The 115,343-nt window shown below is 46.7% G+C and carries 112 protein-coding genes and 1 other annotated feature (1 of these 113 cut by a window edge); of the genes, 88 read left to right on the top strand and 24 right to left on the bottom strand.

The annotated features are described in order from the left end of the window. Nucleotides 1-95 precede the first annotated feature (95 nt). The 3 genes from ABDB98_RS13625 to ABDB98_RS13615 all read left to right on the top strand — a co-directional run bounded on the left by ABDB98_RS13625 (nt 96) and on the right by ABDB98_RS13615 (nt 2,427). Nucleotides 96-968: a cation diffusion facilitator family transporter gene (locus tag ABDB98_RS13625; RefSeq protein WP_060964540.1), complete on the top strand. Its 873-nt coding sequence runs from the start codon at nt 96-98 to the stop codon at nt 966-968. Nucleotides 969-1,128: 160 nt separating this feature from the next. After that, nucleotides 1,129-1,503, top strand: coding sequence for a CotG/ExsB N-terminal domain-containing protein (locus tag ABDB98_RS13620; RefSeq protein ID WP_438420399.1), 375 nt, complete (start codon nt 1,129-1,131; stop codon nt 1,501-1,503). Between the two features lie 168 nt (nt 1,504-1,671). Continuing rightward, a complete protein-coding gene (locus tag ABDB98_RS13615) occupies nt 1,672-2,427 on the top strand; it encodes an SGNH/GDSL hydrolase family protein (protein WP_438420398.1) in 756 nt (251 codons plus the stop codon). 15 nt (nt 2,428-2,442) lie between these two features. On the opposite strand, the gene ABDB98_RS13610 is transcribed toward ABDB98_RS13615, so the two are convergent. Then, complete coding sequence (locus tag ABDB98_RS13610) at nt 2,443-2,571, bottom strand: hypothetical protein (protein WP_438420397.1); 129 nt, start codon at nt 2,569-2,571, stop codon at nt 2,443-2,445. A gap of 221 nt (nt 2,572-2,792) precedes the next feature. Here ABDB98_RS13610 and ABDB98_RS13605 point away from each other — a divergent pair. Further along, nucleotides 2,793-3,943, top strand: a protein-coding gene (locus tag ABDB98_RS13605) for an IS3 family transposase (RefSeq protein WP_438420396.1) whose coding sequence is annotated in 2 segments (ribosomal slippage) — nt 2,793-3,066 and nt 3,066-3,943 — 1,152 coding nt in all. Because the reading frame shifts where the segments join, the coding sequence is not laid out codon by codon here. Nucleotides 3,944-4,007: 64 nt separating this feature from the next. On the opposite strand, the gene ABDB98_RS13600 is transcribed toward ABDB98_RS13605, so the two are convergent. Both ABDB98_RS13600 and ABDB98_RS13595 read right to left on the bottom strand, forming a co-directional pair. Next, nucleotides 4,008-4,517, bottom strand: a complete 510-nt coding sequence (locus tag ABDB98_RS13600; protein ID WP_060964543.1) for a type 1 glutamine amidotransferase domain-containing protein — start codon at nt 4,515-4,517, stop codon at nt 4,008-4,010. Between the two features lie 178 nt (nt 4,518-4,695). Then, complete coding sequence (locus ABDB98_RS13595; protein WP_060964544.1) at nt 4,696-4,923, bottom strand: hypothetical protein; 228 nt, start codon at nt 4,921-4,923, stop codon at nt 4,696-4,698. A gap of 245 nt (nt 4,924-5,168) precedes the next feature. On the opposite strand from ABDB98_RS13595, the gene hmpA reads away from it, so the two are divergent. Beyond that, complete coding sequence (gene hmpA, locus ABDB98_RS13590; protein WP_438420395.1) at nt 5,169-6,359, top strand: NO-inducible flavohemoprotein; 1,191 nt, start codon at nt 5,169-5,171, stop codon at nt 6,357-6,359. A gap of 569 nt (nt 6,360-6,928) precedes the next feature. On the opposite strand, the gene ABDB98_RS13585 is transcribed toward hmpA, so the two are convergent. After that, a complete protein-coding gene (locus ABDB98_RS13585; RefSeq protein WP_438420394.1) occupies nt 6,929-7,978 on the bottom strand; it encodes an amidase domain-containing protein in 1,050 nt (349 codons plus the stop codon). 85 nt (nt 7,979-8,063) lie between these two features. Between ABDB98_RS13585 and ABDB98_RS13580 the strand changes: the two genes are divergently transcribed. From ABDB98_RS13580 to ABDB98_RS13550, 7 genes are all read left to right on the top strand, one after another. Beyond that, nucleotides 8,064-8,564, top strand: coding sequence for a DUF4944 domain-containing protein (locus tag ABDB98_RS13580; RefSeq protein ID WP_438420393.1), 501 nt, complete (start codon nt 8,064-8,066; stop codon nt 8,562-8,564). A 526-nt stretch (nt 8,565-9,090) separates the two neighbouring features. After that, on the top strand, nt 9,091-9,315 hold the full coding sequence (locus ABDB98_RS13575) for a hypothetical protein (protein ID WP_438420392.1): 225 nt from the start codon (nt 9,091-9,093) through the stop codon (nt 9,313-9,315). Beyond that, the gene (locus tag ABDB98_RS13570; RefSeq protein WP_438420391.1) at nt 9,284-9,607 is read left to right on the top strand and encodes a hypothetical protein; all 324 of its coding nucleotides are present in this window, start codon (nt 9,284-9,286) and stop codon (nt 9,605-9,607) included. The genes ABDB98_RS13575 and ABDB98_RS13570 overlap by 32 nt, the downstream gene beginning before the upstream one ends. Nucleotides 9,608-9,874: 267 nt before the next feature. Beyond that, nucleotides 9,875-10,051, top strand: a complete 177-nt coding sequence (locus tag ABDB98_RS13565; RefSeq protein WP_017418372.1) for a hypothetical protein — start codon at nt 9,875-9,877, stop codon at nt 10,049-10,051. A 23-nt stretch (nt 10,052-10,074) separates the two neighbouring features. Next, the gene (locus ABDB98_RS13560) at nt 10,075-10,755 is read left to right on the top strand and encodes a hypothetical protein (RefSeq protein WP_060964548.1); all 681 of its coding nucleotides are present in this window, start codon (nt 10,075-10,077) and stop codon (nt 10,753-10,755) included. A 604-nt stretch (nt 10,756-11,359) separates the two neighbouring features. Beyond that, nucleotides 11,360-11,890 (top strand): HNH endonuclease signature motif containing protein, encoded by a 531-nt coding sequence (locus tag ABDB98_RS13555; RefSeq protein ID WP_438420390.1) that lies wholly within the window; start codon nt 11,360-11,362, stop codon nt 11,888-11,890. A 33-nt stretch (nt 11,891-11,923) separates the two neighbouring features. After that, nucleotides 11,924-12,481, top strand: a complete 558-nt coding sequence (locus tag ABDB98_RS13550; protein ID WP_438420389.1) for an SMI1/KNR4 family protein — start codon at nt 11,924-11,926, stop codon at nt 12,479-12,481. Nucleotides 12,482-12,618: 137 nt separating this feature from the next. On the opposite strand, the gene ABDB98_RS13545 is transcribed toward ABDB98_RS13550, so the two are convergent. Both ABDB98_RS13545 and rpsD read right to left on the bottom strand, forming a co-directional pair. Then, entirely contained in the window at nt 12,619-13,989 is a 1,371-nt protein-coding gene (locus tag ABDB98_RS13545; RefSeq protein WP_438420388.1) for an aldehyde dehydrogenase, read from the bottom strand. A 358-nt stretch (nt 13,990-14,347) separates the two neighbouring features. Next, complete coding sequence (rpsD, locus tag ABDB98_RS13540; RefSeq protein WP_173613446.1) at nt 14,348-14,950, bottom strand: 30S ribosomal protein S4; 603 nt, start codon at nt 14,948-14,950, stop codon at nt 14,348-14,350. A gap of 290 nt (nt 14,951-15,240) precedes the next feature. On the opposite strand from rpsD, the gene ABDB98_RS13535 reads away from it, so the two are divergent. Next, complete coding sequence (locus ABDB98_RS13535; protein WP_438420387.1) at nt 15,241-16,989, top strand: sensor domain-containing diguanylate cyclase; 1,749 nt, start codon at nt 15,241-15,243, stop codon at nt 16,987-16,989. Between the two features lie 34 nt (nt 16,990-17,023). Here ABDB98_RS13535 and ABDB98_RS13530 read toward each other — a convergent pair whose 3' ends face one another. Then, on the bottom strand, nt 17,024-17,506 hold the full coding sequence (locus ABDB98_RS13530; RefSeq protein WP_016938571.1) for a GAF domain-containing protein: 483 nt from the start codon (nt 17,504-17,506) through the stop codon (nt 17,024-17,026). Nucleotides 17,507-17,632: 126 nt separating this feature from the next. On the opposite strand from ABDB98_RS13530, the gene refZ reads away from it, so the two are divergent. Beyond that, nucleotides 17,633-18,256, top strand: coding sequence for a forespore capture DNA-binding protein RefZ (gene refZ / locus ABDB98_RS13525; protein WP_016938572.1), 624 nt, complete (start codon nt 17,633-17,635; stop codon nt 18,254-18,256). Here refZ and hisJ read toward each other — a convergent pair. Beyond that, complete coding sequence (gene hisJ, locus ABDB98_RS13520; protein ID WP_438420386.1) at nt 18,246-19,058, bottom strand: histidinol-phosphatase HisJ; 813 nt, start codon at nt 19,056-19,058, stop codon at nt 18,246-18,248. The genes refZ and hisJ overlap by 11 nt on opposite strands. 195 nt (nt 19,059-19,253) lie before the next feature. On the opposite strand from hisJ, the gene ezrA reads away from it, so the two are divergent. Further along, a complete protein-coding gene (gene ezrA, locus ABDB98_RS13515) occupies nt 19,254-20,945 on the top strand; it encodes a septation ring formation regulator EzrA (protein ID WP_060964554.1) in 1,692 nt (563 codons plus the stop codon). A 112-nt stretch (nt 20,946-21,057) separates the two neighbouring features. Here the strand turns inward: ezrA and brnQ are convergent, their stop codons facing one another. Continuing rightward, complete coding sequence (gene brnQ / locus ABDB98_RS13510; protein ID WP_438420385.1) at nt 21,058-22,398, bottom strand: branched-chain amino acid transport system II carrier protein; 1,341 nt, start codon at nt 22,396-22,398, stop codon at nt 21,058-21,060. Nucleotides 22,399-22,590: 192 nt separating this feature from the next. On the opposite strand from brnQ, the gene ABDB98_RS13505 reads away from it, so the two are divergent. From ABDB98_RS13505 to ABDB98_RS13485, 5 genes are all read left to right on the top strand, one after another. After that, on the top strand, nt 22,591-23,736 hold the full coding sequence (locus ABDB98_RS13505; RefSeq protein ID WP_438420384.1) for a cysteine desulfurase family protein: 1,146 nt from the start codon (nt 22,591-22,593) through the stop codon (nt 23,734-23,736). A 3-nt stretch (nt 23,737-23,739) separates the two neighbouring features. Further along, on the top strand, nt 23,740-24,945 hold the full coding sequence (gene thiI / locus ABDB98_RS13500) for a tRNA uracil 4-sulfurtransferase ThiI (RefSeq protein WP_438420383.1): 1,206 nt from the start codon (nt 23,740-23,742) through the stop codon (nt 24,943-24,945). Nucleotides 24,946-25,025: 80 nt separating this feature from the next. Continuing rightward, nucleotides 25,026-25,247: an alpha/beta-type small acid-soluble spore protein gene (locus ABDB98_RS13495; protein ID WP_007408043.1), complete on the top strand. Its 222-nt coding sequence runs from the start codon at nt 25,026-25,028 to the stop codon at nt 25,245-25,247. A gap of 148 nt (nt 25,248-25,395) precedes the next feature. After that, nucleotides 25,396-26,982: an acyl-CoA synthetase MbcS gene (mbcS, locus tag ABDB98_RS13490; RefSeq protein ID WP_438420382.1), complete on the top strand. Its 1,587-nt coding sequence runs from the start codon at nt 25,396-25,398 to the stop codon at nt 26,980-26,982. 23 nt (nt 26,983-27,005) lie between these two features. Next, complete coding sequence (locus ABDB98_RS13485; protein WP_438420381.1) at nt 27,006-28,601, top strand: amidohydrolase; 1,596 nt, start codon at nt 27,006-27,008, stop codon at nt 28,599-28,601. A 16-nt stretch (nt 28,602-28,617) separates the two neighbouring features. Here the strand turns inward: ABDB98_RS13485 and ABDB98_RS13480 are convergent, their stop codons facing one another. After that, nucleotides 28,618-29,424, bottom strand: coding sequence for an NAD kinase (locus ABDB98_RS13480; RefSeq protein ID WP_016938580.1), 807 nt, complete (start codon nt 29,422-29,424; stop codon nt 28,618-28,620). 182 nt (nt 29,425-29,606) lie between these two features. On the opposite strand from ABDB98_RS13480, the gene sppA reads away from it, so the two are divergent. The 14 genes from sppA (at nt 29,607) to ABDB98_RS13410 (ending at nt 42,163) form a co-directional block, all read left to right on the top strand. Then, nucleotides 29,607-30,614, top strand: a complete 1,008-nt coding sequence (gene sppA, locus ABDB98_RS13475) for a signal peptide peptidase SppA (RefSeq protein ID WP_016938581.1) — start codon at nt 29,607-29,609, stop codon at nt 30,612-30,614. A 13-nt stretch (nt 30,615-30,627) separates the two neighbouring features. Beyond that, on the top strand, nt 30,628-31,119 hold the full coding sequence (locus ABDB98_RS13470) for an RDD family protein (protein WP_045926831.1): 492 nt from the start codon (nt 30,628-30,630) through the stop codon (nt 31,117-31,119). A 76-nt stretch (nt 31,120-31,195) separates the two neighbouring features. Next, nucleotides 31,196-31,885 (top strand): DUF2953 domain-containing protein, encoded by a 690-nt coding sequence (locus tag ABDB98_RS13465; protein WP_316098247.1) that lies wholly within the window; start codon nt 31,196-31,198, stop codon nt 31,883-31,885. A gap of 12 nt (nt 31,886-31,897) precedes the next feature. Further along, nucleotides 31,898-32,338: a GerW family sporulation protein gene (gene ytfJ / locus ABDB98_RS13460; RefSeq protein WP_016938584.1), complete on the top strand. Its 441-nt coding sequence runs from the start codon at nt 31,898-31,900 to the stop codon at nt 32,336-32,338. Between the two features lie 115 nt (nt 32,339-32,453). Then, nucleotides 32,454-32,957 (top strand): thiol peroxidase, encoded by a 504-nt coding sequence (gene tpx, locus ABDB98_RS13455; RefSeq protein WP_007408050.1) that lies wholly within the window; start codon nt 32,454-32,456, stop codon nt 32,955-32,957. Nucleotides 32,958-33,018: 61 nt separating this feature from the next. After that, nucleotides 33,019-34,005 carry a class I SAM-dependent methyltransferase gene (locus tag ABDB98_RS13450; protein ID WP_438420380.1) on the top strand — a complete coding sequence of 329 codons (987 nt, stop codon included), beginning with the start codon at nt 33,019-33,021 and terminating at the stop codon, nt 34,003-34,005. A gap of 313 nt (nt 34,006-34,318) precedes the next feature. Beyond that, entirely contained in the window at nt 34,319-35,506 is a 1,188-nt protein-coding gene (locus tag ABDB98_RS13445; protein ID WP_060964561.1) for an acetate kinase, read from the top strand. Nucleotides 35,507-35,607: 101 nt separating this feature from the next. Continuing rightward, nucleotides 35,608-36,120 carry a MogA/MoaB family molybdenum cofactor biosynthesis protein gene (locus tag ABDB98_RS13440; protein ID WP_060964562.1) on the top strand — a complete coding sequence of 171 codons (513 nt, stop codon included), beginning with the start codon at nt 35,608-35,610 and terminating at the stop codon, nt 36,118-36,120. Between the two features lie 151 nt (nt 36,121-36,271). Then, on the top strand, nt 36,272-37,483 hold the full coding sequence (locus ABDB98_RS13435) for an argininosuccinate synthase (protein WP_016938589.1): 1,212 nt from the start codon (nt 36,272-36,274) through the stop codon (nt 37,481-37,483). Further along, nucleotides 37,480-38,856, top strand: coding sequence for an argininosuccinate lyase (argH, locus tag ABDB98_RS13430; RefSeq protein ID WP_438420379.1), 1,377 nt, complete (start codon nt 37,480-37,482; stop codon nt 38,854-38,856). Before ABDB98_RS13435 ends, argH begins: the two co-directional genes overlap by 4 nt. 73 nt (nt 38,857-38,929) lie before the next feature. After that, complete coding sequence (locus ABDB98_RS13425) at nt 38,930-39,058, top strand: hypothetical protein (RefSeq protein WP_014470818.1); 129 nt, start codon at nt 38,930-38,932, stop codon at nt 39,056-39,058. 135 nt (nt 39,059-39,193) lie between these two features. Further along, nucleotides 39,194-39,961, top strand: a complete 768-nt coding sequence (locus ABDB98_RS13420; RefSeq protein ID WP_016938591.1) for an SDR family oxidoreductase — start codon at nt 39,194-39,196, stop codon at nt 39,959-39,961. 60 nt (nt 39,962-40,021) lie between these two features. Beyond that, the gene (locus ABDB98_RS13415) at nt 40,022-40,708 is read left to right on the top strand and encodes a metal-dependent hydrolase (RefSeq protein WP_049627161.1); all 687 of its coding nucleotides are present in this window, start codon (nt 40,022-40,024) and stop codon (nt 40,706-40,708) included. A 138-nt stretch (nt 40,709-40,846) separates the two neighbouring features. Next, entirely contained in the window at nt 40,847-42,163 is a 1,317-nt protein-coding gene (locus ABDB98_RS13410; protein ID WP_438420378.1) for a DRTGG domain-containing protein, read from the top strand. Between the two features lie 28 nt (nt 42,164-42,191). Here ABDB98_RS13410 and ABDB98_RS13405 read toward each other — a convergent pair whose 3' ends face one another. After that, nucleotides 42,192-42,494, bottom strand: coding sequence for a YtpI family protein (locus ABDB98_RS13405; protein ID WP_003152434.1), 303 nt, complete (start codon nt 42,492-42,494; stop codon nt 42,192-42,194). A 115-nt stretch (nt 42,495-42,609) separates the two neighbouring features. Here ABDB98_RS13405 and ABDB98_RS13400 point away from each other — a divergent pair, with 115 nt between their 5' ends. Continuing rightward, a complete protein-coding gene (locus ABDB98_RS13400; RefSeq protein ID WP_095241499.1) occupies nt 42,610-43,551 on the top strand; it encodes a DHH family phosphoesterase in 942 nt (313 codons plus the stop codon). 17 nt (nt 43,552-43,568) lie between these two features. On the opposite strand, the gene ABDB98_RS13395 is transcribed toward ABDB98_RS13400, so the two are convergent. From ABDB98_RS13395 to ABDB98_RS13385, 3 genes are all read right to left on the bottom strand, one after another. After that, the gene (locus ABDB98_RS13395; protein ID WP_013353167.1) at nt 43,569-43,760 is read right to left on the bottom strand and encodes a hypothetical protein; all 192 of its coding nucleotides are present in this window, start codon (nt 43,758-43,760) and stop codon (nt 43,569-43,571) included. 105 nt (nt 43,761-43,865) lie between these two features. Continuing rightward, nucleotides 43,866-44,369 (bottom strand): sporulation membrane protein YtrI, encoded by a 504-nt coding sequence (ytrI, locus tag ABDB98_RS13390; protein WP_016938595.1) that lies wholly within the window; start codon nt 44,367-44,369, stop codon nt 43,866-43,868. After that, nucleotides 44,366-44,707 (bottom strand): YtrH family sporulation protein, encoded by a 342-nt coding sequence (locus ABDB98_RS13385; RefSeq protein WP_016938596.1) that lies wholly within the window; start codon nt 44,705-44,707, stop codon nt 44,366-44,368. The genes ytrI and ABDB98_RS13385 overlap by 4 nt, the downstream gene beginning before the upstream one ends. 143 nt (nt 44,708-44,850) lie before the next feature. Between ABDB98_RS13385 and dnaE the strand changes: the two genes are divergently transcribed. The 7 genes from dnaE (at nt 44,851) to ABDB98_RS13350 (ending at nt 55,164) form a co-directional block, all read left to right on the top strand. Further along, nucleotides 44,851-48,189, top strand: a complete 3,339-nt coding sequence (gene dnaE, locus ABDB98_RS13380; protein ID WP_438420377.1) for a DNA polymerase III subunit alpha — start codon at nt 44,851-44,853, stop codon at nt 48,187-48,189. 139 nt (nt 48,190-48,328) lie between these two features. Continuing rightward, nucleotides 48,329-49,561: an NADP-dependent malic enzyme gene (maeB, locus tag ABDB98_RS13375; protein ID WP_060964568.1), complete on the top strand. Its 1,233-nt coding sequence runs from the start codon at nt 48,329-48,331 to the stop codon at nt 49,559-49,561. A 326-nt stretch (nt 49,562-49,887) separates the two neighbouring features. After that, nucleotides 49,888-50,760 (top strand): acetyl-CoA carboxylase, carboxyltransferase subunit beta, encoded by an 873-nt coding sequence (gene accD, locus ABDB98_RS13370; protein ID WP_060964569.1) that lies wholly within the window; start codon nt 49,888-49,890, stop codon nt 50,758-50,760. Beyond that, nucleotides 50,745-51,722 carry an acetyl-CoA carboxylase carboxyl transferase subunit alpha gene (accA, locus tag ABDB98_RS13365; RefSeq protein ID WP_016938600.1) on the top strand — a complete coding sequence of 326 codons (978 nt, stop codon included), beginning with the start codon at nt 50,745-50,747 and terminating at the stop codon, nt 51,720-51,722. Before accD ends, accA begins: the two co-directional genes overlap by 16 nt. A 191-nt stretch (nt 51,723-51,913) precedes the next feature. Beyond that, complete coding sequence (pfkA, locus tag ABDB98_RS13360) at nt 51,914-52,873, top strand: 6-phosphofructokinase (RefSeq protein WP_016938601.1); 960 nt, start codon at nt 51,914-51,916, stop codon at nt 52,871-52,873. A 39-nt stretch (nt 52,874-52,912) separates the two neighbouring features. After that, complete coding sequence (pyk, locus tag ABDB98_RS13355; protein WP_438420376.1) at nt 52,913-54,670, top strand: pyruvate kinase; 1,758 nt, start codon at nt 52,913-52,915, stop codon at nt 54,668-54,670. Nucleotides 54,671-54,780: 110 nt separating this feature from the next. Then, entirely contained in the window at nt 54,781-55,164 is a 384-nt protein-coding gene (locus ABDB98_RS13350) for an FxsA family protein (protein ID WP_016938603.1), read from the top strand. A gap of 31 nt (nt 55,165-55,195) precedes the next feature. On the opposite strand, the gene ytvI is transcribed toward ABDB98_RS13350, so the two are convergent. Further along, a complete protein-coding gene (gene ytvI, locus ABDB98_RS13345; RefSeq protein ID WP_438420375.1) occupies nt 55,196-56,311 on the bottom strand; it encodes a sporulation integral membrane protein YtvI in 1,116 nt (371 codons plus the stop codon). Between the two features lie 97 nt (nt 56,312-56,408). Here ytvI and ABDB98_RS13340 point away from each other — a divergent pair, with 97 nt between their 5' ends. The 10 genes from ABDB98_RS13340 to coaE all read left to right on the top strand — a co-directional run bounded on the left by ABDB98_RS13340 (nt 56,409) and on the right by coaE (nt 68,532). After that, on the top strand, nt 56,409-56,873 hold the full coding sequence (locus ABDB98_RS13340) for a DUF441 domain-containing protein (protein WP_007408072.1): 465 nt from the start codon (nt 56,409-56,411) through the stop codon (nt 56,871-56,873). Between the two features lie 334 nt (nt 56,874-57,207). Beyond that, a complete protein-coding gene (gene citZ / locus ABDB98_RS13335) occupies nt 57,208-58,326 on the top strand; it encodes a citrate synthase (protein WP_016938606.1) in 1,119 nt (372 codons plus the stop codon). Between the two features lie 160 nt (nt 58,327-58,486). Continuing rightward, nucleotides 58,487-59,758 carry an NADP-dependent isocitrate dehydrogenase gene (gene icd, locus ABDB98_RS13330; RefSeq protein ID WP_438420374.1) on the top strand — a complete coding sequence of 424 codons (1,272 nt, stop codon included), beginning with the start codon at nt 58,487-58,489 and terminating at the stop codon, nt 59,756-59,758. Nucleotides 59,759-59,803: 45 nt separating this feature from the next. Continuing rightward, on the top strand, nt 59,804-60,742 hold the full coding sequence (gene mdh, locus ABDB98_RS13325) for a malate dehydrogenase (protein WP_003152455.1): 939 nt from the start codon (nt 59,804-59,806) through the stop codon (nt 60,740-60,742). Between the two features lie 215 nt (nt 60,743-60,957). After that, a complete protein-coding gene (locus ABDB98_RS13320) occupies nt 60,958-61,677 on the top strand; it encodes a response regulator transcription factor (RefSeq protein ID WP_016938608.1) in 720 nt (239 codons plus the stop codon). After that, on the top strand, nt 61,670-63,409 hold the full coding sequence (pnpS, locus tag ABDB98_RS13315; RefSeq protein ID WP_438420373.1) for a two-component system histidine kinase PnpS: 1,740 nt from the start codon (nt 61,670-61,672) through the stop codon (nt 63,407-63,409). Before ABDB98_RS13320 ends, pnpS begins: the two co-directional genes overlap by 8 nt. A gap of 246 nt (nt 63,410-63,655) precedes the next feature. Next, entirely contained in the window at nt 63,656-66,295 is a 2,640-nt protein-coding gene (polA, locus tag ABDB98_RS13310; protein ID WP_060964576.1) for a DNA polymerase I, read from the top strand. Nucleotides 66,296-66,323: 28 nt separating this feature from the next. Beyond that, on the top strand, nt 66,324-67,154 hold the full coding sequence (gene mutM, locus ABDB98_RS13305; protein ID WP_016938611.1) for a DNA-formamidopyrimidine glycosylase: 831 nt from the start codon (nt 66,324-66,326) through the stop codon (nt 67,152-67,154). 136 nt (nt 67,155-67,290) lie between these two features. Continuing rightward, complete coding sequence (gene ytaF / locus ABDB98_RS13300) at nt 67,291-67,923, top strand: sporulation membrane protein YtaF (protein ID WP_016938612.1); 633 nt, start codon at nt 67,291-67,293, stop codon at nt 67,921-67,923. Nucleotides 67,924-67,938: 15 nt separating this feature from the next. Further along, nucleotides 67,939-68,532: a dephospho-CoA kinase gene (coaE, locus tag ABDB98_RS13295; protein WP_438420372.1), complete on the top strand. Its 594-nt coding sequence runs from the start codon at nt 67,939-67,941 to the stop codon at nt 68,530-68,532. Between the two features lie 38 nt (nt 68,533-68,570). Here coaE and ABDB98_RS13290 read toward each other — a convergent pair whose 3' ends face one another. Next, entirely contained in the window at nt 68,571-69,413 is an 843-nt protein-coding gene (locus tag ABDB98_RS13290) for an aldo/keto reductase (RefSeq protein WP_438420371.1), read from the bottom strand. A gap of 58 nt (nt 69,414-69,471) precedes the next feature. Then, nucleotides 69,472-70,671, bottom strand: a complete 1,200-nt coding sequence (locus ABDB98_RS13285; RefSeq protein ID WP_060964580.1) for an MFS transporter — start codon at nt 70,669-70,671, stop codon at nt 69,472-69,474. Nucleotides 70,672-70,854: 183 nt separating this feature from the next. Between ABDB98_RS13285 and ABDB98_RS13280 the strand changes: the two genes are divergently transcribed. The 9 genes from ABDB98_RS13280 (at nt 70,855) to thrS (ending at nt 80,189) form a co-directional block, all read left to right on the top strand. Then, on the top strand, nt 70,855-71,241 hold the full coding sequence (locus ABDB98_RS13280; protein WP_049627153.1) for a winged helix-turn-helix transcriptional regulator: 387 nt from the start codon (nt 70,855-70,857) through the stop codon (nt 71,239-71,241). Nucleotides 71,242-71,448: 207 nt separating this feature from the next. Then, nucleotides 71,449-72,471, top strand: a complete 1,023-nt coding sequence (locus ABDB98_RS13275; protein ID WP_060964581.1) for a glyceraldehyde-3-phosphate dehydrogenase — start codon at nt 71,449-71,451, stop codon at nt 72,469-72,471. 238 nt (nt 72,472-72,709) lie between these two features. Next, nucleotides 72,710-73,090 (top strand): adenosylmethionine decarboxylase, encoded by a 381-nt coding sequence (gene speD / locus ABDB98_RS13270; protein WP_003152471.1) that lies wholly within the window; start codon nt 72,710-72,712, stop codon nt 73,088-73,090. Nucleotides 73,091-73,339: 249 nt separating this feature from the next. Continuing rightward, nucleotides 73,340-73,798, top strand: coding sequence for a transcriptional regulator NrdR (gene nrdR, locus ABDB98_RS13265; protein ID WP_003152473.1), 459 nt, complete (start codon nt 73,340-73,342; stop codon nt 73,796-73,798). Between the two features lie 110 nt (nt 73,799-73,908). Continuing rightward, complete coding sequence (locus ABDB98_RS13260; RefSeq protein ID WP_438420370.1) at nt 73,909-75,318, top strand: replication initiation and membrane attachment family protein; 1,410 nt, start codon at nt 73,909-73,911, stop codon at nt 75,316-75,318. A 24-nt stretch (nt 75,319-75,342) separates the two neighbouring features. Continuing rightward, nucleotides 75,343-76,278 carry a primosomal protein DnaI gene (gene dnaI, locus ABDB98_RS13255; protein ID WP_270353822.1) on the top strand — a complete coding sequence of 312 codons (936 nt, stop codon included), beginning with the start codon at nt 75,343-75,345 and terminating at the stop codon, nt 76,276-76,278. A gap of 31 nt (nt 76,279-76,309) precedes the next feature. Further along, nucleotides 76,310-76,951 (top strand): TVP38/TMEM64 family protein, encoded by a 642-nt coding sequence (locus tag ABDB98_RS13250; RefSeq protein WP_438420369.1) that lies wholly within the window; start codon nt 76,310-76,312, stop codon nt 76,949-76,951. Between the two features lie 65 nt (nt 76,952-77,016). Then, on the top strand, nt 77,017-77,847 hold the full coding sequence (gene ytxC / locus ABDB98_RS13245) for a putative sporulation protein YtxC (protein WP_016938621.1): 831 nt from the start codon (nt 77,017-77,019) through the stop codon (nt 77,845-77,847). Nucleotides 77,848-78,257: 410 nt separating this feature from the next. Then, a complete protein-coding gene (thrS, locus tag ABDB98_RS13240; protein ID WP_438420368.1) occupies nt 78,258-80,189 on the top strand; it encodes a threonine--tRNA ligase in 1,932 nt (643 codons plus the stop codon). A 45-nt stretch (nt 80,190-80,234) separates the two neighbouring features. On the opposite strand, the gene ABDB98_RS13235 is transcribed toward thrS, so the two are convergent. Next, nucleotides 80,235-81,029, bottom strand: a complete 795-nt coding sequence (locus tag ABDB98_RS13235; RefSeq protein ID WP_060964584.1) for an HAD family hydrolase — start codon at nt 81,027-81,029, stop codon at nt 80,235-80,237. 187 nt (nt 81,030-81,216) lie between these two features. On the opposite strand from ABDB98_RS13235, the gene ABDB98_RS13230 reads away from it, so the two are divergent. From ABDB98_RS13230 to ABDB98_RS13195, 8 genes are all read left to right on the top strand, one after another. Then, a complete protein-coding gene (locus ABDB98_RS13230) occupies nt 81,217-82,998 on the top strand; it encodes a LytS/YhcK type 5TM receptor domain-containing protein (protein ID WP_438420367.1) in 1,782 nt (593 codons plus the stop codon). Further along, nucleotides 82,976-83,710, top strand: coding sequence for a LytR/AlgR family response regulator transcription factor (locus tag ABDB98_RS13225; RefSeq protein WP_438420366.1), 735 nt, complete (start codon nt 82,976-82,978; stop codon nt 83,708-83,710). The genes ABDB98_RS13230 and ABDB98_RS13225 overlap by 23 nt, the downstream gene beginning before the upstream one ends. A 130-nt stretch (nt 83,711-83,840) precedes the next feature. Continuing rightward, entirely contained in the window at nt 83,841-84,281 is a 441-nt protein-coding gene (gene lrgA, locus ABDB98_RS13220; RefSeq protein ID WP_016938627.1) for an antiholin-like murein hydrolase modulator LrgA, read from the top strand. Between the two features lie 12 nt (nt 84,282-84,293). Continuing rightward, entirely contained in the window at nt 84,294-84,977 is a 684-nt protein-coding gene (gene lrgB / locus ABDB98_RS13215; protein WP_060964588.1) for an antiholin-like protein LrgB, read from the top strand. Nucleotides 84,978-85,158: 181 nt separating this feature from the next. Then, nucleotides 85,159-85,289: a sequence feature (ribosomal protein L20 leader region), on the top strand. Nucleotides 85,290-85,347: 58 nt separating this feature from the next. Continuing rightward, nucleotides 85,348-85,869, top strand: a complete 522-nt coding sequence (gene infC, locus ABDB98_RS13210; protein WP_071543361.1) for a translation initiation factor IF-3 — start codon at nt 85,348-85,350, stop codon at nt 85,867-85,869. Nucleotides 85,870-85,881: 12 nt separating this feature from the next. After that, nucleotides 85,882-86,082, top strand: a complete 201-nt coding sequence (gene rpmI, locus ABDB98_RS13205; protein WP_003152493.1) for a 50S ribosomal protein L35 — start codon at nt 85,882-85,884, stop codon at nt 86,080-86,082. A 31-nt stretch (nt 86,083-86,113) separates the two neighbouring features. Further along, nucleotides 86,114-86,473 (top strand): 50S ribosomal protein L20, encoded by a 360-nt coding sequence (gene rplT, locus ABDB98_RS13200; RefSeq protein ID WP_007613019.1) that lies wholly within the window; start codon nt 86,114-86,116, stop codon nt 86,471-86,473. 57 nt (nt 86,474-86,530) lie between these two features. Further along, a complete protein-coding gene (locus tag ABDB98_RS13195; protein WP_438420365.1) occupies nt 86,531-86,794 on the top strand; it encodes a DUF1294 domain-containing protein in 264 nt (87 codons plus the stop codon). Nucleotides 86,795-86,807: 13 nt separating this feature from the next. Here ABDB98_RS13195 and ABDB98_RS13190 read toward each other — a convergent pair whose 3' ends face one another. Continuing rightward, nucleotides 86,808-87,200, bottom strand: coding sequence for a hypothetical protein (locus ABDB98_RS13190; RefSeq protein WP_016938630.1), 393 nt, complete (start codon nt 87,198-87,200; stop codon nt 86,808-86,810). 182 nt (nt 87,201-87,382) lie between these two features. On the opposite strand from ABDB98_RS13190, the gene ABDB98_RS13185 reads away from it, so the two are divergent. The 12 genes from ABDB98_RS13185 (at nt 87,383) to cstA (ending at nt 102,150) form a co-directional block, all read left to right on the top strand. After that, nucleotides 87,383-88,468: a M42 family metallopeptidase gene (locus ABDB98_RS13185; RefSeq protein WP_016938631.1), complete on the top strand. Its 1,086-nt coding sequence runs from the start codon at nt 87,383-87,385 to the stop codon at nt 88,466-88,468. Nucleotides 88,469-88,609: 141 nt separating this feature from the next. After that, entirely contained in the window at nt 88,610-89,575 is a 966-nt protein-coding gene (locus tag ABDB98_RS13180; RefSeq protein WP_438420364.1) for a glycoside hydrolase family 43 protein, read from the top strand. A gap of 178 nt (nt 89,576-89,753) precedes the next feature. Further along, complete coding sequence (gene araA, locus ABDB98_RS13175; protein ID WP_438420363.1) at nt 89,754-91,247, top strand: L-arabinose isomerase; 1,494 nt, start codon at nt 89,754-89,756, stop codon at nt 91,245-91,247. Between the two features lies 1 nt (nt 91,248). Continuing rightward, a complete protein-coding gene (gene araB / locus ABDB98_RS13170; protein WP_438420362.1) occupies nt 91,249-92,934 on the top strand; it encodes a ribulokinase in 1,686 nt (561 codons plus the stop codon). Further along, a complete protein-coding gene (araD, locus tag ABDB98_RS13165) occupies nt 92,927-93,616 on the top strand; it encodes an L-ribulose-5-phosphate 4-epimerase (RefSeq protein ID WP_438420361.1) in 690 nt (229 codons plus the stop codon). Before araB ends, araD begins: the two co-directional genes overlap by 8 nt. Next, the gene (locus ABDB98_RS13160) at nt 93,594-94,400 is read left to right on the top strand and encodes an HAD-IIA family hydrolase (protein ID WP_438422148.1); all 807 of its coding nucleotides are present in this window, start codon (nt 93,594-93,596) and stop codon (nt 94,398-94,400) included. Before araD ends, ABDB98_RS13160 begins: the two co-directional genes overlap by 23 nt. Next, entirely contained in the window at nt 94,397-95,602 is a 1,206-nt protein-coding gene (locus ABDB98_RS13155) for a sn-glycerol-1-phosphate dehydrogenase (RefSeq protein WP_438420360.1), read from the top strand. The genes ABDB98_RS13160 and ABDB98_RS13155 overlap by 4 nt, the downstream gene beginning before the upstream one ends. 1 nt (nt 95,603) lies before the next feature. Next, complete coding sequence (locus tag ABDB98_RS13150; protein ID WP_438420359.1) at nt 95,604-96,899, top strand: ABC transporter substrate-binding protein; 1,296 nt, start codon at nt 95,604-95,606, stop codon at nt 96,897-96,899. A 39-nt stretch (nt 96,900-96,938) separates the two neighbouring features. Next, nucleotides 96,939-97,880 carry a carbohydrate ABC transporter permease gene (locus ABDB98_RS13145; protein ID WP_438420358.1) on the top strand — a complete coding sequence of 314 codons (942 nt, stop codon included), beginning with the start codon at nt 96,939-96,941 and terminating at the stop codon, nt 97,878-97,880. A gap of 18 nt (nt 97,881-97,898) precedes the next feature. Continuing rightward, complete coding sequence (locus ABDB98_RS13140) at nt 97,899-98,726, top strand: carbohydrate ABC transporter permease (RefSeq protein WP_060965126.1); 828 nt, start codon at nt 97,899-97,901, stop codon at nt 98,724-98,726. An 18-nt stretch (nt 98,727-98,744) separates the two neighbouring features. Beyond that, entirely contained in the window at nt 98,745-100,244 is a 1,500-nt protein-coding gene (gene arfA, locus ABDB98_RS13135) for an arabinosylfuranosidase ArfA (protein ID WP_438420357.1), read from the top strand. A gap of 109 nt (nt 100,245-100,353) precedes the next feature. Continuing rightward, complete coding sequence (gene cstA / locus ABDB98_RS13130) at nt 100,354-102,150, top strand: carbon starvation protein CstA (RefSeq protein ID WP_438420356.1); 1,797 nt, start codon at nt 100,354-100,356, stop codon at nt 102,148-102,150. 27 nt (nt 102,151-102,177) lie between these two features. Here the strand turns inward: cstA and ABDB98_RS13125 are convergent, their stop codons facing one another. From ABDB98_RS13125 to sspI, 4 genes are all read right to left on the bottom strand, one after another. After that, nucleotides 102,178-103,548, bottom strand: a complete 1,371-nt coding sequence (locus tag ABDB98_RS13125) for a (Fe-S)-binding protein (RefSeq protein WP_438420355.1) — start codon at nt 103,546-103,548, stop codon at nt 102,178-102,180. Continuing rightward, nucleotides 103,545-104,957, bottom strand: coding sequence for a glycolate oxidase subunit GlcD (gene glcD, locus ABDB98_RS13120; RefSeq protein WP_438420354.1), 1,413 nt, complete (start codon nt 104,955-104,957; stop codon nt 103,545-103,547). Before glcD ends, ABDB98_RS13125 begins: the two co-directional genes overlap by 4 nt. Before the next feature lie 98 nt (nt 104,958-105,055). Then, a complete protein-coding gene (locus tag ABDB98_RS13115; protein ID WP_438420353.1) occupies nt 105,056-106,141 on the bottom strand; it encodes a CdaR family transcriptional regulator in 1,086 nt (361 codons plus the stop codon). A 63-nt stretch (nt 106,142-106,204) separates the two neighbouring features. Further along, a complete protein-coding gene (gene sspI, locus ABDB98_RS13110; RefSeq protein ID WP_045925240.1) occupies nt 106,205-106,420 on the bottom strand; it encodes a small acid-soluble spore protein SspI in 216 nt (71 codons plus the stop codon). 121 nt (nt 106,421-106,541) lie between these two features. Here sspI and ABDB98_RS13105 point away from each other — a divergent pair, with 121 nt between their 5' ends. The 3 genes from ABDB98_RS13105 to pheT all read left to right on the top strand — a co-directional run bounded on the left by ABDB98_RS13105 (nt 106,542) and on the right by pheT (nt 111,111). Beyond that, the gene (locus ABDB98_RS13105; RefSeq protein ID WP_438420352.1) at nt 106,542-107,288 is read left to right on the top strand and encodes a TrmH family RNA methyltransferase; all 747 of its coding nucleotides are present in this window, start codon (nt 106,542-106,544) and stop codon (nt 107,286-107,288) included. Nucleotides 107,289-107,648: 360 nt separating this feature from the next. Further along, entirely contained in the window at nt 107,649-108,683 is a 1,035-nt protein-coding gene (pheS, locus tag ABDB98_RS13100; protein ID WP_016938647.1) for a phenylalanine--tRNA ligase subunit alpha, read from the top strand. A 13-nt stretch (nt 108,684-108,696) separates the two neighbouring features. After that, nucleotides 108,697-111,111, top strand: coding sequence for a phenylalanine--tRNA ligase subunit beta (gene pheT, locus ABDB98_RS13095; protein WP_438420351.1), 2,415 nt, complete (start codon nt 108,697-108,699; stop codon nt 111,109-111,111). 34 nt (nt 111,112-111,145) lie between these two features. Here the strand turns inward: pheT and rnhC are convergent, their stop codons facing one another. Continuing rightward, nucleotides 111,146-112,090, bottom strand: a complete 945-nt coding sequence (gene rnhC, locus ABDB98_RS13090; protein WP_438420350.1) for a ribonuclease HIII — start codon at nt 112,088-112,090, stop codon at nt 111,146-111,148. A 133-nt stretch (nt 112,091-112,223) separates the two neighbouring features. Between rnhC and zapA the strand changes: the two genes are divergently transcribed. From zapA to ABDB98_RS13070, 4 genes are all read left to right on the top strand, one after another. Continuing rightward, on the top strand, nt 112,224-112,481 hold the full coding sequence (gene zapA / locus ABDB98_RS13085; RefSeq protein WP_016938650.1) for a cell division protein ZapA: 258 nt from the start codon (nt 112,224-112,226) through the stop codon (nt 112,479-112,481). A gap of 7 nt (nt 112,482-112,488) precedes the next feature. Continuing rightward, nucleotides 112,489-113,022: a CvpA family protein gene (locus ABDB98_RS13080; RefSeq protein ID WP_438420349.1), complete on the top strand. Its 534-nt coding sequence runs from the start codon at nt 112,489-112,491 to the stop codon at nt 113,020-113,022. A gap of 105 nt (nt 113,023-113,127) precedes the next feature. Continuing rightward, the gene (gene polX, locus ABDB98_RS13075; protein WP_438420348.1) at nt 113,128-114,840 is read left to right on the top strand and encodes a DNA polymerase/3'-5' exonuclease PolX; all 1,713 of its coding nucleotides are present in this window, start codon (nt 113,128-113,130) and stop codon (nt 114,838-114,840) included. 20 nt (nt 114,841-114,860) lie between these two features. Then, on the top strand, nt 114,861-115,343 hold the 5' portion of the coding sequence (locus ABDB98_RS13070) for an endonuclease MutS2 (RefSeq protein WP_060964606.1). It continues 1,875 nt past the right edge of the window; the window shows 483 of its 2,358 coding nt (coding positions 1-483); its start codon is at nt 114,861-114,863; its stop codon lies off the right edge, out of view.

The following is a 115,343-nucleotide window of genomic DNA, read 5'->3' as shown; positions in this document are numbered from 1 at the left end:
GAGTTACTTGTATGGCTCTTGTGAAAAACGTTGCCGTAGACCCACACGGATGCCGTTTGGTACGATAAATTCAAGAAGTCAAAAAGAGGAGGATCATGGTGGAAAACACCTCTAAAATCGCTTTTTTATCAGTGATAAGCAATTCTCTGGTCGTCATGCTCAAAATAGCGGTAGGCATGGTAACCGGGTCTGTCGCAATACTTTCCGAAGCCATTCATTCTTTTTTAGATCTGATCGCCGCCTTCATCGCTTTTATTTCCGTCAGGATTTCAAAAAAGCCGGCTGATACAGGGCATCCGTACGGCCACGGAAAGGTCGAGAATCTGTCCGGAACGATCGAAACAATGCTGATTTTTGCGGCGGGGATTTGGATGATATATGAATGTGTTCAAAAACTGGTAAACCCGGAGCCTGTTCATCTGCCGGTATTGGGAATCGTTGTGATGCTTGCGGGAGCTCTCATTAATTTGATCGTCTCGAAATTAGTAAAAAGAGAAGCTGTAAAGGTTAATTCCGTGGCAATGAAATCAAATGCCCTGCACTTACTGACTGACGTGTACACCTCATTAGGCGTAGCGGCAAGCCTTTTGGTCGTTACATTAACGAAGTGGTACATACTTGATCCGATCATAGGTATGGTGCTGGCGGTGTATATCATATATGAAGCGTTTAAGTTAATGAAAGAAGCATTTCCGCCGCTGATTGACACCCGTTTGTCAGCAGAGGAAGAAAAAACAATTTTAAAGATTATCGAAACATTCCATCACGAATTTATTGAAATTCACGATTTTCGCACAAGGCGGTCCGGCCCGCAGGAGTATATTGATTTTCACATGGTCGTGGCGTCTCACGTGACGATTAAAGATGTGCATGACTTGTGTGACCGCATTGAAAGGGATATTACGGATGAATTTAAACAAGCACAGGTGATGATTCATGCCGAGCCGGAGAGTGAAAGGAAGAAATAAATGAGTTCTTGTATTTTGCGTTTTAACCAGAAAGGCCCGTTTATACGGGTCTTTTTGTTATGTAAATGACTATTTCTATCACGGATTGAGAGAGAAGCTTATACAAGAGAGGCGTTCATTTCATACGTTATGGTGTAAAGAAAAAGGGAGGTGAATACGATTGAACGCTATTTCTGTTAAAGAGATTGAACATGGAGTCGCCGTTGCTCATAGAGAAGGTTTAGGGGAGTATTTGCACCAAGAACCGGTTTCTGGAAAAAGCAAGCGCCGTTCACGCAGCAAAAAACGGACACGTCGGACACATCGTTCACGCAGCCAAAAACGGACGCACCGGACACACCGTTCACGCAGTAAAAAACGGACGCACCGGACACACCGTTCGCGCAGCCAAAAACGGACGCACCGGACACACCGTTCGCGCAGTAAAAAACGGACGCACCGGACACACCGTTCGCGCAGCAAAAAACGGACGCACCGCACAAGACGGTCCCAAAAGAAACGCCGCTCTTCCCGCAAACGCTGTTTTAAATGCTGACTGTAGAAACGATGATAGATGATCTGCTATAATGGCAATAAAGGGGCTGGATAAAAACTCCAGTATCACCTGCGGACACTGAACTGACAACATGACGCTGTTTGTTCGTGTCCGTTTTTGATTTTTGAACAACATGCCGAAGGATAAAACAGGAAGGGATGACGCCGAATGAAGCTGAATGAGGAAATGTATCAAGACCCTGAAGGAAAAACAATCTATTCGCAGGATATCAGCAGCAAGCTTTTGCATATCACGGACAGCGGGCATATCAGCGTTGACTTCATCAGCATAAGCAGGCTGCGGAAGGCTTCGAAAATCGCGATCTTAGGTGACAGCGTCGCCCGGGGGCTGCGTGCGAAATACAGCTTTGGTGACATTCTGAAAGACCGGACAAACGCCGAAATCACCAATCTGTCTGTCAGCGGCGTCAATATGAGCAACAACGGAAACGATAACATTTATCAGCAATCACTTAAAACGTCGGGACAAGATGTCATTATTGTGCAGGGAACAGATGATGATTGGTGCGGCCACATCCCCATCGGCACAGATGAAAAAGATATCACTTCATTTTACGGAGGTTTCTGCCAAGTCATTCAGCAGCTCCGCAGCAGAAATAAAGGCGCGAGCATCATTGCAGTGACCCCGACGAAACAAGCGAAAATGTCAAACGGAAAAATCGTCCGCCGTGATACTGATAAAAATAAACTGGGTTTGAAGCTGGCTGACTATGTGAAAGCCCAGAAAGAAGCCTGTACCCTGCTTTCTGTACCGTATGCCGACCTATTTGATACAGATCTCATCGACCCGTATAATCCCGCTTTCCGTAAAATGTGCATGTCAGAAGGCCTTCATCCGAACGAGACAGGGCATCAAATCATCTTTCAGGAAATCTGCCGAAATTTTTATTATTATTACGGATGAAACAAAACTGAAAGGTTATTTTCGGCTTTTCTCTTCTAAAAGCTCAATCATTCTTTGAGATGCACACCGTTGCGCTCTTAAAAGCGAGACGATATTTCCGGTAAAACCGATTAAAATGATAAGCAGAAAAATGATTATCCACATAAGCGAACCTCCCATCGAGTGTTGAAAAACCCACTCTTTATTTTACTTATTATGGATGAGGAAGAGAATAGGTCTAACTATTGGTGTTTCTTTATAAATCCATAAAAAAATGCACAGACTGAAACGGGGGACTGACCCCATAATATGAGACAAACAAAAAACACCTTCAAGTTTGAAAACGGATCGTTGTTATCCGAAATTAGACTTGGAGGTGTTTTTCTATGAGGACAAGAGTGAGTTATCCGGTTGAAGTCAAACAGAAAGCTGTAGAAATGAGATTGGCGGGCGTGCCTGTGAAGGAGATCATGCAGGAATTGAATATAAAGAATAAGACGCAGGTGCAGACATGGGTCAGGTGGTATAAAGCTGGGGATACACATCGATTCGAACAACCTGTCGGAAAGCAATATTCTTATGGGAAAGGTCCAGAGTATTCTTCCGAATTAGAGAAACTGCAGGCAGAAAATTGTTATCTGAGACAACAGAATGAAGTGTTAAAAAAGTACAACGAATTGGAAAGGAAGCTGATAGCGAAACGCCAGTCGAGCTTGTAGAAGCATTGCGCGGCACAATGACCATAAAGGATATCTGTATTCATTTAGGTATCTCACGAGCATCTTATTATCGTTGGAAGAAGAATCTGATGAAAGATAACCCTAAATACCATTTAGAAAAACAAATCGGCACGTTGTGCCGAGAACACAAGTATCGATATGGCTATCGGAAAATCACAGCCATATTAAAAAAGGAAATGCGTATGAATCATAAAACAGTTCAGCGCATTATGCAGAAGAATCAGTGGCAATGCCGGGTTAAGGTGAAAAAGCGCAAGAAGAATGGGCAGCCATATGCCGTGGCCGAGAATATATTGGATCGAAACTTTCAGTCTGATCGCCCTCTGGAAAAGCTAGTAACGGATATCACATATTTGCCTTATGGGCAGAAACAATTGTATCTTTCCAGTATATTGGATTTATACAATGGAGAAGTGATTGCTTTTACGATTGGCGATAGACAGGACACAGACTTTGTCTTACACACACTTGATCAGCTGCCTGCACTGCCAGAGAACTGCGTGTTACATAGTGACCAAGGTTCTGTTTATACATCTTATGAGTATCAGAAAGCTGTTAAAACAAAAGGCATTACCATGAGCATGTCCCGCAAAGGGACGCCCGCTGATAATGCCTCCATCGAATCGTTTCATTCCTCACTAAAGTCTGAAACGTTCTACCTCGACAGGTTGGAAAGCACTACGACGACCATCGTAGAACAAACTGTCGAAACCTATATACACTATTATAACAACATTCGTATTCAAACGAAACTAAACAACCAGCCGCCGGTCACATACCGACAGCTGGCTGCTTAAAGGTGTTTTGATCCCTGTCTCAAAAACGGGGGTCAGTCCCACGGGTCTGTGCATTTTTATTCGCTTATTTCAGCAGATTCAATGATTCGCGATTAAAGGCTTCCAAATCGTCAGGTGTTCTGCTTGTTACGATGTTATGGCTGACAACGACTTCTTCATCTTTATAATTGGCGCCGGCATTGATTAAGTCTTTGCGGATGCTGCGGTATCCCGTGATATCTTTCCCTTTCAGAAGGTCGGTATCAATCAGCAGCTGCGGGCCGTGGCAGATCGCAAAAACGGGTTTCTGATTTTCCACGAATGCTTTAGTAAATTCACCCGGGCGATCATCTCCGCGAAGCAGATCCGGTGAAAAGCCTCCAGGGATTAATAACGCATCGAATTCCTTGGCGTCTGCGTCTGAAATCGCTTGATCGATCTTAACTTTCTCACCGTGCTTGCCCGTCACTTCTTTCCCTGCTTCCAAATCTATTGTCACCACGCTGTGGCCTGCTTCTTTAAATGCTTCTGCCGGGCTTGTATATTCAATATCCTCGAATTGGTCTGTTATCAGAACTGCGATTTTTTTGCTCATCATCATGCCTCCTGTGTAGTTTGTATATGACAAGGATATCAGGCAGATCGCTCTCTCTCAACGTATTTGCTTGAAGATAAGCATAAAAAAGACCCCTCTGAAAAAGAGGAGCCAAAAGGTACGGAGGCCTGCTGAAACTTGCGTGTTTAACCTGAGATAAGGCAAGAAATCGAACCGATTACTTTTTGTGTCTTTTTTTATGCTTTTTACATCCGCATTTCCCGGGATCGCCCGGATCAATAACCTCATGAATTGTTTCTTCCTGATATACGTGGCGGGGAACATAACGGATATGCTCTCTTTTAATGTGTTTGATGGGATGGACGTAAACCACTTCTTTGTCAGTATACGTGTCAGTCACAATATACTTAGGGTCACAGTAATATACTTTCGATTTTTTACCCATTCATCTCACCTCCCGTACTTTATTAAATGCTGACAAGGGGGATTTTGCATCGGACAAGTACACCACGGCAAGTCCACATTTTTGGAGTTTGCAATAAGAGCGGATAGTATCTGTATGGTTTTTCCTGAATTCGCTTCAAATTGGGATGGTTAGCGCTTTTTAATCAGGGAAATTTATAAAAAAGAATTCAACATAATTCTTTTCTCAGTTCAACGAGATGCTGACATCTTTGGAGGGATTTCTGAATGCTCGATGAAAAAACAATTGAAATCGTTAAAAGCACAGTGCCGGTCTTGGAAGAGCACGGTGAAGAAATCACAGGACGATTTTATGACCTGCTGTTTCAGCATCACCCTGAGCTGCTGAATGTCTTTAATCAGACGAATCAAAAGAAAAAAACCCAGCGTACAGCTTTGTCGAATGCTGTGATCGCGGCCGCCGCCAATATTGACCGCTTGGAAAACATCGTTTCCGTCGTTAAACAAATCAGCCAAAAACACCGGAGTATCGGAGTTAAGCCCGAGCATTATCCAATCGTTGGCAAGTACTTGTTAATCGCGATAAAGGATGTGTTAAAAGACGGAGCTTCCCCTGAGGTCATTCAGGCATGGGAAAAAGCATACAGCGTCATTGCAGACGCATTTATCGGTATTGAGAAGGAAATGTATGAACAAGCGGAAACACAAAAAGGCGGCTGGAAAGACTATAAGGCGTTTAAAATTGATAAAAAAGTAAAAGAAAGCAAAGAGATCATGTCTTTTTATTTAAAACCGGAAGACGGACAAGTTCTCCCCGAATTCAAAGCGGGACAATATATCAGTGTAAAAGTATACATTCCGGACACGGGTTATACACATATCCGCCAGTACAGCTTGTCCGATGTGTCCGGTAAAGATTATTACCGGATTTCCGTTAAAAAAGAAGGGGTTGTTTCCTCTTATCTGCATGACCAATTATATGAAAAAGATTCAATTGAAATCAGCGCTCCGGCCGGTGACTTCGTATTAGATCCTGCTTCCGAAAAGAATCTCGTTCTCATCAGTGCCGGTGTCGGAATTACCCCGATGATCAGCATGTTAAAGACGGTTGCCAAAACCCAGCCGCAGCGAAATGTTCTCTTTATCCATGCGGCAAGGAGCGGAGAGTATCATGCGCTGCGGCATGAAGCTGAAGAAGCCGCGGAACACTCATCCGTTGACACCGTCTTTATTTACAGCGACCCGTCCGAACAAGACCGCTCAGAAAACATTCATTTTCGGGAAGGCCGGATTGACAAACAGCTGTTAGAAGAAGTGATGACAGAAAAAGATGCTGATTTTTATCTATGCGGATCACCATCATTCATTAAGGCAATGAAACAGCTGATTTCCGAATTCAATGCACCGCCGGAATCGATTCACTATGAATTATTCGAACCGCAGCTGAGTATGGTGTGATTGAAGAAGGAAGGTCGAGGATTTTAATGTATGAAGCACCCGGATTGGGTGCTTTTTTTATTCTCTTGCAAGGAAGGTTCCGCTGCCCACATACAGGGAAACAAAGATACAAATCAGGGTAAGGTCACCCGCATTAAAGGGGATGGAGGTGAATTGTCTTATTGAATATAAGTCCAAGACGGAAAGCCTGTTGGCGCTGAGGAGGAAATAGCGTGAAAATAGGGAGCGTCTTATCAGCAGAAAAAAAGCCATGTGCAGTATGCAATAGAAGAAATAGGGAAAGCAGGATGAGTCCCTGCTTTCTCTATTTCCTCGTGATTCCGTAATATAAAATCACTATCTCGCCAATGGCAAGTACTATACGAACGATAATTAATTTGGATTGCAACATACTATACGTTAAATCTCACTCAAACAGACTGGATTGAAAGCACCAAAAAGAATATTTGTACACAGAATATTCCTCTTTCTACATCATAATAGATAGTATTCAATAACTCATCTCTAATTTGTTTTTTAGAAAAAAAGAACCAGTCACACTTCAGCAACTAGTTCAATTTTTGTTAGGATTAGAATTTGATAACTCTATATTTATAATACTTTGGTTTCCAGTCTAACTCTAAATGTGCATACAAGTGTGCACTTGAATGTGCAGAGTATCTTGGATATCCTTTATATACATCATAGATAACTGCTGTATGCTTCCACTTTTTTGATGACTTAGAATACATTTGAATAACGTCACCTGTTTTCACATATTTGGAAACAGCCTTGGGGCTCGTTAAATTGTAGACTTTGTGTTTTTTAGTTCCTGCCCAATATGAATAGAAATCTGAAACCACAGTCCACGAAGTTGAATACGTTCTAGCTGAGCTTTTAGGTACTGATTGATTGTACCAACCTTTAGTTGTTTTATGGTGACCCCGATTAAAACTGAACCCTGTGGTATTCATAGGCATACCACCAGCTAAAACTACCTGTGAAGCATAGTTGGTACAATCTCCTCCACCACTACTTTCCCCATAGTATCCATATTTACTCGTCTTCTTATTCCAATTATTAACCATATATTTTTTGGCCGCTGATCTATTATAGCTAGAGCTTAAGAGTGAAACCAAAAATGAATTGGAGTTGGTACTCGCAATGTAGTCAATAGGAATTTGTTCTGATTCCTCTTTGATTTCTTCAACTTTTTCTTCAGCTTGCTTGTCTTTTTTTATATTCTCTTGTTGTACTTGTTTAACAGTTTCATTTTCCACTTTTTTAGAAAGGTCAAAGTTTTCAAGATCTACTTCACCATTCTCATCCTTTTTTTCTTCCTTGGCAGCGTATTTAGCCAATTCCTCTAAGTAAGTATCAGAGTAGACTTCCATTAAAGAAAAATTGTAGCCTGATTTTGTTATTTCATCAGCTTTTTCATTAATTCTTTGAAGAAAATTAATGTAATCCTGAGAATTAATGTTATAATTCAAATGTTGTGATTTTAAGTACTTTTGTACTTCAGTTTCCCCTTGTTTAACTGTTAAATTCTCATTTGTGGCTTCAACTGCTTGAGCATTATTAAGAAAAGTAAAACTCAAAACTGATGTTACTAAAAGACTCATTGCAACTTTTTTCATTTGTTTCTCCCTTTTTGTATTTATGGTACTATTATATAGTAATTACTTTTAAAGGGAAAATCAATACAGTTTTTGGAGGTTGTTTATGAAGAACGAGTATAAAAGGCCCGTTTTATTTACAGTTTCTGCTTTGGTGATCATTTTCCTAGTGTTTTTTTCATTAAAAATCTATAACCATTACAATCTCGAATATCCTAACTGGGAAGGTAAAAGTAAGGATCATAACTGGGAGGTGGTCTTTAAAAAGAATGAAGATGCTCCAAAGGAGTTCAGTGGGGAGATCCTTTGGATTGGCGATAAAGATAAAACTGATAAAACTTATATAGAATCCATAACAATAATGAAAGATAATAAAACACTTCTTGATTCTTCAGATTTTAACAGCGATATCCCTATGAAAGATTATTCAGGTGGTACCTCTAGCGACGGATCAGCTAAAGAAAAATCATTTTCATTTTTAGAACGCTTAGAAGAATCTGATCTAAAAAGATCTAAGATAACGGTTCAAGTGAAATGGAAACAAGATAACCAATCATTCAGTACGGAAAAGTTCGTTCTTTCAAAGAAAACTATATTTAATCACTAAATTTATTGAGTTTATTCTAACCAGTTCTTAATCTGAACTGGGAGAAGATTTAATTAAATAAGTCCAAGACGGAAAGCCTGCGGACACTGATCATTGTACAGATTTACTGTGCTCTGATTGGTGCCCGTTTTTTGTTTCCCGAAAGCGGCAAAGAAATGCTTATATAAATGCATAGGTTTCAATCTGAGGGCATTTCCCAAAAGGCGGGGAAATGGGGGTGGCAAAGGATGAAACGTGCCGGGATCGGCGATGTGATAAGAGAAGAATATAAATGCCCTTGTGGAAGTGGGCAAGTAGTTTACGAAAAAAGAAAATATTCCCAGTTCCAGAAGTATCGAGATTGATTGTTACTGTAAGCAATGTAATGAAAAATACGATTTCGGTAGAGGAACGGCAACATTAAAAAATATCGGGAGGGCTTTTTTATGTTCTCTGTAAACTGCGTCCGGTAAATCGTTCGACAAAATTCGTGAATGGTTCCATTATCATACTCTTTTACCGATAATATCAGGGAGGAGATGATATTATGAGCACAGATATAATAGTCGCTATAATAAACGGCTTGGTGACAATTTTAGTCGGAATTATTACAGCTCGTGTTGCTTATTTAGGCTCAATGAGAGGTGCAAAGCTTCAAATTGAAAAGGCCAATGCGGATGCCGAGAGAGTTAAGAAGGAAGAAGAGGAATTAGCCAAGAAATTTAAAGTCATTCCTATAAATGGAAATAACGAAAAATATAAAAAAGATTAGTCCGCAACAAATTAGATCAATTAGGGAGCGGGCAGAAGACAAATTAAGTGTATCAACTTATTTAGAAATAAAACCCAAACTTAGCTTTGACACTTACAATGAAGTAAGACATACACTCAATAAAATTAACGATGTTTTGTTTGTTGCCGAAGTCCTTAGAATTTATAAATGTTTTAAAATTTTGAAGGACAATGGCAAACTGAATGATAAAAGCGTAGTAGTAGCAGGAGAAATATATGATGCATTGCAACATTGGATTAAAAAGTTACACATTGAGGAGCATCTTGAATAGAGATGCTTTTTTGCTTCCGGTAAATCAGTCATTGGTATTTACTGATTTTGTTTCCATGTAGTTAATAAGAATCATTTATTATGCTCTACCATTTTTCCGCCTCTAATAATGTGTTAACATGTTTTTAATAAATCAGTATCTTTACAGCTAGTACAAGAAAAAACAAATTGTTAGAAAGTTGTAAGTAGACAAAATATTTCGTGTTTTATAAAATGTGGGTGTACTTAAAAACAAGCACCCGGAATTATGCAGATTGGAGAAATCAAAATGACTAATAAGAAAATTATCTTTGACATTATTATGTACATTATTTTCGGTGGGGTAAGTGTTTACTTATTTTCGCAAACTAATTTTGGAACAGGTGCGTTGATTTGTATTATCGTGATTTATCTTGCTGTTATCGCGTATAAAGTCAAACAGTTAGTCAGTCGGGCTGATTCTTAGGGTGCGTTAAGGGGGATTAGTAAGTGAACAGGAAAAAAATTTTGACCGGGGTTTTGGCTGCGTCAATCGCTTCAGGTACAGTTTTACCAACAAGTTCTGCGTTTGCTAAAAGCATTCAAGCACCTTCCTATGAACAGTTAAATAAGGATTTTAAAATCACAAGTGAAGTAATTAAGGATGACGGCAAACTAGTGGAGATTCAATACGCTAAACAAGGTGAGAAACACAAAGCTGTGCTTAATGCAAAAGATCATACTGTTAAAGTTGACGGTGAAGTACAAAAAGGTTTGAACTATGATTTTGATGAAAAGAAAGCAGAGATAGCAAATGGCACTCAAAATTCATCAGCGACAGATACATTCACAACAATGGCCGCGAAACCAAAGGCAGGATATAAGTATGTTGGAACGGTGTCTGGCCATACAAAAGAGTCTAAAAATGCAATCACCTTAGTGGGATCTTTATTTGGAACAATTCCTGGGCTTGGTTGGGGTGCTAAGGCTGCAGGTGTCTTGTTTGCTTACTGGACTAAAGAACGAATCCCTGATGCTTATTACAAATATGATTTGTATGAAAAAGGTGCAATGACTAACTCATGGTATCAATATACTACAACTCAATTTTTTGAAGATAAAGCACATAAAAAGCCGATGGGTAAACCTTGGACAAGCAGCCCAACAAAAATCGACTTGCCTAATAGCTAACTGGGAAAGCAGGTGTTTAAGCCTGCTTTTTTATATTCTCTGTAAACTGCTTCCAATAAATCTCGGAAATACGAATGGCGGTTAACAGTCTGAGGACGGGGGCGGTTTAGAAAGAATATATTGGAGGGAGTACATGAAGACAATTAGTCAAGCCTTTGAGGAATGAGGAAAGAATCTAAGCTGTGCGGCTGAAAGGATGTCAACGCCCAAACAGCTATCCATAGAAGCTTTTTTATGTTGATAGAGCATGCATGGAAACAATTTATGCGCATCGATTTGAGACGTCATGGTTTATTTCGCTCACGTGCTTCTGTTTATCGTGTGTAGTCTGTTCAGGTAAATCAGAAAAGGAATAAGCATGGCAAGGCAACGTGACGAATTAGACAAAATCTATAATACAGCACGCTGGAAGCGAGTAAGAAAAGTCGTTCTGATTAGGGACGGCTATTTGTGTTGTGAGTGCCGTCCTCGTGGATTGATAACGGAAGCGAATACGGTTCACCATAGCATTGCTTTAGGGGAGGATCCAAACCTAGCTTTGATCTTGATAATCATAAAACGATCTGTTTAAAGTACCACAATAGGAGGCACCCGGAAAGAAGCGGTGGGGAGGAGGAACAAACGATTATATGTAAGTAACACTTATAGCGGAGAATATGGAAGGGTTTTTCTCCATAACAGAGAATTTTTAGGGAAGGATATTAAAGCAGGTAAATCATATTCAAAGTCGTATTATCCTAAAAAGACAAAGTTTTTTATGTCCCAACATACTTCGGTAGCCGGCTGGAAAGGTTCACTTCCTGATACTTCCGCTGGAACGTTGGCTCCTGCTCTTGCGAATAAAATAGCAATGCTGTATCCAGAGATAATAAATACTCACAGCAAAAAAACAATGCCTTTACCGGCTAAAGCAAATTTCCCGGTTGTACCTGTCGATAAAAGAACTAAATGGGATAGTAGAACGGATCAAGGTAACTATATAAAGAAGTATATCGACACATACGGTGATCCGAAGTGGAATTGGAGTTCATTCGATATTCACCATGTGCTTCCGCTAAAGTATGGGGGAAAAAATAACTTTAATAATTTGTATCCTCTCCCTCGTGACATGCACCAAAACCTATTAAATCCTTGATGGGATAAATATTAATAACTAAGAGGTGGCTCAATGGCAGTTTTTGTTGAAAAAACGCTCCAAGGTCTAAAAGAATTAATTGATGAAAAAGGTCGCTTGAAAATTTTAGGGAATGAAGGAACGCTTTTAGAAACAGAATGTACTTTCTCTAAAGGCGCAACAGATCTGGAGATTGAGAGTTTTGAGAAGAAAATAAAAGTCTCACTTCCTGAAGATTATAAAACCTTTTTAAAATTGCATAACGGAGCCAGAATATTTGATTTGTTGATTTACGGTGAGAATGTAGGTGGGGGTTTGCATATTCTTAATTTAGAAGAGATTGAAAAGTATATGCAAAATGATTTTTTAAAGCCTCAGTTTATTCCCGTCGCACATCTGTTAGACGGATGTTATTTGTTAATTGACAAAACCAAAATGTCCACAGATCCAAACTATTTATGGTTCCGCGGATTTATTGAGTATGAACCAATGCAACTTAATTTTGAGATATTCTTAGATAGGTATATTTTATCTCAGGGATCAAGTTTTTGGGAATGGAATATCTATACTGCTGAAAATTATTATAGGACTCACCAGGGTGATGAGGATTAACCTTTCCTACAGTTGGGTTGGTTCATTTTTACTATTAGACCTCGATTTGAACTTTTAAAAATAGGTTTAATTTAGGAGACGAACCGATTAATTGGTGTATAGAGGATTTATAAAAAGCGCAGATACTCTGCGCTTTTTTATTTAAGTATTTTCCGAATCATTCGCAGCCCGTTTTTGGAAGAAGGATAACGGAAAGCGAAGTCGAAGCGGTTCGTTTGTTTGACGACGCTTTTTTTGTGCGTAAACGTGTTAAAGCTGTCAAATCCGTGATAGCTGCCGATGCCGCTTTCCCCGACGCCGCCGAATGGCAAATACGGTGTTGCGACGTGCATTAACGTATCATTGACACAGCCGCCGCCAAATGACAGATTCTCTAAAACAGTTCGCTCGATTCCTTTGTTTGTTGTGAAGACATAAAGAGCGAGCGGCTTTGGGCGTGATTGGACTTTCTCGATGACTTCATCGATATCGCTGTATGTAAACAGCGGAAGAATCGGCCCGAAAATCTCCTCCTGCATCACTGGAGAGTCATCCTTCACTTGATCTAGAATCGTCGGCGCTATTTTGTATTGATCAGGATTAAATTGTCCTCCTGTAAGCGGGACGCCATCATTCAGAAAGCTAAGCAGCCGCTGATAGTGGCGTTTACTGACGATTTTGCCGTACTGCGGATTTTGTTCAGGCTGAGGGCCGTAAAATTCACTGATCGCACGCTTCATTTCTTCTATGAGCTTCGTTTTGATATCTTGGTGGACAAATAAATAATCCGGTGCGATGCAGGTTTGTCCCGCATTTGTAAATTTCCCGAAGACGATGCGTTTGGCGGCAATCTGTATATCAGCATCCTTATGGACAATGCAGGGACTTTTGCCGCCGAGCTCCAAGGTAACGGGAATTAATTGTTTGGCGGCGGCCTCCATGACGATTTTTCCCACGGCAACGCTTCCTGTGAAGAAAATATAGTCAAAGGGCTGCTGTAATAACACCGTGCTGACGTCGGGCCCGCCCTCCGCCATAGCGACATAATCGGTCGGAAAAACGCTGCTGATGAGTTTGGAAAGAACAGCGGAAACCGCCGGCGTATATTCTGACGGTTTAAGAATGACTGTGTTTCCGGCCGCAATGGCTCCAATCAAGGGTGAAAGCGCCAGCTGCAAGGGATAATTCCAAGGCGCAATCACCAAAACGGTTCCATATGGCTCAGGGATGATGATGCTTTTCGAGCCTAGGTGAGTCAGTGGTGTTTTGACTCGTTTCGGTTTGATCCATTTTCCCAGCCGCTTCATCACAAAGCTGATTTCCTCCAAGATGATTCCGATTTCTGTTGAGTACGCTTCTTGCTCAGATTTGTGGAGATCCTGGTAGAGAGCAGCTATGAGATCGGCTTCATGAGTTTTGACGGCTTGTTTCAGCTTCTGCAAAATGTTCAGTCTCGATTCAAGCGGTCTCGTATGTCCCGCTGCAAAATAGGTTTTGTGATTGCTGACGATAGAGGGGATGCTGTTCATTCCGTCTCTCCTTTTTATAAGGTATGATGATTCATTATGTAAAAAATCGCTCCTGCCTGTCAAATGCTTATGGTGTGTCAAAAAAAATAACAAACTCATTTCTGCGTTTGCGGCAGGAATTTGATGAAAAAGAGAATTCTTTTTGCGGCATTATCTGTTGCAGGCATTATGGGGTTTTCTAATGTACATGTAGCTGAAAAGCCAGTTGGCACATAAAAAAGCCCCGGACAGGGGCTTTTTTTAATAAAGAGAGGGGGCATCTGTCCACCATTCTGACAGCCCAAAAGAAAAACCCTAGAAATGTTGATATAACAACATTTCTAGGGTCTAATCCAATACTCTTTAAAGAGCATTTTACTTAACGAGAGTAGAACTCAACGATAAGCGCTTCGTTAATTTCCGGAGCAAGCTCAGAGCGCTCTGGAAGACGAGTGAATGTACCTTCAAGCTTTTCAGCGTCGAAAGTAAGGTACTCAGGAACGAAGTTGTTTACTTCTACAGATTCTTTGATGATAGAAAGGCTTCTTGATTTTTCGCGAACACCGATTGTTTGACCAGGTTTTACTTGGTAAGACGGAATGTCAACGCGGCTTCCGTCAACAAGGATGTGACCGTGGTTAACTAATTGGCGTGCCTGACGGCGAGTGCGCGCAAGACCAAGCTTGTACACAACGTTATCAAGACGTGCATCTAAAAGAATCATGAAGTTTTCGCCGTGTTTACCAGTCATTTTTGCAGCTTTGTCAAACAATGTGCGGAATTGACGTTCGTTTACACCGTACATGTGACGAAGTTTTTGCTTTTCTTGCAATTGCAAACCGTATTCTGATAGTTTTTTACGCTGTCCCGGACCGTGGGGACCTGGTGCGTAAGGGCGTTTTTCTAATTCTTTACCTGTACCGCTAAGAGAGATTCCTAAGCGGCGGGACAGTTTCCATGATGGACCTGTATAGCGAGCCATAATGTGACTCCTCCTTTGGTTTTATTTTGTGGAAAATAAAAACCGTCTGTTCGATCCGACCGTGCACATTTTGTTTTCATGTATCCTCGCTCCAGCAGCAGAGAGTTACACGATACACCTTACAGCTAAGGAACAAAATGCAAACACAGAAGCTGAACAAAAAGGCTGCAATATTTCACACAAAGAACATTATATGATTTTTCTCCGCCGCCGTCAACCATTTCTCCATGAAGACTGCCGGTTTATGATATAATGTACAAAAATGAGTAGTACATGTTTAGGTGATAAAAATGAAAAAACAAACAATCGATGAAGTGACGGCCTTTCATCAGAAAATGCTTTCTTTTTTCTTAACGAAATCTGAATCCGTCTCATTATCCGACTCGCTGTTATGGCTGGCCTCAGCTCTAGAATCCTGCTTTACATCTCTTTCATTGACCCTTTCACCGGCTGAATCAGCACGTTTCACCATAAAAACAGAAGAGGAACCGAATTATGCTCCGCTGAAAGAGAGTGACGGTCGTTTTATGATCAGGAATCAGACGTCCGGCAGATCGTTTTATCTGCGCACGGAAGGCGGGCTGCCGATCCCGGAATCATTGCCTGAGCTCGTTACTCAATTTATCAATCAATCTGTGAGACAGAGCGGGCTGTTTGACAAAACAAAGCATCAGCGGAAAATCCACAGAATGACAGAAATGTTCCATTCACTTTTAGATCAGGATGAAGTATTGGAAAAGCTGCAGGCGAGTTTGAGGAAGGCTTTCCAGTCTTTCCGTTTTTCACTGTTCATCTCGCAGGACCAGGATACGGACAGACAGCTCCCCGCAAAAGAATTGCATATGGACGGAGAAGACGCCGATCAGTTTGCCCTGCAGGTGTTTTTATCAGGCAGAATGCTCAGGAAAGGCAGGTCATCTGCTTACCTGCCGATCAAAGGCCAGCAGGGGACTTACGGGGTTCTGAAGACGGAGGGAATGCAGGACGCCGCGCTCTCGTGCAGCACGCTGAGTGAAATGCTGCTGCTTACGGGCGCAGCGGGAAAAGCATTTGAAAATGCGCAGCTGTATGAGCAATCGAAAAAAAGCATTGCGAATCTGGAGCTCATTAATGAAACATCGCGCCAGCTGAATCAGCGTCTCAGGCTCACTGATACAATGCGGGAGCTCGCCGCCATCATGACCCAATCGTTTTACGCCGAAGAAGTGGCTTTTTTTCATATTGATCATTTTGAGACGCAAAATCTGCTTCCCGGACATACAGCCTTTTTTAAGACAGAACGCGCCAACCCGTATATCAGCATTGTGAAAGAAAAGCTGTTCGAGGGAGAAAAGGGTGTATTTATCGGCAGCGGAAAGACCGTATTTGGGGAAAATGGCTATGGTTCGCTGATGGCGGTGCCGATGATCGAAAATGAAACCGTCTTCGGTTTCGCGATTTTATTGAAAAAGGATTTGTATGCTTTTACGTTTGAAATGTATAAGCTTTTTCAGGCGCTCATTCACCATGCGACATTGGCTGTAACGAACTCCATGCTGCGCGACAGGCTTGAGCATCTTGTTCAGACAGACCAGCTGACGGAGCTGTATTCAAGAACCTATTTGGATGAGAAAATTCAATACAGCATGAAAATCCATAAACGGGGTGTATTTATCCTCGTTGATATCGATAATTTCAAACACATTAATGATACATACGGACATCAAACGGGAGATTCGATCCTCATTCAGGTGGCCTCCGTTATGAAAAACCATATCCGGGAGCACGATGTTGCCGCGAGATGGGGAGGCGAAGAGCTGGCTGTCTATCTGCCGAACATCAACGTGTCATCCGGAGAGCGCATTGCCAAAAGGCTCGTCCGCGCCATCCGGGAAAACACCGAGCCGCGCGTAACGATTTCCTGCGGCGTTTCCTGCTGGTCAAAGACTGGCCCTAAGCCGTTGAAAATGCTCGTTCAGCAAGCGGACGAGGCGCTTTATATCGCCAAACGGAGCGGTAAAAACCGGCTGATCATCCATCAAAACAGCACGGCGACGTAAAAAAGGAGCCGGCCTGCGGGCCGAACTCCTTTTTTTATCCTAATCGTTTTTCAAGCGTTTCAACAAACTTTGCTAAATAGGTTTCGTCCGTTTCATCAAAACGGTTTTTCACGGGACTGTCAATGTCCAGCACACCGATCACTTCTCCGTTTACGCGGATCGGGAGGACGATTTCTGACTGGGAAGCCGCGTCACAGGCAATGTGTCCCGGGAACGCATTCACATCGGCAATCCGCTGCACGGCGCCATTGGAGTAGGCAGTGCCGCATACGCCTTTGCCGAACGGAATGCGCACACAGGCAGGAAGCCCTTGAAACGGTCCGAGCACAAGCTCGCCCTCTTTAGCGAAGTAAAACCCCGCCCAATTGACCTCATGTAATGAATGGTATAAAAGCGCTGACGCATTCGCGTAATTTGCGATCGCATCCGTTTCATCTTCTGTCATGGCTTCGAGCTGTTTAAGCAGAAGCTGATAACTTTTTTCTTTATCTCCGGACTGTTTTTCGACATGAAACATGGAAAACCCTCACTTTTTCTATAATATCAAACAAAGTTCCGGCCGTTCTGCCGGCATTTGTCGAGAAGTTCTTACAGGAACAGCGCCCTTCTGCTTGAATTGTTAACACATAAAGGGGTGAGCCGTATGAAAGTAAGCACCAAAGACAAAATTATTAACGCCGCTGTCCTGCTGTTTAACCAAAAAGGCTATTCCGGCACGTCCGTCCGTGAAATCGCAAAGTCAGCTGATGTAAATGTTGCGCACATCTCCTACTATTTTAAAGGGAAAGGCGGATTAATGGAACATTTAGTTTCCGAGTTTTACGAAGGCTATACTGAAGCGCTGGAAAAAGCCGCCGGCAGTGTGAACGGTGAAGACGCGCAGGAACGCATCCTGCGGGTAATTTTCGATATTTTATCCTATCAGCACGATCATCGTCAATTAACACGTTTTGTGTATCGGGAAGTGACGATTGATTCTGTGCTTATCAGGGAAATTATGTCTACTTACTTAATGAAAGAAAAATATATTTTCCAGCTGGTGATTGAAGAAGGGCAGTCACGCCACAAACGGCTGACGCTGCCCGTGCCGCATTTTATTCTGCAATTGAAATCCCTCTTAATGATGCCGTATCTCCAGCCTCAATATATTACGGAGGTGCTCTATATGCAGCCTCATGAGCCGTACTTTTATAAAAGGTATTTTGAAGAGGTGAAGATTTGGATCGAAAGCGTGTTCCGCCGTCCCGATGCGGCGCTTATGAAGTGACGATGCTTTTGTACGTTTCATAGGAACTGCCGACATCTTCCGCTTGATGGGCATCCGACCCGAATATGAGCGGGATTTTTTTTTGCTTCGCCGTCTCAGCCATCCAATCCTCTATATATACTTCCCCGGCAAACTTCTTTCTGAGTCCGGATGTATTCACATCCAGCTCCATTCCGTGCTCTTTCACGGCGTCAAGACAGCGGGCCGCAAGCTCTCTTATTTGAGAGGACATGCTGTAAGGGAAAAGGCGCGCGAATTTTTTGACGAGCGTGATATGGCCGACCCGTTTTGGCTTAAATGGTCCGAGCGGTGTTACAATGGAAGAATACACAGTTTTATAGTATTGCTCATATACGGCTTCAACGCTGCCGAAGTGCGCGGCCAGCTGCTGAAACGCATGCTCATCAAAATCAAGGCATATATAAGACGGACCGGCCTTCAAAAAATGAACGGATAAAATGCCGTCATCCAGTGAGGGGCCGTATGTGTTAAGAAACGCCGCGGTTTCTTCTTCATACCCTGTGATAAAATCGGTTTCAAGCCCCGTCAGAATGCTGATTTGTCCCTTGTATTCCTTTTTCAGCTGTGACAGCCGCTCCAAATAAACCTCCATCTGTCTGAGATCCATTGCGCTGTCTTGAAGCGGTACAGGGTCTTGAAAAGACGGGGGAAGGGGGGCATGCTCTGTAAATGTGATCGAGTCAAAGCCTTTTTCCAGGGCTTTTTCGACATATTGTTTCAGCTTGTCTTCCGAGCCGTGAGGGCAAAAAGGCGTGTGGATATGAGCGTCTCGTTTTTCCATTTGTGTCACTCCATTAAAAAATTGCAGAATCCTGCCGAAATTATGCAAAAAGTTTTTGATTTCTGGTCAAAAAATGTTGGTTACATGGTATCATAATAACAATGAAAACGACAGATTTTCTCAATACATATATTGAAATCTTTCTGAATACATAAAACACCCTGACAGATTAAGAGAACAACAAGGGGGCTCATTATGGAGTTAGTCATCGGATTATTGGTTATACTGCTCGCGCTCTTTGCGGCGGGCTACTTTTTCAGGAAAAAAATTTATACGGAAATTGACCGGCTGGAGTCATGGAAGATTGAAATTTTAAACCGTTCGATAGTGGAAGAAATGTCCAAGATCAAACATTTGAAAATGACCGGAGAGACGGAAGAGTTCTTTGAAAGATGGCGCGAGGAGTGGGATGAAATAGTCACAGCCCATCTGCCGAAAGTAGAAGAGCTCCTTTATGATGCCGAAGAGAACGCCGACAAATACCGATTTAAAAAAGCGAATCAGGTGCTTGTCCACATCGACGACCTCCTCACCGCCGCTGAATCAAATATAGAAGGCATACTGCGTGAGATCAGCGACCTTGTGACGAGCGAGGAAAAAAGCCGCGGAGAGATTGAACAGGTGCGTGAGCGGTATTCAAAAGCTCGGAAAAACCTTCTGGCGTACAGCCATCTCTACGGTGAGCTTTATAACAGCCTGGAGACGGATCTCGATGAAATTTGGAGCGGCATAAAAGAGTTTGAAGAAGAGACGGAAGGCGGCAATTACATCAAAGCGAGAAAAGTGCTGCTTGAACAGGACCGCAGGCTGGATCAGCTTCAAACATACATAGATGACGTTCCGAAACTGCTCGCGGACTGTAAACAGACCGTGCCGAACCAAATTGCCAAGCTGAAAGACGGCTACCGGGAAATGACGGAAAAAGGCTACAAACTGGAGCATATTCAAATCGAAAAAGAGCTGGAGACACTCACAAATCAAGTGAAACGGGCCGAAAATGCGCTTTTGGAAGAATTGGATGTCGACGAAGCGTCCGCCATTCTTCAGCTGATTGATGAAACCATTCAATCGATGTATGAACAGCTGGAAGGCGAAGTGGAAGCCGGTCAGTCCGTCTTAAGCAAAATGCCTGAACTGATCATCGCGTATGAGAAGCTTGAGGACGAAAAAGACCGCACAAAAACCGAAACAGAGCTCGTCAAGGAAAGCTATCAGCTGACGGCAGGAGAAATCGGCAGACAGCACGCGTTCGAAAAACAGATGGAAACGATCGGCCGGCTTCTTGAGCAGGCGAGAGAAAAACTCGACGGTGAGCATGTCGCTTACTCACTGCTGATTGAGGAAGTCGAGGCCATCGAAAAACAGCTGGAAGAGGCTCAGAAAGAGCACGCTGAATACCGTGAAAATCTGCAGGCGCTCAGAAAAGAAGAACTGCAGGCGCGGGAAACGCTGACGCATCTTCGGAAAACCATTTCTGATACGGCCAGAATGCTGCAAAAAAGCAACGTGCCGGGGATTCCCGAGCAGGTCAAGAATAAGCTAGAGACGGCGAATCATCATATAGAAGAAACCGTCAGCCAATTGGAAGAGCTGCCGCTGAACATGGAGGAAGCCGCCAAACACCTTACCGAAGCTGAAAAGATGGTTGAAGAAGTCAGCGAAGAGGCGAAGGAACTTGTCATTCAGGTGAAGCTTATTGAGCGGATCATTCAGTACGGCAATCGATTCCGAAGCCAGAACCACATTTTATCTGAACAGCTGAAAGAAGCTGAACGGCTGTTTTACGCTTACAGCTATAATGAAGCTTATGAGATGGCGGCAGAAGCTGTTGAAAAAGCAGCTCCCGGCGCCGTGAAAAAAATTAAAGCTGATCAATCCGCTTCATAGCCGTGCAAGCAAAAACTGCACCCTGATGTACATCAGAGGTGCAGTTTTTTTGTTTCTCACGGAATATAAAAAGCGCCTGCGGCTGATATCGTCAAGCCGCAGACGCTGAATGTTACGATTTTGCTTTATTTAATTCGATGGGCGGACTGGTAAAAAACGTGATGATGCAGCCGATGATCGCTCCGGCAATGCCCGGAAGCACCCAGCCGATTCCCATGCTGTAAAGCGGAAGATTTGCGTTTAAGAATGAATCTAATGATCCGAGCGGAATGCCGGCTGCCTTCAAGCCGTCCAGAATGCTGAAGAGCCCCGTTCCGATCAGGCAGGCGATATAAACTTCCCGTCTTTCCTTAAAGATTTTATCAATAAAGGAAAGGACGATAATGACAATCGCCAGCGGGTAAATGGCTGATAAAATAGGAACTGAAAATGCAATGATCTCAGCAAGCCCGATATTTGAAATCGCCAGGCTGAAGAGCGTGACAATCGTAACCACCATTTTGTATGATAAAGCGGGAATCAATTTTGAAAAATATTCGCCGCAAGATGTGACAAGCCCGATGCTTGTCGTTAAACACGCAACGGTGATGGCAGAGCCGAGAACGATGTTTCCAAGTGAACCGAACAGGTAATCAGATGAAGCTGATAAAATCTTTGCGCCTTCGCCGAGCGGCCCTACAGCGTCCGTGCTTGTCGCTCCCAAATAGGCCAAAGATAAATAAATGAATGTCAAACCTGCCGCTGCTATAAGACCCGCTTTAATACAAGCGGCCGCGAGCGCTTTACGCTGGGTGACGCCCCTGCTTTTAACAGCGTTGACGACAACAACACCGAAGACGATCGAAGCGAGCGCATCCATTGTTTTATAGCCTTCCAAAAATCCTTTGAATACCGGCGTTCCGGCATATGCCTGATGTACGGCGCCCAGCCCGCCCATCGGAGTGACAATGGCTTTTACGACGATGATTAAAATAATACCGAATTTAATAGGAGTCAAAATCTTTCCGACTCTGTCCACGATTTTGGAAGGATTAAGAGCTAAATAATACGTAATGGAAAAAAAGATCAACGTGAAAACAAATAAAGATAATCTTGGCGGAATGCCATGTAAAAACGGAACTGCACCGATTTCATATGAAACGGTTCCGGTTCTCGGAATCGCAAAAAGCGGTCCGATTGACAAATAAAGCACAACGGTGAAAATCGTGCCGAATACCGGATGAGCTTTATCGGCAAGCCCTTTTGCATCTTTGCCCGTTAATGCGATGGCGATGATACCCAAAAGCGGCAGACCAACGCCGGTCAGTAAGAAGCCGCCCATCGCTTTCCAGACATTATGCCCTGCCGCTTGTCCAAGCTCCGGCGGATATATCATATTTCCTGCCCCGAAAAAAAGTGCGAAAAGCATGAAACCGATAATAACGGTATCTTTGACAGGTAGTGAGTGTTTCATAAAAGTCCTCCTAAATACTATGTTGAAATATTCTGTCAATTAATTGTCAGATAATATAGCAAAACGAACATTACTTATTATATGGCAATGTACAGAGAAGTCAATACTCGATTTATTGCGAATTTATATTTACTTTTGTTATGGTAGCATAAATATCATACGATGTACCGTTTTCATAAAAGGAGTAAAAAAATGATATATTTAGACAACAGCTCAACGACCGAGCCGTATGAAGAGGTATTGGATGTGTACAAACAGACGAGCAGCCGGTATTTCGGCAATCCTTCGTCCCTGCACCGATTAGGAACTGAGACGGAACAGCTCCTTGAAGCTGCCGCTCAGCAAATAAAAAAAACCTTGCGTTTGAAAAATTATGATATTGTATTTACATCAGGCGCGACTGAAGCGAACAACGCTGCGTTAAAGGGAGCCGCCTGGGCAAACATGAGTAAAGGAAGACATATCATTGCTTCAGCGATTGAGCATCCTTCCGTGACGGAAACGCTTGATCAGCTGACAGAGCTGTTTGGCTTTGAGGTCACATATCTTCCGGCCGACCAAGACGGCTTCGTTTCTTTAGAAGATGTAAAAGCGGCCATCAGGCCGGACACAATACTCGTCAGCGTTATGCATGTCAATAATGAAGTCGGCTCCATTCAGCCCGTAAAAGAAATCGGAGGGCTGTTAAAACAGCACCGGAATATTCTGTTTCATGTTGATCATGTACAGGGCATTCATAAAGTCCCGCTGTCTATAGAAGAAGCGGGTATCGACCTTTGCACCATTTCAGGACATAAATTTCAAGGCTTAAAAGGAACCGGGGCGCTTATCGTCAAAAAGGGAACGCGGCTCATTCCGCTTATGACGGGCGGCTCCCAGCAAAAAGGCATCCGTGCCGGGACAGAACATACATCAGGCGCCGTTTCCCTTGCAAAAGCGGTCAATCTTTCTGCACGTGACATGAATGAGCGGCTTTCCTCTATGGAGGCGGCTAAGAATGCGCTGATGGAAAGGCTGAGAGGGACGGACGGGATCGTCATCAACACTCCCGTAAAAAAAAGCGCCCCGCATATCATTAATTTTTCCGTTCCGGGCATCAAGGCGGAAGTGCTGCTGCACATGCTTGAGGAAAAAGGAATATATGTCTCAACGACCGCCGCATGTTCGGCAAGAGAGCACAAGCCGAGCCGTGTTCTTCTGCAAATGAATAAAGGCGAACAGATTGCATCAAGCAGCATCAGAGTCAGCCTGAACTTCAGCCACACGGCTGATATTACAGAACCGTTTATGGCCGCGCTGGCGCCGGCTGTTCAAAAACTAAAAAAAATGATGAGGTAGCAAATGAATTACGATCATATTTTAATCCGTTTTGGTGAAATATCCACAAAAGGAAAAAACAGACGCAGTTTTATTGAGAGATTAAAACAGAATATCCGCCTGGTATTAAAGGATTATAAAAAGGTAAAATACTTTTCAAACCGGGATCGGATGTCAATTACACTTAATGGAGAAAACCCGGAGGAAATTTGTTCCTTATTAAAGAATATATTCGGCATTCAAAGCTTCAGTCTCGCCATTAAATGCGAAAGCAAGCTTGAAGAGATTAAAAAAACGGCATTAGCCGCGATGGAAGGCCAATATAAACCGGGGAATACGTTTAAGGTCGAGACCAAACGGGCTTACAAGCAGTTTGAATTAGATACGAACGCGATGAACGCTGAGATCGGCGGCCATATTTTGAAAAACACGGATGGATTAACCGTCGATGTGAAAAATCCCGATATTCCGCTTCGGATTGAAATCAGGGAGGAAGCGACATTCCTGACCATTCGTAACGAAAAAGGCGCCGGAGGCCTTCCCGTCGGTTCTGCGGGTAAAGCGATGCTGATGCTTTCCGGCGGTTTTGACAGTCCGGTCGCCGGTTTTTACGCGATGAAACGAGGATTATCAGTGGAGGCCGTGCACTTCTTCAGTCCGCCGTATACGAGCGAACGGGCAAAGCAGAAAGTCATGGACCTCGCGGGATGCCTCGCAAAGTTCGGAGGCAGTATGACGCTTCATATCGTACCGTTTACAAAGACGCAGGAGCTCATCCAAAAACAAATTCCGGAAAACTATACGATGACGGCGACGCGGCGTCTCATGCTGCAGATCGCGGACAGAATCAGAGAAGAACGAAAAGCGCTCGCGATCATTACGGGGGAAAGCCTCGGCCAAGTGGCAAGCCAAACGCTTGAGAGCATGTATGCGATCAATGCTGTAACGGCAACGCCGATTTTGCGTCCTCTGATCGGAATGGACAAAACAGAAATCATCGAGAAATCAAAAGAAATCGGCACTTATGAAACAAGCATTCAGCCGTTTGAGGACTGCTGCACCATCTTTACGCCGCCAAGTCCGAAAACACGCCCGAAAAAAGAAAAAATCGAGCATTTCGAAAGCTTTGTTGATTTTGAACCGCTGATTGCAGAGGCGGCAGCCGGTATTGAAACCATTACTGTTTACTCAGAACAAGAAGCTCACGATAAATTTTCCGGTCTGTTTTAGAACTGTATACAATTACCAAAGTTTTTTTGAATGAGGACATGTGTTTTATCACATTCTATACTCACAAGGAGGTGATACACATGTCACAACAATCAAACAGCGGAAACAGCAACCAGCTTTTAGTGCCAGGAGCTGCACAAGCTATCGACCAAATGAAGTATGAAATCGCTTCTGAATTCGGTGTAAACCTTGGACCGGAAACAACTTCTCGCGCCAACGGTTCTGTCGGTGGAGAAATCACAAAACGTCTTGTCTCTTTTGCTCAGCAAAGCATGGGCGGAAGCAGCCAGCAGCAGTTTTAATCACAACTTCACATAATGGCTAAGAGAGCGGGGAATTCCCCGCTCTTTTTTCATGAATAAAGCTAGAAGGCATGAAGCAATTTATGCATATCTTTATTGTTACGTCCTATGTTTATGTATAATAGGGAAAGAAAGTGAGGAGTTGTTCGTGTTAAAACGAGAAGATTTAATCGCCCCAAAGAACTATAACCTAGTAAATGAAATCGAAAAGTTCAGCCGTTCCGAAGAGAAGAACGCGCTTATTTGGGAAGATCAAACAGGCAGCAAGAAAGTCTGGACATATGAAAAACTGATGGAAGAAACGAATAAAATCGGAGCCCGCCTGAAAGGTCTCGGATTTGAAAAAGGCGATAAGCTGATTGTCATGGTTCCGAGAGTGCTTGAAGCGTATGCTGTATATTTAGCGATCCTAAAAGCAGGGATGGTCGTCATTCCTTGCTCAGAGATGCTTCGCGCCAAAGATTTGGACTACCGCATCAAACACGCCGAAGTGAAAGGTGTTATCGTTTATCCTTCATTTATAAACGCGTTTGATGAGGTGAAAACTGATCAGCTCGTGACATTGGCCATTGGTGAAAATGATGCCGGCTGGAAAAACCTCTTAACGATTGAAGCGGACGGAGACAGTTTTCAAACCGCTGATACAACCAGAGAGGACATGGCGTTTTTATCCTATACTTCAGGAACGACCGGCCAGCCTAAAGGCGTTGTACATACACACGGCTGGGCTTTTGCCCATTTAAAAACATCCGCCGGTGCATGGCTGGATATTTCTGAAGACGATACAGTCTGGGCCACCGCGGCGCCCGGCTGGCAGAAATGGGTGTGGAGCCCGCTGCTTGCCGTTCTGGGAAGCGGCGCAACAGGATTTATTTATCACGGCAGATTCGACGCCAAGACGTATCTGGAGATGCTTGAGCGCCATCAGATCAATGTCTTCTGCTGTACGCCGACTGAATACCGCCTGATGGCCAAGGTGGAGGAATTGGACAAGTATGACCTTTCCGCCCTTCACAGCGCAGTTTCTGCGGGTGAACCTTTAAACCGGGAAGTCATTGACATCTTCCGGAAACATTTCGGCATTAAAGTGAGAGACGGCTACGGCCAAACGGAGAGCACTCTGTTAGTCGGCGTCCTGAAGAATATGGATATTAAGCCCGGAAGCATGGGGAAACCGACACCGGGAAATCAAGTAGAAATTATAAACGATGAAGGCGAAATATGTGAAATAGGTGAAACGGGCGATATCGCCGTGCACTTGAGCACACCGGCCTTATTCAAGGAATATTATAAAGACCCTGAAAGAACGAAGAAGCAGATTCGCGGAGATTACTTTTTGACAGGCGACCGCGCGAAAAAAGACGAGGACGGCTACTTTTGGTTTGAAAGCCGCAATGATGACATTATCGTCAGCTCCGGATATACAATCGGGCCTTTTGAAGTGGAAGATGCGCTCGTGAAGCATCCGGAAGTGAAAGAATGCGCCGTCGTGGCGAGCCCGGATGAAATCAGAGGTTCAATCGTCAAAGCTTATGTCGTTTTACAAAACGATGAAAAGCGCAGTGACGAACTTGTTAAAGAACTGCAAAACCACGTAAAAACGATTACGGCGCCTTATAAATATCCGAGAGAAATTGAATTTGTCGAAAGCCTGCCGAAAACGGCATCCGCAAAAATCAGACGGGTAGAGCTGAGACAGCGTGAAGAACGGCTGAAGGCGGATAAAAAAGCTTAATACAGAAAAAGGGTGAGCGGGAGATGAAAGCGATTTGGCACGGCGGCACCATCTATACAATGCTTGACGAGAACCATGTCACAGAAGCCGTTTATACCGAAGACGGCATCATCAGACAGACGGGCAGCTTTCAGGAGCTCCGCGAGACATACGGATCATCTGATACGGAGGAAATCGACTTACATGAGGCTGTCATGTTTCCCGGTTTTACAGACAGTCACATGCATTTGATCGGACACGGTGAAAAACAGCTCCGCCTTGATTTGTCACAGCTGACGTCAAAAGAAGCGATACTGCAGGCTGCAAAAGAAGCAGAGCGTGAATTAGAAGATGGCGAATGGCTGATCGGCGAAGGCTGGGATGAAAATCTGTTTGAACAGCCGGTTTACGTAACGAAGCATGACCTTGACCCGCTCTTTCCCGATCGCCCCGTCCTGCTGAAGCGGGTATGCAGGCACGCCGCTGCAGTCAATTCGGCCGCATTGCGCGCGGCGGGAATTACAAACAGTACACCTGATCCAAACGGCGGGATTATCGTCCGGGACAGCGCCGGTCCGACAGGCCTTCTGCTGGATAAAGCCCAAGAACTTGTGACTCAGGCTCTTCCGCCCGTCTCGCTTCACTATGTCAAACGCGCTCTTCAAACGGCAATCACGGACTGCTGGTCAAAAGGCCTGACCGGCGGGCATTCCGAGGATCTGGCATACTACGGAGACGCGTCCGTTCCCGTTGCCGCGTATGAGTCGTTAACAGGCAGCGGGCTGCTCCCTTTTCGGGCACATCTGCTTGTTCATCACGAAGCCGTCGACAGGTGGAGCGCTCTGGACAAATCGACGGGACCTTATCTGGAATACGGAGCGATGAAAATCTTCGCAGACGGCGCGCTCGGCGGCAGAACGGCTCTGTTGAAAAAGCCTTATCATGATGATCCGTCTGTTTCCGGCGTTCAGGTGCACGATGACGAAACCCTTGCCGCTCTTGTTTATAAAGCGAGACAGAAAGGGATGGAGATCGCCGTGCACGCGATCGGCGACCTTGCATTTGAAAAGGTGCTCGATGTGATCGAAAGATACCCGGCAAAGCCCGGACAGCTAGACAGGCTCATTCATGCGCAAGTATTAGATCCCGGTTTGATGGAAAGAGCCGCCCGGCTTCCGATCGGCCTTGATCTTCAGCCGCATTTTGTGGCCAGTGATTTTCCGTGGGTGATTGACAGGCTCGGAGAAGAGCGAATGAAAACGGCTTTTGCCTGGAAAACCCTGCTGTCGAAAGGGCTGCTGTGCGCCGGAGGTTCAGATGCCCCGATAGAACCGGCAGATCCCATTCTGGGCATTCAATCGGCTGTGCTCCGTACAAGCAAGCAGCATCCGGAAGGTCCGGCCTATTATGAAAAAGAGTGCCTGACCGTGTACGAAGCCATTCAGCTTTACACGGAGGGAAGTGCGGCAATCATCCATAAAGAACATAGCCGCGGACGGATAGCTTCCGGCTATGATGCCGACTTTACCGTTCTCAGCGGCGATCCGTTTAAAACGGACCCGAAAAAGCTTCATGAATTGGAAGCTGTCAAAACCATCGTCGGCGGCCGTATCGTATATGAAAAAGAGGACAGGCGTTAATGCCCGTCCTCTTTTTTTATGATAAAAATGAGCGCTTTACTTTTTCCCAGAAAGAGTTGTCTTTCAGTTTGACCGTTTTGATTTTTTTATCGGATAGTGTAATCTCAACCTTTTTGACATTTCTCGTGCTGAGCGCTTCATTATCAAGCCCGATAATCGGATGCTCATTGCCGTCCTGCACCACCTGCAGTGTCAGCTTCCGGTCCGCGCTTAAAATAAACGAAGATCCGAGGGTGCGGTATGTGTTGTTATTCAAAGAGGCCAGTTCAGATACCTGCATGCAGGAAATCAAAGGATCAACAACAGCGCCTGAAACGGATTTATTGTAGGCGGTGCTGCCTGTCGGGGTGGAAATGATCATGCCGTCGCCCCTGAAGGTCTCAAAGTGTAGATCATCAATTAACACATCCATCACAAACGTTTTAATAATGCTTGAACGGATGGAAACCTCGTTTAAACAGTGAAAATGATTGCTGCCGTCCACTGTTACGTGAATGAGCGGGTATTTTCTGACCTCAAGCTGTTCCGCAGTCATGCTGTCCGCCATTTTTTCAGGCTCATCGCTGTGAAAATCACAGTACAAATGGGCTTTTCCTTTTTTAGCGATGCCGACATACAGGCAGTCATCACGGAATCCGGTTTTTCTGACGGCCTGCAGAAATGAGCCGTCGCTGCCGATGCTGGCGATAATCCCGGCATCCTCCGGTTGGGCCGCAACTGTAAAACCGTGCGATTTGGCAAGCTGCTTCAGAGAGCTGACTTGTTCTTTTGTTTCGTTGTCTTGTTTGTGAAAAAAATAAACATTGCGGCGAAGATCGGTCATATCTCCATTCCCCTTTGCTGTCATATTTACGTTTTTCTCCCATCAGATATTGTGTTAAAATACCTGTGGCAATAGTGTAACATGTTTCCTGTTTATCCGTTAAGTGAAAGCGCTTCATGAAAAAAGTGAATCTTTTTTTCCAGGAGAACGTACGAATAGTGACAGAAAAGGAGGCAGAACAAATGAATGCAAAAAGATGGATTGCGCTCGTCATCGCCATCGGCATTTTCGGCGTATCAGTCATTGCAAGTGTGACCGTCGGGGTGCTGAAAAATGTCGGAGATACAGGGTCTGACTTTGCATCCCTGACAGATGACACAGAGGAAGTGACGCTTGATAAGGGGAGCCCCGGCAGTAAAATCGCCGTGCTTGAAGTGGACGGCACGATTGAGGATAACGGGGAGTCCGCAGGCCTGCTCAGCTCAGGCGGGTATGATCACAGATCATTTTTAAAACAAATAGAGCGTGCGAAAGAAGATAAAAGCGTCAAAGGAATTGTCCTGAAAATCAATTCCCCAGGCGGAGGCGTGTACGAAAGCGCGGAAATACATAAAAAACTGGAAGAACTAAAGAAAGAAACGAAGAAACCGATTTATGTATCCATGGGCTCGATGGCGGCATCGGGAGGCTACTACATCTCAACGGCCGCTGATAAAATCTATGCTTCACCGGAAACGCTCACCGGCTCACTCGGCGTCATCATGGAAAGCGTCAATTATTCTAAGCTCGCTGATGAACTCGGCATCAAGTTTGAAACCATCAAAAGCGGCGCGCATAAAGACATCATGTCACCGACCCGCGACATGACGAAGGAAGAAAGAAAGATCATGCAGACGATGGTCAATGATTCTTATGAAGGATTTGTCAATGTCATTTCAAAAGGCCGGCACATGTCAAAAGCGGATGTGAAAAAAATTGCCGACGGCCGTGTTTACGACGGCAGACAAGCGAAAAAAATCGGCCTCGTTGATGATCTCGGTTTTTACGATGATACGATCAGCGCGATGAAAAAGGACCATAAAAATATGAAAAACGCTTCAGTCATCACGTATGAGGAAGGATTCGGATTAGGCTCGCTCTTTTCCATGAGCGCAGCGAAAATGTTTAAAAGCGAAATTGATTTTCTGAATATGAAAGAGCTCATTTCGCAATCCGGTTCGCCGCGGATGATGTATCTCTATGCAAAGTAGGGGGGAAGAAAGAATGGACGCAACTTATGAAGGCTTTCACGGCAAAGAAGAGGAAGCCGAACAACAGGGGACGCTCGACCCGGCTTACGCGGGCTTTTGGATCCGGTTTTGGGCGTTTCTTCTCGATTGGCTGGTGATCTGGGGGCTTAACCATCTCATCGTTTCACCGGTGTTCACGCTGATGAATTTACCGAAAACAAGCGGAATGTTTACAATCTCAGCCTATTCCGTCACAACTTTGATCGTCTACCTCGCCTATTTTGTGTTCATGACAAAATGGTTTCATCAGACACTCGGCAAAATGGTCTTCGGGTTAAAGGTCACTTCTTTGACGCCCGGAAAACCGCTGACATGGGGCACCGTCATTTTCAGGGAAGCAGTGGGGCGTTATATCGATAAAATCTGGATTCTTTATATTGTCATTGCGTTTACGCCTAAGAAGCAGGGAATTCATGATCTTATTGCTGACACAACGGTGATTCACGAAGCACTGTACCGCAAATAAAAGCAATAAACCCGGATAAACATCCGGGTTTATTTTTTTTGGTTTTGGCGATAATGCAGCTAAGGAAGTGAAGCTTATGGGATATGCCGCAGCAGCTGTTATTCTCATTCTCATTTTGTTCTGGCTGCTCATGAGGATGAAAATCCATCTGACTTTCGAATATCTGCATGATAAAGATAATGACAAAATGACGTTTAAACTCTCTGCCTTATACGGGCTGATCCGTTTTAAAAAAACGCTGCCCGTTATTAAAGTAAACAGCGAAGATGCGTCAATTGATGTCAAGCAAGACACAAAATCTGAAATAAAGGGTCAGCAAAAAGAGAAGAAAAAAATCACATATGAAGATGTCAAACAGACCATTCACAGAATAGAAATGATTCTGCAGCAGGTCGTCAGAATGCGTCAAATCGGCGCCTCATTTCTTGCGGGAGTCCGCGTGACGAAGTTCGAATGGGTGACGGTTATCGGAATAAAGGACGCCGCTGTTACGGGAATCGCCGCCGGCGGCTTGTGGGCCGTAAAGGGAGGCATTACGGCGTTGCTGTATGACCATCTGCGTTTTATACATAAACCGGTGTGCGAAGTCATTCCGTCTTTTCAAGTGCCTGCATCCAAGACGCATTTGCAGTGTATATTCTTTTTTCGTTTTGGACATCTTATAGGTGCAGCTTTCAAATTGCTCAAATACGGGCGGAACGGACTTTCTATCATACGAAAGAAACAGCCGGTTCCGGTTGCTTCAAAGAATGATTCATCAGTTTAAGGAGGAGCGCACATGGCAGACCATCCCATTCAAGGTTTAATGAAAACCGCTATGGAAAATTTAAAAGAAATGATTGATGTGAATACAATCATCGGTGATCCGGTTGAAACGCCTGACGGCAGCGTAATCTTAACGGTTTCAAAGGTCGGCTTCGGATTTGCGGCGGGCGGAAGCGAGTTTGGAGCAAAACCGGCTGAAAAAAGAACCGAGGACGACGAAAGAAAAGAGCAGAAGCTCCCGTTCGGCGGCGGAAGCGGCGGCGGAGTATCCATTACGCCGATTGCGTTTCTGATTGTCGGAACAAACGGCGTGCGTATGCTTCATTTAGACGAGAACACCCATTTGATTGATAAACTGTTAGACTCCGCGCCTCAAACGATTGAACGCATCCAGCATATGTTTAAAAAAAATGAAAAAGGCCGGAACCAAAAAAGAACGGATATTGATTTATAACAGAAAAGTTAACTGCCGCCCGCAGTTAGCTTTTTTTTACGATGCGGCATAACCTTTGCAGTTTGCATAAAACTCGACTATGATAGAGCTATACATAGATAAGGGAGGAATCAGAATGGCTGAGATTACATTTAAAGGCGGAGCCGTGACACTGATCGGACAAGAAGTGAAACCGGGTGACCAAGCTCCTGACTTCACGGTTTTGACAAACGGATTAGAAGAGAAGACATTAGCAGATATGAAAGGGAAAGTAACGATCATATCCGTTATTCCTTCCATTGACACAGGCGTGTGTGACGCGCAGACGCGCCGCTTCAACGAAGAAGCAGCAAAACTCGGCGATGTGAACGTTTATACAATCAGCGCCGACCTCCCGTTTGCACAAGCGCGCTGGTGCGGAGCGAACGGAATCGACAAAGTTGAAACATTATCGGATCATAAAGAGATGTCATTTGGTGAAGCATTCGGTGTTTACATCAAAGAACTTCGTCTTTTGGCGCGTTCCGTATTCGTTCTTGATCAGGACGGAAAAGTCGTTTATGCGGAATACGTAAGCGAAGCGACAAACCACCCGAATTATGAAAAGCCTATCGAAGCTGCAAAAGCGTTAATCAAGTAAAGAGAGAAAAAGAGCTCCGGGTGCTGCCGCGGAGCTCTTTTCATGGCAAGGAGGAAACAGCATGCAACACGACCATGTCGGTCAGATTTACGAACTTTTAGATGAAGCCGCCCAAGTAATAGCAGAAGGCCTTCAGGTGTCTTATATTGAGGGGCTTGCGGAAGCGGGAGAGATGTATTTTCTCGAAACGGCCGAACAGCTTCGGCTTCAGGAAAAACAAACCGAACAGCTTAAAAGCCTGCTTGCGAAAGCAGACTTCAAACAATGGGAGCCTGAATGGATCCGCAAGGCGTTCCAGCTCGCCATTTTAAAAGGATTGAAAGATAAATCCCATCCGAACAGACAGATGACGCCTGATACGATCGGCCTTTTCATCAGTTACCTCGTGAATAAATTTACGGGCGGCCAAAAAGGCCTGACATTGCTGGACCCAGCCTGCGGCACCGGAAACCTTCTATTGACCGCGGCAAACCAGCTTTCTGACAAAGCGGCAAAAAGCTTCGGCATTGAAATTGATGATGTCCTTCTGAAGATCGCTTATGCCCAGGCGAATCTGCAGGAAAAAGAAATGGAGCTGTTCTGCCAGGACAGTCTTCAGCCGTTATTTATCGAACCGGCTGATGCGGTCATCTGCGATTTGCCGGTCGGCTATTATCCGAATGACGAAGGCGCAGAAGCGTTTGAGCTGAAAGCGGATGAAGGCCACTCATTTGCCCACCACTTATTCATTGAGCAGAGCGTCAAGCATACAAAACCGGGCGGATACTTATTTTTTATGATTCCGAACCATCTGTTTGACAGCGCCCAAAGCGATAAACTGAAGCGGTTTTTTGCGGAAAAAGTGTATATCAACGCCCTTCTTCAGCTGCCGGCTACTCTGTTTAAAGACGAAGCGCAGGCAAAGAGCATTTTAATTTTGCAGAAAAAAGGCGATGGCGCAAAGCCGCCGAAACAAACGCTTCTGGCCAATCTTCCTTCCTTCGCAAACCAGCAGGCGATGCGGGAGATGATGGCAAAATTGGATCAATGGATTCAAAAAGAAAAATAATGGCGAAAAAGCAGGGTGGGGACGCAAAATCCCGCACTGCTTTTTGCTTTTGAAAATGAATGGATATCAGGGTGCTGACACAACTTAAGGAAAGAACATAACATTCCGTAAGACCGAGCCGTCCATTTGGCACAGTGCAGATTTATCAGAAAATAATGACTTCATTTTGTAAGCGGTGCCAATATGGATGTTGACTTGAAATGCTGAGTTGACAATGTTTAAATGGAAAAGTCAGATATTTTTTGGACTGCAGTTACGGTCTGGGAAAAAAGAACGAAACAAACGAAGAAGAATTTTGATAGGAGCGTCATTTATGTCTAAAATTATTGCAATTAACGCAGGAAGCTCATCTTTAAAATTTCAGCTATTCGAAATGCCTTCAGAAAAGGTGCTAACAAAAGGTTTAGTAGAACGGATCGGTATTGCCGACAGCGTTTTCACAATCTCTGTTAACGGCGAAAAAAATACAGAAGTGACAGATATTCCGGATCATGCGGTCGCGGTGAAGATGCTGCTTCACAAGCTGACTGAATTCGGTATTATAAAGGATTTAAATGAAATTGACGGAATCGGCCACCGTGTTGTTCACGGCGGAGAAAAATTCAGCGATTCTGTTTTGCTTACGGATGAAACAACCCGTGAGATTGAAGAGATTTCAGAACTTGCGCCGCTTCACAACCCGGCTAACATCGTCGGCATTAAAGCCTTTAAAGAAGTGCTTCCGGATGTACCTGCGGTTGCAGTATTTGATACGGCGTTCCACCAAACGATGCCTGAGCAATCTTACTTGTACAGCCTTCCGTATGAATACTACGAGAAATACGGCATCCGCAAATACGGTTTCCACGGCACATCTCATAAATACGTGACACAGCGCGCAGCTGAGCTTCTTGGCCGTCCGATTGAAGACTTGCGCCTGATTTCCTGCCACCTGGGTAACGGAGCAAGTATCGCAGCCGTAGAAGGCGGAAAATCAATTGATACATCAATGGGCTTCACACCGCTTGCGGGTGTTGCGATGGGAACGCGGTCAGGAAACATCGACCCTGCCTTAATTCCGTATATCATGGAAAAAACGGATCAGACGGCTGATGAAGTATTAAATACATTAAATAAAAAGAGCGGACTGCTTGGCATATCCGGTTTCTCAAGCGACCTTCGCGATATCGTAGAAGCTTCAAAAGAAGGCAACGAAAGAGCGGAAACGGCGCTTGAAGTGTTCGCAAGCAGAATCCATAAATACATCGGTTCTTACGCTGCGAGAATGAGCGGCGTTGACGCGATTATTTTCACTGCGGGTATCGGTGAAAACAGCGTTGAAGTCAGAGAACGCGTGCTTCGCGGCTTAGAATTCATGGGCGTTTATTGGGATCCTGCACTGAACAACGTGCGCGGCGAGGAAGCGTTTATCAGCTACCCGCACTCTCCTGTCAAAGTCATCATTATTCCGACTGATGAAGAGGTCATGATCGCGCGCGACGTTGTCCGCCTTGCACAATAATGATCGAAAAAAAGCACATCCTTTAAGGATGTGCTTTTCTATTGAATGCTGAAGCACCAAACGTTACGATATGCTTAGTACATAAATGATGAGGTGAAACAATGAGTGTGCATGAACATAAACAGGAAGCCCCGTCATCGGTGCGCTGCAAAGTGATCACAGTCAGCGACACGAGAACGAAAGAAACCGATAAAAGCGGGCGCGTCATGATGGATTTCATCAGGGAAGCGGGATTTGAGACGGTCGCTTATGACATCGTAAAAGATGAGAAAGGTGAATTGCAGAAAGCCGTTTTATCCGGCTGTATGGATGAATATACAGATGCGGTGCTGTTAAACGGAGGGACGGGCATTGCCGAAAGGGATGTCACCATTGAAGCGGTCACGCCGCTGTTTTCAAAAGAGCTCCCGGGATTCGGCGAGCTGTTCCGCATGCTGAGCTATACGGAGGACATCGGTTCCGCCGCCATTTTGTCCAGAGCGGCAGCGGGTGTGATCCAAAATACCGCAGTCTTCTGCACGCCGGGCTCCTCAGGCGCCGTCAAGCTTGCAATGAAGAAATTGATTATTCCTGAACTGCCTCATGTGCTCCGGGAGATCCGAAAAGACTTATAAATGGATAAAAAGGCTTTGCTCCGCTCAAAAAATTGGGTGGAGTTTTTTTTATAAAAAGCTTGAAAAAACAGAATTTACTTGTTACAGTGTATACATACAAAATGCATTTTTATTAATTTAAACTAATTTTTATACAAAGGGAGCTTTTAACATGGCAGAACAGAAAAAAGTTGTATTGGCATACTCAGGAGGTCTTGATACTTCTGTAGCGATAAAATGGCTGCAAGAACAGGGATACGATGTGATTGCATGCTGCTTAGACGTAGGGGAAGGAAAGGATTTGGCATTCGTTCAGCAAAAAGCGCTGGAAGTAGGCGCCGTAAATTCGTATGTGATTGATGCAAAAGAAGAATTCGCCCAAGAGTACGCGCTTATTTCTATGCAGGCTCATACAATGTATGAAGGGAAGTATCCGCTCGTATCTGCACTGTCCCGTCCGTTAATCGCGAAAAAACTCGTTGAAGTCGCAGAAAAGGAAAACGCAGTGGCCGTGGCGCACGGCTGCACAGGAAAAGGCAATGATCAGGTTCGTTTTGAAGTATCCATTAAATCATTAAACCCTGATCTTGAGGTCATCGCTCCGGTCCGTGAGTGGCAATGGTCGCGTGAAGAAGAAATTGAATACGCCGCAAGCCGCGGCATACCGATTCCGATCAATCTTGACAGCCCTTATTCCATCGACCAGAATCTGTGGGGCCGCGCCAATGAATGCGGTATATTAGAAGACCCGTGGGCGGCGCCGCCTGAAGGGGCATATGACCTGACAGCATCTCTTGAAAATACGCCGGACGTTCCTGAAATCATCGAAATCGCATTTGAAGCCGGTGTGCCGGTTTCAATCGACGGTGTATCCTACCCGCTTGCTGATTTGATTCTCAAGCTGAATGAGACTGCCGGAAAACACGGCATCGGCCGGATTGACCATGTCGAAAACCGCCTGGTCGGAATTAAGTCCCGTGAAGTTTATGAATGCCCGGGCGCAATGACTTTGATTACGGCTCACAAAGAGCTTGAGGATCTGACTTTAGTGAAGGAAGTGGCTCACTTCAAGCCGGCAATTGAACAAAAACTGTCTGAAATCATCTATAACGGTTTATGGTTCTCACCGTTAAAAGACGCGCTGCTTGCATTCCTGAAAGAAACCCAAAAGCACGTCACCGGCGTTGTGCGCGTCAAGCTGTTTAAAGGCCATGCCATTGTAGAAGGACGCAAGTCGGAATATTCTCTCTACGATGAAAAACTGGCGACATATACAAAAGACGATGCGTTTGACCATCATGCGGCAATCGGCTTTATCGAGCTTTGGGGACTGCCGACAAAAGTAAACAGCATTGTGAAAAAGAAGGAGCAGATTGAAGCATGAAGAAGCTTTGGGGAGGCCGTTTTCAAAAAACACCGGAAAAGTGGGTCGATGAGTTCGGTGCATCCATCACATTCGACCAAAACTTAGTCAAAGAGGATATTACAGGGTCTCTCGCTCATGCGGCAATGCTGAAAAAATGCGGCATTCTGACGGAGGAAGAAGAAGGCGCCATCCGTCAAGGGCTGCAGACCCTCCTGCAAAAAGCAGAGGAAGGGACGCTTGAATTCTCTGTTGATTATGAAGATATTCATTTGAACATTGAAAAAATGCTGATTGAAGAAATCGGACCGCTCGGCGGAAAGCTCCATACAGGCAGAAGCCGGAACGACCAAGTGGCGACAGACATGCATCTATATTTGAAAGATCATGTCTCCCATATCATCGGGCTGATTGAACAGTTCCAAAAAGCGCTGATCGAAAAAGCAGAGGCCAATCTCGAGACCATTCTGCCGGGGTACACCCATTTGCAGCGGGCCCAGCCGATTTCTTTCGCCCACCATCTGCTCGCCTATTTTTGGATGCTTGAACGGGATAAAGAGCGTTTCCGTGATGCGCTGAAGCGGATTAACATATCGCCTCTCGGATGCGGGGCGCTTGCCGGAACGACGTTTCCGATAGACCGCAGCTATTCGGCGGAGCTGCTCGGTTTTGACTCCATTTATGAGAACAGTCTTGACGGGGTCAGCGACAGAGATTTTATTCTCGAGTTTTTAAGCAGCAGCAGTATGCTGATGATGCACCTTTCACGGTTCTCGGAAGAAATCATTCTATGGTGCTCGCAGGAATTCAGATTCATTGAATTGGATGATACGTACGCAACGGGAAGCAGCATGATGCCGCAGAAGAAAAACCCGGACATGGCGGAGCTGATCCGCGGAAAAACCGGACGCGTATACGGTGATATGATGGGGCTTTTCACGATTATGAAAGGGCTCCCGCTCGCATACAACAAAGACCTTCAGGAAGATAAAGAAGGCATGTTTGACACGGTGAAAACCGTTGAAGGAAGCCTTCAGATTTTTACGGGCATGATTGAAACGATGACCGTAAACAAAGACATTATGAAACAGGCGACAAAACAAGATTTTTCAAACGCGACGGAACTTGCCGATTATTTAGCCAAAAAAGGCATGCCGTTCAGAGAAGCGCACGAAGTGGTCGGCAAGCTTGTGTACAGCTGTATTGAAAAAGGAATCTTTTTAAGTGATATGGCATTTGAAGAATTCCTTCAAGCCAGCCGTCTCTTTGAAGAAGATATTTATACCGTGCTCGATCCGCACCATGCGGTTGAAAAAAGAATGAGCGCCGGCGGAACGGGTTTTCAGCAGGTAAAACAGGCGCTCGTAAAAGCAAAAGCCTGCGCCGGCGTTTAATTTGCTAAAATTTCCTTCATATTTTCCCGTCATATCAGACACGCTACATCTATAATGATGGGAGGTAGAAGGAATGCGCAAAGAACAAGACCGTTACATCTATGATGAAAAAGAAAGTGAAGAAACGGCCCGGCTCATCTCAGAGGCATACCAAAGCGGTTATGTCGGTCTGGAGGAAGCCTCAGCCCCTTCAGAAAATTAAGCTGTCTGTAAAGACGGCTTTTTTCGTGCGGATGAAGTGCAAAAAAGTGATATTGCCGCTTGTTTATAGTAAAGTAGAGGGAGAAACGACTTTATTTTATTGAAGCGGCAACGTTGCCTGGGGAGGGTATTCAATGTGCGACATGCTCTAATCACTGCCGGCACGAAGGGATTGGGCCGAAAAGTGACTGAAATGCTGCTGGAAAAAGGCTTTTCGGTCACAGTGAATTACAGACAGGACGAAGAAGCCGTCGCTTGTCTGAAGGCTGATTATCCCCGGTGCCATGACAGATTGCAATTCGTTAAGGGCGATGTAACCCGAAAAGAAGATCTTATGCGGATCGCCGATGCAGCCCTTCAGCGGTTTGGAAGAATTGACATACTGATTAATAACGCCGGGCCGTACATATTTGAGCGCAAAAAGCTTGCCGATTACTCCGATGACGAATGGTATGGCATGCTTGAAGGGAATTTAAGCGCCGTTTTCCATCTGTTTAAAGCGGTTATCCCGGTAATGAGACAGCAGCGCTTCGGCCGGATTATTACATACGGCTTCCAAGGCGCAGATCATGCTCCCGGCTGGCTTCACCGTTCCGCTTTCGGGGCGGCTAAAGTCGGATTGGCTTCGTTAACGAAAACCATCGCGATTGAAGAAGCCGAATCAGGCATCACGGCTAACATGGTCTGCCCGGGTGATATTGTGGGAGATATGAAAGAAGCGTCTATAGAAGAAGCAAGACGGAAAATTGGGAAAGAAAACACGCCGATCGGGAGGTCCGGAACCGGAGAAGACATTGCAAGAATCATCGCCTTCTTATGTGAAGAGGATTCCGATCTTGTCACCGGAACGGTCATAGAAGCAACTGGCGGGCTGAATGTGATTAACAGGCATCAATCCCTGTAAGTTTTTTCGTTTGTCAAAAAGGGAACTTGATAAATATTAATTTTTTATGAGGTGAAAACGATGAAAGTGACTTATCACGGACATTCTGTCATTCAAGTGGAAACGAAAACCCATAACATTATTTTCGATCCGTTCCTAACCGGAAACAGTCTGACAAATCTGAAGCCGGAAGAAGTGAAAGCGGATGTCATTCTGCTTACTCACGGACACAATGACCATGTCGGAGATACAGAGCAGATCGCCAAACAAAACGACGCACTCGTTATTGCGCCGAACGAACTGGCCGTTTATCTCGGCTTTAAAGGGTTAAACGTCCACCCGATGCATATCGGCGGGGCGCGCCAATTTGATTTCGGCAAAGTGAAACTGACACAGGCGTTCCACGGATCAGCGGTCACTGATGCAGAAAACAAAACCATCACATACACCGGGATGCCGGCCGGGATTTTATTAACGATTGACGGAAAAACGATTTTCCACGCCGGCGACACGGCGCTGTTCTCAGATATGAAACTGATCGGGGAACTGAATCACATTGACCTGGCGTTTCTGCCGATCGGTGATAACTTCACCATGGGGCCTGAAGATGCGAAACTCGCGGCTGAATGGCTGAGAGCGAAACAGGTCGTTCCCGTTCATTACAATACATTCCCTGTCATTGAACAGGACCCTGACGCTTTCGCTGAAAGTCTGCCCGGAGGCGTCGGCAAAGTCATGGCGGTCGGGGAGACCATTGAGCTTGCCTGACATATGTGTCAAAGACCTTCTGAACTAAACGTTCAGAAGGTCTTTTTGTGATGACGCCTTTTTTCGGGCGTCTCATTGCGAATGAATCCCCCGTGCCCTTATAATAAAAGCAGAAGACTGTCCTTAGAGGTGAAACGCTTGGCAACAAAGCATGAACAAATCCTATCGTACATAGATTCGCTTCCTGTCGGTGAAAAAATTTCGGTCAGAAGAATTGCGAAAGAAATGAAAGTCAGTGAGGGAACGGCTTACAGAGCCATTAAGGAAGCCGAAAATAAAGGGTTCGTTTCCACTATTGAACGTGTGGGAACCATCCGGATTGAACAGAAGAAAAAGGAAAATATCGAAAAGCTGACATACGCCGAGGTTGTCAACGTGATAGACGGCCAGGTGCTCGGCGGAAAAGCCGGTCTGCATAAAACGCTGAATAAGTTTGTGATCGGGGCGATGGAGCTTGACGCGATGATGCGTTATACGGCGGCGGGGAACCTGTTAATCGTCGGAAACAGAATCAATGCCCACCGCCAGGCGCTTGAAGCGGGCGCGGCTGTTTTGGTAACCGGAGGATTTAATACCGACGACAGCATTATCGAGCTGGCCGATATGCTTGAGCTTCCGATTCTCTCCACAAGCTATGATACCTTTACGGTAGCCGCGATGATCAACCGGGCGATCTATGATCAGCTCATAAAAAAAGAGATTGTGCTCGTGGAGGACATTTTGACTCCCGCCGATCGGACAGTGACGCTGTCTCCTAAAGATAAACTGGAGAAATGGTACGAAAAAAACGATGAAACCGGACACGGCCGCTTTCCGGTTATCGATCAGCAGATGAAAATCCACGGGATCCTCACACCGAAAGATATCGCCGGACATGACAGGTCAGTCCCGATTGAAAAAGTAATGACCAAAAACCCTGTCACGGTAATCGGGAAAACGTCTGTCGCCTCAGCGGCTCAAATGATGGTTTGGGAAGGAATCGAAGTGCTCCCGGTGACAGACGGGAACCACAGGTTGATCGGCATGATCAGCCGTCAGGACGTCTTAAAAGCGCTGCAAATGATTCAAAAGCAGCCTCAGGTCGGGGAAAAGCTTGATGATATCGTTTCAAGGGGATTTAAAGAAGAGGAAGGTGACAAAACGCCGGCCGTTTATCAATATGAAGTCACACCGCAGATGACCAATCAGCTCGGGACGATTTCTTACGGGGTGTTTACAACGATTTTAACTCAGGCCGCCAGCCGATTTTTACGGTCCCGCAAACGCGGCGAGCTGGTCATTGAAAGCATTACGATTTTCTTCTTAAAGCCCGTGCAGATGGAATCGGTCATTGAAGTGAAGCCGCGCATTTTAGAAGCGGGCCGGAAATTCGGAAAAATGGAAGTGGAAGTGTCAAGCCAAAGCGGCATCGTTTCAAAAGCGATGCTCATGGTGCAGCTGATGGAGAGAAGTTAAGGGACGCAACTCGGTCCCTTGACATTCACTATGCGTGGTCTCTCTCCGCTTCTTTTGCATGGATGGGTTCATAATGCTTATAGGCTTTATACCCGGCCCATGCGCTGCCTGCTCCGATTAAAATGAAGACGCCGCCGATGACGAGGGTCAGGACGGAGTGAAACAGAATCATTTGGTTTACTCCGTATAAAAGCACCAGCGCGCCTAACGCCATACTTGATTTAGCCGAAAAACATTCCTTCTCCAGCGCCCGTTTCGTCTGGATGCCTTTTACTTTGTAATACACGTAAAAGCAGGCAGAAAGCCCGATGAGAAAAACAAAAACCAGCATAAATGAAATCCTCCATTATATGAGTTTGCAAAACCGTTTATACCGTTGCTGAAAGATTTTCCTTTTCCATGGATAAAGAGTATGATTAAATGAATAAAAACAAAAGGAGAAAACGATGAAATCCGAATTGATCAGAACCATATCATTATATGACACCATTATCTTACATAGACATGTGAGGCCTGACCCGGACGCTTACGGATCACAGTGCGGCCTTACGGAAATCCTGCGGGAAACGTATCCCGAAAAAAATATTTTTGCCGTCGGACAGCCTGAGCCGTCCCTGTCTTTCTTATATTCCCTCGATGAGGTGGGTGACGAAACCTACAAAGATGCTCTAGTCATCGTGTGCGACACCGCAAACCAAGCACGGATCGACGATCAGCGCTACCATTCCGGCGCAAAGCTCATGAAAATAGACCACCATCCAAATGAAGATCCGTATGGCGATCTGTTATGGGTCGATACGAATGCAAGCTCCGTAAGCGAAATGATCTATGAACTGTACCTGGAAGGAAAGCAGCACGGCTGGAAGCTGAATACGAAAGCAGCTGAGCTGATCTACGCGGGTATCGTCGGTGATACGGGACGCTTCTTATTCCCGAACACCACAAAAAAGACATTAAAATACGCGGGAGAGCTCATTGAGTTCCCATTTTCATCGTCAGACCTGTTCAATCAATTGTATGAAACGAAATTAAATGTGGTGAAGCTGAATGGCTTTATTTATCAAAATGTGTCATTGTCTGAAAACGGCGTCGCTTCCGTTTTCATTAAAAAAGACATTTTGGAGACATATGGAACCACCGCTTCTGAAGCGTCGCAGCTCGTCGGAACACTCGGAAATATTTCCGGTATTCGCGCTTGGGTGTTTTTCGTAGAAGAAGACGACCAAATCAGAGTCCGGTTCCGTTCAAAAGGTCCGGTCATCAACGGAATTGCCCGGAAATACAATGGCGGCGGACATCCGCTTGCAGCCGGCGCATCCATCTTCAGCTGGGATGAAACCGGTCCGATTCTTGCTGATCTTGAAGAGATATGTAACGAACACAAGTAGAGGGGAGACCCTCTTTCTTAGTGTTCATCTGTCACGGGGATGAACCAGCAGCCGAATTCAGTCAGGTCTTCGTAGACGCGGAGATTACAGATTTGGAGTTCTTTTTTTATGAGGGAAGCGAGTGTGTCTGTTTCTGCATATGCGGAATAGCCTTTTCTGATTCGGTCTGCATGATCTTTTGCCAGGCGGCGTTCACTAAAAACCTCCATTTTCCCTTCCTCCCTTCAGAAGCATTGAAAATGTCTCATTTACAGTTTATAAAAAAGCGGAGAAAAAAGCGACAGATCTATGGAAATTTTTTAAAAATGACATAATTACGTCGCAAAAGAAATATGAATTTCGACAGACAATCTCGTATAAATCGTCAGCTCCTTTACTTGAGCTTTATATTCCTTTTCATTTATGGTGTACACCTTGTTTTCAATCGTCCGTTTTAAAAGCTCCTTTGTTTTATACACGCTCTCAATATCCTTTGTGATGACTTCAGAAATATCATCCTTCACCTGTTCTTCAAATTTCATCTTATCAGGCTGGGCGATTCTGTATTTTTCCCCATTGATCAGCTTCACATCAACACTTTGGATAAGCAGTCTTTGTTTATTATCCTCATTTAATTTATGAAGATCTTTCTGATAGATGGAGATCTGGTTTTTCAAATCCCGTGCGTGCTCCCGCTGTTTTTCAATTAAGGTCACCTGTTCTTCCTGAAACGTTCCGTATGTAAACAGAAAGAACAGCCAGCTGACGATGGCTCCGCACATCATTCCCGCAAAAAAACGCTGCCATCCCGGTTTTTTATAATACTCGGGAATTCTCATGAAGGCATATTCTCCTGAGCCAGCCATGACACAATCAGCCAGCCGGTCTGCGCGCCGCCCATCGCTGAAATAATTAATAGAAGCTGTTTGAAGATGTCGCGCGTGTTGCCTTCAAACAGCCCCCGCTCAAAACTGTATACGGCGTCAAATGTTCCTCCGATGGCCGCGACAAGCGCCCAGATCTTCAGCCTGTTCGCCAATTTTGTAATCGCCGTAAGCGGAGGCTCGCCTGATAAATAAGCTCCGACGCCGCCGATGAGCGCTCCGCCGAGCAAAACGCCGAGGGCGATAAAATAACTGCTGATAAAATTCGCCATAAAGCCGGCTTCCTGATCCATATATACACCACCTCACTTTTCTATCATATTGAGCAAAGCGGACAAGTATGATGATGAGTCAAAAAAGAACATTTGTTTCTTAAGAAAACCCGTCTTATAATGTAGAAAGGCAAAATGAACGTATACGGAAAGGAGTGGCGGCATTGTCTTTTGTTCATCTACAAGTACATAGCGGCTACAGCCTGTTAAACAGCGCCGCTTCTGTAAAAGATCTTGTTACACAAGCGAAGGAGCTCGGTTATTCTTCATTGGCGCTGACCGACGAAAATGTGCTGTACGGCGCCATTGAGTTTTATAAAGCATGCAAGTCAAACGGAATAAAGCCGATTATCGGTCTGACCGCTTCTATATACACGGACGAAACGGAGCTTGAAGCACACCCGCTTGTTCTTTTGGCGGAGACAAACACCGGATATCAGAACCTGCTGAAAATCTCAAGTGCGCTGCAATCCATAGCAAAGGGCGGCATGAAGCGAAAATGGATGAAGAGCTATCATGAGGGGCTGATCGCCATTACGCCCGGTGAAAACGGGTACATTGAAGGTCTGCTGCAAGCCGGGAAATTTGAAGAAGGGGTCAAAGCTGCCGAAGGATTCCGGGAACTGTTCGGAGAAGGCCGTTTTTATTTAGGATACCAGCCGTTCAAAGGTCATGAGACGTTATCGGAAGATATTCTCCGCCTGTCAGCCGAGACGGAAATCCCAGTCTGCGCGGCGGGGGATGTCCGTTATATCAAGAAAGAAGATCAAGATGCGTACCGCTGTCTGTGCGCCATTAAAGCCGGTGAGAAATGGGAGGATCAGAGCGGGAATCTGCCGGATTTACACTTGAGGCCGCCTGAAGAGATGGCGGAGCTTTACACGCGGCATCCGGAAGCGATTGAAGCATCCGCGCGTATCGCCGGGCAATGCCGGGTCGATGTCAGCCTCGGACAGACACGCCTTCCGTCTTTTCCGGCGCCGGACGGAAAATCAGCCGATGATTATTTGGCGGAAGTCTGTCACGAGGGGCTGCGTCTCCGTTTCGGCACTCCTGATGAGCGCGCTGTGCGCCGGCTTGAATATGAGCTGGACGTCATCAGGCGCATGAAATTCAGTGATTATTTTCTCATCGTATGGGACTTTATGAAGTACGCGCATGAAAAGGGCATTGTGACAGGCCCGGGAAGAGGATCTGCGGCAGGCTCGCTTGTCGCTTACTCTCTTTTCATTACAGACGTGGATCCGCTGAAACATTCTCTGCTGTTTGAAAGGTTTCTTAATCCGGAGAGGATCAGCATGCCCGATATTGATATCGATTTCCCAGATACGAGAAGGGATGAGGTCATTCAGTATGTACAAAATAAGTACGGGGCCATGCACGTCGCCCAGATTATCACCTTCGGAACATTGGCCGCAAAGGCGGCGTTAAGAGACACCGGAAGAGTGTTCGGGATCAATCCGAAAGAAGCTGACCAGCTTGCCCGCCTGATTCCGTCAAAGCCGGGAATGACGCTTGAGGAAGCGAGGCGGCAGTCCGCTCAGCTGAACAGGCGGCTGTCTGAATCCGCCGTTCTTCATAAAGTGTTTCAGATCGCCAAGAAAATTGAAGGTCTTCCGAGGCATACGTCAACACACGCGGCCGGCGTTGTTCTCAGTAAAGATCCGCTTTCTGAAGTTGTCCCTCTTCAAGAAGGGCATGACGGCGTGTATTTAACACAGTATGCGATGGATCACTTGGAAGATCTGGGTCTTTTGAAAATGGACTTTTTAGGTTTGCGCAACCTGACGCTTATTGAATCCATTAAAACGATGATTGAAAAAGAGACGAATACAAAAATTGATTTTTCTGAGATTTCTTACCAGGATGAAAAAACGTTCTCCCTATTGTCAAACGGCGATACGACGGGCATTTTTCAGCTGGAATCATCAGGGATGAGGAGCGTGCTGAAGCGTTTGAAGCCGTCGAGGCTTGAAGATATTGTCGCGGTGAATGCGCTTTACAGACCGGGACCGATGGAAAATATTCCATTATTTATCGATCGGAAGCACGGGCGGGCGCGTGTGGAAGTGCCGCATGAGGATGTAAGAAATATTCTCAGTGACACGTACGGCGTCATCGTCTATCAGGAGCAGATTATGATGATCGCCTCGCGGATGGCAGGGTTTTCATTAGGTGAAGCGGATCTGCTCAGACGGGCTGTCAGTAAAAAACAAAAAGACATTCTGGACAGAGAGCGAAGCCATTTTGTTGAAGGGTGCTTAAAAAAGGAGTATTCTGTAGTCACTGCAAACGAGGTCTACGATCTGATTGTCAAATTCGCTAACTACGGATTTAACAGAAGCCATGCTGTCGCATACAGCATGATCGGCTATCAGCTCGCCTATTTAAAAGCGCACTATCCTTTATATTTTATGTGCGGTCTTTTGACGAGCGTCATCGGCAATGAGGACAAAATATCGCAATATTTGCATGAAGCGAAGGGGAGCGGGATCCAAGTTCTTCCGCCGTCAATAAACAAGAGCGGTTTTCCGTTTGCGCCGGAAAACGGAGCCGTCAGATACAGTTTGAGGGCCGTGAAAAACGTAGGCGTCTCGGCAGTGAAAGATATTTATAAAGCAAGAACACATAAACCGTTCGAGGATCTTTTCGATTTCTGCTTTCGCGTACCTGCAAAAAGCGTTAATCGGAAAACAATCGAAGCCCTTATATTTTCTGGCGCCATGGACGAATTCAATCAAAACCGCGCCTCCTTGCTAGCCTCCGTTGATGTCGCTTTAGAGCACGCTGAACTTTTTCGTGCGGACGATGATCAAATGGGATTGTTTTTGGAAGAATCGTTCTCCATTAAGCCAAAATATGTAGAGGCTGAGGAATTTCCGCTCGTGGACAAGCTTCGGTTTGAAAAAGAAGCTCTCGGTGTTTATTTCTCAAGCCATCCTTTGTCCGCTTTCAGGGATCTCTTGAAAAAACGGAGTGCGCAAGCGATCGCAAAAGCGCGGCAGATGCCTAAGGGGCAGCTGTCGATCGGCGCTTTGCTCGCAGGCATCAAAACGATTCGGACAAAGACAGGTCAGCATATGGCGTTTCTCACATTAAGCGACGAAACGGGAGAAATGGAAGCCGTCGTGTTTCCTGACCAATACAGAAGGCTGTCTCCGCTGTTAAAAGAAGGCGCGCTTTTATTCGCCGCCGGAAAAATGGAAGAGCGGCAGGAGAAGACACAATTCATCATGTCATCCGCCTCTCTCCTTGAGGAGACAGAGACAGGCAGAGCGCCGTCTGTTTACATCAAAATCGAAGGCGGCCGGCACAATCAGGAGTTTTTGGAAAAGATGAAGCGTATTTTACTGGAGCATAAAGGGGAAACCGGCGTTTATCTTTATTATGAAAAAGACAAGCAGACCATCAGGCTGCCCGACACCTTTCATATTCAGGCGGACCATCAGGCGTTATACCGTTTAAAAGAGCTGCTGGGCCGCGAAAACGTCGTGTTAAAATAGTGGTAACAACTATGGTTTTGTTATACAATTGAAACAATTGTGCTATCTTATTTAAAGATTCTGAAATTTTTCACCTCCAGAGATTGTACCAGTCTATGCGGCAGAATATGTAACAAAGTACTTAAAAGGAGTGTTTAGCATGTCATTAAGAGAAGAAGCGTTACATTTACACAAAGTAAACCAAGGAAAGCTTGAATCAAAAGCAAAAGTGGAAGTCAGAAATGCGGACGATTTAAGCCTTGCCTACTCTCCGGGGGTAGCTGAGCCTTGTAAAGAGATTTATGACGATAAAAATAAAGTATATGATTATACAATGAAGGGGAACATGGTAGCAGTCGTAACAGACGGATCAGCGGTTCTCGGTCTCGGAAATATCGGGCCTGAAGCTTCACTTCCGGTCATGGAAGGAAAAGCGGTTCTGTTCAAAAGCTTCGCGGGCGTGGACGCATTCCCGATCGCGCTCAACACAAACGACGTGGACAAAATCATCGACACGGTGAAACTGCTTGAACCGACATTCGGCGGTGTCAATCTTGAAGATATTGCGGCGCCGAACTGTTTTATCATTGAAGAGCGCCTGAAAAAAGAAACAAACATTCCGGTTTTCCACGATGATCAGCACGGCACTGCCATCGTAACTGTAGCCGGACTTGTAAACGCGCTGAAATTATCAGGAAAATCCATGTCATCCATTAAAGTTGTGGCAAACGGAGCGGGAGCGGCAGGCATCGCGATCATCAAGCTTCTTTACCATTTCGGCGTTCGCGACATCGTGATGTGCGACTCTAAAGGCGCCATTTACGAAGGGCGTCCTGCCGGCATGAATGCGGTGAAAAACGAAGTGGCCAAGTTTACAAACCAAGACCGCAATGACGGTTCGCTGCAGGATGTCATTAAAGATGCAGACGTCTTTATCGGCGTATCAGTCGAAGGCGCTCTGACGAAAGAAATGGTGGAAAGCATGGCGAAAGATCCGATTATTTTCGCAATGGCCAACCCGAATCCGGAAATCATGCCTGAAGACGCGCGCGCAGCCGGCGCAAGCGTAATCGGAACAGGCCGTTCTGATTTCCCGAACCAGGTCAACAACGTACTTGCATTCCCTGGAATCTTCCGCGGAGCGCTTGACGTTCGCGCGACTCACATCAACGAAGAAATGAAAATAGCTGCGGTTGAAGCGATCGCTTCCCTCGTTTCAGAGGATGAATTAAGCGCGGATTATGTCATCCCGGCTCCATTTGACAAACGCGTGGCTCCTGCCGTTGCGAAAGCTGTTGCGAAAGCGGCGATGGAAACGGGCGTCGCCAGAATTACGGTCGACCCTGAGGAAGTGGCTGAAAAAACAAGACAGCTCACGGTCATCGGTGAATAATAACACAAAAAGAATTGGCAGCGCGTTGGGAAAAACAACGCGCTGCTGTTCAATATACGGACTGCTGGCATTTTTTTAAGGGCAGGTCTTAAAAAAATTTCAGCAGAATCTTTATTTCTTTTGAAAACGCTGACAGATAAGGCTGAGCAACGCTTTTAAAGGTCTGTTATCCGTCCGTTTCCGCCTGCTTTTCAGCAAAAAATGTCGAATGGAGGATGACACCGTTTGACAAAAAAAGTACAATAGTTTCGGTAAAGTTATTATTAAGTCTATCTAATCGGAAGACATGCAGTGAAGAGAACCCTTCACAAAAGGGAGGTAATCATTTGTTAAAGGATATATTCACAAAAAAGAAAAAATATGCTTCCGTGCCGTCTGAGCAGGCAAAACATGATGTTCCGGAAGGCATTATGACAAAGTGCCCCAAATGTAAAAAAATCATGCTCACAAAAGAGTTAGATAAAAACCTGCGCGTCTGCATGAACTGCGGGCACCATTTCCCGATGAATGCAAAGCAGCGCATTGAAATCCTCCTGGATGAAGATTCATTCGAAGAATTCAACCAGGGAATGATATCTGAAAACCCGCTCGGTTTCCCGGGATACTTAGAAAAAATCGAAAAAGACCGTGAGAAAACATCGCAGAATGAAGCGGTTGTTACCGGAAAAGGGACCATCAGCGGATTCCCTGCCGTTATCGCGATCATGGATTCGACATTCCGCATGGGCAGCATGGGCTCGGTTGTCGGCGAAAAAATCACGCTGGCAATTGAAAAAGCGAAAGAGGAAAAAGTCCCGTTCATCATCTTTACCGCTTCCGGCGGCGCACGTATGCAGGAAGGGGTCTTAAGCCTCATGCAGATGGCGAAGACAAGCTCTGCATTGAAACTGTTCAGTGAAGAGCAGGGGCTGATTATTTCGGTTATGACCCACCCGACGACTGGCGGCGTATCGGCCAGTTTCGCGTCTCTCGGTGATTATAATTTCGCTGAACCGGGCGCCTTGATCGGATTTGCCGGAAGACGTATTATTGAACAGACGATCGGAGAAAAACTGCCGGAAGATTTCCAGACGGCGGAATTTTTATTAAAGCACGGCCAGCTTGATGCGGTGATTCACAGAAACGACATGAAAGACAAACTCGCATTTCTGCTGGACATGCACCAAACAGGAGGTGAGCATGAGTGGCTGCAAGATTAGAATTTGAAAAACCGGTGATTGAACTGCAGACAAAAATCGCCGAACTGAAAAAATTCACCCAAGATTCGGAGATGGATTTAAGCGCTGAAATCGCAAGGCTTGAAGACCGGCTCAGCAAGCTCCAGGATGAAATTTATAAAAACCTGAAGCCTTGGGACAGAGTGCAGATCGCACGCCTTCCCGAACGGCCGACGACCCTTGATTACATTCAATACCTGTTTACCGACTTTTTTGAGTGCCACGGAGACAGAACATACGGAGACGATGCTGCGATTGTCGGCGGAGTTGCCAAATATCACGGCATGCCGGTTACCGTCATCGGTCATCAGCGCGGAAAAGACACGAAAGAAAACCTTGTCCGCAATTTCGGAATGCCTCACCCTGAGGGCTACCGTAAAGCGCTTCGCCTCATGAAGCAGGCGGATAAGTTTAACCGCCCGATTATCTGCTTCATCGACACGAAGGGAGCGTATCCGGGCAAAGCGGCGGAGGAACGGGGACAAAGTGAAGCCATTGCTAAGAACCTGTTCGAAATGGCCGGCCTGACAGTGCCTGTCGTTTGTATCGTCATCGGCGAAGGCGGCAGCGGAGGGGCGCTTGCATTAGGTGTGGGCAACCGCATGCTGATGCTGGAGAACTCGACGTATTCCGTTATTTCTCCTGAAGGAGCCGCGTCCATTTTGTGGAAAGATTCCAGCCTTGCCAAAAAAGCGGCTGAAACCATGAAGATTACTGCGCCCGATTTATTAGAATTAGGAATTATAGATAATATGATTAAAGAAGTGAAGGGCGGAGCTCACCATGACATCAAGCAGCAGGCGGGCTACATTGACGGCATCCTTAAAGAAACATTAAAATCTCTTCTTCCATTGAACGCCGAAGAATTGATCTCACAGCGCTACGAAAAATACAAAGCCATCGGAAAAGTTTCGGTTGAGGATCAATATATCGGGGCAAACTGAATAGACGTGAAGCCTATGGCTCACGTTTATTTTTTGTGTTTTTTGTGATATTCCTTAAATTTTATTTAAAAACAGTTTATTTAATTGTATAATAGGTAAGGTTTCATGGGAGCTCAGGCGTCCCTTTTCATTGTTTTAGGGCAATGATCATGATATGTTTAACATATATATGTTGCTGAGGTGAATAGGAAATGAAGCGTATAGGAGTATTAACGAGCGGCGGGGATTCCCCGGGGATGAACGCAGCGGTGCGAGCGGTTGTGCGTAAAGCTATCTATCACGATGTAGAAGTTTACGGAATTTATAACGGTTATTCAGGATTAATCAGCGGAAAAATAGAGAAACTGGAGCTTGGTTCGGTCGGTGACATCATCCACCGCGGAGGAACAAAGCTGTATACAGCCAGATGTCCTGAATTCAAAACGGTTGAAGGCCGTGAAAAAGGAATCGAAAATTTAAAGAGGCTCGGCATTGAAGGTCTTGTCGTTATCGGCGGAGACGGTTCGTACATGGGTGCGAAAAAATTAACGGAACACGGGTTTCCGTGTGTAGGTGTACCGGGTACGATAGATAATGACATTCCGGGAACTGATTTTACGATCGGATTTGATACGGCGTTAAACACTGTAATTGATGCGATTGATAAAATCCGTGACACAGCTACGTCGCATGAGCGTACATACGTTATTGAAGTGATGGGACGCCATGCAGGCGACATTGCTTTATGGGCAGGTCTTGCAGGCGGAGCGGAATCCATTTTAATCCCTGAAGCGGACTACGATATGGAGGAAATTATCGGCCGTTTGAAGAGAGGGCACGACCGCGGCAAAAAACACAGTATCATCATCGTTGCTGAGGGGGTAGGCAGCGGGGTTGAATTCGGAAAACGCATCGAAGAAGAAACAAACCTTGAAACACGGGTATCCGTTTTAGGGCACATCCAGCGCGGCGGATCTCCAAGCGCTTCTGACCGGGTTCTTGCAAGCCGCCTCGGCGCTTACGCGGTTGAGCTTCTGCTTAAAGGAAAAGGCGGACGCTGCGTAGGTATACAAAACAACAAGCTTGTAGACCATGATATTATAGAAATTTTAGAATCAAAACATACTGTTGAACCAAACATGTATCAGCTTTCAAAAGAACTGTCTATTTAAGACGGAAGAAGCTGAAGATTTCAGAAGGAAGTGAACGAGTTGAAAAAAACAAAAATCGTTTGTACAATCGGTCCGGCCAGTGAAAGTGTAGAAATGCTGACAAAATTGATGGAAGCGGGTATGAACGTTGCTCGTCTGAATTTTTCACACGGTGATTTCGAAGAGCACGGCGCAAGAATCAAAAACATCAGAGAAGCAAGCAAAAAGCTCGGCAAAAACGTGGGGATTCTCCTCGATACGAAAGGTCCGGAAATCCGCACGCACGATATGGAAAACGGCGCGCTTGAGCTTCAGGCGGGAAATGAAATTATCGTTTCTACAAAACAGGTACTGGGAACGCTTGAAAAATTCTCAGTTTCTTATGAAGGCCTGGCAGACGACGTGTCAGCAGGGTCTATCATCCTGCTGGATGACGGTTTAATCGGATTGGAAGTGATTGAATCAAATCCGGAAAAACACGAAATCAAAACAAAAATCTTAAACAGCGGCACGCTGAAAAATAAAAAAGGCGTAAACGTTCCCGGTGTCAGCGTCAACCTTCCGGGAATTACTGAAAAAGACGCTAAAGACATCGTCTTCGGTATCGAGCAAGGCGTTGATTTCATCGCTGCGTCATTTGTACGCCGCTCTACGGATGTTCTGGAAATCCGCGAACTGCTTGAAGAGCATAACGCGTCTGACATTCAAATCATCCCTAAAATTGAGAACCAGGAAGGCGTAGACAATCTGGATGCGATCCTGGAAGTATCTGACGGCTTAATGGTAGCGCGCGGAGACCTCGGCGTAGAGATTCCGGCTGAAGAAGTGCCGCTCGTGCAAAAAGAAATGATCAAAAAATGCAACGCGCTCGGCAAACCGGTTATTACCGCGACTCAAATGCTTGACAGCATGCAGCGCAACCCACGTCCGACACGCGCTGAAGCAAGTGACGTTGCCAACGCTATTTTCGACGGCACAGATGCGATCATGCTTTCCGGTGAGACGGCTGCGGGACAATATCCTGTTGAGGCGGTTCAAACAATGTTTAACATCGCCACACGCACGGAAGAATCTCTGAACTACAAAGAAATTCTGTCTAAACGCAGAGACCAGGTCGGCATGACGATTACCGATGCGATCGGCCAATCCGTTGCACACACAGCGATCAATCTGAACGCGGCAGCTATCGTTACGCCTACAGAAAGCGGCCATACGGCGCGTATGATCGCGAAATACCGTCCGCAGGCTCCGATTGTAGCCGTTACAGTGAATGAGTCTGTATCACGCAAACTCGGCCTTGTATTCGGTGTCTTCCCGGCAAGCGGCCAAAACGCGAATTCTACAGATGAAATGCTTGAAGATGCAGTTCAAAAATCACTTGACAGCGGAATCGTGAAACACGGTGATTTGATTGTCATTACAGCCGGTTCTGTCGGTGAATCAGGTACGACGAATCTGATGAAAGTTCACACTGTCGGCAGCATTATCGCAAAAGGACAAGGCATCGGACGCAAATCAGCATTCGGTCCGGTTGTTGTTGCAAAAAATGCGAAGGAAGCTGAACAAAAAATGACAGACGGTGCAGTATTGGTTGCTTCAAGCACTGACCGTGACATGATCGCTTCGCTTGAAAAAGCATCAGCGCTCATCACGGAAGAAGGCGGTCTGACAAGCCATGCCGCAGTAGTCGGTTTAAGCTTGGGCATTCCGGTTATCGTCGGTCTGGAGAACGCAACTTCAGTTTTAACAGAAGGACAGGTTATCACAGTTGACGCTTCCCGCGGCGCTGTGTATGAAGGCCGCGCAAGCGTTCTTTAAACAGCTTTAAACAAGAGAGGGGGGTTATCCCTTCTCTTTTGTCTTTAGGTTGATTTTCCTATTCCCATGCGGACGGTGACGCGCTTTTAGAAGGACAGGAGGGCAGAAAAATGAGAGTTTTATTCTTACTGTTTATCGTATGTCCGGCAATTGAAATCGGCTTGTTTCTGCTGGCGGGAAAATGGCTCGGCGTTTTTCCGACCGTCCTTCTCATCATTTTGACAGGCGTGCTAGGCGCCTTGGTGGCAAAAAGACAGGGAATTGATGTATATCATCGGGTAATGCGCGACCTGCAGCACGGCAGCATGCCGGGGGACGCGCTTCTTGATGGAATATGCGTCTTTATCGGAGGCCTGCTTTTGATGCTTCCGGGTTTTTTGTCCGATATTGCAGGGGCTTGTCTTCTGATTCCGTTCACTCGGAACCGCATGAAGCCGCTTTTGTTCAAATGGCTGAGAGGAATGTCAAAAAACAAGCGGATCATTATCAAATAAAAACGGCAGCCTTCTTGCAGGGCTGCTGTTTTTATTTGGACTGAACAGTAATATAGGCCCATATTTCTTTTAAAGCGCCCGTTGTGATAAAGGCCTGAATGAAAACGAGAAGCGCAGGCCCCGCAGCCAGTCCTAAAATTCCGAACAGCTTAAAACCGGCAAACAGGGCGATTAAGGTCGCAAGCGGATCAAGCCCGATTGACTTGCTTAAAATCTTCGGCTCCGTCAGCTGGCGCTGAATGAGAACCACTATATATAAAATACCGAGACCGATCGCTTGGGGAAGCTGACCGGCAATGGCCAAATACATAATCCAGGGAACAAATACCGATCCGGCGCCGAGATACGGGAGAAGATCCACCAGGCCGATAAAAAAGGCAATGGTCGCCGCATGCTCAATTCCTAAAAGAAACAGTCCGATAAAGACAATGATCATCGTAAAAAGGATGAGCACGGCCTGCGCCTTAATGAAACCGGCCATTGCTTTTTTCAGTTCTCCCGACACGGCCTTGGCGTTTGCCGAAACGCGTTCCGGAAGAATGGAATAAAGCATCGCTTTCAGCTTGTGCCAGTCCTTTGTCATAAAAAAAGTCGCCAGCATTGCGAATACGAAGACGGCAGCCGTATTGGGAAGGAAGGCAATCCATTTCGGCACCAGCTCTAAAAGATGTGAAAGCATCAGCCCCGCATTTTTAGCGGCTGTATCACCGAGGGTCTGAATATGCGTCACGATGGATGCCTGCTGATTGGTTTCCAGCCCGTTAAATAAGACGGTCAGCTCATGGTACAATGGCTGAATGCGGGAAGTGAAGAATTCTTCGCAATACGTTATAAAGGCGCTGATATGGGGAGGGAGCGTTTTGGCCAGATAGGCGGTTCCCGAGATGATTTCCGCAACGAGAAAAGTCGCAGCGGCAAGAAGAATCAGCAAAAAGAAAACCAGGACAATGACTGTATTGACTGATCGGGGCAGCCCTGTCAGTTTGTCCAGCCAGTCAACAACGGGAATGATCGCCGATGACAGAATAAGGGCGATCAGAAACGGATAAGTTAACGGGAATGAGGCGTAACCGGCCGCTAAAGCGCCGCCGGCCGCAGCTAGTACAAACAGCGCGCGGAAAAAAACAGTTGCATAGTGCGGATTCACATCGATCCTCCTCTCGGTCGGCACGTCCTATTACATTAGTTTATTCGTCAAAAAAAAGGATATGAATACAGTTATGATGAAGGATGGTGCTTTCAGGATGTTTACACAGGCGAATTTATTTTTACTATTATTGCTGGCCATCGCATTGATAGCCAAAAACCAGTCATTGCTTTTTGCCGTCGGCTTTCTCATTGTGATAAAAGCTGTCGGTCTTGATCAGAAATTGTTCCCGGTTATTCAGTCAAAAGGAATCAACTGGGGGGTCACCGTCATTACAATCGCTGTTTTAGTGCCGATTGCGACAGGTGACATCGGTTTTAAACAGCTAGGAGAAGCGATGAAATCATATTATGCGTGGATCGCTCTCGGCGCCGGAATCGCCGTAGCCTTAATCGCCAAAAACGGTCTCACCTTATTGGAAAACGATCCTCATATTACAACGGCGCTGGTGATCGGCACAATACTTGCCGTCGCGCTTTTCGGCGGCGTCGCCGTCGGTCCGTTAATCGGCGCCGGAATTGCCTATCTGGCCATGCAGATCGTAAAAATATTCACTTCGTAAAGTAAAAAAGCGGCGTAAAGCCGCTTTTTTTTGCGGAAAAAGAGGAAAAAACCGCGTAAAATCAAGAAAATGTGCGAGAAAGAAAAAAAAATTATAGGTAAACATTTAACAAATGTCTGATTATTGTTTATAATAAGAATAGGCTTAAACTTAAATAAGCTTATAAGAATTTGTTATGTTCCTCTATAAGCATACCGGTTATGTAACCGCAATCATTGAAATGTAAGCATTTTCTTAAAGGGGAAAGGGAGTGTTTACATGACTCATTTTAAGTAAGCCGTATGTTTTATGTACTCTTTAAAGGGGAATTTTGATTGAAAAGGAGAGGTTGAATATGACAGCAACACGCGGTCTTGAAGGGGTTGTAGCAACAACATCATCTGTAAGCTCTATTATCGACGATACCCTTACATATGTAGGGTACGATATTGACGACTTGACAGAGAATGCAAGTTTTGAAGAAATCATTTATTTGCTGTGGCATCTGCGCCTGCCGAATAAAACAGAGCTTGCTGAACTGAAAAAACAGCTTGCGAAAGAAGCTGCCGTTCCACAAGAAATCATTGAGCACTTCAAATCCTATCCCCTCAATAACGTACATCCAATGGCTGCGCTCCGGACGGCGATTTCATTACTCGGTCTGACTGACAGTGAAGCCGATGTCATGAATCCGGAAGCGAACTACAGAAAAGCCATCCGTCTGCAGGCGAAGGTGCCGGGCATTGTCGCCGCTTTCTCAAGAATCCGCAAAGGACTTGATCCTGTTGAACCGAAGGAAGAGTACGGTATTGCGGAGAACTTCCTTTACACCTTAAACGGTGAAGATCCTTCTCCGATCGAAGTGGAAGCGTTTAACAAAGCGCTCATTCTTCATGCGGATCATGAGCTGAATGCATCAACATTTACGGCGAGAGTATGTGTCGCCACCTTATCCGATATTTACTCAGGCATCACGGCGGCCATCGGCGCATTAAAAGGACCGCTTCACGGCGGAGCCAATGAAGCCGTCATGAAAATGCTGACAGAGATCGGAGAAGTGGAAAATGCCGAGCCTTATATCCGCAGCAAAATGGAGAAAAAGGAAAAAGTGATGGGCTTCGGACACCGCGTGTATAAGCATGGGGATCCGCGCGCCAAACATTTAAAAGAAATGAGCAAACGCCTGACGAATCTGACGGGTGAAAGCAAATGGTACGACATGTCAATCCGTGTCGAAGAAATTGTGACGTCGGAGAAAAAACTTCCGCCTAACGTTGATTTCTATTCCGCATCTGTGTACCACAGTCTCGGCATTGACCACGATCTGTTTACGCCGATCTTTGCGGTCAGCAGAATGTCCGGATGGATCGCGCACATTCTTGAGCAATACGATAACAACCGCCTCATCCGCCCGCGCGCTGAATACACGGGTCCGGATAAGCAGACTTTTGTTCCGATTGACGAAAGAGCCTGATCAAACGGGAGGCTGGTGATTTTCATGTCGTTAGCCTCTTGTTAATCAAGCCCAAGTTGGTTTACAATTTTGATAGAATCTTGAGAAAAATCATTTTATTTTCTATACAAGAAAAATAAAATGTTTTCTAAATATGAATTACATACTGGGAGGTAATATTGTGTCACAAGGTGAAAAAATTACAGTCTCTAATGGAGTATTAAACGTACCAAATAATCCGATTATCCCGTTTATTGAAGGTGACGGCACAGGCCCTGATATTTGGAATGCCGCTTCTAAAGTATTGGAAGCCGCTGTTGAAAAAGCATATAAAGGCGAGAAAAAAATCACGTGGAAAGAAGTTTATGCCGGTGAAAAGGCTTATAATAAAACAGGTGAGTGGCTTCCTGCCGAAACGCTGGAAGACATCAGAGAGTACTTCATCGCTATCAAAGGACCTCTGACGACACCGGTCGGCGGCGGTATCCGTTCTCTGAACGTGGCGCTGAGACAGGAGCTTGATTTGTTTACGTGCCTGCGCCCTGTCAGATATTTCACTGGGGTGCCTTCTCCGGTCAAACGTCCTGAAGATACGGATATGGTTATTTTCCGCGAAAATACGGAAGATATTTACGCCGGAATTGAGTATGCGAAAGGTTCTGAAGAAGTTGAAAAGCTGATCAGCTTCCTGCAAAATGAAATGGGCGTTAACAAAATCCGTTTCCCTGAAACATCAGGAATCGGCATAAAGCCTGTTTCTGAAGAAGGAACAAGCCGCTTAGTCAGAGCTGCCATTGAGTATGCGATCGAAAACGGCCGCAAGTCTGTCACGCTTGTCCACAAAGGAAACATCATGAAGTTCACTGAAGGGGCATTTAAAAACTGGGGCTATGAGCTTGCCGAAAGAGAATACGGAGATAAAGTATTCACTTGGGCCGAATATGACCGCATCGTCGAAAAAGACGGAAAAGAAGCGGCTGATAAAGCGCAGAGCGAAGCAGAAGCAGCAGGAAAAATCATCGTCAAAGACAGCATCGCTGATATTTTCCTTCAGCAGATCTTAACCCGCCCGAGTGAATTCGACGTCGTGGCGACGATGAACTTAAACGGAGACTATATCTCTGATGCGCTTGCCGCTCAGGTAGGCGGAATCGGCATCGCGCCGGGAGCGAACATCAACTATGAAACAGGGCATGCGATTTTCGAAGCGACTCACGGAACGGCTCCTAAATATGCCGGCCTTGACAAAGTCAACCCGTCATCCGTTATCCTTTCAGGAGTGCTTCTTCTTGAACACCTGAACTGGAATGAGGCGGCTGACCTAGTCATTAAATCTATGGAAAAAACGATTGCTTCAAAAGTAGTAACTTACGATTTTGCAAGATTAATGGACGGTGCAACTGAAGTGAAATGTTCAGAGTTCGGTGAAGAGCTTATCAAAAACATGGACTGAACCTAAAGCAGACTTCTAATGAAGCCAAAAAAGGAGAAGAGAATCATGGGAAAAACACGCAGTAAAGTTTCTGTTATCGGAGCAGGATTTACGGGAGCGACAACAGCCTTCCTTACAGCTCAAAAAGAGCTTGCGGATGTTGTGCTCGTTGATATTCCACAATTAGAAAACCCGACTAAAGGAAAAGCGCTTGACATGCTCGAAGCAAGTCCGGTTCAAGGATTTGACGCGAAAATCACAGGCACGTCCAACTACGAGGACACAGCCGGTTCTGATATCGTCGTCATCACGGCCGGAATTGCGAGAAAACCAGGCATGAGCCGTGATGATCTCGTATCTACAAACGAAAAAATCATGAGAAGCGTCACACGTGAGATCGTGAAATATTCTCCTGACTGCATTATCGTCGTATTAACAAACCCTGTTGATGCGATGACATATGCGGTGTATAAAGAATCAGGCTTCCCGAAAGAACGTGTTATCGGACAATCCGGAGTGCTTGACACTGCGCGGTTCAGAACATTCGTCGCTGAAGAATTAAACCTGTCAGTAAAAGACGTGACCGGTTTTGTTCTCGGAGGACACGGTGACGACATGGTTCCTCTCGTCCGTTATTCCTATGCGGGCGGCATTCCGCTCGAAACGCTTATCCCGAAAGACCGTCTTGATGCGATTGTAGAGCGCACAAGAAAAGGCGGCGGGGAAATCGTCAACCTTCTCGGAAACGGAAGCGCCTACTACGCGCCTGCTGCATCACTGACAGAAATGGTAGAAGCCATTTTGAAAGATCAGCGCCGCGTGCTTCCGACCATCGCTTATTTAGAAGGCGAATACGGTCATGAAGGCATTTACTTAGGCGTACCGACGATTATCGGAGGAAACGGCCTAGAGCAAATCATTGAGCTTGAACTGACAGACTATGAAAAAGCACAGCTGAGTAAATCAGTTGAATCTGTCAAAAACGTGATGAAAGTATTGTCATAAGAAAAATGGGAAGGCTTCCGAATCAGAAGCCTTCCTCTTTTTACAATTAATGAAAGCGTTTTCTTTTTCCCTGAACGATCCTTTCTCTGAAAATGATCAAAAAGGCGAATTGTCTGAACGGGCAGTATTAGATAAAATGAAATCATAAAGTGATATGCAACACATAAAATAGAGAAAATTGGATGTCGGGGAAAATAGACAGCGGAGGGCGCAGCATGAACAAAAAAATTTTAGTTGTAGATGATGAACAATCTATCGTTACTCTTTTACAGTACAATCTGGAACGGTCCGGCTATGATGTCATTACCGCATCAGACGGCGAAGAGGCTCTGGAGCAGGCAGAGAAGGAAAATCCGGATTTAATCGTACTGGATGTCATGCTGCCGAAAGTGGACGGAATCGACGTCTGTAAACAGCTCAGACAGCAGAAAATGATGGTTCCGATCTTGATGCTGACAGCAAAAGATGAGGAGTTTGATAAGGTGCTGGGACTGGAGCTCGGAGCGGATGATTACATGACAAAGCCGTTCAGTCCGAGGGAAGTGACTGCGCGGGTGAAAGCCATTTTAAGAAGGGCTGACATTTCTTCGCTGTCACAAAGCAGAGAAGAGGAAAAGGACGGGCAGATCCTTATCGGCGAGCTGAAAATTCTTCCGGAGCATTACGAAGCGTACTTTAAGTCGGAACAGCTGGAATTGACGCCTAAAGAATTTGAACTGCTTCTGTATTTGGGAAAACACAAGGGAAGAGTGCTGACAAGAGATCTTCTGCTGAGCGCGGTCTGGAACTATGATTTTGCCGGGGACACCCGGATTGTTGACGTTCATATCAGCCATCTGCGCGACAAAATCGAATCAAATACCAAAAAACCCATCTATATTAAAACAATCAGAGGTTTGGGGTATAAACTGGAGGAGCCAAAAATGAATGAATAAAGTCCGTGTGCGTCTGTTCGCTTTACTTGTTGTATGTATCATATTGGTTTTCAGTGTTCTCGGCCTTTTTTTACAGCAGCTTATTTCTTCAGCCGCTAAAGACAAAACGGCGGATCAGCTGAAAAAGGAATCGGTATACATAGCGGGCCTTCTTGATACCGGCCGAATCGGCAATAAAAGCAATGAAACGGTAGTCCGCGACGCCGGCCGCACCCTCGGTATAAACGTCTCTGTTCTCAATGAGAAGGGTGACGCCGTTTATCATTCCGGCAGGCATGCTGATGATGCAGCCGTAAAGGAGTTCATTTCTCACAATAAAAATGAGGCAGCCATACAGGCGGGAAGCAAAATGATCCGCGGCGCCGCCGTAAAAAATGACGCCGGCCAAACGGCGGGATATGTGCTCGTTTCCTCGGAAATCAGCGGCGGTTCAAGTATTACCGGAGAAATGTGGGGCATGCTGGCAGCAAGTCTTTGTACCGCTTTTATCATTATCGTTTTCTTTTATACAAACATGACGTCCCGTTACAAAAAATCAATCGACGCCGCGACGAAGGTGGCGACTGAGCTGTCCAAAGGCAATTATGACGCCCGCTCCTACAGCGGTTATGCAAGGCGGTCTGACCGTCTCGGGCGTGCGATGAACAGTCTGGCGGTCGATTTGATGGAAATGACGAGAACGCAGGATATGCAGCGCGACCGTCTGTTAACCGTCATTGAAAATATCGGTTCAGGTTTGATTTTAATAGACGGGAGAGGTTTTATTAATCTCGTGAACCGATCGTACACGAAGCAGTTTCATACAAAGCCTGAACGTCTGCTTCGCCGCCTTTATCATGATGCGTTTGAGCATGAGGAAATCATTCGGCTCGTCGAAGATATTTTTATGACGGAGACGAAAAAATGCCAGCTGCTGAGACTTCCCATCAACATTGAGCGGCGCTACTTTGAAGTTGACGGCGTTCCGATCATGGGTCCTGATGATGAATGGAAGGGCATTGTTCTCGTTTTTCACGATATAACGGAAATTAAAAAATTGGAGCAGATGAGGAAGGACTTCGTCGCCAATGTTTCCCATGAACTGAAAACGCCGATCACCTCGATTAAAGGCTTTACGGAAACGCTGTTAGACGGGGCGATGAAAGATGAAAAGGCGCTTTCAGACTTTCTGTCTATCATTCTGAAAGAAAGTGAGCGGCTCCAATCCCTCGTACAGGACTTATTGGATTTATCCAAAATGGAGCAGCAGAACTTTACGATGCGCGTAGAATCCTTTGACGCCGCAAAAATCCTCCATGAAATCGAAGCCCTTTTACAGCATAAGGCTGAGGAAAAAGGCATCAGTTTTCAGCTTGACCTTCCGGAGGAGCCGATTTTTGTGATGGGTGATGTGCACAGGCTGAAGCAGGTATTCCTGAATCTGGCGAACAACGCTTTAACCTACACGCCTGAAAAAGGGACGGTGGCGATTTCGGTAAATGTGAAAGAAACCGCTGTTGATATCAAAGTGTCCGATACGGGAATCGGCATTCAGAAGGAAGAGATTCCGCGGATATTTGAGAGATTCTACCGCGTGGATAAAGACAGGAGCCGCAACTCGGGAGGAACCGGGCTCGGTCTTGCCATCGTAAAGCACTTAATAGAAGCCCATGAAGGCAAAATCGAAGTCACAAGCGAGCCGGGACAGGGAACTGTGTTCACTGTGACGCTGAAGCGGCCGCCGGCAGCGTGATCGGCTTTACAAAGGATTAACAATTTCTTCATGACCTGTTAAACCTATCTTGTTAGGATGTAACAGAACCCCTTCATCCAAGGAGCCAATTTTGACGGCGGGAACGTGTTTTCTTGTTCCCGTCCTTTTTTGCGTTTTCACGGGGTCCGCTCATTTTCCTTTCAAATTGAACTTTGTTAAAATAAGAGAAGCTGTGAGATTAAAAAACAGAGGAATGACGAGCTTTTGCTCTTAGGAGGATATTGAATGACGGAACGAAAAAAATTAGTGCTTGTCGACGGAAACAGTCTGGCGTACCGGGCGTTTTTTGCATTACCGCTTCTAAGCAATGAAAAAGGCATTCATACAAATGCCGTATACGGGTTTGCGATGATTTTAATGAAAATGCTGGAGGATGAAAAACCGACCCACATGCTGGTGGCTTTTGATGCGGGAAAAACGACTTTCCGCCACAGCACGTTTAAAGAATATAAAGGCGGAAGACAAAAAACGCCGCCGGAGCTTTCTGAACAGATGCCGTTCATCCGTGAGCTCCTCGATGCTTACAATATCAGCCGCTATGAGCTTCCTGAATATGAAGCGGATGATATTATCGGCACGCTTGCCGTATCTGCTGAGAAAGACGGCTTTGAAGTAAAGGTATTTTCCGGAGACAAAGACTTAACGCAGCTTGCAACCGGGAAAACGACCGTTGCCATTACGAGAAAAGGCATTACCGACGTGGAAGATTACACGCCGGAGCACGTCGAAGAAAAATACGGTCTGACACCGCTGCAAATTATTGATATGAAGGGATTAATGGGGGATTCATCCGATAACATCCCGGGCGTTCCCGGCGTCGGCGAAAAAACGGCGATTAAGCTCTTGAAGCAGTTCCATTCGGTTGAGAAATTGCTTGAATCAATTGATGAAGTCAGCGGGAAAAAATTAAAAGAAAAGCTCGAAGAATATAAAGAACAGGCCCTGATGAGCAAAGAGCTAGCGACGATTATGACAAATGCGCCGATTGAAGTCAAGCTTGACGATTTAGATTATCAAGGGTTCGACCGTGAACAAGTCGTTGCCATTTTTAAAGACCTCGGTTTTAACACGCTGCTTGAGCGGCTCGGTGAAGATAGCGGAGAAACGGCGGAAGAAGATTTTGAGGACATCAATGTTGAAACGGCCGAAGAAATCACCGAAGCTATGCTCGTGTCGCCGTCCGCTTTAGTCGTCGAACAAATCGGTGATAACTATCACGAAGAACCGATACTCGGCTTTTCCATCGTGAATGAAGCAGGCCTTTATTATATTCCGAAAGAAACCGCCATCCAGTCCGAAGCGTTTAAATCCTGGGCTGAAGATGAATCGAAGAAAAAGTGGGTGTTTGACAGCAAACGCTCCGTCGTCGCTTTGCGCTGGCAGGGAATTGAGCTGAAGGGAACGGAATTTGACGCGCTTCTTGCCGCCTACATTATAAACCCGGGCAATTCGTACGACGATGTCGCGAGCGTAGCGAAAGAATACGGCCTGAATATCGTTTCAAAAGATGAAGCGGTTTACGGAAAAGGCGCAAAGCGCGCCGTTCCGGCTGAAAAAGAGCTTGCCGATCATCTCGCGCGAAAAGCGTCTGCCGTTAACAGCCTTCGGGACAAACTGCTGCACGCGCTGGAAGAAAATAATCAGCTTGAATTATATGAAGATCTCGAACTCCCGCTTGCGCTTATTCTCGGAGAAATGGAATCAATGGGCGTCAAAGTGGATGTTGATAGACTGAAGCGAATGGGCGAAGAGCTTGGCGCTAAGCTGAAAGAATATGAAGAAAAAATCCATGACATCGCCGGTGAACCGTTTAACATCAATTCACCAAAACAGCTCGGCGTCATTCTGTTTGAAAAGCTCGGCCTGCCGCCAGTAAAGAAAACAAAAACAGGCTATTCCACTTCAGCCGATGTGCTGGAGAAGCTCGCAGACAAACATGATATCGTCGCCTACATCCTGCAATACAGACAAATCGGCAAACTCCAATCGACTTATATTGAAGGGCTGCTGAAAGTCACACGCAAGGATTCTCATAAGGTGCATACCCGATTCAATCAGGCTTTGACTCAAACCGGGCGCCTCAGCTCAACTGATCCGAACCTGCAAAACATTCCGATCAGGCTGGAGGAAGGACGGAAAATCCGTCAGGCTTTCGTTCCGTCAGAACCGGACTGGCTTATTTTCGCCGCTGATTATTCACAAATTGAGTTAAGGGTGCTTGCGCATATTTCAAAAGATGAAAATCTGATTGAGGCGTTTACGAATGATATGGACATTCACACAAAAACCGCAATGGATGTGTTTCATGTCAGCGAGGATGAAGTGACACAGGCGATGCGCCGTCAGGCAAAGGCCGTCAATTTCGGGATCGTTTACGGCATCAGTGATTACGGGCTGTCTCAAAACCTCGGCATTACCCGGAAGGAAGCGGGCGCTTTTATTGACCGCTACTTGGAAAGCTTTCCGGGCGTCAAGGCGTATATGGAAGAATCGGTGCAGGAAGCGAAACAAAAAGGATATGTGACGACTCTTATGCAGCGCCGCCGCTATATCCCTGAGCTGACAAGCCGCAACTTCAACCTGCGGAGCTTTGCGGAACGGACGGCCATGAATACGCCGATTCAGGGCAGCGCCGCTGATATTATTAAAAAAGCCATGATTGATATGGCAGCTGAGCTGAAGGAGAAAAAACTGAAGGCAAGACTGCTGCTTCAGGTGCACGATGAATTGATTTTTGAAGCGCCTAAGGAAGAAATTGAAATATTAGAGAAGCTGGTTCCTGAAGTGATGGAGCATGCTTTGGCATTAGACGTGCCGTTAAAGGCGGATTATGCTTCAGGACCGTCTTGGTACGATGCAAAATAAATAAACAGAGAAAAAGGAAGTGATGATTGTGCCGGAATTACCAGAAGTTGAAACGGTCCGGCGCACTCTGACCGGTCTTGTGAAGGGGAAAACGATTGAATCGGCGGACATCAGATGGCCGAATATCATCAAAAAACCCGCCGAGCCGGAGGAATTCGCGCGGCAGATTGCAGGAGAAACCATTCGATCCATCGGAAGAAGGGGAAAGTTTTTGCTTTTCCATCTGGATCATTATGTCATGGTGTCCCATCTTCGGATGGAGGGGAAATACGGCCTTTATCAGGCCGATGAGCCTGACGATAAACATGTTCACGTTGTGTTTCGCATGACGGACGGAACAGAGCTCCGCTACCGGGATGTCCGGAAATTCGGCACGATGCATTTATTTGCGCCGGGAGAGGAACTGAATGCATTACCGCTTTCACAGCTCGGGCCCGAACCAGATGATGAAGCATTTACCGCCGCCTATTTAAAAGAGCGGCTGGCAAAAACGAACCGCGCGGTAAAAACCGCCCTGCTCGATCAAAAAGCGGTCGTCGGCCTCGGCAACATTTATGTCGATGAAGCTTTATTCCGGGCGCGGATTCACCCTGAGACAAAAGCGAACAGCCTGTCTGACGGACAGATAAAAACGCTTCATACAGAAATTAAAGACACCCTTCAGGAAGCGATTGACGCGGGCGGGAGCACCGTCCGGTCTTATATCAATTCTCAAGGGGAAATCGGAATGTTTCAGCTCAAACATTACGTATACGGCAAAAAGGATGAGCCGTGCAAAACGTGCGGCACGATGATTTCTAAAATCGTAGTCGGCGGAAGGGGGACGCATTTCTGCGCCCGATGCCAAAAAAAATCATAAACTGAACCTGTTCAAGCAGGCGGCAGCAGAATGACTTTTTTCTAACACAGTTGATGACCTTTCTCCATATATATATTGTGATTCACCCAATAGGCATATGTCACAATTGCCGATCAAGAGAAAGGGAGAAACGGATATGGAGATTGTTTCTTTGCTGCTTTTGGCTTTTGCTGTCAGCTTGGACAGTTTTTCAGTCGGGTTTACGTATGGATTGAGAAAAATGAAAATCCCGTTCAAAGCGATTGCCGTGATCGCTTGCTGTTCAGCCTCTGTGATGTTTATATCCATGCTGATCGGCCATTTTCTGACAAAGATTTTCCCTGTATCCGTCACGGAGAAACTGGGCGGGCTGATCTTAATCGGAATCGGGGCATGGGTCATCTATCAATTTTTTAAACCGGCGAAAGAGCCGGATTACTTATTACACGAAAAAACACTGCTAAACCTTGAAGTGAAATCGCTCGGCATCGTGATTCACATTTTGAAAAAGCCGACCAGCGCAGATATTGATCAATCCGGAACCATTAACGGAGTCGAAGCGCTTCTGCTCGGTATCGCCTTATCTATTGACGCCTTTGGCGCAGGCATGGGAGCGGCCATTCTCGGTTTTTCTCCGGTTATGATGAGCGTGACCGTCGGGGTGATGAGCTCGCTGTTTGTGTCATTCGGCATCAACGCCGGGCATTTTCTTTCAAGATGGAATTGGATAGATAAAATGACATTTTTGCCGGGGATCCTGCTGATTATCATCGGGATTTGGAAAATGTAAGAAGGAGTGGGCTTTTTGAGCTTGGTCATCGGTTTAACGGGAGGCATCGCCAGCGGAAAAAGCACGGTAGCGCGCATGCTGATCGACAAAAAAATAACAGTCATTGATGCGGATGTCATCGCTAAGCAGGCGGTGGAAAAAGGAATGCCGGCTTACGGACAGATCGTTGAAGCGTTCGGAAAAGACATCCTGCTGGAAAACGGCGGCATTGACAGAAAAAAACTCGGTTCTATCGTTTTTACGGACGAACAGAAGCGTCTGATGCTGAATCAGATCGTTCATCCGGCAGTGCGTGCGGAAATGATGAAACAGCGGGATGAAGCCGTTGCGCGAAAAGAGCGATTCGTCGTTTTGGATATACCGCTTTTGTATGAAAGCGGGCTTGACTATCTGGTCGGCAAAGTGCTCGTCGTCACCGTACCGGCAGACATTCAGCTCAAACGGCTGATGAAGCGGAATTCACTTACAGAAGAAGAAGCGATGAGCCGAATAACATCGCAAATGCCTTTAGCGGACAAAACAAAAAAAGCTGACGCCGTCATTGATAACAGCGGCAGTCTTGAATATACGAAGCATCAGCTGGAGGAAATATTGAGCAGCTGGACATAAATAAACACCGTTCGGAAAACCGAACGGTGTTTTTCTGGTTAAAAATCAAAATTGTCAGGGTCCGGGCCGACACGGAGATTTTCGTTCAGATCATCAATCCACTTCATATCGTCAGCTGACAGTTCGAAATCAAAGACATTTGCATTTTCTTCAATACGGTGTTTTTTAGTTGATTTCGGAATGGTGATGACGCCGTTTTGCAAATCCCAGCGCAAAATCACTTGAGCGGCTGATTTGCCGTATTTCTCAGCGATTTCCTGTAAGACGGGATGATCAAGCAGCTGGCCTTGCATCAATGGCGACCATGCTTCAAGCTGAATATTTTGTTCGGCGCAGAAAGCGTGCAGTTCTTTCTGTGTCAGACGGGGGTGGTACTCCACCTGGTTAATCATCGGCTTGATTTCCGTTTCTTTCATGAGATGTTTCAAATGGTGAATTTGGAAATTGCTGACCCCGATCGCCTTAATCCGTCCATCCCGGTAGAGGGTTTCGAGCGCCCGCCACGCATCGATGTACTTTCCTTCGACAGGCCAATGGATCAAATATAAATCTAAATAGTCTAAACCGAGTTTTTCTAAGCTTGTGTCAAACGCTTTTAACGTTTCTTCATACCCTAAATCGGCATTCCACACTTTTGACGTGACAAAAATGTCTTCACGCTTTAATCCCGCTTCTTGCAACCCTTGGCGGATGCCTTCGCCGACACCCTCTTCATTTCCGTAAATCGCGGCGGTATCAACACTGCGATAGCCGTGCACTAATGCTGTTTTCACCGCATTGACGAGCTCCGCGCCTTCCTCTACTTTAAATACTCCGATACCGAACCAAGGCATCTTTACGCCGTTATGCAATGTCGCTTTTGCTTGTAAATGTGTTGTCATGTATATGTTCCTCCTATTGTTTGTTTGTTAAAAAAATCAAAATGCGCTGAAGAAAAACTCACCTCCTTTCAAGGACAGTGCGATCCCGCTTTTCAAGCTTTCTGCTCCATCCGGTTAACACGACCGCGCTGAGCACCATTAACGCCCCGATCCAAGCGGTATGAATAATCCCGATTGAATCTGTTATAATCCCGCCGGCAAAAGAACCGATTGCAATTCCGGCATTAAATGCCGCGATGTTTAAGGCTGATGCTGTATCAACGGCGCTTGGCGCAAAACGTTCACTCAGCATCACGACATATACCTGAAGCCCAGGCACATTCATAAACGCCAACAGCCCCATAAAAATAATGGTGATTAATCCGGCTGTTTTAAACGGCGCGGTAAAAGTCAGGACAAACAGCACAGCCGCCTGGACAATGAACATGTAAAACAATGCTCTCAGCGGATTCCGATTTGATAACCGGCCGCCGATCATGTTTCCGATGGCAATCGCAATTCCGTAAACAAGCAGGATGGCCGCGACGGTTTCTTTCTGAAAACCGGTTACTTCCTGAAGAAGCGGAGATAAATACGTAAACACGACAAACGTTCCGCCGTAGCCTAACGCTGTAATAATAAATAAAAGCAGCAGCCGGCCGTTTTTGACGAGTTTGATCTGTTCGGAAAATGCGGTCTTCGTTCCTTTGCGCAAATGTGACGGAACGAGAAGCGCATTTGTGAGAAATGCAATGATTCCTACCGCGACGATGACGGCAAATGCGATTCTCCACCCGAATTGCTGGCCGAGATAGGTCCCGAACGGAACACCGGTCACTGTAGCCACCGTCAGCCCCGTGAACATGATGGAAATCGCGCTTGCTCTTTTATGCTCTGGCACGATATTGGCGGCGATTGTTGCCCCGATTGACATGAAAATGCCGTGGGAAAAAGCCGAAATGACCCGCGCCGCCAGTAAGACGCCGATTGAGGAAGCGCTCGCTGCAAGTGTATTTCCGGCGATAAAAATCAGCATCACCCAGAGCAGCAGCGTTTTCCGCGACATGCCTGATGTAAGAGAAGTTAAAACCGGCGCGCCGAATGTCACGCCCAGAGCATACATGGAAACGGTAAGTCCCGCCGTTGTCACAGGTATGTGCAGATCATGAGATATAAGCGGCAGCAGTCCGACGCTGATAAATTCGGTTGTGCCGATCGCAAAAGCGCTGACGGCTAATGCCAGCAGCGCTGGTAAATAGCTTTGGCGATGTGAAGACATCTGTTTTCCTCCTTGAACGATAATGTATGGTTGAAATGATGCCGGGTAAACGATATAAGTATAAGAGTACATTCCTTTTCAGCCGGCAAATGTCATTATGATCGATAGATGAGTCATTGAAAAGAACGTACTTTTAAGTGCCATAGGCACTTTTTAGTTCCTATAGATGAGGAGGAATTACCGTTGCTGAAGAAAAAATACAATATATCTGTAGAGGCGACGCTAGAAGTGATCGGCGGAAAATGGAAGTGTGTGATCCTCTGCCACCTGATGCGCGGAAAAAAGCGGACAAGCGAATTGAAGCGGCTTATGCCGGACATTACCCAAAAGATGCTGACACAGCAATTGCGGGAATTGGAAGCTGACGGCGTCATCAATCGGATCGTGTACAATCAGGTGCCGCCGAAAGTGGAATACGAATTGAGTGAATACGGCCACAGCCTGGAAAGAATTTTAAACGCGCTGTGCGACTGGGGCGCGATGCATATTTCTAAACGGTACGGCGAGGTGTCATCCGTATTAGAGGACAGCATTTTAAATGACAAATTTAAAGATCCGGAACAAATATAAGAAAAAAGCAGGCAGCCAGAGATGCTGATCCTGCTTTTTTTATGGAAAAAAGATCATTTTATATGCAAAAAAACCGATTGAACAACATATTGATCGGTATAAGGGCGGATTTTTATCAAGTTGTACTGGCGGATTTCTTTTAATGTGTTATACTATATGTAATTAAAATTAAATTAGAGTGGCATATTAAAAAGGGGTGACCTGGGCATGAAGGTAAAAGTAGCGATCAACGGGTTTGGAAGAATCGGAAGAATGGTGTTCAGAAAAGCGATGGAAGATGATCAAATTCAAATAACAGCCATTAATGCAAGCTATCCCCCGGAAACGCTTGCTCATTTGATAAAGTATGACACAATTCACGGCAAATACGAGCAAGAAGTCGAGACCGCCGAAGACAGTCTGATCGTCAACGGAAAACATATTATGCTGTTCAATCGGCGGGACCCGAGAGAGCTTCCGTGGAAAGAGTGCGGAATAGACATCGTTATAGAGGCAACGGGAAAATTTAATTCAAAAGAAAAGGCGATGAGCCATATTGAAGCAGGGGCGAAAAAAGTTATTTTAACGGCTCCGGGTAAAAATGAAGACGTTACCATTGTCATGGGAGTGAATGAAGAGAAGTTCAATCCGGATGAACATGTGATTATTTCAAATGCATCCTGCACGACAAACTGTCTTGCACCGGTCGTCAAAGTGCTTGATCAGGAATTTGGGATTGAGAGCGGCCTGATGACGACCGTTCACGCTTACACGAATGACCAAAAAAATATCGACAATCCGCATAAAGATCTGCGGAGGGCGAGAGCGTGCGGAGAATCCATCATTCCGACTTCTACAGGCGCGGCTAAAGCGCTGTCGCTTGTGCTGCCTCATCTGAAAGGAAAACTTCACGGCCTGGCTCTGCGGGTTCCTGTTCCCAACGTGTCCTTAGTGGACCTTGTCTGTGACCTGAAAACAGATGTGTCGGCCGAGCAAGTGAATGCCGCTTTCCAACGAGCCGCAAAGACGTCAATGTACGGCATTCTTGATTATTCGGATGAACCGCTCGTTTCTTCGGATTATAATACGAATTCACACTCGGCGATCATTGACGGGCTGACGACAATGGTGATGGAAGACCGAAAAGTAAAGGTGCTCGCCTGGTATGACAATGAATGGGGATATTCCTGCCGGGTCGTTGATCTTATCCGCCACGTCGCCGCGCGAATGAAACACCCGTCAGCTGTGTAGAATAAAGATCATGGACATTTGTTAGAAAAAACCCTTAACGGCATATTTGCAAAAAAACACTCCTTGCAAAATAAACTTAAACACAGTATACTATCTTTCGTGAACTTCTTGCTCGTGACTGCTTCGGAATTACTTAAAGGGTTAGGACCTCTCCGGACTAACTTTCCCCCGTGGTAAATGGCCGGGTCAGTTCTCGGAAATTCACTTTTTTAATTCTTGTTAAGGGGGGTCCATGATTATGGAAACAATGGGGCGTCACGTCATCTCCGAGCTGTGGGGATGCGATTTTGATAAGCTCAATGACATGGATTTTATTGAAAAAACGTTTGTAAATGCTGCTTTGAAATCAGGAGCTGAAGTGCGCGAGGTCGCATTTCACAAATTTGCACCGCAAGGCGTAAGCGGAGTCGTTATTATCTCTGAGTCACATTTAACGATTCACAGTTTTCCTGAACACGGATATGCAAGCATTGATGTTTATACTTGTGGAGACCTGGATCCTAATGTGGCTGCTGATTACATTGCGGACGCATTACATGCAGATACAAGAGAAAACATTGAAATACCGAGAGGAATGGGGCCTGTACAGATTAAACAGGCACAAGCGAAAGTACTGTAATTTTCAAAACGCAAACACAAGGGAGCTAAGCTGAAAAAGCCATTACGCGCTTTGAAGCTGATGCTCCTTTTCTAATGTAAAAAAACAGCATTGCTTTTTCTTTAAGCAATTTTTTTGTAAAATAGAGAAAGATAAGGCCGGTCTATCGGCTCTCCCAACACAATAGGCTCATCCTAGATACGTTGGCGGGCATTTACCGGAAGCTTGCGAACCGCATTACAGCAATGAAACAGATGGGAGCTGATCCAATTGAAATGTCCTTCATGCCAGCATAACGGTTCCCGCGTACTTGATTCACGGCCTGCGGACGAAGGGAAATCAATCCGCAGAAGGCGGGAGTGCGAAGCCTGCCATTACCGCTTCACTACATTTGAGAAGTTTGAAGAGATGCCTCTGATCGTCGTGAAAAAAGAAGGCGTCCGGGAAGAATTCAGCCGTGAAAAAATGCTGCGCGGATTAATTAAAGCCTGTGAAAAAAGGCCCGTTCCTTTAAAAACACTTGAAGACATGTGCTTTGACATTGAAAAAGAGCTGCGAAACCAAGGCGTATCTGAAGTCAAAAGCGAACTTGTCGGAGAAATGGTGATGGACCGGCTGGCGAAAATAGATGAGGTGTCTTATGTCCGCTTTGCCTCGGTCTACCGGCAGTTTAAAGATATAAACGTGTTTATTGATGAATTGAAAGATTTAATAAAGAAAGAGCGCTAAAGAGCTAAGAGATGATGTCTGGCTCTTTTCTCATGAGCAAAATTGGCATTTGATACATGACGGAAACGGTGTAAAATGAGAGTAGAAACATATCGGAAGGTTTGAGAATCATGGCTGACTATTGGAATGACGTATTGCCTGTAGATCCTTATACGGTCAAAAGCCGTTCGCTTCTTCAGGATGTCGACAGACAGGTTTTGACACATCTGTACCAGCCGCTGATCGGTTCATTTGCATTCTCTCTGTATATGACTTTATGGGGGGAGCTTGAGCAGAACCGTTTGTGGGGAGCTGAATCCACGCACAGACAGCTGATGGGCATGATGCAGGCAAATTTAAAAAAGATTCATCATGAACAGGGGAAGCTTGAAGGAATCGGGCTGCTGAAAGTGTATATCCGGGAGTCCGAGCAAAAGGAACGGATGTTTATTTATGAGCTGCTGCCCCCGCTCAGACCGAATGATTTTTTTGAAGACGGCATGCTGAATGTCTTTCTTTATAACAGAGTCGGTAAAACGAAATACCAGCAGCTGAGACAATTTTACACGCATCCTTCCGTCGGCGCGGATGCAAGGGAAATTACGCGTCCGTTTAATCACGCCTTTGCCTCTTTTCAGCCGAGCGAATGGAAAATGACGCCGGATATGGAAGAAGCGATGAAGCTCCCCGAGGACTATGAGACGGCGTCTGTCGGACAAGCGCCTTCCTATACGGTGACGGAGGAAGTGTTTGATTTTGAGCTTTTCATGGCGGGACTGTCAGAAACGATGATACCGCGCAAATCAATCACGCAGGACGTGCGGGAGAGCATTAAAAAGCTTTCATATTTATACGGAATAGATCCTATCTCCATGCAGCACGTCGTCATGACCGCAATTAATGAACAAGATACGATAACGGCCGAAGCGCTGAGGAAAGCGGCCAGCGACTGGTACCAAATTGAAAGAGGCGGGAAGCTTCCGGAACTGATTGATAAAACACAGCCTGTCCGTCTGCGGGAAAACAAGACGGAAAAGGACGATTCATTGAATGCCGAACTCATTGCACAGCTTGAGACCATATCACCGAGAAAGCTTCTTCAGGACATTGCGGACGGGACCGAGCCGTCCAAAGCAGACCTGCAGATCATCGCCGATATTATGTTCGAACAGAAGCTTGAGCCCGGTGTCACCAATGTGCTGATTTATTATGTCATGCTGAAAACGGATATGAAGCTGTCCAAAAACTATATTCAAAAAATCGCCGCTCACTGGGCCAGAAAGAAAGTAAAAACGGTCCGGGAAGCAATGAAGCTCGCAATAGAAGAGCACAGGCAGTATCTTGATTGGGCGGACGGGAAAACAAACGGCGCGGCGCGCGGCAAAAAAACCGTCCGGGAAGAAAAGCGCCCTGATTGGATGAAAGAAGAAGAAACCGGGAAGAAGTCTGAACAGCCGGCTCTTTCCGCGGAGGATCTTGAAGAACAGAAGAAAAAAATGATGGAAGAAATGAAAAAACTGAAAAAATACTCTGCCTACTGAGACAGAGAAGCGGGGTGATTCTGAATGGAACCGATCAGCCGATCCTTAGAAGGCGTGACGAAGAGACCTGACTTTCAAAAACGCTTGGAACGAATGCAGCAGCAAGTCATGGCCGACAAAGACGTCCAGGCTTTTTTGAAGGAACAGAAAGATGTAATTAATCAAAGCATGATTGACAGAGGGTTAAATAAACTGTACGAATACGTTCAGCAAAGCAAGCGGTGCGCCTTCTGTTCAAAAGACAACGAGACGAACAGCCTGCTTGAAGGCTATCATCCGAAGCTTGTGATCAACGGACGTTCTATTGATATTGAATACTACGAATGTCCGGAAAAGAGAAAGCTTGACCGCCAGAAAAGACAAAAGTCCCTGATGAAGAGCATGTATATCCAGCGGGATCTTCTCGGCGCGACGTTTCAGCAGATCGACATTACAGATCCGAGCAGACTTGGCATCTTCCAGCATGTGACGGATTTTCTGAAGAGCTATAATGAAACGGGCAAAGGCAAAGGGCTGTACCTGTACGGAAAATTCGGAATCGGAAAGACATTTATTCTAGCCGCCATTGCCAATGAGCTGGCGGAAAAAGAGTATTCATCAATGATCGTATATGTTCCCGAATTTGTCAGAGAGCTGAAAAACTCGCTCCAGGATCAGTCGCTGGAGGAGAAACTGAATATGGTCAAAACGACGCCCGTCCTGATGCTTGATGACATCGGAGCGGAGTCAATGACAAGCTGGGTCAGGGATGAGGTCATCGGCACCGTGCTTCAGCACAGAATGAGCCAGCAGCTTCCCACGTTTTTCTCGTCTAATTTTTCACCTGACGAGCTGAAGCATCATTTTACGTATTCACAGCGGGGAGAAAAGGAAGAGGTAAAAGCGGCAAGACTGATGGAGCGGATTTTATATTTGGCTTCGCCTGTCCGTCTTGACGGGGAAAACCGCCGCCGTCCATAATGCCGGCGTCCAAAGGGAAGGATTTGAGGGAATGAGGAATAAGAAGGCTGTCACATGGGCTGCGGCTGCGGCGGGAGCGGGCCTTTTGCTGTGGGCAAACCGCAAATATCTGAATCTGTCGCCTAAGGAGATCCGTCTTTGGGTGTTATCGTTCGGTGTCTTTGCGCCGCTTGTGTTTATCGGAATTTCCATCGTCAGGCCTTTTGTGCTGTTTCCCGTATCAATCGTTTCCGTCGCCGGAGGATTGGCGTTCGGACCGTTTTTCGGCACCGTGTATACGCTGGCGGGCTCAATGGGCGCTGCGGCCGCGTCTTTTTTTGCGGCCGGGCTGTTTGCCTTTAAAGAAAAAAGCCGTCACGGAAAAATGGAAGCCATTCAAAAGCAGATGATAACCAATGGCTTCTTTTATATTTTTATCCTTCGCATTCTGCCTGTGAATTTTGATGTGATCAGCTATGCCGCGGGCCTTTCGAAAGTCAGGCCGATGACGTATTTTTTGGCGACCGCAGCGGGAATCATTCCGGGGACGATCGTCCTGAATGTGCTTGGCGCGAGCTTTATGTCCGGAAATATGCTGACCGTGCTCGGAGTGATCTGTCTTTATATCGTGTTTTTATCGCTTCCCCTCATCTTTAAGAAGAAGGTCCGCCATTTGTTCGGCGGTGAAAGCTAACCTTTACGTCTATTTTAAAAACATCCCCCATATACTTGTAACAGATGCCGTAAGGGGGGACAAATATGCTTGAAGTGATCTTTGAAGATGACCACGATACCGCCGCTTTTTTACATCTCATTCAGCAATCGGACGACCGGAGACATTTTATTGTCCGTGAAGGCATAAAAAAAGTCGGAATCGCAAGGTCTGAATCGGCTTTTTGCGTTCAGCGCTTTATTGAGCCGATTCTGGTCAGATTTTTTTTAGAATGTAAAGAAGACGAGCATATGCTTTCGCTTATTGAAGACGAATACTGCTTCACCGATCAGGATGAACAGCAGCAAATCCTTCAGCTTGCACACAGCATTATGGAAGGAGAGCTTGATGATCATCCGTTTGAGCCGAAGAAAGAGCCGCGCACACAGTTTATTTCAGAAGCGCTCCGGACGATTTCACTTGATGCGGGTGTTTTTTCCGTGCGTTCGTTTCAGACGTTCCGGCTCGGCAGGTATTATGAGCGGCTCAGGGAATACACCGAGGCTGCGATAGATGAATATCGGATGGAACAGGAATATCAAAACTTTATCCAGTCTTTGAGAGATTACGTGACATCCAATCCGCCGCGGATGAAGAAAGTCCATATCGTACATGACCGGGCTTTTACACTGTGGGAGCTGCGCTATGTGTCAGAACGGGAACAAAAAAAATACATAGACAGACGGTTTGTGCGGGAGCACCCGATGTATATAGATTCCCACCTGCTTGCGCCGCTGATCTCCATCGCGCCTGAGACGGTAGAACTGTATACGGACAAACCGGAGCATATGATGTCCAGAACGATCCAAAACGTGTTTCAGGAGCGGGTGCGTCTTTTTCCGTTAGGCGCGTTTGCGGCGGAAAAGACGGAAGGATAGCTGCACAGACGGCCTTGCGGCAGCAGCGGGGCTGTCTGTGCGAAATCAGACGGAAAACCGAGTTGCATTTTTCTCACAGACATTTTATAATACATAACAGATTAATGATTGCTACACGTATTGATAAGGACATGAAGCATTGATACCGGCTTTATAAGAGAGGAGAGCCCAGGCTGAAAGCTTTCCAGCTATGGATCATTGTCTTTACCGCCTTTGAACTTCAGCTGTGAACGCCGGAATAAGCGCCAGTAATAGCTGACGGGAACTCCCGTTACAGAGTTTAGAGCCGCAGGTGCCGAAAAAAACCGGCCGCGCGGAAAAAAGGGTGGAACCACGATTCCGTTTATTTAACCTCGTCCCTTTCATAGGGGGCGGGGTTTTTGATTTGCATAAAAAAAGGAGTGACGAAGATGTCAGATATGATCAACATCACATTTCCGGACGGAGCGGTAAAGGAATTTCCGAAAGGAACAACAACAGAAGATATCGCGGCATCCATCAGTCCGGGATTAAAGAAAAAGTCTTTAGCCGGAAAACTGAACGGACAGGAAATTGATTTAAGAACGCCGATTCAAGAGGACGGTGCCGTAGAAATTATTACAGAAGGCACAGAAGAAGGCCTGAATATCATGCGGCACAGCACGGCGCATTTATTGGCTCAGGCGATTAAACGCATTTATAAAGATGTGAAATTCGGAGTCGGTCCCGTTATTGAAAACGGGTTCTATTATGACGTTGAAATGGAGCAGGCGCTGACGCCGGATGATCTTCCGAAGATTGAAAAAGAAATGAAACGCATCGTCGGTGAAAATCTGCCGATCATCCGAAAAGAAGTGAGCCGTGATGAAGCAAAAGCCATGTTTGCGGAAATCGGCGATAATCTGAAGCTTGAACTGCTGGATGCCATCCCAGAAGGAGAAACGGTCTCCATTTATGAGCAGGGCGAATTTTTTGACCTCTGCCGCGGCGTCCACGTGCCGTCTACAGGAAAAATTAAAGAATTTAAGCTGCTCAGCCTTGCAGGCGCATACTGGCGCGGCGACAGCAAAAACCAAATGCTTCAGCGCATTTACGGCACGGCTTTCTTTAAAAAGGATGACCTGAAAGAGCATTTGCGCATGCTTGAAGAAGCGAAAGAACGCGACCACAGAAAACTGGGCAAAGAACTAAAATTGTTCGCCAACTCTCAAAAAGTCGGACAAGGCCTGCCGCTCTGGCTGCCGAAAGGCGCGACCATCCGCCGCGTGATCGAGCGCTACATTGTGGATAAAGAGCTGAGCCTTGGCTATGAACACGTGTATACGCCTGTTCTCGGAAGTAAAGATCTGTACGAAACATCAGGTCACTGGGAACATTATCAGGACGGCATGTTCCCGCCGATGGAAATGGACAATGAAACGCTTGTGCTCCGTCCGATGAACTGTCCTCACCATATGATGATTTACAAACAGGACATTCACAGCTACCGCGAGCTTCCGATCCGCATCGCCGAGCTCGGAACGATGCACCGTTATGAAATGTCAGGAGCGCTTTCAGGTCTTCAGCGCGTACGCGGCATGACGTTAAATGACGCACACATTTTCGTCCGCCCGGATCAGATTAAAGAAGAATTCATCCGTACGGTCCGTTTGATTCAAGACGTATACGAAGACTTCGGCCTGAGTGATTACACATTCCGCCTGTCTTACCGCGATCCTGAAGATACGGAAAAATATTTTGATGATGATGAGATGTGGAATAAAGCGCAATCCATGCTGAAGGCAGCAATGGATGAAATCGGCCATGATTACTATGAAGCGGAAGGCGAAGCGGCGTTTTACGGTCCTAAGCTTGACGTGCAGGTGAAAACGGCGATCGGCAAAGAAGAGACATTGTCAACCGTGCAGCTTGACTTCCTTCTTCCGGAACGCTTTGATCTCACTTACGTCGGAGAAGACGGCAAACAGCACCGTCCAGTCGTTATTCACCGCGGCGTCGTGTCAACGATGGAGCGTTTCGTTGCTTTCTTAATCGAAGAGCACAAAGGCGCCCTTCCGACATGGCTTGCGCCTGTACAATTCCAAGTCATTCCTGTATCACCGTCTGTGCATCTTGACTACGCGAAAAAAGTGCAGGAGCGCCTGCAGCGCGAAGGCCTGCGTGTCGAGCTTGACAGCCGGGACGAGAAAATCGGCTATAAAATTCGTGAAGCGCAAATGCAAAAAATCCCGTACATGCTTGTGGTCGGTGACCAAGAAGCTGAAAACGGCGCGGTAAACGTCCGGAAATACGGCGAGCAGAAATCCGAAACCGTTTCATTGGACGATTTTGTGAAAAAGGCTGTAGCCGAAGCGAAAAAATAACCAGACACACAAAACCCCCCATTCTGAATGAATGGGGGGGTTTTTTTATTTTTGTTTCTGCTTCTCTATAATCGCAAACAGCTCGTGAAGATCGCTGATCACATAATCAGGCGTAATGTCTGTTTCATTTTTCTTATTCGTCCGGTTTACCCACACCGTCGTGATGCCTGCCCGTTTCGCTCCCAAAATATCAGTGTTGAGATTATCTCCGACCATTATGGCATCTTCTTTTTTCAGCTTCAGGAGGCTGAGGCAATGTTCAAATATGGAGGCATCGGGTTTCCCTTTTCCGAAAGCGCCTGAGATGACGATTTCATTAAAATAAGGCGCAAGCTCAGGAACGCCGGCAAGCTTTTCTTTCTGCAGGCTGGGATCGCCGTTTGTCAGCAGAAGCAGTTCATAAACACCTTTCAGCTTATCAAGCACCGCAAATGTTTCATCATACACATACGGGCGCTGTCTGCGTTCCGCCGCGAAAAACTCCGCCAAATATTCGCCGTAAGCCGCATCGTCTATGCCGACACTTTTTAAGCCGTTCGTCCAGGCGTTTCGTCTGTATTCCGGCGCAATCTGATTCAGCTGTTTAAATCCTTCGCTGACCGGCTCGGAAAAATTCGCCCACAACCCTTCAAACGGATTAATGCCGATCATGACCGTATAAGGATAGGTTTCGTATGACATATACAATTCCCGTGCCGCTTTCCGAACCGCTTCTTCAAAAGTGTGCGGGTCAAGGCCATATTTTTTTTCCGCTTGTAAACATGTTTCCCTGAATGTTGTTCTGACGCTCTTTTCATCCCATAACAGTGTATCGTCCAAATCAAAAAATACGGCTTTCATGATCTTCTCCTCTTTGTTATATTCTGAAACTCTCTGCCGCAAGGCTCCCGTTTATTCTACAATAGATACATAGACTGCGAAAGATTTGTTTTCAGATGATTTGAAAAAAACAGGCATATTTGTGTCATATTCTGTCTCAAGCGTTAAAACGTGATAAAATAAAATTTGAAAGAACAGGTGAAAAAGCATGCTGCATTTGATCATTATGATGCTGGAAAGAGTCGGAATAATCGTCATATTGGGCTTTGTTCTGGCTCATACCAGATTGTTCAGACAGGCGCTCCAGCAGCCTGAGAGCTATAAAGGCAAAGCGGTGCTGATTTCAATTTTCTCGCTGTTCAGTATCATCAGCAACTATACGGGAATAGAAATTCAGCAGAATACAATCATGAATAATGACTGGGTGTTTCAAATTAATCCGTCCGGTTCAATTGCCAACACGCGGATTATGGGTGTTGAAATCGGCGGACTCTTGGGCGGCCCGTATGTAGGGATCGGTGTCGGCATACTGTCCGGCCTGCATCGTTTATCACTAGGCGGCGCGACCGCAGTCAGCTGTGCCGTCTCATCCGTTTTAGCGGGGGTTTTGTCCGGCTGGATCGGGCGGTATTTCAGAAAACGCTATGCAATGCCGACACCGCGAGTGGCCGCGCTGGTCGGGCTCGGGATGGAATCATTGCAAATGCTGCTCATTCTGTTAATGGCCAAGCCGTTTTCTGGCGCTTGGACGCTAGTGAGCATCATTGGCATCCCGATGATATTGGTAAACGGGTCAGGGACTTTTATTTTTCTTTCGATCATTCAATCGATGATCCGGAAGGAAGAACGGGCAAGAGCTCTTGAAACCCACAGGGTGCTGATGATTGCCGACCAGACGCTTCCGTTTTTCCGTCAGGGGCTGAATGAAAGCTCATGCAAAAGCGTCGCTGCCATCATCCACAGGCAAACAGGAACGGACGCGGTATCGCTTACGGATAATGAAAAGATTTTAGCTCACGTCGGCGCGGGTGCCGATCATCATATTCCGTCTGAAAGCCTGATCACCGGATTGTCAAAACGCGTCATTAAAACGGGGCAAATTATGAAAGCGACATCAAAGGAAGAAATTGAATGCACGCACGATCCCTGTCCGCTGAATGCGGCGATCGTATTGCCGCTGACGTCAAACGGCAAAACAATCGGGACGCTGAAAATGTACTTTAAAAGCCCGTCAGGTTTAAGCCGGGTTGAAGAAGAGCTCGCAGAGGGGCTCGCCATGCTGTTTTCCACCCAGCTTGAACTCGGCGAGGCGGAACTGCAGAGCAAATTGCTGAAAGATGCAGAAATAAAGGCGCTTCAGGCACAGGTCAATCCGCATTTTCTGTTTAATGCAATCAATACGATTTCTGCTCTTTGCCGTACGGATGTGGAAAAAACCCGAAAGCTTCTGCTGCAGCTCAGTGTCTATTTCCGTTCCAACCTGCAGGGCGCCAGGCAGCTGCTCATCCCGCTTTCTAAAGAACTGAACCATCTGCAGGCATATTTGTCATTGGAGCAGGCCCGTTTTCCCGGGAAATATAAAATCAGCCTTGAGATTGAAAACGGTTTGGAGGACATCGAAATTCCTCCTTTTGTGCTGCAGATCCTCGTCGAAAATGCGCTCCGCCATGCATTTTCAAGAAAGCAGGACAGCTGTGCCGTTAATGTCAGCGTGGTATCCGCCGGCCCGTCGGTTTTAATGCGGGTGGGGGACAATGGGCGGGGAATTGATCCGGAATTGCTGTCCGTTCTCGGAAACCGTCCGCTGCCGTCTAAAGAAGGAACGGGAACCGCGCTTTACAATTTAAATCAGCGGCTGATCGGGCTGTTCGGTCCTGAAGCCGCGCTGCGATTGGAAAGTGAGCCCCAAAAAGGTACGGACGTATCATTTGAGCTGCCTTTGAAACTGATGACTAAAGGAGAAGAACATGCTGAAGGTGTTAATCGTTGATGATGAAATGCTGGCAAGGGATGAATTAGCTTATTTGCTGAAACGGACGAATGAAGTAGATGACATAAACGAGGCGGAAAATATTGAATCCGCTTTTGACAGCATGATGGATCAAAAACCGGATCTGCTGTTTTTGGATGTTGATTTGTCAGGAGAAAACGGATTTGACATTGCCAAGCGGCTGAAAAACATGAAAAATCCGCCGGCTGTCGTTTTTGCGACGGCGTATGACCAATATGCATTACAGGCCTTTGAAGTCGATGCGCTAGACTATTTAACAAAGCCTTTTGATGAAGAAAGAGTCCGCCAGACAATCAGAAAGTTTAAAAGAGTGAAGCAGGACAGGGCAGAAGCCGTCTCAGAACAGCCGTCCGCAGCCGGAGCGCATAAGCTTGCGGTATCAGCCGGCGAATCCATTGTCATTTTAGATACGAAGGATATTATTTTTGCGGGCATGGAGGACGGGCACGTTTCCGTCAAAACGTTTGCCGCGTCTTATTCCGTTCATGAAACCTTGGCTGTCATTGAGAAAAAACTGCCTGAGACGGGCTTCTTGAGGGTGCACCGCGCGTTCATCGTGAATACGGAGCATATTACGGAAATTCATCCGTGGTTTAATTCGACCTACAATCTGATTTTAAAAGACGGCTCTAAAATCCCCGTCAGCCGTACATACGCAAAGGACTTAAAAAAGCTGCTTCATATTATATGAGGCGGCTTTCTGCATTTCAGCAGCCGTTTTTTGCATTTCAGATTGAATATTCTGCCGTTTATGGTGAAAGCGCTTAATAAGTCGGTTTCTTTTTTATAATGGACCTAACTTAGAGAAAGAGGTGAAGAAAATGAGTGCGAAAAAAGTGTACGGATTTCTGACACAAGCATTTATTTTTGCCGGCATTATGCTCATATCTAATGGGATTGCAGCGATTGTCCCCATTCCTATACCCGCTTCCGTAGTAGGTTTGGTGCTATTATTTGTCCTTTTATGCCTGAAAGTGATAAAACTTGAACAAGTAGAAACGCTGGGAACATCATTAACGTCACTGATCGGATTTTTATTTGTCCCGTCGGGCATCTCCGTGATGAATTCACTTGGCGTCATGCAGCAGTACGGCGTGCAGATCGCACTCGTCATCTTACTCGCCACCATCATTCTGTTAGGGGCGACGGGCCTTTTTTCTCAGCTGATTCTGTCAGTCAGCCAAAAACGTCAGAAGGCAGCTCCGGCTGATAAACAAACGGTGCGCCGTTCCAATCAAGAAAATGAACTTGTGCAGCATTAGGAGGGAAATCGGATGAGTCCATATTTCGGTATTGTCGTTTCACTTGCGGCCTTTGGCATCGGTACGTATTTATTTAAAAAAACGAAAGGATTTTTCCTCTTTACCCCGCTGTTTGTCGCGATGGTGCTTGGCATCCTTTTTCTGGAGCTCGGCGGTTTTTCATATGAAGATTATAAAAGCGGCGGAGACATTATTAAGTTCTTCCTGGAGCCCGCGACGATTGCTTTTGCCATTCCTTTATACAAACAGCGTGACAAGCTGAAAAAATACTGGTGGCAGATCATGTCATCTATCATTGTCGGCTCTATCTGCTCAGTCACGATTGTCTATCTGATCGCAAAAGGCATTCATCTTGACGCGGCCGTTATGAAAAGCATGCTTCCGCAGGCGGCGACAACGGCAATTGCCCTTCCGCTGTCAAAAGGGATCGGCGGCATCACCGACATCACCGCTTTCGCCGTCATTTTCAACGCCGTCATTGTCTATGCTCTCGGGGCTTTATTCTTAAAACTGTTTAAAGTGAAACATCCGATCTCTAAAGGACTGGCTCTCGGCACTTCCGGACACGCACTCGGTGTTGCGGTCGGTATTGAGATGGGAGAAGTAGAAGCGGCAATGGCAAGTATCGCGGTTGTCGTCGTAGGCGTGGTGACGGTGCTGGTCATCCCGGTATTCGTTCAGCTCATTGGTGGATAAACCCGGATCATACATCCGGGTTTTTTTATTGTCCGGCCCATCCGCGGACGGCAAAGAACGAAATTTCACATTTTTCCTTGCGCTCCCCCCGGTGCCGTGTTAAAATGAAAAAGTTGATCCGGATAAGTCATTCTTGACTAACGCTCCGGTATTGTGTAGAATAGTTATTGAATTGAATATAAATCACAAGCAGAGGCACCCGCTTCTCACCTGATTGACACATTCATGTAGTTGGCAGGTTGACCGTACATTTTTATTTATGCAGATGTTCGTAGTGTGGGTGTGTTGTCATGCCCGCACTTTTTGTTTGCCTGCAGAATGCAGTCAAAACGCGTTGTGAATCAATTCGAAGAAACTATGGAGGTGGCTCATTATTAGCAAAGATCAATTGGTTAATGAGGGTATCCGTGCACGTGAAGTTCGTCTGATCGGACAAAATGGCGATCAGCTCGGCATCAAGTCCCGTCAGGAAGCACTTGAAATCGCCGGCCGCGCAAATCTTGACCTTGTGTTAGTTGCAGCGAATGCAAAACCGCCTGTCTGCCGCATTATGGACTACGGTAAGTTCCGATTCGAGCAGCAGAAAAAGGACAAAGAAGCACGCAAAAATCAAAAAATCATTAACTTAAAAGAAGTTAGATTAAGTCCGACAATCGATGAGCATGACTTTAACACGAAATTGCGCAATGCGATTAAATTCCTTGAAAAAGGCGATAAAGTGAAAGCTTCTATCCGCTTTAAAGGGCGCGCAATCACTCATAAAGAAATCGGCCAGCGCGTATTGGACCGTTTCTCTGAAGCATGTGCGGAAGTTGCGACAGTCGAAACAAAACCAAAAATGGACGGCCGCAGCATGTTCTTAATGCTCGCGCCGAAAAACGAAAAGCAATAAGGAGGAAATCCCATGCCAAAAATGAAAACTCACCGCGGATCTGCTAAACGTTTTAAAAAGACAGGTTCTGGGAAGTTAAAACGTTCTCATGCATATACAAGTCACTTATTCGCCAACAAATCCCAAAAGCAAAAGCGTAAGCTTCGCAAGGGTGCTATTGTAAGCGCAGGAGACTTCAAACGTATCAAACAACAGCTTGCCAACATCAAGTAATCGGACAAGGAACAATTAGGAGGGAAATATAATGCCAAGAGTAAAAGGCGGAACTGTGTCGCGTCAGCGTCGTAAAAAGGTTCTTAAATTAGCAAAAGGTTATTTCGGTTCAAAACATAGATTATACAAAGTAGCAAACCAGCAGGTCATGAAATCTGGAAACTATGCTTTCCGTGACCGTCGTCAGAAAAAACGTGACTTCCGTAAGCTTTGGATCACTCGTATCAACGCAGCTGCTCGTATGAACGGTCTTTCTTACAGCCGTTTAATGCACGGTCTTAAGCTTTCAGGCATCGAAGTAAACCGCAAAATGCTTGCTGATCTTGCTGTAAACGATCTTACTGCTTTCAATCAGCTTGCTGATGCTGCTAAAGCTCAGTTAGACAAGTAAGTTGAAAAAAGCCGCTCTCTTTCCGGGAGCGGTTTTTTACGTAAAGGGTGACAATTAATGGCTCTCTTCATTTATGCCGTATTGATAAACGGATACGGCTTTTGGATCATGGGCGCTGATAAAAGAAGAGCGAAAGCGCACAGGTGGAGAATATCAGAGAAACGAATATGGCTCACAGCCGCCATGTTCGGCTCACTCGGCGTATGGCTCGGCATGCGCACCTTCAGGCATAAGACAAAGCACAAAGCTTTTTTATACGGGGTGCCGCTGCTTTTTCTCGTTGAAGCCGTCCTTGTGCTGATCTATTTGAATGATAAATAAAAAGCAGGAGGGCTCAGCGCCCGCCTGCTTTTTTTGCTTTTTTAATGGGCTGGTCCCAATCAATCTTGCAATTCGGGTACCGCTCCAATACCTTTTTCTCAACTTCTTCGAAATCATCTGCAGAAAAGCTGCTCAGCTTTTCCGGAGTCTCGGTCCATACAAATATCGTATGAATAAACAGCGGATGGTCTTTGGAAGGGATATGCTTCTCTCCTTCAAAGAGCACTCCTTTATAAGTAAGCTGGAGATTTTTTCGCGTGTTTTTCTGTTCATCAATAAAATAAAAATTTTCTTTTGATTGTGCCAGTCTGAGCCTTCTCTTCGGGTTTGCGTAGAATTTGACCGCCATGTAAATAAAATAAATAAGAAGTGCAAGCAAGACAATCCTGAATACTGTAATGGCCATCTGTGTGAAGGCACCTCCTCACCTTTGTCATGATCTGATGTAATACGAAAAACAAAACAAAAGGTTTCATTTTTTTATAAGAAATAGATAAAAACATTTACCCGTTTTTCAGGCGAATTAATCGTATGCTTTAGCATTGGTTCTGTATAATAAGAAGGGTAGTGAAAAAAGGAGGTTTATTGATGACAAAATTAGATGAAACGCTCACCATGCTGAAAGCGTTAACGGACGCAAAAGGGATACCGGGAAACGAGAGAGAAGTAAGACAAGTGATGAAATCATACATAGAACCATTTGCCGATGAGGTCACAACCGATCGGCTGGGAAGCTTAATCGCCAAAAAAACCGGTGAAGAAAACGGTCCGAAAATCATGATCTCAGGCCATTTAGACGAAGTCGGTTTTATGGTGACGCAAATCACTGATAAAGGCTTTCTCCGCTTCCAAACCGTCGGCGGCTGGTGGTCTCAGGTGATGCTGGCCCAGCGCGTCACCGTCGTGACAAAAAAAGGAGACATCACGGGAATCATCGGTTCGAAGCCGCCGCATATTTTACCGCCTGACGCCAGAAAAAAAGCCGCCGATATCAAAGAGATGTTCATCGATATCGGAGCGTCCAGCCGTGAAGAAGCAATGGAATGGGGCGTTCTTCCGGGTGACCAGGTTGTGCCGTATTTTGAATTTACAGTGATGAACAATGAAAAACATTTATTGGCGAAAGCATGGGACAACCGTATCGGCTGTGCGATTGCCATCGATGTATTAAAAAATCTGAAAAACAGCGATCATCCGAATGAAGTATACGGAGTGGGAACGGTTCAGGAAGAAGTCGGGCTGCGCGGGGCTAAAACAGCGGCGCATACCATCCAGCCTGATATCGCGTTCGGTGTGGATGTCGGAATTGCCGGAGATACACCGGGAATTTCTGAAAAAGAAGCGCAAAGTAAAATCGGCGAAGGGCCGCAAATTATTCTGTATGACGCATCTATGGTCTCTCACAAAGGGCTGCGCGACCTTGTCGTAAACACGGCGGAAGAAGCGGGAATTCCGTATCAATTCGATTCCATTGCCGGAGGCGGCACGGATTCAGGTTCCATTCATTTAACCGCAAACGGAGTGCCGGCGCTGTCCATTACGATCGCAACACGCTACATTCACACTCATGCCGCTATTTTGCATCGGGATGATTATGAGAATACGGTAAAATTGATCACAGAAGTAATTAAAAAATTAGACCGGGAAACGGTTGACCGTATTACATATCAATAATGATACGGAAGAATCTGCTTTTTTCAAGCAGATTCTTTTTTTGTCTGTACAAATATAATCACGATAGCTACAATAAGAAAAGACATAGAAAAATCTTACAGAACATTTTTGTAAGCGCTTTAAAAAAGGGGGGGTTATGAAATGAAAAACAGATTCAAACGCATGATCCGCTTTTCGTGCGCAGCCGTCACAGCCGGGCTGCTGCTGCTGTCTTCGTCCCCGGTATCTGCCGCGTTTTGGGGTGCGTCGAATGAATTGCTGCACGATCCGACAATGGCGAAAGAAGGAAACACGTGGTACGCGTTCGGAACCGGTTTGGAAGGTGAGAGGGGGCTTCGCGTCTTAAAGGCGGGCAGCGGCGGCGTGTGGACCGTTCAGAAATCAATTTTTACTTCCCCGCTGTCTTGGTGGGGCAATTACGTGCCGAATTACGGGCTGAATCAATGGGCCCCCGATGTTCAATTTTATAACGGAAAGTATTGGCTGTATTATGCCGTTTCTTCATTCGGTAAAAATACCTCCGCGATCGGTCTCGCTTCATCGGCAAGCCTCAGCTCAGGAAACTGGAAGGACGAAGGGCTCGTCATCCGGTCGACAAGCGCAAATAATTATAATGCAATTGATCCGGAGCTGACAATTGATAAAGACGGAAATCCATGGCTTGCCTTCGGTTCTTTTTGGAGCGGCATCAAGCTGACAAAGCTCGATAAAAACACAATGAAACCGACCGGATCCCTTTATTCCATCGCCTCAAGACCGAATAACGGCGGAGCTTTGGAAGCGCCTGCCATCACCTATCAGAACGGCTACTATTACTTAATGGTGTCATTTGATAAATGCTGTTCAGGGGTGAATAGTACGTACAAAATTGCTTATGGAAGATCCAAAAGCATCACCGGTCCATATCTTGATAAAAGCGGGAAAAGCATGTCAGAAGGCGGAGGGACGATTCTTGATTCCGGCAATGACCGCTGGAAAGGCCCGGGCGGCCAAGACATTGTGAACGGAAATATTTTAGTGCGTCATGCGTATGATGCCGAAAACAGCGGAATCCCGAAGATGCTCATCAATGATATCGATTGGAGTTCAGGGTGGCCATCCTATTAATTGAGCAGCCGGGCATGTGTGTCCGGCTTTTTACTTGCAATAAAAGATTGACAGTTTGATTCCTCCTTAACTATAATAAAATTGTTCGTACAAATAAAAGGTTAAAAGTTTAATATTTTAATTTATACGTATATTTTTAAATGCAAGCGCTTTATTTTGACAGGAAGGGGAAATGAATGTGCTTCAGAACAAAGATTATGAATTTTGGTTTGTGACGGGGAGCCAGCACTTATACGGAGAGGAAACGCTACAGCTTGTCGATCAACACGCAAAAGGGATATGTGACGGTCTCGGCGGAGTGTCATCAAGATACAAGATCAGGCATAAAGCGGTTGTTACGTCATCTGAAACAATCAGAGAGGTTTTGCGGGAAGCGCAGTATCAAGAAGACTGCGCCGGGATCATCACGTGGATGCATACATTTTCTCCGGCGAAAATGTGGATTGAAGGTCTTTCCGCCTTTCAAAAGCCGATGCTTCATCTGCATACCCAATATCATCGTGACATTCCGTGGGAAACGATTGATATGGATTTTATGAACAGCAACCAATCCGCCCACGGAGACCGGGAATACGGATATATCCAGTCAAGAATGGGGCAGACGAGAAAAGTCATTGCAGGTTATTGGGATGACGAAGAAGTTAAACGTGACATTTCACAATGGATGAATACTGCTGCCGCTTGGAATGAAAGCAGGCATATTAAAGTTGCCCGGTTCGGCGACAACATGCGGAATGTAGCCGTGACTGACGGAGACAAAGTCGGCGCCCACATTCAATTCGGCTGGCAGGTTGACGGATACGGAATCGGCGATCTTACCGAGGTGATGAACAATGTCACCGATGCAGAAATTGAAGCGCTTTATGAAGAATACGACAAATTGTATGTCATCAGCGACGAAACGAAACAGGATGAAGCAAAAGTTTCTTCCATTAAAGAACAGGCGAAAATTGAACTCGGGTTAACGGCTTTTCTTGAACGGGGCGGATATACAGCGTTTTCGACCTCCTTTGAAGTGCTGCACGGAATGAAGCAGCTTCCGGGGCTTGCCGTTCAGCGTCTCATGGAAAAAGGGTACGGATTTGCCGGCGAAGGCGATTGGAAAACGGCTGCCTTGGTGCGAATGATGAAAATAATGGCGGACGGAAAACAAACCTCCTTCATGGAAGATTACACGTACCATTTTGAGCCGGGGCGTGCGATGATTCTCGGATCACATATGCTTGAAGTATGCCCGACAATTGCCCTTGATCGGCCGAAAATCGAAGTCCATCCTCTCTCAATCGGGGGAAAGGAAGACCCCGCCCGATTGGTCTTTAACGGAATCGGCGGTTCAGCCATCATCGCAAGTATCATTGACATCGGAGGGCGGTTCCGTCTCATTCTGAATGAAGCGGAAGGCAGGGAAATTGAACATGACATGCCGAATCTGCCTGTGGCGAGGGTGCTGTGGAAGCCTGAGCCATCGCTGAAAACGGCTGCGGAAGCATGGATTTTGGCGGGAGGCGCCCATCATACCTGTATGTCCTTTGGGCTTACGGCTGAACAGATGCTTGACTGGGCTGAAATGGCAGGCATTGAAAGCATCTTTATTTCCCGCAATACCGAAATACGTGAGCTGAAAAAAGAGCTGAAGTGGAATGACGCATTATACCGGCTGGGAGGGAATTGATATGGCGTATACAATTGGTGTAGATTTCGGCACATTGTCCGGCAGGGCGGTGCTTGTCGATGTCCGGACAGGAGAAGAAATTGCATCCGCGGTCAAAGAATACACTCATGCTGTTATCGACCGTACGCTGCCGAAAACGGGGGAAAAGCTCCCTCGTGACTGGGCGCTTCAAGATCCCGCCGATTATATTGAAGTATTGGAAACGGCGATTCCGAGCCTGCTTCAGCAATCGGGCGCTGATCCAAAAGATGTGATCGGCATAGGAATTGATTTTACGGCCTGCACCATTTTGCCGATAGACGGCGCGGGACAGCCGCTTTGTATGCTTCCGGAATTTGAACGGGAGCCTCACAGTTATGTGAAGCTGTGGAAGCATCATGCGGCTCAAAAGCATGCAGACCGTTTGAACGCGATTGCCGAAGACACAAAAGAAGAATTTCTCAAAAGATACGGCGGTAAAATTTCTTCCGAATGGATGATTCCGAAAATCATGCAAATTGCGGAAGAAGCGCCGCATATATACGAGGCGGCAGATCGGATTGTGGAAGCGGCAGACTGGATCGTCTATCAATTGTGCGGTTCATTGAAGCGGAGCAACTGCACGGCCGGCTACAAAGCAATTTGGAATGAGGAGACGGGATATCCGCCTGATCATTTTTTCGAAAGGCTCAACCCGTTAATGAAAACGATTACAAATGATAAATTAAGCGGAACCATTTATTCAGTCGGAGAAAAGGCAGGAGGGCTGACCGAAAAAATGGCGGAGCTGACCGGGCTTTTGCCGGGGACGGCCGTTGCCGTCGCCAATGTTGACGCTCACGTGTCAGTGCCAGCGGTCGGCATTACAGAGCCGGGGAAAATGCTGATGATCATGGGAACGTCCACCTGTCATGTGCTGCTCGGCGAGGAAGAACATATCGTCCCCGGTATGTGCGGAGTTGTCAATAACGGCATCTTGCCTGGATATGCGGGATATGAAGCGGGGCAGTCCTGTGTCGGCGACCATTTTGAATGGTTTGTTAAAACGTGCGTTCCGAAAGAGTATGAGAAGGAAGCCGAGGAAAAACAGATTGATATTCACGAGCTTTTAAGCGAAAAAGCAGCTGAGCTTGCTCCGGGGGAAAGCGGTCTTCTCGCGCTTGACTGGTGGAACGGAAACCGGTCAACCTTGGTGGACGCCGATTTGACGGGGATGATGCTCGGCATGACGCTGCACACGAAGCCGGAAGAAATCTACAGGGCATTGATTGAAGCGACGGCGTTCGGAACGAGGATGATTATCGAAACGTTTCGGGAAAACGGCGTTCCGGTCGAGGAGCTTTACGCAGCCGGAGGAATCGCCGAAAAAAATCCGTTTGTCATGCAGATTTATGCAGACGTCACAAATATGGATATTAAATTATCCGGGTCTCCGCAGGCGCCGGCACTGGGCTCCGCGATTTTCGGAGCGCTCGCTGCGGGACGGGAAAACGGGGGTTTCTCCAATATTGCTGAGGCTTGCGCACATATGGGGAAATTAAAAGACGGCTCTTACGTCCCGAATCGGGGGAGAGCTGAGATTTATGACAGCTTATATGCGGAATACAAAGAGCTCGTTCACTACTTCGGCAAAGAAAACAATGTCATGAAACGCCTGAAAGCCATTAAAAACCGTGAGTTCGCGAAAGGGGAGAGCCGCCATGCTTGAAGCGTTAAAAGAAGAAGTGCTCGCCGCCAATCTGAAGCTTGAGGAACATAATCTTGTCACGTTTACATGGGGAAATGTCAGCGGCATTGACAGAGAAAGCGGGAGAATCGTCATTAAACCGAGCGGTGTCGATTACAGCGAGCTGACCGCAGACAAACTGGTCGTCCTGAATGAGGACGGAGAGATTCTGGAAGGCTCGCTGAAGCCGTCTTCTGACACGCCGACCCATCTTTATCTGTATAAAGCCTTTCCCGCTATCGGGGGAATCGTTCATACGCATTCCCGCTGGGCGACGAGCTGGGCGCAGTCAGGCAGAGACATTCCTGCGCTCGGAACGACTCACGCGGATTATTTTGAAAGCGCTATACCCTGTACGAGGGAAATGTATGAAGAAGAGATTGTGAAAGATTACGAATATCATACAGGCAAAGTCATAGCGGAAACCTTTCAAAATGAATCGTATGAACAAAATCCGGGTGTTCTTGTCCACAGCCACGGTCCGTTCTGCTGGGGAACGGACGCGCTGAATGCCCTGCATAACGCTGTAGTGCTCGAAACCGTGGCGGAAATGGCCTATCATTCGCTTATGCTGAACAAACAGCTCAGTCCGATAGGCAGAGTGCTGCATGATAAGCATTTTTACAGAAAACACGGGGCGAATGCTTATTATGGCCAAACTTGATGCAGCCGGGTTTTTGATTGATTTAGACGGAACCGTATTCAGGGGGCAGGAGCTGATTGACGGCGCAACAGAAGCCATTCATACCCTTCAGTCCCTGGGCAAAGCCGTTGTCTTTTTAAGCAACCGCGGCAATCTATCAAGAGCCATGTGCCAAAAGAAACTGCTTGGTGCCGGTATCCGGACGGATGAACGGAGCATCGTGCTGTCCTCCAGTGTGACGGCATCATTTTTAAAGAAGCATTATCCTTTGTCAAAGGTGTGGGTGTTAGGAGAGAAAGGGCTGACGGATGAACTCGCTTTAGCGGGTGTCACCATGGCGCAAAAACCGCAGGCGGCAGACTGGCTTGTTATCTCTTTGCATGAAACCGTCACCTATGAGGATCTGAATCTCGCTTTTCAGGCAGCTTCCTCCGGCGCACGCATCATCGCCACAAACCGGGACCGCTCGTTTCCGAATGAAGGCGGCCATGCTATGGACGTTGCGGGAATGATCGGGGCCATTGAGGCATCTGCCGGAGTAAAAACGGAGCTTGTCGTCGGCAAACCGTCTTGGCTGATGGCTGAGGCAGCATGTGAAGCGCTCGGGCTTTCCCCGGGAGAATGCGCAATAATCGGAGACAGCCTCGAATCAGATATCGCAATGGGAAGGCTGTACGGGATGAAAAGCGTGTTGGTTCTGACGGGATCGGCAAAACTTGGGGAGACCCGTCTCTATGAGCCTGACATCGTGCTCGATTCTATGAAAGACCTGACAGAATTAGCGAAGGGGGGAATCCTTTTATGAAACTTTCTCCGGCGGACATTCAATCCGAGTTTAATAAGGAAGGAGGCAGCTGCTCTCCTATTCAAATAGAAGACATCATCATCGGAGCGGATGCAAAAGAAGAGCTTTTCAGATTTCTTCAAAAAAAATGCTGGAAACATCCGGCGATCGTCTGTGACCGGAACACTGACGAAGCGGCGGGAGGGATGCTTGCGGACGAATTGAAGGCCGGCGGAATCAAAGCGGCAAAGATCATCATTCCGGAGCATGAATCAGGAACCGCTGCGGCTGATGAAAGGACACTGATCTATACGCTGATCAACATCGCGGAAGAGACGGATGTCATCATTGCGGCCGGGTCAGGAACGATTCACGACATTACGCGGTTTGCCGCCTGCCAGCGCGGTTTGCCGTTTATCTCATTCCCCACCGCTCCTTCAGTCGACGGATTTACATCAGCGGGAGCGCCGCTCATATTAAACGGCATCAAAACGACGATTCAGACGAAAGCGCCGATCGCCTTATTTGCGGATACGAATCTATTAAAAGAAGCGCCGCGCGCAATGACAGCCGCGGGCTTCGGCGACATGCTCGGAAAAATAACTTCGCTGGCAGATTGGGAGATCTCCCGGAAGCTTGCAGATGAGCCGTACTCAGAAGCCGGGGCGAAACTTGTGAAAGACGCGCTTTGGCAGTGCATTGATCACCGCGCTGACATTGCCATGGGAACAGAGGCCGGCATTCGCATCCTGATGGAAGCGCTGATCGTTTCGGGTCTTGTCATGCTTGCCCTTGATCACTCCCGTCCCGCCTCAGGAGGAGAGCATCACATCTCGCATTGGATTGAGATGGAACTGCTGAAGACGAAACAGCCTCCGATTCTCCACGGTGCGAAGGTGGGCTGCGCGTGCGCGGTGCTGAGTGATATTTACAAAGATCTGGCCTGTTACGAAAAGCTTGCAGAACTTCCGCCGCACTTTCGCGAGGCGGTTCAATCAGCATATGAAGGGCTTCCTGACGGCAAAACAATTGCCGGGTGGCTCACATCTGCCGGAGGTCCCGCCAGTTTTGATGAAATTGGTGTAAAACAGGACCTTGTCAGCGACGCCCTTAAGCACGCACACACACTGCGAGACCGTTATACCGGCTTAACCATCATAAATGAAAATGCAGCGCTCTTTGCACATCATTCGCCGCACGGCCTGAAGCGGAAGGGGGAATGACATGAAAAAAACGACCGCTGTATGTTTGGCGCTGATGATGTTTTTATTGTTTACCGCCGGCTGTTCACAAGAACGGACTGCCGGCAGTGCGGGAGAAACGGAGCTGACATTTTGGACGTTTAACGGACTGCACGAACAGTTTTATCAGGAAATGGCCAAAGAATGGAATCAGAAATATCCGGAGCGCAAAATTAAGCTGAATACCGTTGTTTATCCTTATGGACAAATGCATGATAATCTATCCGTTTCCCTGATCGCGGGCGAAGGGCTTCCTGATATAGCCGACGTGGAATTAAGCCGGTTCTCGAACTTTCTGAAGGGGAAGGATATCCCGCTTGCCGATCTGACTCCGCTGATTGAAAAAGACCGCGATAAGTTTGTGGAAGCGCGCCTGGCCCTATACAGCAAAAACGGCAGACTGTACGGCCTTGACACACATGTAGGGACGACCGTGATGTTTTACAACATGGATATTATGAAAAAGGCGGGCGTTGATCCCGCATCGATTAAGACATGGGAGGACTACCGGCGGGCGGGGAAAAAAGTGCGCGAAATCGCGGGGAAACCGATGGGAACGGTTGAAACAAATGACTCCGCCACATTTCTTTCCATGATTTCGCAGCAAGGATCAGGCTACTTCAGCAAAAACGGAAAGTTGATTTTGAACAATAAAACGAATATAGACACATTGAATGACTTAAAGGACATGGTAAATGATAAAACCCTTCTGCCGGCTCCCGGCGGCGGCCATCACAGCGAAGAATACTACGGTTTTATGAATCAGGGCGGGGCAGCGTCAGTGCTGATGCCAATCTGGTACATGGGACGGTTTATCGATTATATGCCTGATTTAAAAGGGAAAATGGCAATTTACCCTATGCCGGCCTGGAAAGAAGGCGGCGACAGATCAGCGGGCTTGGGCGGAACAGCCACCGTCGTACCGAAACAGGCTGAACATCTGAAGCTCGCGAAAGAATTTCTCGGATTTGCGAAAGGTTCAAAGGAAGGAAATATTAAGCTGTGGACGGTGCTCGGCTTTGATCCGCTCCGCTGGGACGTGTGGGATTCAAAAGAATTGAAGGAGAAAAATAAGTACACGGATTTCTTCCGGAACGGTACATCCATTTTTTCCACGCTCCTTGAAGTAAAAGATGAGATCAATCCGATTTATTTGCATGAAGACTTCTCTAAAGCGGCTGATCTCGTCGTCAGACAGGTGCTGTTCGATGCGCTGAAGACGCAGGAAAAAACACCTAAGGAAGCCTTGGACGAGGCGGCGAAGCAATTGGAAAAATAAGCAGCCGCCCATTTTAACGGAGAAAGCGGGGGAGCTTTTATGAGACCTGTAAAGACAGAGACAGCGCAAACCGTTTCCGCAGCCCGGAAGAAGCCGCGCCGGCGCAATGTGCTGTATTCCAAAAAAGCGGCGCCTTATCTTTTTACGGCGCCTTTTATCATTTCGTTTCTCGTTTTCTTTTTGTATCCGATCATCAGCGTGTTTATCATGAGCTTTCAGCGGATACTGCCGGGAGAAGCTGCATTTGTCGGGTTTTCCAATTACACCTCTCTTCTTAATCCAACCTTTTACACCGCACTGTTTAATACATTGGAATATACCTTCTGGACGCTGATCGTGCTGATTCCGGTGCCGCTTCTTTTGGCGGTGATTCTGAATTCGAAGCTCGTCAGATTCAGAAATGTGTTTAAATCGGCACTGTTCGTACCGGCTTTGACATCGACGATCGTCGCGGGGATTATATTTCGGCTGATGTTCGGAGAAATGAATACGTCGCTGGCAAACGAGCTGATGATGAAGCTTGGCGTATCGCCTCAAAACTGGCTCAATAACAAAGGAACCGGCATGTTTTTAATGGTGCTGCTTGCATCGTGGAGATGGATGGGCATTAACATTCTTTATTTTCTGGCCGGATTGCAAAACGTGCCGAAAGAATTATATGAGGCGGCTGAAATTGACGGGGCAAGTACGTGGAAAAAGTTCCGGCATATTACCCTCCCGTTTTTAAAGCCGGTATCCGTTTATGTGTTAACGATCAGTATGATCGGCGGTTTCAGAATGTTTGAGGAAAGCTATGTGCTTTGGCAGAATAATTCCCCGGGCAATATCGGCCTCACGCTTGTCGGTTATTTATATCAGCAGGGGCTTGCGTACAACGAAATGGGGTACGGGGCCGCCATCGGAATTGTCCTTTTGCTTGTCATCTTACTAGTCAGCCTTGTGTCGCTGAAACTGTCCGGTTCGTTTAAAGGGGAGGGATAAGTGGTGCGTAACAATCACATGTTTTCCGTGTACAGAGTCGCGTTTACCTTGTTTTTTATCATGTTGAGCCTGCTGTATATCTTTCCGATGATCTGTCTATTGCTCGGTTCATTAAAGCCGTCATCTGAGCTGATGCGCATCGGACTGAATCTGCGTCTTGATCCGGATGTGATGAGCCTTGATAACTACACGTATTTGTTCAACGGGGGAAGCATTTATTTTAAGTGGTTTTTTAACAGCCTGCTGCTCGGCGTTCTCACCACGGTTCTCACGCTGTTTTTTTCCTCAATGATCGGCTACGGACTCGGTGTGTATGAGTTTAAAGGCCGAAATGTTATTTTCGTTCTTGTGCTGATCATTATGATGGTGCCTCTTGAAGTGATGATGCTTCCGTTATTTAAACTGACGGTGGGGCTTCATTTGATTGATTCTTATACGGGAGTGATTCTGCCGTTTATTGTGTCGCCTGTCGCCGTATTCTTTTTCAGGCAATACGCGCTCGGCCTCCCGAGGGATCTGCTCGATTCAGCGAGAATGGACGGCTGCACGGAATTCGGCATTTTCTTCAGAATTATGGCGCCGCTCATGAAACCGGCATTCGGAGCGATGATCATTCTCCAATCTTTAAACAGCTGGAATAACTTTTTATGGCCGCTGATCGTGCTTCGGTCGAAAGAAATGTTTACGCTTCCAATCGGACTGTCAGGGCTGCTGAGTCCGTACGGCAATAACTATGACATGCTGATCTCCGGTTCCGTTTTTGCGATACTGCCGGTGATTATCATATTCTTGTTTTTCCAAAAATACTTTATTTCCGGCCTGACAGTCGGCGGAGTGAAGGGATAGAGAGAGGGAGGAAACATAATGAAAAAAGCGGGAATTACAGCAGATAAAGAATATATCATCGGTGAAGTGGACAAACGGATGTACGGATCATTTATAGAACATATGGGCCGGGCGGTGTATGAAGGCATTTATGAGCCCGGACACCCGAAAGCCGACAAGGACGGATTCAGAACAGACGTACAGGAGCTGATCAGAGAATTACAGGTGCCGTTCATCCGCTATCCGGGAGGGAATTTTCTCTCCGGCTACAATTGGGAAGACGGCGTCGGACCGGTGAAGGACCGACCGCGGAGGCTTGATCTGGCATGGCAGACGACAGAAACGAACGAAGTCGGGACGAATGAATTTTTAACGTGGGCAAAAAAAGTGAACGCCGAAGTGAATATGGCGGTCAATCTCGGGACGAGAGGCATCGATGCCGCCCGGAACCTCGTCGAGTACTGCAACCATCCTGGAGGGTCATACTGGAGCGACTTGCGAAAATCGCACGGCTATGAAAAACCTTACGGCATAAAAACGTGGTGCTTAGGAAATGAGATGGACGGCCCTTGGCAGATCGGGCACAAAACGGCGCATGAATACGGACGGCTCGCCGCTGAAACGGCGAAAGTGATGAAATGGACGGACCCGACAATCGAATTGGTGGCCTGCGGAAGCTCAAACAGCGGCATGCCGACCTTCATCGAGTGGGAGGCGGAGGTGCTTGAGCATACGTACGAGCATGTGGATTACATCTCACTGCATACGTATTACGGCAACCATGAAAATGATCTTGAAAACTATTTAGCGAAGTCGATGGATTTAGACCATTTTATCAAATCTGTCACAGCCGTATGTGATTATATGAAAGCGAAAAAACGGAGCAAAAAAACGATTCACCTTTCTTTAGATGAGTGGAATGTGTGGTATCACTCAAATGAAGCGGATAAAAAAGTGGAGCCGTGGATTACGGCCCGGCCGATTCTGGAAGACATCTACAATTTTGAAGATGCGCTGTTGATCGGTTCATTGCTGATTACGATGCTGCAGCATGCGGACAGACTAAAGATCGCCTGTCTCGCCCAGCTTGTCAACGTGATTGCGCCTATCATGACTGAAAAGGGCGGAGAAGCATGGAGGCAGCCGATCTTTTATCCTTACATGCACGCCTCTGTCTACGGGAGAGGGACTTCGATGAAGCTGCTGATTACCTCCCCGAAATACGACTCGGCGGACTTTACGGATGTGCCGTATGTTGATGCCGCGGCCGTTTACCATGAAGAAGATGAAGCCCTGACCATTTTTGCTGTCAACAAAAGCAAGGAACTGATGGAAACGGAGATCAAGCTGAGAGGGTTTGAAGATTACCGCATCATTGAGCATATCGTGCTGGAGCATCAGGATATGAAAGCGACCAATCAAAAAAACAGAAAAGAAGTCACGCCTCACTCAAACGGAACGTCTTCGGCAAATGCTGAAGGGATAACGGCTCATTTTACTCCGCTGTCCTGGAATGTCATCCGTTTATCAGGAAAATAATGTTCCGAAAAGCCGGGCTTTGCCGCCGGCTTTTTTTACGCAAAAATCATCTCCCGTTATCTGATAATTGTGATAATATTTAGAAAAAGAGAAAAGGGGCTGGGATTAAATGAATGCGATTACAATCGTCATAGCGTCTATATGCATTTTGGCGATCGCCTATCGGCTTTACGGTACCTTTATGATGGTCAAAGTATTAAAAATCAATGATCAGACACCGACTCCGGCCCATGTGCTTGAGGATGGGAAAGATTATGTGCCGACGAATAAATGGGTGTCATTCGGCCACCATTTCGCGGCAATCGCCGCTGCCGGCCCGCTTGTCGGACCGATTCTCGCAGCTCAGTTCGGCTATCTGCCCGGGCTTTTATGGCTGTTAATCGGGGCGGTGATCGGAGGAGCCGTGCACGATATTGTCGTATTGTTTGCATCCATGCGGAAAAACGGTAAAACGCTTTCTGAAGTAGCCAAAGAAGAGCTCGGCCCGGTGGCGGGCTTTTGCACGGGTCTTTCGATGCTGTTTATCATTACGATCACGATGGCGGGGCTGTCCATGGTTGTGCTGCACGCACTTGAGAAAAACCCGTGGGGGACGTTTGCGGTAGGGATTACGATTCCGATCGCGATGGGGGTCGGCGTCTACTATAAAAAAACGGGCAATCTCAAACTCGCATCGACTGTCGGTTTTCTTTTGTTAATGGCCGGTGTTGTCATCGGGCCGCGGCTGCAGACAACGGCTCTCGGGGACATGCTGACACTGGATGCGAAAACACTCGCGGTGGCGCTTCCCGTCTATGCTTTTTTTGCCGCGGCGCTTCCGGTTTGGCTTTTGCTTGCCCCGCGTGACTATTTAAGCAGTTTTATGAAAATCGGGGTTTTTGCCGCTTTGATCGCCGGCGTCTTTTTCGTCAATCCCGCCGTTAAATTCCCGGCCGTAACGGAGTTTATTCACGGCGGCGGACCGGTGATCGCGGGACCTGTCTGGCCGTTTATTTCAATAACGATTGCCTGCGGCGCTATTTCAGGCTTTCATGCGTTTGTCGGTTCCGGCACAACGCCGAAAATGCTGGATAAATGGAGTGATATAAAGCCGGTTGCTTTCGGAGCGATGCTTGTTGAATGTCTCGTCGGGATTATGGCGCTCATAGCAGCCGCCGCACTTGAGCCAGCGGACTATTTTGCCATTAACAGCGCGCCGGAAATTTTCCGCGCCCTTGGGATGAATGTCGTCCATCTGCCTGAATTGAGCAAAGAAATCGGGCTCAGTCTGGAAGGAAGAACGGGCGGCGCTGTTACGCTTGCCGTCGGAATGACGTATATCTTTACGGAGATTCCGTTTTTCAGTCATTTGGCTTCATACTTTTTTCAATTTGTCATTATGTTTGAAGCGGTGTTTATTTTAACGGCGATTGATGCGGGAACCCGTGTCGCCCGCTACTTGATCCAGGAGTTTTTCGGAGAGGTGTATAAGCCGCTGAAAAAAACAGACTGGCTGCCGGGTTCGATTTTCTCAAGCGCGCTCGCCTGCCTGCTATGGGGCTATCTTCTGTATTCGGGCGACATCAGCTCCATTTGGGCGCTGTTCGGCGTGTCCAATCAGCTTATGGCGTCTGTCGGATTAATCATCGGTGCGACTGTCGTATTGAAGATAGCCGATAAGCGGCGCTATATGCTGACGTGCCTGATTCCTCTCGCTTATTTGTACGTGACCGTCAACTATGCGGGTTATTGGATGGTGCGGTATGTGTATTTGAATCCTGAAGCGGCGGGATACAACGTGCTGAATGGCGTTTTATCCATTATCATGCTCATTCTCGGGCTTGTGATTATCATTGCGGCTGTGAAAAAATGGGCGAATGTATGGCGTGATCCGAGTGCGAGACTGGAAGCTTCAATACCCGGATAAATCCGCGGCCGTCCGAACATTGCAGCATCATAAAAAAGCAGAGAGCCGATCGGTCTCTCTGCTTTCATCTTTTGACAAATCCGCCGCTTCCAAAAGGTAATCTGCCAAATGTACTGCGCGGACACGGTCTGTTAATCCTTCGCGCAAAATGCCAAGCTGCATTTGCAAAAGGCATCCTGGGTTGGCTGTCACGATGACGGCTGCTTCCGTTTTTCCGGCTGCTTTCATCTTGCTGTCTAATATTCTCATAGACATCTCTGACTCTGTTATATTATAAATTCCCGCCGACCCGCAGCAGCTGTCGGCCTTTTCCATTTCTCTGTACTCAGCCCCTTTAATGCTTTTCAAAAGCATGCGCGGTTCCTCTGACGTATGCATCACATTGCGGAGATGGCAGGAGTCCTGATATGTGACGATATGAGGGGATTGCGCCTGAAGGTTCCTTTGATGGAACTTCAGTTCAACCAGTACGGATGAAAAGTCTTTGAGCTTCCGGACGAATTGTTCGGCACGGTCCGCCCATTCAGGTTCATCCTTCAGCAAATGCGGATATTCCTGAAGAAAGGCGCCGCATCCGCCGGCGTTTGTAATGATATAATCTGCGTCAAGCGCTTCAAAAGCCGCGATATTCCGCTTGGCCAGTTCTTTTCCCGTCTCTTTTTCTCCGCTGTGCCCGTGAAGCGCGCCGCAGCACGCCTGACCTTCCGGAACCGCGATCTCACATCCGGCCGCCTGTAAAAGCGCCGTTGTCGCATGATTTGTTGCTAAAAACATCGTATCCATTAAACAGCCCGAGAAAAAAGCGGCCCGTCTTTGAACGGGACCCGAGGCGGGAAGAAAACGCGGCCGTTCCTTCATGTCTTTCCGTTTCGGGACGGGCGGGAGCACTTGTTCCATTGTGCGCAGATGCTCAGGCAAAACGCGCAGCATACCGGTTTTTCTGACGGCGGTCTGCAGTCCCGATCTTTGGTATATTCCGAGAAGATTCACGGCTGTCTGCATGCGGTTTTGATGAGGGAAAAGCCCGGTGAAGGCGGCTTTCCGCAAGAGGCGCACGCCCGGCTTATGTTTTTTATTTTGATGAATGATATCCCTCGCTTCTTCAAGCAGCTGTCCGTAATTGACCCCTGCCGGACAAACGGGCTCGCATGCCCGGCATCCGAGACACAGCGAAAGTGAGCGCTCGACATCTTCATCCGGCTCGATCAGTCCGTCAGTGACGGCTTTCATCAGGGCGATCCGGCCGCGCGGCGAATGGGATTCTTGAAATCCCGATTCAATATAGGTCGGACAGGAAGGAAGGCAGAAGCCGCAGCGCATACAGTTCAGCAATTCACCTTCATCCATGCGGGTTTTGAATTCTGTTTGAATTTGTTGCTGCTCTTTAGCCGTTGTCATTTCATCACCACCACGCGTTTCCTTGATGAATTGGCGAATATTTTTCCCGGATTCAGCAGATTTTGGGGATCAAGCGCTTGTTTGATCGCTTTCATGGCGGTGATGCCTTCTGTTTTCAGCTTCATTTCTAAATACGGCGCTTTTACGATGCCGACCCCGTGTTCACCCGTTATCGTCCCGCCCAGCTCAATCGCTTTTTCAAAAATGGCGGCAAAGGCTTTTTCGACACGTTCCATCTCCTCTGGATTTCGGATATCGGTGGTGCACGTCGGATGGAGGTTGCCGTCGCCTGCATGGCCGAATGTGCAGATGGACAAGCCGTATGTTTCTGCAATCTCGTTAATGGCTCTGACCATATTGGCAATTTGTGATCTAGGCACGGTTGCATCTTCCAGAATCGTCGTCGGTTTCAGTCTGGCAAGGGCTGATAGTGCGGACCGTCTGGCCTCTGTAAGGGCGAATGCTTCCTCCTCGGTTTCAGCCGATTGGACGGATACGGCGGCTCCGTTTTTACAGATGGCTTCGATTTTTTCCATATCGCGTCTGACCGTGTCGCTGTCACCGTCCTGTTCGATCAGCAGTACGGCTTTTGCGTCGGTCGGAAGCCCGATCTTGGCGTAATCTTCAATGACCTGCAGTGTTGGCTGATCCAGAAATTCGAGTGTCGCCGGAATGATTTTTTCAGCGATGATGGCAGAAACCGATTCTGCAGCCGCTTCAATATGTTCATAGAGTGCGAGCAGCGTTTTTTTCGTTTCCGGCTTCGGAACAAGCTTTAAAGTCGCTTCCGTCACAACACCGAGCGTCCCCTCTGATCCGACGAAAAGCCGGGTCAGATCATAACCGGCGACATCCTTTGTCAGCTTTCCCCCTGTGCGGATGATATCGCCTGAAGCCAAGACGGCTTCAAGGCCGAGGACATAATCCCGGGTGACACCGTACTTCAGGCCGCGCAGTCCGCCGGAATTTTCATTAATATTTCCGCCGATCGTCGATATTTTCATGCTGCTCGGATCAGGCGGATAAAATAACCCTTTCCGTTCAACCGCCTGAATCATATCTTGCGTGATCACGCCCGGCTGGACGGTTGCCGTCAAATTTTCCTCATCAATTTCAAGAATTCGGTTCATATGTTTGAATAAAAGAACAAGACCGCCCTCAGACGGACATGTGCCGCCGCATAAGTTTGTGCCTGAACCCCTCGGCACGATCGGAATGTCATGCCTGCTGCAAATCGTTAATATACGGGACACGTCATCCGCACAGCGGGGGGCGATTACGGCATCCGGCATGGCTTGCAGCTGAGGGGCAGCATCGTACGAATACACAAGACGGCCAGCCGCAGAATCATCATAATTCTCCTTCCCGACCGCCCGGATGAACTGTTCCTTTGCCTCTCGTGAAATCATATTCTCCCAACCTCCCAATTAGAAAAGCGTTTTCATTTAATTGTAAAGAAAAATGATTTCGCAAACTATGGAGAAACATATGAAAAATGATGGTGGTATCACGTGTTTTTTGTATGTTGATCTAAAAAGCGAAGCGCCAAATAAAAAGCCGTTATGTCTTCAGGGCGGTCAAGCTTCATATTTGTCAGCGATTCCAGTTTGGAAAGACGGTAGCGCAGCGTATTTATATGAATATGCATGTCATCAGCGGTGCGCTTTAACGATAACTGCCGGTCGAAAAAGGCGCGCAGCGTATCCAAAAGTTCCTCACGGCCGAGCACATGCTCGAGAACCCGCCGTGAAAATTCAGACCGTGTGCCGGGCGCAATATCGGCAAGACACATATCCAGTTTTAAATCTTCTTCAAAGACGGCCTGCTTGTCAATAGCGCCCGCCGAAAGAGCTTTCTCCGCCTGTCCGTATGATTCCGTCAGGCGTTCTCCCGGAACGATCCGTCCGATGCCGGCCGTGACAGGATGCCCAAAAACAGTGTTGATTCTTTTGATGAGCCTCTCCTTAGAATCCGAGTTTGTCTCATGATTAATGAGAATACGCTCATTTCCCCAGCGGACAAACAGGTCTTCACGGTATTCACTTTGCCAGAGGCGCCCGAGTTCTTCTGCTTCATATTGCTCATAACGGCCTTGAATGAGTATGATTCGGCGTTGCGAATGAAGGTCTGCTGCAAGGAGCTTTGCTTTTTCTAAAAAACCCGGGGACCATTCTTTTAACTGCAGCCAATCCACCATAAAGGATTCAAGCATTCTCTCACGCCATTGCACTTCTTCCAGGTGGCGCGTTTCTTTTATAAAAAGCTCCGTCATTTTTCTGAGCAATTCCCCGAAGGGCAGGATGTCGTCAGGGTTTCCTGTCAGACCGAATACCCCGATCACCTCATGACCCGAAAAAACGGGGAGGTTCAATCCTGCTTTTACGCCCTCAAGCCGTTTTTCATCTTCTTTCGTAATGATGACATTCCGTTTTTCCCGCGCGCAGATCAGAGCTCCTTCATGAAAACATCCGGCCCGCGCAGCATTGGTGCCCGCGATGATCATTCCTTTTGTATCGGCAATAATCACTTCGCGGCTGTACATATGTTTGACTTCGGCAATCAATTTTTTTGCCAGTTCCGGCTGTAACTGCATTGGCGATCCCCCTCGCCATTATTATACAAAAAAAACCGGGTGTGCCATCACCCGGTTTCATGCTTAGTGCGCAGGTTTTAATCCGCCTTCAAGTGTTTTGAGCATTTCATTTTTTTCTGAGTCTGACGCATGCTGCCAAAGTACTTCGAATAAGACGCCGAGACCCGGAAGCATTTTTTCTTCACCGCTTTGGATGGCGTCAACGATAGTATGCTCCAGCTGATCCTGGTTATTGCCGGTCACATTGGCAATAACGGCGTTGCGTAAATTAAGATCCATTACAACCGCTCCTTTTTTCCTGAATGTGATACGCATATTCTTACCGCGCACGCGGTTTATTATGTGCTGTTCTTGAGATATAATAACAACATGCATGAAAAAAGGAGAGCGCAGAAATAAAGTGAAACGAATTGACTCGGCAAAAAACCAAAAAGTGAAGGACTGGAAAAAACTTCACACAAAAAAAGAGAGACATAAAACGAATACATTTCTGATAGAAGGAGAGCATCTGGCAGAAGAAGCGCTCAAGTCAAAGGGAACGGTAAAAGAAATTCTCGTAAAAGATGAGAGCGCCATCCCGGCCGATCTGGACATGAGCATTCCGTGCTATGTGCTGAGCGAAGATGCGTTTTCAGCCGTGACGGAAACAGAAACGCCGCAGCAGATCGCCGCAGTCTGCCATATGCCGGACGAAAAGCCTGACCGGCTGAAGCGGCTGCTTCTGATTGATGCCGTGCAGGATCCGGGGAATTTAGGAACAATGATCAGAACAGCAGATGCGGCGGGGATCGACGCCGTTGTCCTCGGTGAGGGAACGGCAGATCCATACAACGGAAAAACACTGCGTTCAGCCCAAGGATCTCACTTTCATATTCCCATTTTGAAACGTCCGCTCCGCGAGTTTACCGATGAGCTGAAATCACAAGGTGTCGCGATTTACGGCACGGCGCTTGAAAACGGTGCGGCTTATCAAAGCGTGAAGCCTGAAGAATCGTTCGCGTTAATCGTCGGGAACGAGGGGGCGGGAGTGGACGCCGGCCTTCTGCAAAAAACGGATCTCAACCTGTACGTGCCGCTGTACGGACAGGCGGAGTCGCTGAATGTGGCGGTGGCGGCCGCCATCCTCGTCTATCATCTCAGAGGATAGGTTGCGCAAAGCCGCGAATTTCACTATAATAGATAGCAATAATGTAAAAACCGTGACAGAGGACGTCAATTTTTTCACAAGCTGCCTTCCAGGGAGAAAATGCCGCCGACTGAAAGCATTTTTATCGCAGCACAGAAATTGATTTTCACCTCTCGAGTTGTCACCGGGACCGCGCCAAACGCGCGTAAAGGTGAACCGGAACGATCGTTTCCGTTATGTCAATGAAGCTTCGGCAGATGAAGTCTGCCTTAAAAAGGGTGGTACCGCGGCCACAACTCGTCCCTTCTCTCAAGGGGCGGGTTTTTTTGTTTTCTGAAAAAGGCATAGAACGGTTTGGTTTACATAAAAGGAGGATGCATGATGGAAGAGAAGCTTAAACAGCTCGAACTGGAAGCTGCAGAAAAAGTTGAAGCGGCAGGTTCATTAAAAGAAGTTAACGACATTCGGGTGCAATATCTCGGAAAAAAAGGGCCGATTACAGAAGTTCTCCGCGGCATGGGCAAACTGTCCGCCGAAGAACGCCCGAAAATGGGAGCGCTCGCCAATGAAGTGAGAGAGCGCATTGCAGCAGCCATTACGGCGAAAAATGAACAGCTTGAACAAGAAGAGATGAATAAAAAACTCAGCAGCCAGACGATTGACGTCACATTGCCGGGCAGTCAGGTAAACATCGGCGGGCGCCATCCGCTGACGGTCGTTATTGAAGAAATTGAAGATTTATTTATCGGCATGGGGTATACCATCGAAGAAGGCCCTGAAGTGGAAACGGATTATTACAACTTTGAGGCGCTGAATCTGCCGAAGGAGCACCCGGCCCGCGACATGCAGGACAGCTTTTACATTACAGAAGAAATGCTGATGAGAACGCAGACGTCACCGGTGCAGACGCGCACGATGGAAAAGCATAAAGGCAAAGGCCCCGTCAAAATCATTTGTCCCGGAAAAGTGTATCGCCGCGACAACGATGACGCGACACATTCCCACCAGTTCATGCAGATTGAAGGTCTCGTCGTGGATCGCAAAATCAGCATGAGCGATCTGAAAGGCACGCTTGAATTGGTCGCCAAAAAAATGTTCGGCCAAGACCGTGAAATCAGGCTCCGTCCGAGCTTTTTCCCATTCACTGAACCTTCTGTCGAGGTGGATGTGACCTGCTTTAAGTGCGGCGGACAAGGCTGTTCCGTCTGCAAAAAAACGGGCTGGATCGAAATTCTCGGCGCCGGCATGATTCACCCGAACGTGCTGAAAATGGCCGGATTCAATCCTGAGGAATACCAGGGCTTTGCTTTCGGAATGGGTGTGGAACGGATCGCAATGCTGAAATACGGCATTGAAGATATCCGCCATTTCTATACCAATGATGTCAGATTCATTTCGCAGTTTAAACAGGCGTAAGAGGAGGATACACATGTTTGTTTCATATAAATGGTTAGAAGATTACGTTGACTTGCAGGGAATCGACCCGGCCGTGCTTGCAGAAAAAATTACGAGAGCCGGTATTGAAGTTGAGGGTATCGAGTATAAAGGGGAAGGCGTAAAAGGCGTTGTCATCGGACACGTGCTTGAGCGTGAACAGCACCCGAATGCCGACAAACTCAACAAATGCCTTGTCGATATCGGTGCGGAGGAACCCGTTCAGATTATCTGCGGCGCCCCGAATGTTGATAAAGGACAGAAGGTTGCCGTTGCAACAGTCGGCGCCGTTCTTCCCGGCAATTTCAAAATTAAAAAAGCCAAGCTGCGCGGCGAAGCGTCTCACGGCATGATCTGTTCTCTCCAGGAGCTCGGCATTGAAAGCAAGCTCGTGGCGAAAGAATATGCGGAAGGCATTTTCGTGTTTCCGAATGATGCTGAAACAGGAGCTGACGCAATGGCAGCCCTTCAGCTTGATGATGCGATTTTAGAATTGGGCTTAACGCCGAACCGCGCCGACGCGATGAACATGCTTGGCGTGGCTTATGAAGTTGCGGCTATTCTCGGCACCGAGGTAAAGCTTCCGGAGACTTCATATGAAAAAGCGGCAGAAAAAGCGGCGGACGCTGTTTCCGTCAAAATTGAAGATACGCAGGCCAATCCGCATTATGCCGCAAAAATCATTAAAAACGTCAAAATCGGCCCGTCTCCGCTGTGGATGCAGACGAAGCTGATGAATGCAGGCATCCGCCCGCACAATAACGTCGTGGACATTACAAACTTCGTCCTGCTTGAGTACGGCCAGCCGCTTCACGCTTTCGATTACGACCGGTTCGGTTCAAAAGAGGTCGTCGTCAGAAAAGCGGCGGAAAACGAAACCATCGTGACGCTGGATGAACAGGAGCGCAAGCTGTCAAGCAGCCATTTGGTCATCACAAACGGAAAAAAAGCGCAAGCCGTTGCGGGAGTCATGGGCGGAGCTGAATCTGAAGTCCGTGAAGACACTACCGCGATTTTACTGGAAGCCGCTTATTTCGACGGACAGACCGTCCGCAAAGCGTCGAGAGACCTCGGGCTGAGAAGCGAAGCGAGCGCCAGATATGAAAAAGGCATTGACCCGGCACGCGTTCTGCTGGCGGCTGAACGGGCCTGCAGTCTCATTCAGGCATATGCCGGCGGAGAAGTGCTCTCAGGCACGGTTGAAGAAAACCATCTGAAAATCGAAGCGAACAACATTCATGTATCTGTTGAAAAAGTGAACGCCGTGCTCGGCATGACAATCACTAAAGAAGAAATCATCAGCATTTACAAGCGCCTCGGTTTTGCAGTCGGTGAAGCAAAAGACGTTCTCGTCGTAACGGTGCCGTCGCGCCGCGGAGATATTAAAATCGAAGAAGACCTGATTGAAGAAGCGGCGAGATTGTACGGGTATGACAATATTCCGTCCACGCTTCCGGAAACGGCCGGCACGACAGGCGGCTTGACCCCGTATCAGGCAAAACGCCGGAAAGTGAGACGTTTCCTTGAAGGAGCGGGTCTTTCACAAGCGACCACATATTCATTGACGAATGATAAAAAAGCGGCCGCTTTTGCGATCGAAAAATCATTCAATACGATGCTTGCTCTGCCGATGAGCGAAGAAAGAAGCATTCTCAGACACAGCCTCGTGCCGAATCTGCTTGAAGCCGTTTCATACAATCTGGCCAGACAGACTGATTCCGTTGCTTTATACGAAACGGGTTCTGTATTTCTGACGAAGGAAGAAAACACAAAACCGGTTGAAAAAGAACGGGTTGCCGGAGCCGTAACCGGATTATGGCGCAAAAACCTATGGCAGGGTGAGAAAAAGCCGGTAGATTTCTTCGTTGTTAAAGGAATCGTTGAAGGCCTGCTGCATCAGTTGAATGTGTCAGACCGGATTGAATTTGTCCAGTCAGAACGCAAAAACATGCATCCCGGCCGGACCGCAAACATTCTATTGAACGGCTCACTTGCCGGATTTATCGGACAGGTGCACCCGGCAATGGAAAAAGAGCTGGATATCAAAGAAACGTATGTGTTCGAGCTTGATCTGCACGCGCTTCTGACCGAGGAAACAGAACCTGTCGTGTACACGGCGATTCCGAAGTACCCGTCCGTCACGCGCGACATTGCGCTTGTTGCAGATAAAACCGTCACAAGCGGACAGCTCGAAGCCGTGATCAAGGAAGCCGGCGGCGCGCTATTGAAAGAAGTCACTGTATTTGATGTGTACGAAGGTGAGCATATGGAAGAGGGCAAAAAATCCGTCGCCTTCTCGCTTCAATATGTCAACCCTGAACAAACATTGACAGAAGAAGAAGTGACAAAAGTCCACGAAAACGTGCTGAAAGCGCTGGAAGAAACGTATCAGGCCGTATTAAGAGGATAAAGAAAAAGCTTGCAGATCACTCTGCAAGCTTTTTTTATTGTGGCCGTTTCCTTTCAACAAGGCGCTTTGCCTTTTGCGTATTGGCAAAATGCAGTTTAGTGAACGTTCTGAGCGCATCTTCTCCTTTATTGATGATCAGCTTGGCGGCAGCTTCATCGACGTGCGGCCCCGCGCCTTTCGGAATCGTCATCCCGGCTTCCCGGGAAAGCTTATCCATTTCAATTAAGAAAGAATACCGCGCGATGATAGAGGCTGCGGCGACGGAAAGATGTATGCCTTCCGCCTTCGTGCTGAAAAACGTTTTTTCTTTTACGATATCCCGCCCGGAAAGATGCTTAAAATAAATGCCGGGCTCTGCAAATTGGTCAATCAGAATCGCTTCCGGTTTGACGCCGTTCATTTTCCTCAGCAGATTGGAAATCGCCTGATTATGAAGGAGCGCTTTCATTTTCCCCTGGCTCATGCCTTTTTCCTGCATCTGATTGTATTTTTCATTCTTTAACACAAGCAGGCTGTAAGGAATGGTTTTAATTAACAGTTTGGCGATTTCAATAATCTGCGGATCTTTTAAATCTTTCGAATCCTTCACGCCCAGTTCTTTCATTAAAGAAAGCTTTGTTTTGTCGGCGTAGGCGCAGGCAACTGTTATCGGCCCGAAGTAATCGCCTGTTCCGACCTCATCTGAGCCGATTACCGACATGGACGCAATGCCCGCCGGGGGAGCGTAGAGCGGGTCGGCCGCTTTTTTGACGGTTTTCTTTGCTTTCGGCGCCTCAGCCGTTCCCCAGCGGGCCGCTTCTGTGCCGGCGTTTTTTCCTTGAAACAGAACCTTGCCCGAACGGTAGGCTGTAATGGTACAGCCCGGCGGCTTAGCCTGGAAGACGGCGCCCTGCGGAACGGCCGGAGTAAGGGAGCCGGCATAGGATTGTTTCATTTGTTCTATAGCGGAAGCGGATACTTTTATAACAGAATGGGACACGATATAATCTCCTTTTTTGGCACTTTTCACTGTATATACCAGTGTATCATAACAGCCTGAGGCTCGTCTTTCCATTCAATCGATAATCGTGGTATGATAGGAACTAGGATTCTCGCGGAATGGAGGAGAAACGTTGTCTGACGGCAAAAAAACCAAAACGACAGTAAACATTTACGGCCAGCACTTCACCATTATCGGGGAAGAAAGCAAAGCGCACATGCGTCATGTGGCCGGAATGGTTGATGATAAAATGAGAGAAATCAACGAGAAAAATCCATATCTTGATATAAATAAGCTCGCTGTTTTGACTGCGGTCAATGTCGTGCATGATTATATGAAACTGCAAGAAAAATATGAATTACTGGAGCGGCAGCTTAAAGAAAAGGAATGAACACCATATGATAGATATCATCATCTTAGTTTTGCTCTTGATGGGCACATTGCTTGGATTGAAAAGAGGATTTATCCTCCAATTTATATATTTAACGAGTTTCATCCTCTCGATTGCGTTTGCGGCGCTTTTTTACAAAAACCTGGCCCCGCATTTAAGTTTTATACCCGCGCCTGATTTTTCCGGCGGGCAGGCGGCTCTTTCTTTTATTAAAGGAAACGTAGAGACGGCTTATTACAACGCGATCGCGTTTGTCATTTTGTTTATCATTGCAAAGATTCTGCTTCGGATTATCGGAGCGGCGCTTAATATCATCGCAAGCATTCCGGTCATTAAACAGATCAACAAACTGCTTGGCGGGGTGCTCGGGTTTGTGGAAGTCTATTTATTTGCGTTTATCCTGTTATACGTCGCATCCGTACTGCCGGTAAGCGCGCTTCAGGATATGCTCGCACAATCGACGCTTGCAAATATCATCACGCATCATACGCCGTATCTGTCTGGGCTCCTGCAAGAACTGTGGGCCCAGTACGGGGCATAAAAAACTTCTCTTGACCGGAGAAGTTTTTTTCAAGCTCTGCGTCAGTTGTGCCGGAGAAGAAAAATTTGTATGATGAAAAGCAGGAAACGACTGGGGGTTAACAGTATGCATAAAAAAGATATCATCAGGCTGCTTGAAACGATTGCGGTCTATATGGAATTGAAAGGGGACAACCCGTTTAAAATATCAGCCTTCCGAAAAGCGGCAGCGGCGCTTGAGCAGGATGACCGCAGCCTGTCGGAAATCGATGACATGATGTCTTTATCCGGAATTGGAAAAGGCACCTACGGCGTCATTCGTGAATATATGCAGGAAGGTGTGTCCAGCACGCTTCTCCAATTGCAGAAAGAAGTCCCGGAAGGCTTGGTTCCTCTTTTGAAGCTTCCGGGCCTCGGAGGCAAAAAAATCGCCAAGCTGTATCAGGAGCTTGGCGTTCATGACGCGGAATCGCTGAAAGAAGCATGCGAGCAGCAAAAGGTGCAAGGGCTCGCCGGTTTCGGAAAAAAAACGGAGGAGAAAATCCTTCAGGCTCTCGGAGAAGCCGGAAAACAGCCGGAACGTTTTCCGATCGGCTATGCGCTCAGCATTGCTTCAGTCATTGAAGAACATTTGGCCCGGCTGACGGATATTCAGAAATATTCCCGGGCCGGCAGTCTCAGAAGAGCGCGGGAGACTGTAAAAGATCTCGATTACATTATTGCTACAGATCATCCGGAGGCTGTCAGAAATCAGCTTCTGTCCCTGCCGAACGTAAAAGACGTGATAGCGAGCGGGGATACAAAGGTATCAGTTATCCTGACCTTTGAATATGAGACGAGTGTGGATTTCAGGCTTGTGACAGAGGAGCAGTTTGCGACCACACTGCATCATTTTACCGGCTCTAAAGATCACAACATTAAGATGCGCCAGCTGGCGAAAGAGCGCGGCGAACGGATCAGCGAATACGGGGTAGAAACCATAGAAACGGGAGAAGTCAAAACTTTTCCGAGTGAAGAAGCCTTTTACGCCCACTTCGGTCTGCCGTTTATTCCTCCGGAGCTCAGAGAAAGCGGGCAGGAGGTCGACACGTACCTGGAAGAAACAGACCTTGTGGAGCAAAAAGCGATAAAAGGCGATCTCCACATGCACTCAGCCTGGAGTGACGGCGCTTTTTCCATCAGGGAAATGGCAGAAGCGTGTATGGCAAAAGGCTATCAGTACATGGCGATCACCGACCATTCCCAATATTTAAAGGTAGCCAACGGGTTAACGGCCGAGCGGCTCAGAAAACAAGCGGAAGAAATTGACGCGTTAAACACTGAGTTTGAAAACTTTCATATTTTTAAAGGTGTAGAAATGGACATTCTTCCCGACGGTTCGCTTGATTACGATGACAGTGTTCTGTCTGAAATGGATCTTGTCATCGCATCTATTCATTCAAGTTTCAGCCAGCCGGAGCATGTCATTATGAAACGGCTTGAACAGGCGCTGACGAATAAGCACGTGGACATTATCGCCCACCCGACGGGCCGCCTGATCGGCAGACGGGCCGGCTATGAAGTCGACATCGACATGCTGATTGAGCTCGCAGCCAAAACAAATACGGCGCTTGAGCTGAATGCAAACCCCGCGCGCCTCGATTTACGGACTGAGCATCTGATCAAAGCAAACGAAAAAGGCGTGACTTTGGTCATTAATACGGATGCCCATAATATAGAGATGCTCGATGACATGAAAACGGGCGTGACCGCTGCGCGCAAAGGCTGGACTGAAACAAAGCATGTGTTAAACGCCCGGCCGTTACATGAGGTCAAAGCATTTCTGACACGCAATGATTAAGTAAGGAGGACCATAAAACCGTGCAGCAAAAAGTGTTATCATCACTTGAATTTCATAAAGTAAAAGAACAGATTACCGCTCATGCCGCCTCATCGCTCGGCCGGGAAAAGCTTCTGCAGCTGAAGCCTTTGACGGATCTCGCCGACATCCAAAAACAGCTGGATGAAGTCGAAGAAGCATCCGCGGTCATGCGCTTAAGAGGCCATGCTCCGTTCGGCGGGCTGACCGATATAAGATCGGCTTTGCGGCGGGCGGAAATCGGCAGCGTGCTGACTCCGGCGGAATTTACCGAATTGTCCGGGCTGCTGTATGCCGTTAAACAAATGAAGCACTTTATCAGCCAAATGACAGAAGACGGCGTCAGCATTCCGCTGATACAGGCCCATGCTGAAGAACTGATTACATTGGGCGATTTGGAAAGGGAGATTAACTCCTGCATTGATGATCACGGCGAAGTGCTTGATCATGCATCTCCCGCCCTAAGAGGAATCCGGACGCAGCTC

The organism is Bacillus siamensis (assembly GCF_051628075.1).
Taxonomy (GTDB): Bacteria; Bacillota; Bacilli; order Bacillales; family Bacillaceae; genus Bacillus; species Bacillus siamensis.
Note: the sequence above shows the minus strand (reverse complement) of the source record. Positions and strands in the feature narration are given on the sequence as shown.

Excerpts from the sequence above, each read along its gene's own strand:
- ABDB98_RS13225 (WP_438420366.1), top strand. The coding sequence starts at position 82,976 with ATGCTGAAGGTGTTAATCGTTGATGATGAAATGCTGGCAAGGGATGAA.
- ABDB98_RS13260 (WP_438420370.1), top strand. The coding sequence starts at position 73,909 with ATGGCTGACTATTGGAATGACGTATTGCCTGTAGATCCTTATACGGTC.
- ABDB98_RS13445 (WP_060964561.1), top strand. The coding sequence starts at position 34,319 with ATGTCTAAAATTATTGCAATTAACGCAGGAAGCTCATCTTTAAAATTT.
- thrS (WP_438420368.1), top strand. The coding sequence starts at position 78,258 with ATGTCAGATATGATCAACATCACATTTCCGGACGGAGCGGTAAAGGAA.
- ABDB98_RS13440 (WP_060964562.1), top strand. The coding sequence starts at position 35,608 with ATGAGTGTGCATGAACATAAACAGGAAGCCCCGTCATCGGTGCGCTGC.
- ytxC (WP_016938621.1), top strand. The coding sequence starts at position 77,017 with ATGCTTGAAGTGATCTTTGAAGATGACCACGATACCGCCGCTTTTTTA.
- araB (WP_438420362.1), top strand. The coding sequence starts at position 91,249 with ATGGCGTATACAATTGGTGTAGATTTCGGCACATTGTCCGGCAGGGCG.
- ABDB98_RS13285 (WP_060964580.1), bottom strand. The coding sequence starts at position 70,671 with ATGTCTTCACATCGCCAAAGCTATTTACCAGCGCTGCTGGCATTAGCC.
- ABDB98_RS13080 (WP_438420349.1), top strand. The coding sequence starts at position 112,489 with ATGATAGATATCATCATCTTAGTTTTGCTCTTGATGGGCACATTGCTT.
- ABDB98_RS13145 (WP_438420358.1), top strand. The coding sequence starts at position 96,939 with ATGAGACCTGTAAAGACAGAGACAGCGCAAACCGTTTCCGCAGCCCGG.
- pnpS (WP_438420373.1), top strand. The coding sequence starts at position 61,670 with ATGAATAAAGTCCGTGTGCGTCTGTTCGCTTTACTTGTTGTATGTATC.
- ABDB98_RS13400 (WP_095241499.1), top strand. The coding sequence starts at position 42,610 with ATGAAATCCGAATTGATCAGAACCATATCATTATATGACACCATTATC.
- ABDB98_RS13575 (WP_438420392.1), top strand. The coding sequence starts at position 9,091 with ATGAGCACAGATATAATAGTCGCTATAATAAACGGCTTGGTGACAATT.
- glcD (WP_438420354.1), bottom strand. The coding sequence starts at position 104,957 with ATGATTTCACGAGAGGCAAAGGAACAGTTCATCCGGGCGGTCGGGAAG.
- lrgB (WP_060964588.1), top strand. The coding sequence starts at position 84,294 with ATGAGTCCATATTTCGGTATTGTCGTTTCACTTGCGGCCTTTGGCATC.
- ezrA (WP_060964554.1), top strand. The coding sequence starts at position 19,254 with ATGGAGTTAGTCATCGGATTATTGGTTATACTGCTCGCGCTCTTTGCG.
- brnQ (WP_438420385.1), bottom strand. The coding sequence starts at position 22,398 with ATGAAACACTCACTACCTGTCAAAGATACCGTTATTATCGGTTTCATG.
- ABDB98_RS13615 (WP_438420398.1), top strand. The coding sequence starts at position 1,672 with ATGAAGCTGAATGAGGAAATGTATCAAGACCCTGAAGGAAAAACAATC.
- ABDB98_RS13150 (WP_438420359.1), top strand. The coding sequence starts at position 95,604 with ATGAAAAAAACGACCGCTGTATGTTTGGCGCTGATGATGTTTTTATTG.
- ABDB98_RS13155 (WP_438420360.1), top strand. The coding sequence starts at position 94,397 with ATGAAACTTTCTCCGGCGGACATTCAATCCGAGTTTAATAAGGAAGGA.
- speD (WP_003152471.1), top strand. The coding sequence starts at position 72,710 with ATGGAAACAATGGGGCGTCACGTCATCTCCGAGCTGTGGGGATGCGAT.
- ABDB98_RS13625 (WP_060964540.1), top strand. The coding sequence starts at position 96 with ATGGTGGAAAACACCTCTAAAATCGCTTTTTTATCAGTGATAAGCAAT.
- ABDB98_RS13425 (WP_014470818.1), top strand. The coding sequence starts at position 38,930 with ATGCGCAAAGAACAAGACCGTTACATCTATGATGAAAAAGAAAGTGAA.
- ABDB98_RS13235 (WP_060964584.1), bottom strand. The coding sequence starts at position 81,029 with ATGAAAGCCGTATTTTTTGATTTGGACGATACACTGTTATGGGATGAA.
- dnaI (WP_270353822.1), top strand. The coding sequence starts at position 75,343 with ATGGAACCGATCAGCCGATCCTTAGAAGGCGTGACGAAGAGACCTGAC.
- citZ (WP_016938606.1), top strand. The coding sequence starts at position 57,208 with ATGACAGCAACACGCGGTCTTGAAGGGGTTGTAGCAACAACATCATCT.
- ABDB98_RS13160 (WP_438422148.1), top strand. The coding sequence starts at position 93,594 with ATGCTTATTATGGCCAAACTTGATGCAGCCGGGTTTTTGATTGATTTA.
- ABDB98_RS13140 (WP_060965126.1), top strand. The coding sequence starts at position 97,899 with ATGTTTTCCGTGTACAGAGTCGCGTTTACCTTGTTTTTTATCATGTTG.
- ABDB98_RS13250 (WP_438420369.1), top strand. The coding sequence starts at position 76,310 with ATGAGGAATAAGAAGGCTGTCACATGGGCTGCGGCTGCGGCGGGAGCG.
- hmpA (WP_438420395.1), top strand. The coding sequence starts at position 5,169 with ATGCTCGATGAAAAAACAATTGAAATCGTTAAAAGCACAGTGCCGGTC.
- ABDB98_RS13580 (WP_438420393.1), top strand. The coding sequence starts at position 8,064 with ATGAAGAACGAGTATAAAAGGCCCGTTTTATTTACAGTTTCTGCTTTG.
- refZ (WP_016938572.1), top strand. The coding sequence starts at position 17,633 with ATGAAAGTAAGCACCAAAGACAAAATTATTAACGCCGCTGTCCTGCTG.
- ABDB98_RS13180 (WP_438420364.1), top strand. The coding sequence starts at position 88,610 with ATGAAAAACAGATTCAAACGCATGATCCGCTTTTCGTGCGCAGCCGTC.
- ABDB98_RS13340 (WP_007408072.1), top strand. The coding sequence starts at position 56,409 with ATGTTTACACAGGCGAATTTATTTTTACTATTATTGCTGGCCATCGCA.
- sspI (WP_045925240.1), bottom strand. The coding sequence starts at position 106,420 with ATGGATCTTAATTTACGCAACGCCGTTATTGCCAATGTGACCGGCAAT.
- arfA (WP_438420357.1), top strand. The coding sequence starts at position 98,745 with ATGAAAAAAGCGGGAATTACAGCAGATAAAGAATATATCATCGGTGAA.
- ABDB98_RS13115 (WP_438420353.1), bottom strand. The coding sequence starts at position 106,141 with ATGCAGTTACAGCCGGAACTGGCAAAAAAATTGATTGCCGAAGTCAAA.
- argH (WP_438420379.1), top strand. The coding sequence starts at position 37,480 with ATGAAGAAGCTTTGGGGAGGCCGTTTTCAAAAAACACCGGAAAAGTGG.
- ABDB98_RS13495 (WP_007408043.1), top strand. The coding sequence starts at position 25,026 with ATGTCACAACAATCAAACAGCGGAAACAGCAACCAGCTTTTAGTGCCA.
- mdh (WP_003152455.1), top strand. The coding sequence starts at position 59,804 with ATGGGAAAAACACGCAGTAAAGTTTCTGTTATCGGAGCAGGATTTACG.
- rplT (WP_007613019.1), top strand. The coding sequence starts at position 86,114 with ATGCCAAGAGTAAAAGGCGGAACTGTGTCGCGTCAGCGTCGTAAAAAG.
- ABDB98_RS13395 (WP_013353167.1), bottom strand. The coding sequence starts at position 43,760 with ATGGAGGTTTTTAGTGAACGCCGCCTGGCAAAAGATCATGCAGACCGA.
- ytaF (WP_016938612.1), top strand. The coding sequence starts at position 67,291 with ATGGAGATTGTTTCTTTGCTGCTTTTGGCTTTTGCTGTCAGCTTGGAC.
- maeB (WP_060964568.1), top strand. The coding sequence starts at position 48,329 with ATGTCATTAAGAGAAGAAGCGTTACATTTACACAAAGTAAACCAAGGA.
- ABDB98_RS13485 (WP_438420381.1), top strand. The coding sequence starts at position 27,006 with ATGAAAGCGATTTGGCACGGCGGCACCATCTATACAATGCTTGACGAG.
- ABDB98_RS13465 (WP_316098247.1), top strand. The coding sequence starts at position 31,196 with ATGGGATATGCCGCAGCAGCTGTTATTCTCATTCTCATTTTGTTCTGG.
- ABDB98_RS13565 (WP_017418372.1), top strand. The coding sequence starts at position 9,875 with ATGACTAATAAGAAAATTATCTTTGACATTATTATGTACATTATTTTC.
- ABDB98_RS13505 (WP_438420384.1), top strand. The coding sequence starts at position 22,591 with ATGATATATTTAGACAACAGCTCAACGACCGAGCCGTATGAAGAGGTA.
- ABDB98_RS13585 (WP_438420394.1), bottom strand. The coding sequence starts at position 7,978 with ATGAAAAAAGTTGCAATGAGTCTTTTAGTAACATCAGTTTTGAGTTTT.
- ABDB98_RS13385 (WP_016938596.1), bottom strand. The coding sequence starts at position 44,707 with ATGGATCAGGAAGCCGGCTTTATGGCGAATTTTATCAGCAGTTATTTT.
- lrgA (WP_016938627.1), top strand. The coding sequence starts at position 83,841 with ATGAGTGCGAAAAAAGTGTACGGATTTCTGACACAAGCATTTATTTTT.
- ABDB98_RS13405 (WP_003152434.1), bottom strand. The coding sequence starts at position 42,494 with ATGCTGGTTTTTGTTTTTCTCATCGGGCTTTCTGCCTGCTTTTACGTG.
- pheS (WP_016938647.1), top strand. The coding sequence starts at position 107,649 with ATGGAAGAGAAGCTTAAACAGCTCGAACTGGAAGCTGCAGAAAAAGTT.
- ABDB98_RS13125 (WP_438420355.1), bottom strand. The coding sequence starts at position 103,548 with ATGACAACGGCTAAAGAGCAGCAACAAATTCAAACAGAATTCAAAACC.
- ytfJ (WP_016938584.1), top strand. The coding sequence starts at position 31,898 with ATGGCAGACCATCCCATTCAAGGTTTAATGAAAACCGCTATGGAAAAT.
- ABDB98_RS13480 (WP_016938580.1), bottom strand. The coding sequence starts at position 29,424 with ATGACCGATCTTCGCCGCAATGTTTATTTTTTTCACAAACAAGACAAC.
- ABDB98_RS13350 (WP_016938603.1), top strand. The coding sequence starts at position 54,781 with ATGAGAGTTTTATTCTTACTGTTTATCGTATGTCCGGCAATTGAAATC.
- cstA (WP_438420356.1), top strand. The coding sequence starts at position 100,354 with ATGAATGCGATTACAATCGTCATAGCGTCTATATGCATTTTGGCGATC.
- sppA (WP_016938581.1), top strand. The coding sequence starts at position 29,607 with ATGAATGCAAAAAGATGGATTGCGCTCGTCATCGCCATCGGCATTTTC.
- ABDB98_RS13610 (WP_438420397.1), bottom strand. The coding sequence starts at position 2,571 with ATGTGGATAATCATTTTTCTGCTTATCATTTTAATCGGTTTTACCGGA.
- ABDB98_RS13320 (WP_016938608.1), top strand. The coding sequence starts at position 60,958 with ATGAACAAAAAAATTTTAGTTGTAGATGATGAACAATCTATCGTTACT.
- ABDB98_RS13450 (WP_438420380.1), top strand. The coding sequence starts at position 33,019 with ATGCAACACGACCATGTCGGTCAGATTTACGAACTTTTAGATGAAGCC.
- ABDB98_RS13595 (WP_060964544.1), bottom strand. The coding sequence starts at position 4,923 with ATGGGTAAAAAATCGAAAGTATATTACTGTGACCCTAAGTATATTGTG.
- hisJ (WP_438420386.1), bottom strand. The coding sequence starts at position 19,058 with ATGGAAAAACGAGACGCTCATATCCACACGCCTTTTTGCCCTCACGGC.
- ABDB98_RS13470 (WP_045926831.1), top strand. The coding sequence starts at position 30,628 with ATGGACGCAACTTATGAAGGCTTTCACGGCAAAGAAGAGGAAGCCGAA.
- ABDB98_RS13190 (WP_016938630.1), bottom strand. The coding sequence starts at position 87,200 with ATGGCCATTACAGTATTCAGGATTGTCTTGCTTGCACTTCTTATTTAT.
- ABDB98_RS13195 (WP_438420365.1), top strand. The coding sequence starts at position 86,531 with ATGGCTCTCTTCATTTATGCCGTATTGATAAACGGATACGGCTTTTGG.
- polA (WP_060964576.1), top strand. The coding sequence starts at position 63,656 with ATGACGGAACGAAAAAAATTAGTGCTTGTCGACGGAAACAGTCTGGCG.
- ABDB98_RS13530 (WP_016938571.1), bottom strand. The coding sequence starts at position 17,506 with ATGTTTCATGTCGAAAAACAGTCCGGAGATAAAGAAAAAAGTTATCAG.
- ABDB98_RS13415 (WP_049627161.1), top strand. The coding sequence starts at position 40,022 with ATGAAAGTGACTTATCACGGACATTCTGTCATTCAAGTGGAAACGAAA.
- rpsD (WP_173613446.1), bottom strand. The coding sequence starts at position 14,950 with ATGGCTCGCTATACAGGTCCATCATGGAAACTGTCCCGCCGCTTAGGA.
- ABDB98_RS13600 (WP_060964543.1), bottom strand. The coding sequence starts at position 4,517 with ATGAGCAAAAAAATCGCAGTTCTGATAACAGACCAATTCGAGGATATT.
- ABDB98_RS13550 (WP_438420389.1), top strand. The coding sequence starts at position 11,924 with ATGGCAGTTTTTGTTGAAAAAACGCTCCAAGGTCTAAAAGAATTAATT.
- ytrI (WP_016938595.1), bottom strand. The coding sequence starts at position 44,369 with ATGAGAATTCCCGAGTATTATAAAAAACCGGGATGGCAGCGTTTTTTT.
- ABDB98_RS13185 (WP_016938631.1), top strand. The coding sequence starts at position 87,383 with ATGACAAAATTAGATGAAACGCTCACCATGCTGAAAGCGTTAACGGAC.
- rpmI (WP_003152493.1), top strand. The coding sequence starts at position 85,882 with ATGCCAAAAATGAAAACTCACCGCGGATCTGCTAAACGTTTTAAAAAG.
- ABDB98_RS13230 (WP_438420367.1), top strand. The coding sequence starts at position 81,217 with ATGCTGCATTTGATCATTATGATGCTGGAAAGAGTCGGAATAATCGTC.
- ABDB98_RS13535 (WP_438420387.1), top strand. The coding sequence starts at position 15,241 with ATGAAAAAACAAACAATCGATGAAGTGACGGCCTTTCATCAGAAAATG.
- ABDB98_RS13435 (WP_016938589.1), top strand. The coding sequence starts at position 36,272 with ATGGCAGAACAGAAAAAAGTTGTATTGGCATACTCAGGAGGTCTTGAT.
- polX (WP_438420348.1), top strand. The coding sequence starts at position 113,128 with ATGCATAAAAAAGATATCATCAGGCTGCTTGAAACGATTGCGGTCTAT.
- ABDB98_RS13275 (WP_060964581.1), top strand. The coding sequence starts at position 71,449 with ATGAAGGTAAAAGTAGCGATCAACGGGTTTGGAAGAATCGGAAGAATG.
- ABDB98_RS13290 (WP_438420371.1), bottom strand. The coding sequence starts at position 69,413 with ATGACAACACATTTACAAGCAAAAGCGACATTGCATAACGGCGTAAAG.
- araD (WP_438420361.1), top strand. The coding sequence starts at position 92,927 with ATGCTTGAAGCGTTAAAAGAAGAAGTGCTCGCCGCCAATCTGAAGCTT.
- pheT (WP_438420351.1), top strand. The coding sequence starts at position 108,697 with ATGTTTGTTTCATATAAATGGTTAGAAGATTACGTTGACTTGCAGGGA.
- ABDB98_RS13545 (WP_438420388.1), bottom strand. The coding sequence starts at position 13,989 with ATGAACAGCATCCCCTCTATCGTCAGCAATCACAAAACCTATTTTGCA.
- pfkA (WP_016938601.1), top strand. The coding sequence starts at position 51,914 with ATGAAGCGTATAGGAGTATTAACGAGCGGCGGGGATTCCCCGGGGATG.
- thiI (WP_438420383.1), top strand. The coding sequence starts at position 23,740 with ATGAATTACGATCATATTTTAATCCGTTTTGGTGAAATATCCACAAAA.
- ABDB98_RS13570 (WP_438420391.1), top strand. The coding sequence starts at position 9,284 with ATGGAAATAACGAAAAATATAAAAAAGATTAGTCCGCAACAAATTAGA.
- tpx (WP_007408050.1), top strand. The coding sequence starts at position 32,454 with ATGGCTGAGATTACATTTAAAGGCGGAGCCGTGACACTGATCGGACAA.